At 63.3% G+C, this 111,836-nt stretch carries 104 protein-coding genes and 1 tRNA gene (2 of these 105 running past the window's edge); 64 read left to right on the forward strand and 41 right to left on the reverse strand.

The features are described from left to right. Positions 1-792, reverse strand: partial view of a methyltransferase domain-containing protein gene (locus ACQKI2_RS08170; protein WP_427379199.1) — the 5' portion only. 150 nt of this gene lie to the left of the window's left edge; the window shows 792 of its 942 coding nt (coding positions 1-792); its start codon is at positions 790-792; its stop codon lies beyond the left edge, outside the window. Here ACQKI2_RS08170 and ACQKI2_RS08175 point away from each other — a divergent pair. The 6 genes from ACQKI2_RS08175 to ACQKI2_RS08200 all read left to right on the forward strand — a co-directional run bounded on the left by ACQKI2_RS08175 (position 791) and on the right by ACQKI2_RS08200 (position 5,244). Beyond that, on the forward strand, positions 791-1,561 hold the full coding sequence (locus ACQKI2_RS08175; RefSeq protein WP_427379200.1) for a ComF family protein: 771 nt from the start codon (positions 791-793) through the stop codon (positions 1,559-1,561). The two genes, ACQKI2_RS08170 and ACQKI2_RS08175, sit on opposite strands and share 2 nt — an antisense overlap. Before the next feature lie 68 nt (positions 1,562-1,629). Continuing rightward, entirely contained in the window at positions 1,630-1,890 is a 261-nt protein-coding gene (grxC, locus tag ACQKI2_RS08180; RefSeq protein ID WP_427379201.1) for a glutaredoxin 3, read from the forward strand. A gap of 16 nt (positions 1,891-1,906) precedes the next feature. Continuing rightward, positions 1,907-2,359, forward strand: coding sequence for a DUF1178 family protein (locus ACQKI2_RS08185; protein WP_427379202.1), 453 nt, complete (start codon positions 1,907-1,909; stop codon positions 2,357-2,359). Between the two features lie 98 nt (positions 2,360-2,457). Next, positions 2,458-2,760 (forward strand): aa3-type cytochrome c oxidase subunit IV, encoded by a 303-nt coding sequence (locus ACQKI2_RS08190; RefSeq protein ID WP_035595253.1) that lies wholly within the window; start codon positions 2,458-2,460, stop codon positions 2,758-2,760. Between the two features lie 121 nt (positions 2,761-2,881). Then, positions 2,882-3,853, forward strand: a complete 972-nt coding sequence (locus tag ACQKI2_RS08195; protein ID WP_427379203.1) for an ABC transporter ATP-binding protein — start codon at positions 2,882-2,884, stop codon at positions 3,851-3,853. Beyond that, positions 3,853-5,244, forward strand: a complete 1,392-nt coding sequence (locus ACQKI2_RS08200) for an ABC transporter permease (protein ID WP_427379204.1) — start codon at positions 3,853-3,855, stop codon at positions 5,242-5,244. Before ACQKI2_RS08195 ends, ACQKI2_RS08200 begins: the two co-directional genes overlap by 1 nt. A 19-nt stretch (positions 5,245-5,263) precedes the next feature. On the opposite strand, the gene ACQKI2_RS08205 is transcribed toward ACQKI2_RS08200, so the two are convergent. Next, positions 5,264-5,902, reverse strand: coding sequence for a hypothetical protein (locus ACQKI2_RS08205; protein WP_427379205.1), 639 nt, complete (start codon positions 5,900-5,902; stop codon positions 5,264-5,266). 231 nt (positions 5,903-6,133) lie between these two features. Further along, positions 6,134-6,388: a 30S ribosomal protein S21 gene (rpsU, locus tag ACQKI2_RS08210; RefSeq protein WP_367179257.1), complete on the reverse strand. Its 255-nt coding sequence runs from the start codon at positions 6,386-6,388 to the stop codon at positions 6,134-6,136. Positions 6,389-6,478: 90 nt separating this feature from the next. Between rpsU and ACQKI2_RS08215 the strand changes: the two genes are divergently transcribed. From ACQKI2_RS08215 to ACQKI2_RS08225, 3 genes are all read left to right on the forward strand, one after another. Further along, a complete protein-coding gene (locus ACQKI2_RS08215) occupies positions 6,479-7,096 on the forward strand; it encodes a COQ9 family protein (RefSeq protein ID WP_427379206.1) in 618 nt (205 codons plus the stop codon). Positions 7,097-7,365: 269 nt separating this feature from the next. Next, positions 7,366-7,701, forward strand: coding sequence for a DUF2794 domain-containing protein (locus ACQKI2_RS08220; protein ID WP_035595244.1), 336 nt, complete (start codon positions 7,366-7,368; stop codon positions 7,699-7,701). A gap of 133 nt (positions 7,702-7,834) precedes the next feature. Next, a complete protein-coding gene (locus tag ACQKI2_RS08225; protein WP_427379207.1) occupies positions 7,835-8,173 on the forward strand; it encodes a hypothetical protein in 339 nt (112 codons plus the stop codon). A 40-nt stretch (positions 8,174-8,213) separates the two neighbouring features. Here the strand turns inward: ACQKI2_RS08225 and ACQKI2_RS08230 are convergent, their stop codons facing one another. Then, on the reverse strand, positions 8,214-10,058 hold the full coding sequence (locus ACQKI2_RS08230; protein ID WP_427379208.1) for a DUF885 domain-containing protein: 1,845 nt from the start codon (positions 10,056-10,058) through the stop codon (positions 8,214-8,216). A gap of 142 nt (positions 10,059-10,200) precedes the next feature. Here ACQKI2_RS08230 and ACQKI2_RS08235 point away from each other — a divergent pair, with 142 nt between their 5' ends. From ACQKI2_RS08235 to ACQKI2_RS08255, 5 genes are all read left to right on the forward strand, one after another. Then, entirely contained in the window at positions 10,201-10,998 is a 798-nt protein-coding gene (locus ACQKI2_RS08235; RefSeq protein WP_427379209.1) for a SapC family protein, read from the forward strand. A 166-nt stretch (positions 10,999-11,164) separates the two neighbouring features. Continuing rightward, positions 11,165-13,300: a protein-disulfide reductase DsbD family protein gene (locus ACQKI2_RS08240; RefSeq protein WP_427379210.1), complete on the forward strand. Its 2,136-nt coding sequence runs from the start codon at positions 11,165-11,167 to the stop codon at positions 13,298-13,300. Between the two features lie 48 nt (positions 13,301-13,348). Then, on the forward strand, positions 13,349-13,996 hold the full coding sequence (locus tag ACQKI2_RS08245) for a redoxin domain-containing protein (protein ID WP_427379211.1): 648 nt from the start codon (positions 13,349-13,351) through the stop codon (positions 13,994-13,996). Between the two features lie 133 nt (positions 13,997-14,129). Continuing rightward, positions 14,130-15,131: an alpha/beta fold hydrolase gene (locus ACQKI2_RS08250; RefSeq protein ID WP_427379212.1), complete on the forward strand. Its 1,002-nt coding sequence runs from the start codon at positions 14,130-14,132 to the stop codon at positions 15,129-15,131. Between the two features lie 92 nt (positions 15,132-15,223). After that, on the forward strand, positions 15,224-16,087 hold the full coding sequence (locus ACQKI2_RS08255) for an ion transporter (RefSeq protein WP_427379213.1): 864 nt from the start codon (positions 15,224-15,226) through the stop codon (positions 16,085-16,087). Here the strand turns inward: ACQKI2_RS08255 and ACQKI2_RS08260 are convergent, their stop codons facing one another. From ACQKI2_RS08260 to ggt, 4 genes are all read right to left on the reverse strand, one after another. Next, the gene (locus ACQKI2_RS08260; RefSeq protein ID WP_427379214.1) at positions 16,088-16,909 is read right to left on the reverse strand and encodes a ferredoxin--NADP reductase; all 822 of its coding nucleotides are present in this window, start codon (positions 16,907-16,909) and stop codon (positions 16,088-16,090) included. Between the two features lie 90 nt (positions 16,910-16,999). Beyond that, positions 17,000-17,536, reverse strand: coding sequence for a rhodanese-like domain-containing protein (locus ACQKI2_RS08265; protein WP_427379215.1), 537 nt, complete (start codon positions 17,534-17,536; stop codon positions 17,000-17,002). A gap of 118 nt (positions 17,537-17,654) precedes the next feature. Further along, a complete protein-coding gene (locus tag ACQKI2_RS08270) occupies positions 17,655-18,242 on the reverse strand; it encodes a thymidine kinase (RefSeq protein ID WP_427379216.1) in 588 nt (195 codons plus the stop codon). A 22-nt stretch (positions 18,243-18,264) separates the two neighbouring features. After that, a complete protein-coding gene (ggt, locus tag ACQKI2_RS08275) occupies positions 18,265-20,046 on the reverse strand; it encodes a gamma-glutamyltransferase (RefSeq protein ID WP_427379217.1) in 1,782 nt (593 codons plus the stop codon). 79 nt (positions 20,047-20,125) lie between these two features. Here ggt and ACQKI2_RS08280 point away from each other — a divergent pair, with 79 nt between their 5' ends. From ACQKI2_RS08280 to ACQKI2_RS08290, 3 genes are all read left to right on the forward strand, one after another. After that, a complete protein-coding gene (locus ACQKI2_RS08280) occupies positions 20,126-21,124 on the forward strand; it encodes a P1 family peptidase (protein WP_427379218.1) in 999 nt (332 codons plus the stop codon). After that, the gene (locus tag ACQKI2_RS08285; RefSeq protein WP_427379219.1) at positions 21,121-22,224 is read left to right on the forward strand and encodes a trypsin-like serine protease; all 1,104 of its coding nucleotides are present in this window, start codon (positions 21,121-21,123) and stop codon (positions 22,222-22,224) included. The genes ACQKI2_RS08280 and ACQKI2_RS08285 overlap by 4 nt, the downstream gene beginning before the upstream one ends. A gap of 54 nt (positions 22,225-22,278) precedes the next feature. Further along, positions 22,279-22,355, forward strand: a tRNA-Arg gene (locus tag ACQKI2_RS08290). 86 nt (positions 22,356-22,441) lie between these two features. Here ACQKI2_RS08290 and zigA read toward each other — a convergent pair. Continuing rightward, on the reverse strand, positions 22,442-23,650 hold the full coding sequence (gene zigA / locus ACQKI2_RS08295; RefSeq protein WP_427379220.1) for a zinc metallochaperone GTPase ZigA: 1,209 nt from the start codon (positions 23,648-23,650) through the stop codon (positions 22,442-22,444). A gap of 63 nt (positions 23,651-23,713) precedes the next feature. Here zigA and ACQKI2_RS08300 point away from each other — a divergent pair, with 63 nt between their 5' ends. From ACQKI2_RS08300 to ACQKI2_RS08330, 7 genes are all read left to right on the forward strand, one after another. Next, entirely contained in the window at positions 23,714-24,349 is a 636-nt protein-coding gene (locus ACQKI2_RS08300) for a DUF1826 domain-containing protein (RefSeq protein WP_427379221.1), read from the forward strand. A 235-nt stretch (positions 24,350-24,584) separates the two neighbouring features. Next, on the forward strand, positions 24,585-26,738 hold the full coding sequence (gene bcsA / locus ACQKI2_RS08305; protein WP_427379222.1) for a UDP-forming cellulose synthase catalytic subunit: 2,154 nt from the start codon (positions 24,585-24,587) through the stop codon (positions 26,736-26,738). 41 nt (positions 26,739-26,779) lie between these two features. Beyond that, a complete protein-coding gene (locus tag ACQKI2_RS08310; RefSeq protein ID WP_427379223.1) occupies positions 26,780-28,957 on the forward strand; it encodes a cellulose biosynthesis cyclic di-GMP-binding regulatory protein BcsB in 2,178 nt (725 codons plus the stop codon). Further along, a complete protein-coding gene (locus ACQKI2_RS08315) occupies positions 28,954-31,479 on the forward strand; it encodes a cellulose synthase subunit BcsC-related outer membrane protein (RefSeq protein WP_427379224.1) in 2,526 nt (841 codons plus the stop codon). The genes ACQKI2_RS08310 and ACQKI2_RS08315 overlap by 4 nt, the downstream gene beginning before the upstream one ends. After that, positions 31,476-32,888 carry a PAS domain-containing protein gene (locus ACQKI2_RS08320; protein ID WP_427379225.1) on the forward strand — a complete coding sequence of 471 codons (1,413 nt, stop codon included), beginning with the start codon at positions 31,476-31,478 and terminating at the stop codon, positions 32,886-32,888. Before ACQKI2_RS08315 ends, ACQKI2_RS08320 begins: the two co-directional genes overlap by 4 nt. Positions 32,889-33,062: 174 nt before the next feature. Next, the gene (locus tag ACQKI2_RS08325) at positions 33,063-33,578 is read left to right on the forward strand and encodes a hypothetical protein (protein WP_427379226.1); all 516 of its coding nucleotides are present in this window, start codon (positions 33,063-33,065) and stop codon (positions 33,576-33,578) included. 29 nt (positions 33,579-33,607) lie between these two features. After that, complete coding sequence (locus ACQKI2_RS08330; RefSeq protein WP_427379227.1) at positions 33,608-36,295, forward strand: PAS domain S-box protein; 2,688 nt, start codon at positions 33,608-33,610, stop codon at positions 36,293-36,295. Here the strand turns inward: ACQKI2_RS08330 and ACQKI2_RS08335 are convergent. The 3 genes from ACQKI2_RS08335 to efp form a co-directional block, all read right to left on the reverse strand. Continuing rightward, positions 36,292-36,993, reverse strand: coding sequence for a response regulator transcription factor (locus tag ACQKI2_RS08335; protein WP_427379228.1), 702 nt, complete (start codon positions 36,991-36,993; stop codon positions 36,292-36,294). The genes ACQKI2_RS08330 and ACQKI2_RS08335 overlap by 4 nt on opposite strands. 588 nt (positions 36,994-37,581) lie before the next feature. Then, positions 37,582-38,154: an RNA polymerase sigma factor gene (locus ACQKI2_RS08340; RefSeq protein ID WP_427379229.1), complete on the reverse strand. Its 573-nt coding sequence runs from the start codon at positions 38,152-38,154 to the stop codon at positions 37,582-37,584. 411 nt (positions 38,155-38,565) lie between these two features. Continuing rightward, on the reverse strand, positions 38,566-39,138 hold the full coding sequence (efp, locus tag ACQKI2_RS08345; RefSeq protein ID WP_427379230.1) for an elongation factor P: 573 nt from the start codon (positions 39,136-39,138) through the stop codon (positions 38,566-38,568). Positions 39,139-39,271: 133 nt separating this feature from the next. Between efp and epmA the strand changes: the two genes are divergently transcribed. Both epmA and ACQKI2_RS08355 read left to right on the forward strand, forming a co-directional pair. After that, entirely contained in the window at positions 39,272-40,315 is a 1,044-nt protein-coding gene (gene epmA / locus ACQKI2_RS08350) for an EF-P lysine aminoacylase EpmA (RefSeq protein ID WP_427379231.1), read from the forward strand. Further along, on the forward strand, positions 40,312-41,364 hold the full coding sequence (locus ACQKI2_RS08355) for a lysine-2,3-aminomutase-like protein (protein WP_427379232.1): 1,053 nt from the start codon (positions 40,312-40,314) through the stop codon (positions 41,362-41,364). The genes epmA and ACQKI2_RS08355 overlap by 4 nt, the downstream gene beginning before the upstream one ends. Here the strand turns inward: ACQKI2_RS08355 and ACQKI2_RS08360 are convergent. Next, positions 41,361-42,575 (reverse strand): hypothetical protein, encoded by a 1,215-nt coding sequence (locus tag ACQKI2_RS08360; RefSeq protein ID WP_427379233.1) that lies wholly within the window; start codon positions 42,573-42,575, stop codon positions 41,361-41,363. The two genes, ACQKI2_RS08355 and ACQKI2_RS08360, sit on opposite strands and share 4 nt — an antisense overlap. A gap of 233 nt (positions 42,576-42,808) precedes the next feature. Between ACQKI2_RS08360 and ACQKI2_RS08365 the strand changes: the two genes are divergently transcribed. From ACQKI2_RS08365 to ACQKI2_RS08380, 4 genes are all read left to right on the forward strand, one after another. Then, positions 42,809-43,699 carry an acyl-CoA desaturase gene (locus ACQKI2_RS08365; protein WP_427379234.1) on the forward strand — a complete coding sequence of 297 codons (891 nt, stop codon included), beginning with the start codon at positions 42,809-42,811 and terminating at the stop codon, positions 43,697-43,699. 160 nt (positions 43,700-43,859) lie between these two features. After that, positions 43,860-44,618 (forward strand): vWA domain-containing protein, encoded by a 759-nt coding sequence (locus tag ACQKI2_RS08370; protein WP_427379235.1) that lies wholly within the window; start codon positions 43,860-43,862, stop codon positions 44,616-44,618. Between the two features lie 184 nt (positions 44,619-44,802). Continuing rightward, positions 44,803-45,270, forward strand: coding sequence for a MaoC family dehydratase (locus tag ACQKI2_RS08375; RefSeq protein ID WP_427379236.1), 468 nt, complete (start codon positions 44,803-44,805; stop codon positions 45,268-45,270). Between the two features lie 226 nt (positions 45,271-45,496). Further along, entirely contained in the window at positions 45,497-46,537 is a 1,041-nt protein-coding gene (locus tag ACQKI2_RS08380) for an aspartate-semialdehyde dehydrogenase (protein ID WP_427379237.1), read from the forward strand. Between the two features lie 72 nt (positions 46,538-46,609). Here ACQKI2_RS08380 and ACQKI2_RS08385 read toward each other — a convergent pair whose 3' ends face one another. From ACQKI2_RS08385 to ACQKI2_RS08395, 3 genes are all read right to left on the reverse strand, one after another. Further along, positions 46,610-47,785, reverse strand: coding sequence for an acetyl-CoA C-acetyltransferase (locus ACQKI2_RS08385; RefSeq protein ID WP_427379238.1), 1,176 nt, complete (start codon positions 47,783-47,785; stop codon positions 46,610-46,612). 97 nt (positions 47,786-47,882) lie between these two features. Next, positions 47,883-48,560, reverse strand: coding sequence for a nitroreductase (locus ACQKI2_RS08390; RefSeq protein ID WP_427379239.1), 678 nt, complete (start codon positions 48,558-48,560; stop codon positions 47,883-47,885). Positions 48,561-48,800: 240 nt separating this feature from the next. Then, a complete protein-coding gene (locus ACQKI2_RS08395) occupies positions 48,801-49,583 on the reverse strand; it encodes an SDR family NAD(P)-dependent oxidoreductase (RefSeq protein ID WP_427379240.1) in 783 nt (260 codons plus the stop codon). Between the two features lie 65 nt (positions 49,584-49,648). Between ACQKI2_RS08395 and ACQKI2_RS08400 the strand changes: the two genes are divergently transcribed. The 6 genes from ACQKI2_RS08400 (at position 49,649) to ACQKI2_RS08425 (ending at position 55,826) form a co-directional block, all read left to right on the forward strand. Continuing rightward, positions 49,649-50,050: a YkvA family protein gene (locus tag ACQKI2_RS08400; protein WP_427379241.1), complete on the forward strand. Its 402-nt coding sequence runs from the start codon at positions 49,649-49,651 to the stop codon at positions 50,048-50,050. 5 nt (positions 50,051-50,055) lie between these two features. Next, the gene (locus ACQKI2_RS08405) at positions 50,056-50,709 is read left to right on the forward strand and encodes a lysoplasmalogenase family protein (protein ID WP_427379242.1); all 654 of its coding nucleotides are present in this window, start codon (positions 50,056-50,058) and stop codon (positions 50,707-50,709) included. A gap of 157 nt (positions 50,710-50,866) precedes the next feature. After that, positions 50,867-52,027: a phosphoserine transaminase gene (locus ACQKI2_RS08410; protein WP_427379362.1), complete on the forward strand. Its 1,161-nt coding sequence runs from the start codon at positions 50,867-50,869 to the stop codon at positions 52,025-52,027. A gap of 145 nt (positions 52,028-52,172) precedes the next feature. Continuing rightward, positions 52,173-53,768: a phosphoglycerate dehydrogenase gene (serA, locus tag ACQKI2_RS08415; protein WP_427379243.1), complete on the forward strand. Its 1,596-nt coding sequence runs from the start codon at positions 52,173-52,175 to the stop codon at positions 53,766-53,768. 84 nt (positions 53,769-53,852) lie between these two features. Beyond that, the gene (locus ACQKI2_RS08420; protein WP_427379244.1) at positions 53,853-54,446 is read left to right on the forward strand and encodes an acyloxyacyl hydrolase; all 594 of its coding nucleotides are present in this window, start codon (positions 53,853-53,855) and stop codon (positions 54,444-54,446) included. Positions 54,447-54,533: 87 nt separating this feature from the next. Then, the gene (locus ACQKI2_RS08425) at positions 54,534-55,826 is read left to right on the forward strand and encodes an adenylosuccinate synthase (RefSeq protein ID WP_427379245.1); all 1,293 of its coding nucleotides are present in this window, start codon (positions 54,534-54,536) and stop codon (positions 55,824-55,826) included. A gap of 137 nt (positions 55,827-55,963) precedes the next feature. Here the strand turns inward: ACQKI2_RS08425 and ACQKI2_RS08430 are convergent, their stop codons facing one another. From ACQKI2_RS08430 to ccrA, 5 genes are all read right to left on the reverse strand, one after another. Beyond that, the gene (locus ACQKI2_RS08430) at positions 55,964-56,365 is read right to left on the reverse strand and encodes a DUF1398 domain-containing protein (protein ID WP_427379246.1); all 402 of its coding nucleotides are present in this window, start codon (positions 56,363-56,365) and stop codon (positions 55,964-55,966) included. A 28-nt stretch (positions 56,366-56,393) separates the two neighbouring features. Next, on the reverse strand, positions 56,394-56,855 hold the full coding sequence (locus ACQKI2_RS08435) for a MarR family winged helix-turn-helix transcriptional regulator (protein ID WP_427379247.1): 462 nt from the start codon (positions 56,853-56,855) through the stop codon (positions 56,394-56,396). 328 nt (positions 56,856-57,183) lie between these two features. Beyond that, positions 57,184-57,705: a shikimate kinase gene (locus ACQKI2_RS08440; protein ID WP_427379248.1), complete on the reverse strand. Its 522-nt coding sequence runs from the start codon at positions 57,703-57,705 to the stop codon at positions 57,184-57,186. Between the two features lie 12 nt (positions 57,706-57,717). After that, positions 57,718-58,074, reverse strand: coding sequence for a nuclear transport factor 2 family protein (locus tag ACQKI2_RS08445; protein WP_035594985.1), 357 nt, complete (start codon positions 58,072-58,074; stop codon positions 57,718-57,720). 5 nt (positions 58,075-58,079) lie between these two features. Continuing rightward, positions 58,080-59,351 carry a crotonyl-CoA carboxylase/reductase gene (ccrA, locus tag ACQKI2_RS08450; protein WP_427379249.1) on the reverse strand — a complete coding sequence of 424 codons (1,272 nt, stop codon included), beginning with the start codon at positions 59,349-59,351 and terminating at the stop codon, positions 58,080-58,082. Positions 59,352-59,509: 158 nt separating this feature from the next. On the opposite strand from ccrA, the gene ACQKI2_RS08455 reads away from it, so the two are divergent. Further along, positions 59,510-60,400, forward strand: a complete 891-nt coding sequence (locus tag ACQKI2_RS08455; protein WP_427379250.1) for an aminotransferase class IV — start codon at positions 59,510-59,512, stop codon at positions 60,398-60,400. Between the two features lie 524 nt (positions 60,401-60,924). Here ACQKI2_RS08455 and ACQKI2_RS08460 read toward each other — a convergent pair. Further along, entirely contained in the window at positions 60,925-61,455 is a 531-nt protein-coding gene (locus tag ACQKI2_RS08460; RefSeq protein ID WP_427379251.1) for a hypothetical protein, read from the reverse strand. Positions 61,456-61,597: 142 nt separating this feature from the next. On the opposite strand from ACQKI2_RS08460, the gene ACQKI2_RS08465 reads away from it, so the two are divergent. Next, complete coding sequence (locus ACQKI2_RS08465; RefSeq protein WP_427379252.1) at positions 61,598-63,592, forward strand: methylmalonyl-CoA mutase family protein; 1,995 nt, start codon at positions 61,598-61,600, stop codon at positions 63,590-63,592. An 81-nt stretch (positions 63,593-63,673) separates the two neighbouring features. Further along, positions 63,674-65,062 carry a 30S ribosomal protein S6--L-glutamate ligase gene (rimK, locus tag ACQKI2_RS08470; RefSeq protein ID WP_035594969.1) on the forward strand — a complete coding sequence of 463 codons (1,389 nt, stop codon included), beginning with the start codon at positions 63,674-63,676 and terminating at the stop codon, positions 65,060-65,062. 10 nt (positions 65,063-65,072) lie between these two features. Here rimK and ACQKI2_RS08475 read toward each other — a convergent pair whose 3' ends face one another. After that, positions 65,073-66,329: a multidrug effflux MFS transporter gene (locus ACQKI2_RS08475; protein ID WP_427379253.1), complete on the reverse strand. Its 1,257-nt coding sequence runs from the start codon at positions 66,327-66,329 to the stop codon at positions 65,073-65,075. Positions 66,330-66,518: 189 nt separating this feature from the next. Here ACQKI2_RS08475 and ACQKI2_RS08480 point away from each other — a divergent pair, with 189 nt between their 5' ends. Continuing rightward, positions 66,519-68,120 carry a PQQ-dependent sugar dehydrogenase gene (locus tag ACQKI2_RS08480; RefSeq protein WP_427379254.1) on the forward strand — a complete coding sequence of 534 codons (1,602 nt, stop codon included), beginning with the start codon at positions 66,519-66,521 and terminating at the stop codon, positions 68,118-68,120. A gap of 45 nt (positions 68,121-68,165) precedes the next feature. On the opposite strand, the gene ACQKI2_RS08485 is transcribed toward ACQKI2_RS08480, so the two are convergent. The 5 genes from ACQKI2_RS08485 to ACQKI2_RS08505 all read right to left on the reverse strand — a co-directional run bounded on the left by ACQKI2_RS08485 (position 68,166) and on the right by ACQKI2_RS08505 (position 73,065). Then, entirely contained in the window at positions 68,166-68,738 is a 573-nt protein-coding gene (locus ACQKI2_RS08485) for a CC0125/CC1285 family lipoprotein (RefSeq protein ID WP_427379255.1), read from the reverse strand. Between the two features lie 183 nt (positions 68,739-68,921). Continuing rightward, entirely contained in the window at positions 68,922-70,352 is a 1,431-nt protein-coding gene (locus tag ACQKI2_RS08490) for an aldehyde dehydrogenase family protein (protein ID WP_427379256.1), read from the reverse strand. 98 nt (positions 70,353-70,450) lie between these two features. Beyond that, complete coding sequence (locus ACQKI2_RS08495) at positions 70,451-71,218, reverse strand: FRG domain-containing protein (protein ID WP_427379363.1); 768 nt, start codon at positions 71,216-71,218, stop codon at positions 70,451-70,453. A gap of 84 nt (positions 71,219-71,302) precedes the next feature. Further along, a complete protein-coding gene (locus tag ACQKI2_RS08500) occupies positions 71,303-71,503 on the reverse strand; it encodes a hypothetical protein (RefSeq protein ID WP_427379257.1) in 201 nt (66 codons plus the stop codon). After that, positions 71,500-73,065 (reverse strand): helicase HerA-like domain-containing protein, encoded by a 1,566-nt coding sequence (locus tag ACQKI2_RS08505; protein ID WP_427379258.1) that lies wholly within the window; start codon positions 73,063-73,065, stop codon positions 71,500-71,502. Before ACQKI2_RS08505 ends, ACQKI2_RS08500 begins: the two co-directional genes overlap by 4 nt. Before the next feature lie 151 nt (positions 73,066-73,216). Between ACQKI2_RS08505 and ACQKI2_RS08510 the strand changes: the two genes are divergently transcribed. The 15 genes from ACQKI2_RS08510 to ACQKI2_RS08580 all read left to right on the forward strand — a co-directional run bounded on the left by ACQKI2_RS08510 (position 73,217) and on the right by ACQKI2_RS08580 (position 91,209). Further along, positions 73,217-74,308: an AI-2E family transporter gene (locus ACQKI2_RS08510; protein ID WP_427379259.1), complete on the forward strand. Its 1,092-nt coding sequence runs from the start codon at positions 73,217-73,219 to the stop codon at positions 74,306-74,308. A gap of 375 nt (positions 74,309-74,683) precedes the next feature. Next, on the forward strand, positions 74,684-79,408 hold the full coding sequence (locus tag ACQKI2_RS08515; protein WP_427379260.1) for an NAD-glutamate dehydrogenase: 4,725 nt from the start codon (positions 74,684-74,686) through the stop codon (positions 79,406-79,408). Between the two features lie 65 nt (positions 79,409-79,473). Beyond that, positions 79,474-79,959, forward strand: coding sequence for a hypothetical protein (locus ACQKI2_RS08520; protein WP_427379261.1), 486 nt, complete (start codon positions 79,474-79,476; stop codon positions 79,957-79,959). A gap of 68 nt (positions 79,960-80,027) precedes the next feature. Then, a complete protein-coding gene (locus tag ACQKI2_RS08525; RefSeq protein WP_427379262.1) occupies positions 80,028-80,705 on the forward strand; it encodes a glutathione S-transferase family protein in 678 nt (225 codons plus the stop codon). 9 nt (positions 80,706-80,714) lie between these two features. After that, positions 80,715-81,707, forward strand: coding sequence for a hypothetical protein (locus ACQKI2_RS08530; protein WP_427379263.1), 993 nt, complete (start codon positions 80,715-80,717; stop codon positions 81,705-81,707). 11 nt (positions 81,708-81,718) lie between these two features. Then, positions 81,719-82,834, forward strand: a complete 1,116-nt coding sequence (gene queG, locus ACQKI2_RS08535) for a tRNA epoxyqueuosine(34) reductase QueG (protein ID WP_427379264.1) — start codon at positions 81,719-81,721, stop codon at positions 82,832-82,834. Beyond that, a complete protein-coding gene (gene mtgA, locus ACQKI2_RS08540) occupies positions 82,831-83,964 on the forward strand; it encodes a monofunctional biosynthetic peptidoglycan transglycosylase (RefSeq protein ID WP_427379265.1) in 1,134 nt (377 codons plus the stop codon). The genes queG and mtgA overlap by 4 nt, the downstream gene beginning before the upstream one ends. Before the next feature lie 263 nt (positions 83,965-84,227). Beyond that, positions 84,228-84,923: a hypothetical protein gene (locus ACQKI2_RS08545; protein ID WP_427379266.1), complete on the forward strand. Its 696-nt coding sequence runs from the start codon at positions 84,228-84,230 to the stop codon at positions 84,921-84,923. Next, positions 84,862-85,932: a terminase large subunit domain-containing protein gene (locus ACQKI2_RS08550; RefSeq protein WP_427379364.1), complete on the forward strand. Its 1,071-nt coding sequence runs from the start codon at positions 84,862-84,864 to the stop codon at positions 85,930-85,932. Before ACQKI2_RS08545 ends, ACQKI2_RS08550 begins: the two co-directional genes overlap by 62 nt. Before the next feature lie 46 nt (positions 85,933-85,978). Beyond that, positions 85,979-87,439, forward strand: a complete 1,461-nt coding sequence (locus tag ACQKI2_RS08555) for an AMP nucleosidase (protein ID WP_427379267.1) — start codon at positions 85,979-85,981, stop codon at positions 87,437-87,439. An 8-nt stretch (positions 87,440-87,447) separates the two neighbouring features. Continuing rightward, positions 87,448-88,233 carry a DUF5677 domain-containing protein gene (locus tag ACQKI2_RS08560; protein ID WP_427379268.1) on the forward strand — a complete coding sequence of 262 codons (786 nt, stop codon included), beginning with the start codon at positions 87,448-87,450 and terminating at the stop codon, positions 88,231-88,233. Further along, positions 88,220-88,639: a cytidine deaminase gene (gene cdd / locus ACQKI2_RS08565; RefSeq protein ID WP_427379269.1), complete on the forward strand. Its 420-nt coding sequence runs from the start codon at positions 88,220-88,222 to the stop codon at positions 88,637-88,639. The genes ACQKI2_RS08560 and cdd overlap by 14 nt, the downstream gene beginning before the upstream one ends. A 78-nt stretch (positions 88,640-88,717) precedes the next feature. Further along, complete coding sequence (locus ACQKI2_RS08570) at positions 88,718-89,836, forward strand: ParA family protein (protein WP_427379270.1); 1,119 nt, start codon at positions 88,718-88,720, stop codon at positions 89,834-89,836. Between the two features lie 31 nt (positions 89,837-89,867). After that, positions 89,868-90,326, forward strand: coding sequence for a hypothetical protein (locus ACQKI2_RS08575; RefSeq protein WP_427379271.1), 459 nt, complete (start codon positions 89,868-89,870; stop codon positions 90,324-90,326). A gap of 88 nt (positions 90,327-90,414) precedes the next feature. Beyond that, positions 90,415-91,209 carry a tyrosine-protein phosphatase gene (locus ACQKI2_RS08580; protein WP_427379272.1) on the forward strand — a complete coding sequence of 265 codons (795 nt, stop codon included), beginning with the start codon at positions 90,415-90,417 and terminating at the stop codon, positions 91,207-91,209. A gap of 147 nt (positions 91,210-91,356) precedes the next feature. On the opposite strand, the gene ACQKI2_RS08585 is transcribed toward ACQKI2_RS08580, so the two are convergent. Next, positions 91,357-92,274, reverse strand: coding sequence for an SDR family NAD(P)-dependent oxidoreductase (locus ACQKI2_RS08585; protein WP_427379273.1), 918 nt, complete (start codon positions 92,272-92,274; stop codon positions 91,357-91,359). A gap of 113 nt (positions 92,275-92,387) precedes the next feature. Between ACQKI2_RS08585 and ACQKI2_RS08590 the strand changes: the two genes are divergently transcribed. From ACQKI2_RS08590 to ACQKI2_RS08600, 3 genes are read left to right on the forward strand one after another with little or no spacing between them, the layout of a single operon-like run. Next, positions 92,388-93,038 carry an HAD-IA family hydrolase gene (locus tag ACQKI2_RS08590; RefSeq protein WP_427379274.1) on the forward strand — a complete coding sequence of 217 codons (651 nt, stop codon included), beginning with the start codon at positions 92,388-92,390 and terminating at the stop codon, positions 93,036-93,038. Further along, positions 93,025-93,621, forward strand: coding sequence for a hypothetical protein (locus tag ACQKI2_RS08595; protein ID WP_427379275.1), 597 nt, complete (start codon positions 93,025-93,027; stop codon positions 93,619-93,621). The genes ACQKI2_RS08590 and ACQKI2_RS08595 overlap by 14 nt, the downstream gene beginning before the upstream one ends. Before the next feature lie 3 nt (positions 93,622-93,624). Beyond that, positions 93,625-93,915 carry a 4a-hydroxytetrahydrobiopterin dehydratase gene (locus ACQKI2_RS08600; protein WP_427379276.1) on the forward strand — a complete coding sequence of 97 codons (291 nt, stop codon included), beginning with the start codon at positions 93,625-93,627 and terminating at the stop codon, positions 93,913-93,915. Positions 93,916-93,918: 3 nt separating this feature from the next. On the opposite strand, the gene ACQKI2_RS08605 is transcribed toward ACQKI2_RS08600, so the two are convergent. From ACQKI2_RS08605 to ACQKI2_RS08620, 4 genes are read right to left on the reverse strand one after another with little or no spacing between them, the layout of a single operon-like run. After that, positions 93,919-95,460 (reverse strand): nitrilase-related carbon-nitrogen hydrolase, encoded by a 1,542-nt coding sequence (locus ACQKI2_RS08605; protein ID WP_427379277.1) that lies wholly within the window; start codon positions 95,458-95,460, stop codon positions 93,919-93,921. A 32-nt stretch (positions 95,461-95,492) separates the two neighbouring features. Next, positions 95,493-96,788: an ATP-binding protein gene (locus ACQKI2_RS08610; RefSeq protein ID WP_427379278.1), complete on the reverse strand. Its 1,296-nt coding sequence runs from the start codon at positions 96,786-96,788 to the stop codon at positions 95,493-95,495. Positions 96,789-96,796: 8 nt separating this feature from the next. Beyond that, positions 96,797-97,486: a response regulator gene (locus ACQKI2_RS08615; protein WP_427379279.1), complete on the reverse strand. Its 690-nt coding sequence runs from the start codon at positions 97,484-97,486 to the stop codon at positions 96,797-96,799. Positions 97,487-97,496: 10 nt separating this feature from the next. Beyond that, complete coding sequence (locus ACQKI2_RS08620) at positions 97,497-97,961, reverse strand: MarR family winged helix-turn-helix transcriptional regulator (protein WP_427379280.1); 465 nt, start codon at positions 97,959-97,961, stop codon at positions 97,497-97,499. A 53-nt stretch (positions 97,962-98,014) separates the two neighbouring features. Here ACQKI2_RS08620 and ACQKI2_RS08625 point away from each other — a divergent pair, with 53 nt between their 5' ends. Further along, positions 98,015-98,899 (forward strand): branched-chain amino acid aminotransferase, encoded by an 885-nt coding sequence (locus ACQKI2_RS08625; protein ID WP_035594912.1) that lies wholly within the window; start codon positions 98,015-98,017, stop codon positions 98,897-98,899. Here ACQKI2_RS08625 and ACQKI2_RS08630 read toward each other — a convergent pair. The 3 genes from ACQKI2_RS08630 to ACQKI2_RS08640 all read right to left on the reverse strand — a co-directional run bounded on the left by ACQKI2_RS08630 (position 98,896) and on the right by ACQKI2_RS08640 (position 102,501). Further along, positions 98,896-100,488 carry a PKD domain-containing protein gene (locus tag ACQKI2_RS08630; protein WP_427379281.1) on the reverse strand — a complete coding sequence of 531 codons (1,593 nt, stop codon included), beginning with the start codon at positions 100,486-100,488 and terminating at the stop codon, positions 98,896-98,898. The two genes, ACQKI2_RS08625 and ACQKI2_RS08630, sit on opposite strands and share 4 nt — an antisense overlap. A 142-nt stretch (positions 100,489-100,630) precedes the next feature. After that, positions 100,631-101,542, reverse strand: a complete 912-nt coding sequence (locus ACQKI2_RS08635) for a DMT family transporter (protein WP_427379282.1) — start codon at positions 101,540-101,542, stop codon at positions 100,631-100,633. Next, a complete protein-coding gene (locus ACQKI2_RS08640) occupies positions 101,542-102,501 on the reverse strand; it encodes a calcium/sodium antiporter (RefSeq protein WP_427379283.1) in 960 nt (319 codons plus the stop codon). Before ACQKI2_RS08640 ends, ACQKI2_RS08635 begins: the two co-directional genes overlap by 1 nt. 237 nt (positions 102,502-102,738) lie before the next feature. On the opposite strand from ACQKI2_RS08640, the gene ACQKI2_RS08645 reads away from it, so the two are divergent. Further along, positions 102,739-103,266: a SixA phosphatase family protein gene (locus ACQKI2_RS08645; protein ID WP_427379284.1), complete on the forward strand. Its 528-nt coding sequence runs from the start codon at positions 102,739-102,741 to the stop codon at positions 103,264-103,266. Between the two features lie 106 nt (positions 103,267-103,372). Here ACQKI2_RS08645 and ACQKI2_RS08650 read toward each other — a convergent pair whose 3' ends face one another. The 3 genes from ACQKI2_RS08650 to ACQKI2_RS08660 all read right to left on the reverse strand — a co-directional run bounded on the left by ACQKI2_RS08650 (position 103,373) and on the right by ACQKI2_RS08660 (position 105,837). Beyond that, complete coding sequence (locus ACQKI2_RS08650; RefSeq protein ID WP_427379285.1) at positions 103,373-103,678, reverse strand: UrcA family protein; 306 nt, start codon at positions 103,676-103,678, stop codon at positions 103,373-103,375. Between the two features lie 91 nt (positions 103,679-103,769). Beyond that, positions 103,770-103,955, reverse strand: coding sequence for a hypothetical protein (locus tag ACQKI2_RS08655; RefSeq protein WP_427379286.1), 186 nt, complete (start codon positions 103,953-103,955; stop codon positions 103,770-103,772). 289 nt (positions 103,956-104,244) lie between these two features. Continuing rightward, entirely contained in the window at positions 104,245-105,837 is a 1,593-nt protein-coding gene (locus ACQKI2_RS08660; RefSeq protein WP_427379287.1) for an FAD-binding domain-containing protein, read from the reverse strand. 146 nt (positions 105,838-105,983) lie between these two features. Between ACQKI2_RS08660 and ACQKI2_RS08665 the strand changes: the two genes are divergently transcribed. From ACQKI2_RS08665 to ACQKI2_RS08680, 4 genes are all read left to right on the forward strand, one after another. Further along, a complete protein-coding gene (locus ACQKI2_RS08665; RefSeq protein WP_427379288.1) occupies positions 105,984-107,489 on the forward strand; it encodes a glycosyltransferase family 2 protein in 1,506 nt (501 codons plus the stop codon). Between the two features lie 151 nt (positions 107,490-107,640). After that, positions 107,641-108,846, forward strand: coding sequence for an acyl-CoA dehydrogenase family protein (locus ACQKI2_RS08670; RefSeq protein WP_427379289.1), 1,206 nt, complete (start codon positions 107,641-107,643; stop codon positions 108,844-108,846). Positions 108,847-108,908: 62 nt separating this feature from the next. Beyond that, positions 108,909-110,045, forward strand: a complete 1,137-nt coding sequence (locus ACQKI2_RS08675; RefSeq protein WP_427379290.1) for an acyl-CoA dehydrogenase family protein — start codon at positions 108,909-108,911, stop codon at positions 110,043-110,045. Between the two features lie 91 nt (positions 110,046-110,136). Continuing rightward, the gene (locus ACQKI2_RS08680) at positions 110,137-110,679 is read left to right on the forward strand and encodes a hypothetical protein (RefSeq protein WP_427379291.1); all 543 of its coding nucleotides are present in this window, start codon (positions 110,137-110,139) and stop codon (positions 110,677-110,679) included. Between the two features lie 73 nt (positions 110,680-110,752). On the opposite strand, the gene ACQKI2_RS08685 is transcribed toward ACQKI2_RS08680, so the two are convergent. Together ACQKI2_RS08685 and ACQKI2_RS08690 are read right to left on the reverse strand one after the other, a co-directional pair. Beyond that, on the reverse strand, positions 110,753-111,127 hold the full coding sequence (locus ACQKI2_RS08685; protein ID WP_427379292.1) for a DUF2853 family protein: 375 nt from the start codon (positions 111,125-111,127) through the stop codon (positions 110,753-110,755). Between the two features lie 171 nt (positions 111,128-111,298). Beyond that, a protein-coding gene (locus ACQKI2_RS08690; RefSeq protein WP_427379293.1) for an SIMPL domain-containing protein crosses the window boundary here: on the reverse strand, positions 111,299-111,836 show its 3' portion. Its footprint extends 362 nt past the window's final position; only the last 538 of its 900 coding nucleotides appear in the window; the start codon falls outside the window, past its right edge — the gene reads right to left on this strand; it ends in the stop codon at positions 111,299-111,301.

Raw genomic sequence — 111,836 nt, forward strand, 5'->3', positions numbered from 1 at the left:
GGCCCGCACGCGGCCATCGGGATCAGAGAACCGCTCTTTGTAAAGCGCTATCGCCCGCGCCAGCACCCGCCGGGGCAGCGGCCGGCTGACACCGCGCGCAAAGGCGGCGCGCTCGCCCATCCCTTTGAGATCGCGCAGCAGAGCTTCCGGCGTCTTGTAGCGCACGGTCACCGTATCGCGGTCGGCCACCGGCAGGGCAAAGCCCGCGCGCTGGAGCAGCCCCGCCATATCCCGCAGGCCGGGCAGGGGGGAGAGGCGGGGGCTGAGGCCGCCGGTAAGGTCGGTCTCTGCTTCGCTCATCACTTCGCGCAGCTCTGCCAGCGTGCCGGCGCCAAACAGGGCGCCAAGGAAAAGACCATCGGGTTTCAGGATGCGGCGGATCTGCACCAGGGCGCCCGGCAGGTCGTTCACCCAGTGAAGGGTGAGCGGAGACACAACCAGATCGAACCGTTCCGTTCCGAAGGGCAGGGCTTCCTCATCGGCAAAGACGGCTTCCAGGCCGCCCGTGGCGGCGGCGTTCAGGAAGAGGTCCGCCGTGTCGCCGACGGTGGCCGATTTTGTCCGGTTTTGTCCAAGAAGTGTCCGGGAAAGTCCGCCATCGGCCCCGCCCAGTTCCAGCATTGTCTCGAAAATACGCGGCGTATCCGCCACCCGCGTCTCAAGATCGCTCGACACGCGGGCGCGCAGGAAGTCATAGTCCTGATAGTGGCGCGCAAAGGCCTGACGGCGCCGGCGCAGCTTGTCGCGGTCAAAGATCTGCGGCGGAGACGGGGATTGAGGGGAGGGGGGCATGAGCGGGGATATGAAGGCTGGCACGCTCGCGGCCAAGAGCTTATTCCGCCAGACGCGGGATTTCCTCTGGCCGCCCCGATCCCTGATCAGCGGTGACCGGGGCGAAGGCGCCGGGCCGCTGAAGCCCGACGAGTTCACGAAAATCCGTTTCATTACAGAGCCGGTCTGCCATCGCTGCGGCGTGCCGCAGGACTATGATGTCGGCCCGGAAGCCGAATGCGCCGCCTGTATCGCGCGCCCGCCCAGATGGGGCCGGGCCCGCGCGGCCTTCGTGTATGATGACATTTCCCGCCGCCCGGTGCTGGACCTGAAGCGCGCCGGCCGCCGCGACGGGCTGGAAATCCTCGCAGGCTGGATGCTGCAGGCCGGGGGAGCGCTGGTGGAGGAGGCGGATCTGATCGTGCCCGTGCCGCTGCACTATACGCGGCTGGTCCTGCGCGGCTTCAACCAGTCGGCCTGGCTGGCCCAGGCCATCGGGCAGGCCTCCCGCCGCCGTGTCTGCGTCGACGGCTTGAGGCGTACGCGGCGTACACCCAGCCAGGCGGGGCTTTCCACCCGCGCGCGGCGGCGCAATGTGACCGGGGCGTTCGATGTGCGCCCCTCCCGGCGCAAGCTGGTGGCGGGCAAGCGCGTGCTGCTCGTGGATGACGTGCTGACGACCGGGGCGACGCTGAATGCCTGCGCGCGGGCGCTGAAACGGGCAGGCGCGCGGCAGATCGACGTTCTGGTGCTGGCGCGCGTTGTCCGCGCTACGGATGTCACCATATAACGGCTTGATGACATTTCGGCCTGAGAATGGCCGGAAATGTCCAGGTTTTGACGAAAGGATTTCGCGCCATGGCGAAGGTTACAATCTACACCCGCCAGTTCTGCCCTTACTGCACCCGCGCGGTCGCGCTGCTCAAGGAAAAGGGCGCCGACTTCAATGAAATCGATGCTGGCATGGACCCCAAGCTGCGTGAGGAAATGATCCAGCGCTCGAATGGCGGGCGCACCTTCCCGCAGATCTTCGTGGGCGAAGCCCATATCGGCGGCTGCGACGACATGATGGCGCTGGAGCGGGCGGGCAAGCTCGACCCGATGCTGGCGCAGGCCTGAAGGCGGAGCGTTCGCGGTGATTCTCTACGCGCTGATCTGTGGTGACTGCGATCACGAGTTCGAGGGCTGGTTTGCCAGCTCCGAAGCGTTTGACCGTCTGGCAAAGCGCAAGCAGATCGATTGCCCGGAATGCGGCGGCCACAAGGTGGGCAAGCAGATCATGGCCCCGGCCGTGCGCCCGTCCGACAAGGCCCTGCCCGGCAAGATCGACGAGGAGGCGCTGATGAAGGAATTCGTCCGCCGCGCCCGCGAACATGTCTCGCAGAACTTTGATTATGTGGGCGATGATTTCGCCGAAGAGGCCCGCGCCATCTATTATGGCGAGCAGGATCACCGCCCGATCTGGGGCGAGACGACACCGGAGGAACGCGAGGCGCTGGCCGATGAGGGCATTCCGGCGATGCCGCTGCCCGCGCCCTTTGCGCCCAAGCCGCCCAAATCCGCCAAACGTAAACAGCCGCTCAATTGATGGCGCGCGCTTTGCCGCGCTTGAACGTGGCAAAGGGCTTGGGTAGAAGGCGGCCTGTCAGTTATCTGAAGTCACAGTTTGAAGTCGGGGAGGCCCTCATGGCGAGCCAGGAATATCATCGCGGTGAAATGGACATCCACGGCCAGAAAGCGACCTGGGATGGCTTCATCACCGGCTCCACCTGGGGATCGCTGATCACCATCATGGTTGTGGGCTATGCGACCCTGGCCATCGCCATCGGCCTCAACTGGATGGTTGCCCTTGGCCTGATGGCGATCCTCGGCTTCGGTGCCGGCCTCTTCCTCAACCTCGGTGGCCGCTGGATGGCGACGGTTGTGGTGATGATCGGCCTTGCGCTGGTCGTGCAGGCCTTCATCTGGCTGTTCGGCGTTCTTCTCTAGAAAACGCCTGAGGATTTGAGGGCGCGGTTAACGCCGCTGCAAAGCCTTCTGCCGCATACCCTCTTGAACTTTATCGAAAATCGCTAAAGTTGAGAGTCTGTCCGGTTCTGGGAGGCCGCCCTTGAGCGACGCGCCACTTATCCTGTCACACGCAACCAAGCGATTCGGCGCGTTCACCGCCGTGAGCGACCTGTCGTTCGAGGTGCCTGCCGGTCAGATCATCGGCTTTCTCGGGCCCAACGGGGCGGGCAAGTCCACCAGCCTGAGGATGTCGCTGGGCGTGATGGCGCCGGACGAGGGCGAGGTGCGCCTGTTTGGTGCCCCGCCGGAGCTGAAGAACCTGAAGCGCGTGGGCTTCCTTCCCGAAGAGCGCGGCCTCTACAAGAAGATGAACGCCCGCGACACGATCATCTATTTCGGGCGCTTGAAGGGCCTCAGCGCCAGTGACGCGCGTGCCCGCGCGGATGAACTGCTGGAGGCCACCGGCCTCGGCAAGTTCCGCACGACGCGCATCTCCAAACTCTCCAAGGGCATGGCGCAGAAGGTGCAGATCCTCTCCACGCTGGCCCACCGGCCGGATTTTCTCATTCTCGACGAGCCCTTCTCCGGCCTCGACCCTGTGAACCAGCAGACGCTGGAAGACCTGATCAAGGCAGAGCATGCGCGCGGGGCGACGATCCTCTTCTCCACCCATGTGATGGAACATGCCGAGCGGCTGTGCGACCGGATCGTGATGCTGGCGCGGGGCCGCAAGGTGCTCGATGGCACGCTGGAAGAGGCTTATGCGACGCTGGGCAGTGGCGCGCGGATCACGCTGGAACCGGGCTTTGATCTTGCCGCCGCGCTGGCGCCGAAGGGCTTTGGCGTGCACCGCGCTGCCGACAAGGGGCCGGGCGAAGCCTGGCGGGTGGATCTGGCGCCGGGGCAGGGGCCGCAGGATGCGCTGCGCGCCGTGCTGGAGGCGGGCGCGCCGATCATCGGCTTCCAGCCCGAAGAGGCGCGGCTGCGCGATGTGTTTGTCTCGCTGGTAGGCGAAGCGGAAGCTGCAGCGCTGGATACCCCTGTGGTGCCGGCGGAAGGGGAGAGCGTGTAATGCGCAACATCTATCTGGTCTTCCGGCGGGATTATCTGGGCTATGTCAAAGCCTGGGGCTTCTGGCTGAGCTTGGCGGCGGTGCCTCTATTCCTGATCGTGGGCGCGAGCTTCGGGTATTTTGCGGCGACCGCTTCGCCGGTGCGCTATTTCGCGGTGGTGGAGCCAACGCGCATCTATGCCGATGCCATCGAGGGCGAGTTCCAGCGCCGCAGCAGCGAGGCCGCCGCCGAGGCAAGAGCGCTGGCCGAGCAGATGAATATTCCGCTCGCCGAGGCGCAGGATCAGGTGGCCGACGCGGCCGGGGGGCGGAAGTTCATCGAAGTGCCCGCGCCCGCGCGCACGCTGGAGGAATTGCGCCCCTGGCTGACGGGAGAGCGCACGATCGCAGGCCCGGCGGGCGAGCGCCCGCTATTTGCCGTGTTCATACTTTCCGAGGACGGATCACAGCTGGAATACTGGAGCGGGGACGTGAATGTCGATACGCTGCAGCGGACGGCGGAAATCGCCATGCGCGATCTCAGCCGGCGGGACGCGCTGGCCGCCTCCGGCCTCAATCCGGATTTCCTGAAGCAGGCGGACGGGGCGGCCATCAAGGTGCCGGCCTTCCGTCTCAATGCCACGCAGGCGGGGGAAAGCGGCGCGGAAGTGACGATGGCAGACCGCGCGCCGGCAATCGTGTCTGCCGCGCTGGCCTATTTCCTGTGGCTGATGATCTTCTCGATCATCCAGTACCTGTTGATGGGCACGATCGAAGAGCGCTCCAACAAGATTTTCGATACGCTGCTCACCTCGGTGCAGCTGCCCCAGCTTCTGGCGGGGAAGATGCTGGCGGTGTTTGCGGTAACCTCGACGATGATGCTGTCCTGGTCGCTGTTCGGGATTGTGGGGTCTGCCGTTTCGGCCAGCCAGGTGCCCGGCATGGCGGACATGATCCAGCCCTTCATTGCCGCGGTCACCGATCCCAAGCTGATCATTCCGGCGCTGGTCAGCTTCGTGCTTGGCTACATTCTCTATGGCACGCTGTTCATGGCGCTCGGCTCGCTCTGCGACACGATCCAGGAAGCGCAGACGCTGCTCAGCCCGATGATGATCCTGCTGATGCTGCCGATGTTTGCGATCTTCGTGGCGTTCCAGGATCCCGGCTCGCCCATCGTGGATGTGGCGTCCTGGATCCCGCTGTTCACGCCCTTCCTGCTGATCCTGCGGATGCCGCATGACCCGCCGATGTGGGAAGTTCTGGCGCAGATGGGGATGATGGTGGTGATCACCGCGCTGGTCGTCTGGGGCGCCACCAAGGTCTACCGCGCCGGCGCCGTCCACGGCGCAGGCATCGGAGAACTGGGCGGCATGATCAAGCGCGCGGTGGGGATGAAGCCGAAGGCGGGATGATCCCCGCTTACGGCACGCTTTAGGCTACCCTGGCCGCGCCGAGGACAGGCATCGGTCGGTAGGATTTGGCGGCCGGCTCGAGGATCTGCGCGCTCCATGGGCGGCCCTGCAGCCAGGAGCCGTAATCGGTGTTTTCCAGCCGCGGGGCGGGCAGGAAATCGAGCGCCTCAGTCACCGTGTCGGCCCGCTTGGAGATCAGCGAGAAGGTTTCGGCGCGGCGGCCATCGGCTTCGACCTGCGAGAACTCTGCCACACAGCCTTCACGCTGGAACTGCACGGTGCGCTTGTTGACGGTGAACATCTCCGTATCGCCGTCCAGCCAGGAGATGAGGTCGCCGGGCACCAGGATGCGGTGGGAGAGGTCTGCGCCGGGAAACGCCTCCTGCAGATGGCGCACAATGGCGCGCCGCAGCGGGAATTCGGACCGGGCAATCACTTTCCAGGCCGTGAGCAGCCCGTCCTCGCCGGTTTTTTCGAGGATCTCCACTTCTGCCACACCGTGCAGCACGATCAGCCAGTTGGGGCGGGCAGCGGAGAAGAGGTAGGTGTCTGTCCGGATCTCGGCAACGCCGAGGCCAAACAGATGGTGAAGCGCCTCGATGTGCGGCATCTCTTCAGAGGGCCAGGCGCGATATTCATACAAAGGGGTGCGAGGCATGGGAGGAACCTGACTTTTTTGTAAGCTCTGCCGGTTTGAACGAGCCAGGCGGCGATGGGTTCCATCGCCAGCAAAAATCCCAGCAAAAATCAGAGTCAAATCAGGCCTCAACAGCCCCCTGGCCGCGCGCAATGCCCGGAAAAGAGGCAGTTTCGGACAAACAAAAACCCCGCCAGAAGGCTCTGGCGGGGTTTTTCGTGTGGTTCAGCGATACGCCGCGAAGCGATCAGCCTACACGATGCCTTCGCGCTGAGCGCGCTTGCGAGCGAGTTTGCGGGCACGGCGCACGGCTTCAGCGCGCTGGCGGGCTTTCTTCTCGGAAGGCTTTTCGAAGTGCTGACGGGCCTTCATTTCCCGGAACAGGCCTTCGCGCTGCATCTTTTTCTTCAGCGCGCGCAGGGCTTGCTCAACGTTGTTATCGCGGACGACGATCTGTACTATGGGACTTCTCCATCGGGTTCTTTCGGGCGCCAGGCACCCTGGAATTCGTTAATTACGGGCCTGACAGCCTAAGAAGCGCGGCCTATATCACGGTGAAACAGCTTTCGCCAAGCCCCTTGCGCCGGGAATCGACACATGACAACGCCGCCTTCTGCACTGCTTAGCCGCCGCTGGCTGGACGCCCTGCTTCCAGAGGTCGTTTTTGAGGGCTGGAGCGAGACGGCCGCAGCGGCTGCCGCCGTAAAGGCGGGGCTGACGCCGGGCGAGCAGGCGCTGGCCGCCCCGCGCGGCGTGATTGACCTGATCGAAGGCTTTTTCGACGATGCCGAAGCCCGCGCGCGGGACACGCTGGCGGGGGAGGACATGACCGGCCTGCGGGTGCCTGACAAGGTCAAGCGGGGCGTGCTCGTCTGGCTGGCCGGACTTGAGCCTCACCGGGAAGCGGTGCGCCGCGCGGCGGCCCGCGGCTTCCTGCCCTGGGGCGCCGGGCCGGCGCTGCAGCGCAGCTGGAAAGTGGCCGACATGGTGTGGACTGCAGCGGGCGACACGTCTGAAGACTATAACCGCTATTCCAAGCGCGGCCTGCTGGCGAGCGTGATCCCGGCCATCGTGCTGCACTGGGCCGATAATCCGTCCCCGGAAGACCTTGACTCCTTCATTGAGCGGCGTCTGGCGCATGCGTCCGGGGTCGGACGAACAGCCGCGCGATTCGTGAAACCGATTCTCGGCCGGATGCCACAGAAACAGCATTGATCGCAGCGCGCGGGGCGCAGCTTAATTCTTCTTATTTTTCAGGGAGTTGGGTTGTCGGACGGGGGCGCTACAAACACCCCAGGGGGCTGGGGGGGCTGATGGGTCCGGGGCGCTTGCGAAAGTCCTCCGTCCGACACCCATAAGATGGCCGCGCGATGCGGCGGGGGCAAGGCCGAATTGCGGTGAAACAGAGTCTGCGGGATTAATTATGCGTTAGCTCTACAAGGGGCTGGACGCGAACGGAAAGCTGTGACGAAACTGTAACCGAGATGACGGATTCTTTCCACAGGAAACCTGCACCGGAACCGGTCGTTGCCTTTCAGAAGGCAGAGATGCAGCCCATTCTTGATGTCTATGGCCGGTTGGTGATTGCGGGCGAGGCGCGCGACTATGCCATCGGCATGGAAGAGGATGTGGCGACCTTCGCGATCTTCCGCCGCCATGCCGAAAGCCCCACCTGGCGAATCGAGAAGGAGCCCGCGCTGGCCAATCGTCAGGGCCAGTATGCGGTGTATGGATCTGCCGGCCAGGTGCTGCGCCGGGGGCGGGATCTGCGGCAGGTGCTGAAGGTATTCGAATCGCGCCGTTTCACCATCGTGCGCTGACGGCTTTTCCACAAATCCATCCACAGCAGAACGTTAACGGCGCATTTGCCGTTTAACCCTTTGTTTACCAAAAACTTCTTGCGAACCAAACTGGAACATCATAAGAACATTCCACAAGGAACGGAGCAAGAACATGTTTGGTCAAGTCAGCTTTCGCGGCAAGTCAGGCAAGGCGTGGAAATTCCAGCGGACGGCGGCAGATGCGCCGTGGGCGCGCAGTGCCGGTGTGGTCATCTTTGCAGCCCAGGATGCCTGTGGCTGGCGCGTCTACCGGGTGATGGAACTCTCCGGGCGCCCGCATGACATCCAGCCGATCTGGGCGCTGGCCGAGGCAGAGCGCTATGGCGCCAATGCCGTGTTCCTGGCGCTGGAGTTTGATGGCGGCCAGCGCAAGGCGATGGTGGCCGATCTTGAGGCCGGGTTCATGCCGGTCTGCCGGCCGGACCAGGCGCCGGTGCGGCTGGCCGCTTGAGCTACGGGTTCCGGGTGGTGGTGCCGCGTGGGGGCAGGGTTCAGTTCTGAACCTGCGCGGTGTACCAGCGGGTGACATCTTCTTCGACCATGCCGAGCGGGCGTGGCCCGCCCATCAGGATCACCCGGTGAAATTCCTTCGGGTCGAATTTCGGGCCCAGCACGCGGATGGCGCGTTCCCGCAGGTCCAGGATCCGTTCGCGGCCAATCCAGTAGGCGGCCGCATAGCCCGGCCGCACGGTGTAGCGGTCTACCTCGTCGGCGCTCCGCTCCAGGCTGAGGCCGGTGGTCTCTGCCAGATAGGCAATCGCCTGATCGCGGCTCCAGCGCTCATTGTGGATGCCGGTATCGGCCACCAGCGCAGCCGCGCGCAGCAGCAGGGATTGCAGATAGCCGATGCGGCTCAGCGGATCTTCCGAATAAAGACCAAGCTCGTCGGCCAGGGTTTCGGCATAGGAGGCCCAGCCTTCGCCATAGGCGACGTTCCACACCATTTGGCGCGCCAGCGGCAGGCCGGCCTCGCGCGCGGCGCTGCTTTCCAGATGGTGGCCGGGCACAAGCTGATGAAAGGCCAGCACGGCCAGCGAAAAATCTGGCCAGTCTGCCAGCCGCCGGGCATTGATCTCCACGCGCGCCGGGTGGTTCCCGCTGAGCGCGCGGGGAATATAGGCGGCCGGCGGCAGGAAGCCGGCAAATTCCGGCGGCACGGCGCGCAGACCCGCCTTTTCCGCCAGGGGAATATCGAACTGGCCGGACAGGGCCGCTTCGGCCCGGTCTGCATGGGCCAGGACGCGGCCGATCAGGGCGGCATGGCCTTCTTCCGTATCGGGATAAACCTGCTCGGGCTGGGCGGCGAGGAAAGCTAGGCGCTCGCCCACGCTGCCGCCTTCAAGGCCAAGGGCAACCAGCGCGCGATGCGTCTCTGCCAGCAGGGCGTCGACTTCCAGCTTGCCGCGCTCGTGCAGGCCGGCGGCGGAGGCGTCGTCGCCGGTATAGGCCTTGAGGGCGGCGGCGTAATAGGCCGGGCCATCGGGAAGCTGCCAGACGCCGGGTAATTCCGGGGCCGTGTTGGCCAGCGTGCTCACGCTCGCGGCAAAGGCGGCATAGGCAGGGCGCACATTCTCGGTGGCAATCCGGCGCACATCTGCCAGCAGCTGCTGGCGCTCTGCCGGTGTCAGATCAGCAATGCCGGGCAGCAGGTTTTCAAAACTCACCACGGCCGGGCTTGTCTCCGGCGGTGCGGCGGCCCCGGCTGCCGCAAGCGCATACATCCGGCGCAGGATGGGGGCGGGGGGCACTGTTCCGGCGCGGGCATCGGATTCCAGCCGCCGCCGGTCGTCCTCGATGGCATCGGCAAACTGCGCCATCCGGTCGGCATAGGCGCGCGCGTCTGCCGGTGTGCGCAGCGGATGAAAACGCGCCAGAAGGTCAGGCACATCCAGATAGGCGCCGCGCGTATGGTCAGCCACATAGGGGTAGGACGCGCCCAGCGCCGAGGCGCCGTGGCCGGCCATGAACAGGGTTTCAGCGGTTTCATGGGCGGCAATCAGCGTGTCGAGATGGCGGGCCAGGGCGCTGCCGCGCGCCGGGCGCGTGATGCGCACCAGAAGGTCGCGTGTTTCCAGGCGCGAGAGGCGCGCGCGCTCATACGCGGCCTGCGACCGGTCGGTCAGGAAACGGTTATAGGCAAAGCCCGCCTCCGCCTCCGGCAGGCCCAGCCGCGTGGCCAGTTCCGGGTCACGGGTGACTTCGTTCTGGGCAATCGTGGTGAGCGTCCGCTCAATTTCGCGGGCGACGCGCCGGGGGGTGCCTTCGGGGTCTGCGCGCGGGGTGCACGCAGCCGGCAGCACGGCAAGAAGAAGGGCTGTGCAAAGCCCAGCCGGCAAAAGGCGCGCTGTTCTGCGTCCGCTTAAGGCTTGCATGACACTTATATTACTCGGGTTTCACTGTAATTGAGCTTGTTTCGGGTGTTGTGGCCATAGTTTATTTCCGTTACTTCTCCGGCAAAGTTCCGAGGAGCCACGCAACGTGACAACGCCCATTCCGACTGGCGGTTCAGCCGCACTTTCCGGCCAAGTTCTGTTCTACAAGAATCCGCAGCCGCTTTCTGCTGAAGATCATGGCGGTCTTGGCGTGAAACAGATCCCGCAGCCTTTCGCGTTCCTCCGCGAAGCGCACGCCGTTCCGGTCACCGTGACCGAGTTTGGCGTGTCGGCGGCCTCCTACCCGATCATCTTCGTGGGCGAGGAGCGCACCCCGGTCGCCGTGATGGGCGTTCGCCAGGGCGAGAACCTCTATGTCGACAGCAACGGCCTGGTGCTGGAAGATCATTACATTCCGGCCTTCGTGCGCCGCTATCCGTTCGTCTTCGCCACCGATGAAGGCTCTGACCGTCTTCTCCTCTGCGTGGACCGGTCTGCGCCGATGGTGTCCAACCAGCCCGAAGTGCCCTTCTTCCAGAACGGCCAGCCGACCCAGTTCACCAATGACGCCATCGAGTTCTGCAAGGAATTCGAGCGTCAGCGCCGCGCCACGGTCGATTTCGTGAAAATCCTCCGCGACATGGATCTCTTCGAGCAGAAGACGGTGACCTTCCAGCCGCGCGACCAGCAGGGCAACAATACCGGCCCTGCCCAGAAGGTTGCCGACTATTGGGCTATCTCCGAGGAGCGCCTCAATGCGCTTTCACCGGAGAAATTCCTGGAGCTGCGCAACAATGGCGCGCTCGGCGCCTGCTATGCGCATCTCGTGTCGCTGCTGAACTGGTCGAAAGTGGTCAATCGCGCTGTCCGCGCCGTGCCCCAGCAGGCCGAAGCGGTCTCCTAGAGACCCATCTTCATCGTGATTTCCGGAAACGGCCCTCCCGCCTCGGGAAGGGCCGTTTCTTTTTTGACGCAGGCCCCGGCATCACGAACCGGCGAGCAGGGCTTTCCCCGGCCGGACGCCCGGCGCATATGTCATCCAATCGATATTATGGACGGAGCTGCTGTAGATGACAGGGTTTATCCGGCGTTTTGCCTTTGCCGCGCTTGGCCTTTCGCTCATGGCCGGGCTGGCCCATGCGCAGATGGACGAGCGCCGGGCCGAGGCGGAGCTGATCGCAGACCGTGTCAGCGTTGCGCCGGGCGACACCTTCTATGCGGCGCTGCGGATGCAGATGGATGATGGCTGGCATATCTACTGGCGCAATGCCGGGGATGCCGGCCTGCCGCCGCAGCTGATCCTGAAAGACGCCACCAGCCTGCCCGAAGAGGCTGTGGGCGGGTTCCTCTGGCCGCTGCCCCACCTGATCCCCGTCGTTGAAGGCGAGATCATGGATTATGGCTATGATGACGAGGTTGTCTTTGCCTTTCCCGTGACGGTGCCGCAGGATGCGAGCGGGGAGATGAAGATCGTTGCCGAGGCTGACTACCTCATCTGCGAGTCCATCTGCATTCCGGAGACGGCCGACGTGTCGCTGACCCTGCCGGTGGGCGCCCCCGTGGAGAATGCAGAGGCCGGCGCGAAGATCGGCGAATGGATTGCCCGCGTGCCGACGGCTTTTCCGGGCGAGGTGCGGATTGACGACACGGGCGCGCCCTGGACGCTGTCGCTGCGCCAGGAAGGCGGCTTCCCGGAAGACGCGCATATCCGTTTCTTCCCTTTCAATCACGAGATCAGCCATCCGGCGGCCCAGCCCCAGCGTGCGGGCTCCGAAGGCGCCAGCCTGTCGCTGACGCCTGATCGCGCAGGCAGCATATCAGACACGCTTGACGGCGTGATCCGCATAGATGCGCCCGGCGCAGAGCCTGTCGGCTATGAGATCTCTGCCGCCCGCGGGGAGGTATTTGCAGGCACCGCTGACCGCGAGGTGCAGGCCGTGATGCCGGGCAAGGGGCTTGGTTCCGCCGCCGGGGAGGCTGCGCCGCTTGGCCTTGAGCGGATTGCGACCCTGGCCTTCTTCGCCCTGATCGGCGGCATTATCCTCAATCTCATGCCCTGCGTGCTGCCGGTCCTCTCCATGAAGGCGCTCGGCATGGTGCAGGCAGCGGCCTCGGGCCATGCCGGGGAGCTTAAATCCCATGGCCTCTGGTATACCGGCGGCGTGCTGATCTCCTTCCTGGCGCTGGCGGGCGCGCTGCTGCTGGTGCGGCAGGCGACCGGCTCGGCGACGCTGGGCTTCCAGCTGCAACACGCGCCCACCGTGGCCATCCTTGCCCTGGTGATGTTTGCCGTTGGCCTCTGGCTGATGGGCTTTTTTGAACTCGGCAGCTCCGTGCAGAACCTTGGCGGCAGCCTTGCCAATCGCGGCGGGGCGGCAGGCGCCTTTTTTACTGGTGTTCTCGCCGCCGTGGTCGGCGCGCCCTGTGTCGGCCCGTTTCTGGGCGCCGCGCTTGGCGCCGTGATCGGCCAGCCGGCCCCGGCGGTGATCGCTGTCTTCCTGGCCATGGGCTTTGGCATGGCGTTGCCCTTCCTGATCCTCAGCTTTGTGCCGGGGCTGCACCGGCTGTTGCCCAAGCCCGGCAAGTGGATGGACACGCTGAAACAGGCCTTTGCCTTTCCGATGTTCCTCACCGCCGCCTGGCTGCTCTCGGTGGTCGCCGGGCTGGCCGGGGCAGGGGCAGCGGGCTGGACCCTGGCCGGGGCAACGGCGCTGGTTTTTGCCATCTGGCTGGGGCGTCAGGGCGGGGGCCTGCGCAAGGGCGTCGCCGCGCTCGCGCTGGCCGGGGCATTCGTCTATCCCGCCATGCAGGCCAATGTGCCGGCCGCTTCAGTAACCGGCAGCAGTGAGGCCGCCTTCAGCGGCAGCTATGGCGAAGCCGCCTGGAGTCCAGAAACCGTTGAGGCAATGCTGGCGGAAGGCCGCCCCGTCTTCGTGGATTTCACCGCCAGCTGGTGCGCCAGCTGCCAGGTCAACAAGCTGACCACGCTGAAAACACGCAAGGTGCAGGAGGCGTTCAAGGCGGCGAACGTGGCGTTCCTGGTGGGCGATTTCACCCAGAAAGACCCGATGATTGCCGAGGAATTGAGGCTGCGGGAGCGCGCGGGGGTGCCGATGTATCTCTGGTATCCCGCCGGGGCGAGCGAGCCGCAGATCCTGCCCGAGATTCTCAATCAAGAACTTGTCATTGGACTTGTCGAAGGATGACAAGGCTATAATTCGGCTACATGTGATTATTCGAGACAGGAGACGACGATGATACTTTCCCGCCGCCACTTGAGCCTCGCCGCTGGCATGGCCGCTGCGGTTGCCCTCACCGCCGGAGCGCTGATTGCCTCGACAGCCGAAGCCGCCCCCAGCGCGGATGTGGGCAGCTCCGCCCCGGCCTTCACCGGCACCACCTCCGGCGGCGAAACCGTCTCGCTGGCAGACTTTGCCGGCAAGACCGTCGTGCTCGAATGGACCAATGATGGCTGCCCCTTCGTGAAGAAGCATTACGCCACCCCGCCCGCAAACATGCAGTCGCTGCAGGCTTCGGCCGCCGCCGATGATATCGTCTGGCTGACGGTGATCTCTTCCCGGCCCGGCTCGCAGGGCCATGTCTCGCCGGAGCAGGCGAATGAGCTGACCAGTTCGCGCGGGGCCGCCCCGGAACATGTGATCCTGGACGAGAGCGGCGATATCGGCCGTCTCTATGGCGCCAAGACCACGCCGCACATGTATATCGTCACGCCTGAGGGCAAGCTCGTCTATGACGGCGCGATCGACTCGATCCCCTCGGCAAGGGTCGATGACATTGCCAAGGCTGACAATTACGTCACCGCAGCGCTGGCCGATCTTGGCGCGGGCAAGCCTGTCGCCACGCCGACCACCAAGCCCTATGGCTGCGCCGTCAAATACTGACCGGCAGCGCCATCGAAGCTGAGAAGGGCCGGCGGGGAAACCTGCCGGCCTTTTCCGTTTGGCCTCTGACGTGGCGAAAGGGTTGCCGCCTGCCGGATATGGCTCCAAAACCTGACGGCTGGAGGAGGCGCCGATGACCCGAGACAAGAACCCCATCGTCAGGGACCAGCCTGCGGAGATGCCGTCGGAAGGCGGGCCGCTGGCCGAATATGGCGGCGCGCTGCCACCGGCCCCGGCCTGGTTCCGCGAAGCCGTCGCGGTACCGTACGAGACGGGCAAGGTCAGGGTGAAGGGCGCCGAAGTCACCTTCCAGCGCTGGGGCAAGCGCGGGGCGCCGGGGCTATTGTTCGTGCACGGAAATGGCGCCCATGCTCATTGGTGGGATTTCGTCGCGCCGTATTTCGCCGGGCATTACAATGTCGCTGCACTGACATTCTCCGGCATGGGCGACAGCGCGTGGCGGGAAGCCTATGACATGGACACTTTCTCCGAAGAGGAAGTGGCCGTGGCCGAGGCGGCCGGCCTGTTCGATGCGCCCAGGAAGCCGGTCATCATCGCCCATTCCTTCGGCGGCTTCGTCACCCTGGTAACCGGCGCAAAGCATGGCAGCCGGTTTGAGGGGATGGTGATCGTCGACAGCCCGGTCAATCCGCCGGAACGCCCGCGGGGCGGGCCCTCCCGCGCCAGCCGTCCGCATAAGGTCTATCCCGATCTTGCTGCCGCGCTCGCCCGGTTCCGCCTTGCGCCGCCACAGCTCTGCGAGAACCATTATGCGATGGATTATATCGCCCGCTGGAGCCTGAAACGCGCCGAGGGCGGCTGGACCTGGAAATTCGATCCGATGATCTGGACCCGGTTTGAACCGGGGCTGGACCCGGCCGAGATGCTGAAGGCCGCCCAGTGCCGCATCGCCATCATCCGGGGCGAGGAAAGCGCGCTGATGCCGGATGATGTGGGCGATTATATGCGCGGCCTTCTGGGCCATCAGGTGCCGTTCGTGTCGGTGCCCCATGCGCGGCATCATGTGATGCTGGACCAGCCGATCGCGTTCATCTCCACCCTGCGGATGCTGCTGGCCGAATGGGATCATTCCGATCCGCACCGCAGCGTGGACGGGCAGGGGGCGGGCGTCTGAGGCTCTCCGGCCTGTCTGTCTTGATCGTTTAACTTGATCGCCCGGCATCAGAGGCTAAGGCTTGCCGCCGCAACGCTTGGGAGACGGGGACGATGCCAAAAGCGACACTGGACGAGACAACGCATTATTCGGGCGCAGAGGCTTTCATCGAGCGCTCTGCCGTGCGCAGCACGATCATGACGCTGATCGTCCTCAACGCGATTGTGCTGGGTGTGCTTACCTATTCAGAGGACTTGCCGGGCTGGCTCGTCGCGGGGCTCAATTTCTTCGATACGGTGGTCACGCTGATCTTCGTGGCGGAGATCCTGTTCAAGCTGTTCGTCTACCGGCTGCAATTCTTCAAGCTCGGCTGGAACTGGTTTGATTTCATCGTGGTGGGTGTATCGCTGATCCCTGGCGGATCGGCCTTCACGGTGCTGCGCGCCTTGCGGGTGCTGCGCCTGTTGCGGCTACTGCATTTCATCCCGACCATGAAACGCATCACCGAAGCGCTGCTGACGGCGCTTCCCGGCATGGGCGCCATCCTCGCGATCCTGGGCCTTGTGTTTTACGTCAGCGTGGTGATGGCGACCTATCTGTTCAGCGGATCGCAGAACACCGAGAATTTCAGCACATTGACGGCCTCGTCGCTGACCATGTTCGAAGTGCTCACCATGGAAGGCTGGAACGGCCATATGCGCGATCTGCTGGATGAATATCCGTGGGCCTGGGCGTTCTTCATTCCGTTCATCCTGTTCACCGTCTGGGCGATCCTCAACCTTTTCACCGCGGTGATCGTCGATTCGCTGCAGGAAGGCGCCATCGAGAAAGTTCTCGATGCGGAGGGGAAGATCAGCGACGAGCTTGAAGCGCAGGAAACCCTGGAGGCCAGGCGCCACCGGGAACTGCTGAAACTGATCGCAGACCTGCGGGCTGAGGTGCAGGAACTGAAGACTTCGAAAGGCGATGCGGGCTGATCAGCCCGCGAAGGCCTTCTCGATGACGAATTCGGCCGGGGCTGCGTTGGAGCCCTCGGTGAGCCCGGCCTTCAGCATCAGGGTCTTCACGTCCTGGATCATTTCCATCGAGCCGCAGATCATCGCCCGGTCGGTCGCCGGGTCCAGCGGCGGCACGCCGAGATCGGCAAACAGCTTGCCATTCTCGATCAGCGTGGTGATCCGGCCCATATGCTCATGATGCTGGCGCGTGGTGGAGGTGTAGAGCTTCAGCTTGCCGCCCACCATCTCGCCCACCAGAGGATCGGCGCTCAGGCTGTCGATCAGCGTGCGGGAATATATCAGCTCATTCACATCCCGGCAGGTATGGGTGACGATCACTTCCTCATACCGCTCATAAGTGTCGGGATCACGCACCAGGCTGGCGAAGGGGGCAAAGCCCGTGCCGGTGGAGAACATGTAGAGCCGCTTGCCCGGCGTGAGGGCATCGAGCACCAGCGTGCCGGTCGGCTTGCGGCCGAGCAGAACCTTGTCGCCCGGCTGGATTTTCTGCAGGCGCGAGGTCAGCGGGCCATCGGGCACCTTGATGGAGTAGAACTCCAATTCCTCATCCCAGGCGGGCGAGGCAATGGAATAGGCGCGCAGCAGCGGTTTGCCGTCTTCCTTGGGCAGGCCGATCATCACGAATTCGCCCGAGCGGAAACGGAAACTCTGCGGGCGGGTCAGCCGGAAGCGGAACAGCCGGTCAGTATAATGCTCCACCGAGAGAACCGTTTCCTCGGTCGGGCCGTTCGGATTGGCTTTGACAGGCGCTGCCTGGCCTGCGGATGCATCGGCGCTCATGCCCCAAGATCTCCATTGTCTCTTGTTCGGGCGTCAGTTGACGCGGGCGCGGGGCAAATGCAATGCGTCAGATGAACGGTTTAGTTTTGCTCAACCTTCGGCGCCGGCCCAATTCATGCGCGGATCGCTGAAACTGTAGCCCCCATCGAGTTCATAGACGTTCTGATAGCCATAGCCGTAAAGGTTCACATAGGTCGCAATATTGAGCGCCAATGGCGCCCGTTTGAGCATCACGGGGGCCACATTGTCGGTGAAGTTGTTGTTGCAGTAGATCAGGATGCGGCGGTCCTTGCTGCCGATGACTTTGGCCAGCTTCTCCTCGGTGAAGTCGGCAAAGTTGAGGTTTACGGCCCCTTCGATATGGCCGAGGGCAAAGGCTTCCGCGCTGCGGGCATCGATCACCAGCGTGCCGGGTTCGGCGCGCATGTCGTTGAATGTCTCAATCTGAACCAGCCGGGCCTGGCGATGGGGCGCCGCTTCGGCGGTCAGGGCCTGAAAGCCGGCATAGTCGATCTGGCCGGGGGCTTCCTGCGCGTCTGCCATCATGCCGAGAAAGATGAAGCCGCCGCTCAGCAGCAACGCGGCTGCCAGCGTGGGCACGTGAATGCGGGCAGGTTGTGTCGGCATGGCAACCCCTCCTTTTCGTCAGGCGCGATAGACAGCATGCGCGCTGCTCGCGGCTGAAATATGTGTGGGCCGGGGCAAATCTTGCGAATTTTGTGCCGGTTTGCAGGCGGGACGCTGCTCAGCTTTCGGGCGTGCGGCCCATCCGCTCTTCCCAATGGCGGCGGCAGACGGAGAGATAGGTGGCCTTGCCGATGGAAATCTGCTCGCCTTCGGTCAGGGCCTTGCCGTCCGGGCCGAGGCGCACCACCATCGTGGCCTTGCGGCCGCATTCACAGATGGTGCGCACTTCGCGCAGCTCGTCGGCAATGGCCAGCAGGGCGGCGGAGCCCTCGAACAGCTCGCCCCGGAAGTCTGTGCGCAGACCATAGGTCAGCACCGGTACGCCGAAATGATCGGCCACCCGCGCCAGCTGCCACACCTGGTCCCGCGTCAGGAACTGCGCCTCGTCCACGAACACCGCATCAATCGGGTGAACATTCTTCCGCTCCCGGATCAAGCTGAAAAGATGCGTATCCGCAGTGTAGAGAGTGGCTTCGGCCGAGATGCCGATCCGTGAGCTGATATGGCCGTCATCGGCGTCCCGGTAGAGCGCTGATGTCATCAGCAGAACCTCCATCCCCCGCTCGCGGTAGTTATACGCCGCTTGCAGGAGGATGGTGGATTTGCCGGCATTCATGGCGGCGTAGGAAAAGTAGAGTTTCGCCATGGCAGGTCTGCAGGTCCCTGGATCAGCGCAGCGACAGGGCGACGCCTTCGCGGCGGGGGTCTGCCCCGCCCTCAAGGCCCTTGTCGCGCACGACGATCAGGTGAAGGCCGGAGTTTTCGCCGGTGCGTTCTTCCACCGTATACCCCATGGTGCGCAGGGCTTCAGCCGCTTCCGGGCCGCCTTCAATGTCCACCTCGACGGCCACCGTATCCCCGCGCGCGATGATGTTGGGCAGGGCGGCGGCTTCCTGGGCGGTCTTGCCCCAGTCCAGCACGCCCACCAGGGTCTTGGACACATAGGCGATGATCGAATTGCCGCCCGGCGAACCGGTCACCATGAAGAGGTCGCCGCCCTCATCGAAGACGAGGGTAGGGGACATGGAAGACCGCGGACGTTTTCCGGCGGCGACGGCATTGGCAACCGGCTTGCCCCCTTTTTCCGGGATCAGCGAGAAATCGGTCAGCTCATTGTTCAGCAGGAAACCGCCCGCCATGCGGGAGGAGCCGAAAGCGGCTTCGACCGTGGCGGTCATCGAGACGGCATTGCCTTCAAGGTCGATGATCGAGATATGCGTCGTGCCGGCGCCGGGGGTGGTGGGGTCTTCCCCCCACATCGGGCGCAGCGGCTCTCCGCCCAGCACGACACCCGGATCGCCGGGGAAGGATTTTGCGTCCGGCGCAAAGGCTTCCTTGGCGCGCGCCTTGATATAGGCCGGGTTGATCAGGTCTTCGGTGGGCACGGGCACATGGTCGGCATCGGCCACATAATGGTCGCGGTCGGCATAGCCCAGGCGCTGGGCGTCCACGAAGGCCTTGAGGAACAGGCTCTCATCGGCATTCACGGTCGCAGCGGGCTTGAGATATTCGTAGAGGCCCAGGATCAGGTTCTGGGCAACGCCGCCCGAACTCGGCGGGGGCGCCGAGCAGATCTTGTAGCCCGACTGCAACGTTCCGCACACGGCCGAGCGAACCTTCACTTCGTAATTGGCAAGGTCTTCCAGCGTCATGTCGCCGCCATCGGGGCCTTCATTGACGGCAGCGACGATCTCGGAGGCGAGCGCGCCGCGATAGAAGGCGTCCGGGCCTTCATTGGCCACGGCGGCGAGGGTTGCCGCATAGGCCGCGTTGGTGCGGCGGAAGCCTGCGGGCAGCGGCTGGCCATCGGGATAGAAATAGGCCGCCGTGACCGGATTGTCGTCCAGCCGGATCACCGCGCGCAGGCGCTCGGATGCGATCACCTCAGCCAGGCGCGGGGAAACCTCGAAGCCTTCCTCGGCTAGCTCAATGGCGGGCTGGAACACGCTGGCCCAGCTTGCGCGCCCGGCCGCGTCATGCGCCGTCTTGTAGAGCGCGATCTGGCCCGGCACGCCCACCGAGCGGCCAGACTGCCAGGCGGTGAGGAAATCCATCGGCTTGCCATCCTTGACGAACCAGTCCGGACCGGCAGCGGCAGGCGCTGTCTCGCGGCCATCAAACACGGTGATCTCGTCGCGGGCGCGGTCGTAATAGACCATGAACGCCCCCCCGCCGATGCCGGAGCTTTGCGGCTCCACCAGCCCCAGAACGGCGTGGACAGCAATCGCTGCGTCTATCGCATTGCCGCCTTCGCTCAGCACCCGGATGCCCGCTTCAACCGCCCGCGGATCAGCCGCCGCCACCATCGCGCCCTTGGTCCAGGACACATCGCCCAGCGCCTCGGCATCGCTGCCGGAAGCGGGCGCGACGCTGGACACCGGCGGGGCCTTCGCCGCAGGGGCGCAGGCCCCCAGAAGCAGGGCGGCGGTGAGGGCGGTGAGATGGCGCATAGATCGTCCCTTTCTTGGCGCGGGGCTGCACTCCCTCTAAGAACTGAGGGCGAAGCAGAAACGTAGCAGGGCACATAGCATGGCAAGACCGGGTTTGCGCAACCTCATTACCGATGTTGAAGGCATATCTGTCGGGCAGGCCGAAGATGCGGGGAGTGTCACCGGTGTGTCCGTAATTGTCCCGGATTGTCCGGTTCTTGGCGCCGTCTGTGTCGCCGGGGGCGGGCCGGGGACACGCGAAAGTGACGTATTGGCCCCAGGCCGTCTCGTTTTTGACAGTATCGACGCCATCTGCCTTTCGGGCGGCTCCGCCTTCGGGCTGGCGGCGGCTGATGGCGTGATGGCGGGCCTGAAGGCGCAGGGCAGGGGCTTTGCGCTGGTGCCAAGGCCCGGTGTGCCCGCCACGCCCATCGTGCCCGCCGCCATCCTCTACGACCTCGCCAATGGCGGCAACAAGGACTGGGGCGACGCCGCCCCCTATGCGCGCCTCGGCCGGCAAGCCTTTGACGCGGCAGGGGAACGCTTTGCTCTCGGCCGGGCGGGCGCCGGCTATGGCGCCGCCGCAGGGATGGCGCCGGGCGGCACCGGATCGGCCAGTATCGTCACGCTTGATGGCCTGACGGTGGGCGCGCTGGCCGCGGTCAACAGTTTCGGGTCTGTCCGGATGCCCGGCTCAGATGCCTTCTGGGCCTGGCCCTTTGAAATCTCTGGAGAGTTCGGCGGCGTCCGCCCCGAACCCGGCTTCGCCTTCGACCCGGAAGACTGGGGCGCCGCCAAGGCCAATCCCAATCCCCGCGAGAATACCACCCTGGCCTGCATCGCAATCGACGCGGCCGTCACCCATGACGAACTCCAGCGCATCGCCCAGATGGCCCTTGCCGGCATGGCCCGTTCCATCCGCCCCGTTTTTGCCCCCACAGATGGCGATGTCATCTTCGTGATCTCCACCCGGAAGCGGGAAGCCGGAGGCAGCCGGCCGCTGGCCATCGCCCGTCTTGGCGAACTTGCCGCCAGCACGCTCGCCCGCGCCATCGCTCGTGGTGTATATGAGTCTGAACGGCAGGAGGGACGGCCATGAACAGATATCTCAAACTGGCGGTGGGGACCGCCTTATTCACCACGCTCGCAGGCTGCATGGTCGCCGGGCGCGACGCGGACATCGCTGACTGGCCGGGCATGGCCTCGGTGCAGACCGTGTCGGGCGCCACGATCTATCATGAGTGCGGCGCCACCATGATCTCGCCGGAATGGGCGCTGACGGCGGCCCACTGCGTCGAGAATGTCCGCATCGAAACCAATGGCCGCGCCGCCCAGTATCTGGAGGAAGACAATGGCCAGTTGAGCCGCTTCGGCACGCTGGCCGTGGCCGCAGGACTGGGCGATCTGACGGTCGTGCCGAAGGACACCGTTTTTGCCGTTCGCGAAGTGGTCATTCACCCGGAATACCAGCCTTCAGCGCCAGAGAAGGGCAACGACCTTGCGCTGCTTCGCCTTGCAGGCCGCTGGACGGGGCCCACCATGGCACTCGACGGGCTGACGGGGGCAGCCGGCGACCTGATGCAGCCCTATGCCGACATTGTCGCTGCAGGCTATGGCAAGGTGGGCGAAACGGCGCAGGGGCAGGAGGGCGTCGCCCGTGGCGGCCGGCATGTGCGCGCGCCCTCGCTGATCCTGCAGGAAGGATATGTGCCTGTGGTCGATACCGGGCTCTGCAACAGCCAGATCCGGGACCGTATCAATGAGGCAGGACTTGCGGCCGTCTATCCGGATGTCTCGATTGATCCGGTCACCCAGCTCTGCGCCGGGATTGGCGGCTCCGACGCCTGCCAGGGCGATAGCGGCGGGCCGCTGGTGCTGCGCGGCGCGTCGGGCACGCCGGTTCAGGCCGGGATTGTCAGCTGGGGCATGGGCTGCGCGCGCCCCGAAAGCCCGGGGGTCTATATGCGGGTGGCCGCTTTCGCGCCCTGGGTCAGCGCGGTGACCGGGCTGCCTTTGCCGGCAGAACCATCTGTTTCGCAAGAAGTTTCCGAAGAGGCCGCCGCGGTTCCGGGGCAGGAGGCGCCAGAAGAAACGCCGCCAGCGCCTGCAGAGACGGCGGCAGAAAGCGGGGAAGAAACCCCCACCGGACCGGCCGAGGAAACACCCCCTGAAGAGACTGCACAAGATACCGGCAATTGAGGCTTGCAAGGTCGCAAACCCGCCTGTATGTGTCCCGCTTCTTCAAGTGGCCAAGCACCCGTAGCTCAGCTGGATAGAGCACCAGACTACGAATCTGGGGGTCAGGAGTTCGAATCTCTTCGGGTGCGCCATTTTGTCGACCGCTATGATGGGCGGTCATTTTCCGGGAAATTTCAGGTGATGATGCGGCAGCTTGCGGGCGCGTCGGCGCTCGCGTTCAGCCCCAGGGTGGGAAGGGGTCTTCCAGGCCGGTTCGGGGCTGCAGATTGCCGGCCTTTGAGGTTGCGCCGGGATCTGTGAGGCAGGCGTCGAGCCTTGCGGTGAGGGCGGCCTGGTCCATTCCGATGCCGATCAGCACGATTTCCTGGCGGCGGTCGCCGAAGCGGGCGTCCCAGACGCTTTCAAGATAGCGCAGCGCTTCAGGGCTATCCGGGCGCTGATCTTCGGGTACGGCCGCCCACCAGCGGCCCATCCGCTCATGCCGCACCAGCGCGCCTGCCTGGCTTATCTCCGCCATCCAGTCAGGCCGTGTCGCAAGCCAGAAGAAACCTTTGGCCCGGACCACATTCGGCCAGGGAGAATTCACGAAAGCATGAAACTTTGCCGGGTCAAACGGGCGGCGCGCGCGATAGACAAAGCTTTCGATGCCGTATTCCTCGCTTTCGGGCACATGGTCTGCAAAGCCGTAGAGTTCCTTGGCCCAATGCGGATGCTGGTGTGCCTTTTCAAAATCAAAGCGGCCCGTGCCGAGCACCTCGCCAAGCTCCACATCCGAGAAATCCGTTTCGATGATCCTGGCATCAGTATTCAGGGAGCGGATCAACCGATGGATGATTTCGCGGTCACCGGGCGAAACCAGGCTGACCTTGTTCATGATGATGACATCGGCAAATTCGATCTGGTCCACCAGAAGCTGGACCAGGGGGCGCTCGTCCTCTTCTCCGAGGCTTTCGCCGCGGTCTGCCAGAAAATCCGTACTCGAATAATCACTGAGAATATTGACCGCATCGACGACCGTGACCATCGTATCGATCTGGGCGATATCTCCGAGCGAATAGCCCGCCTCATCCCGGAAATCGAAGGTGGCGGCGACCGGCAGGGGCTCTGAAATGCCGGTGGATTCGATCAGCAGGTAATCAAAGCGCCCTTCCTCCGCGAGGCGCGCGACCTCCTTCAGAAGATCTTCGCGCAGCGTGCAGCAGATGCAGCCATTGGACATCTCCACCAGCGCCTCTTCCGTGCGGGAGAGCCCGGCGCCGTTCTGCCGCACGAGTTCCGCGTCAATGTTCACCTCGCTCATGTCGTTGACGATGACCGCCACGCGGCGGCCTTCGCGGTTGTTGAGGATGTGATTGAGCAGCGTGGTCTTCCCGGCGCCCAGAAAGCCGGAAAGCACGGTGACGGGGAGTTTGGCGGTCTGTGTCATGGCGGTCTCGACAGGTTTCGGAATGTAATGTTATTACATAATTATAACTCGAGAGGACGCAAGATGAGTTTGCTGCAGGATCTGGCGGAAAAAGAGGGGAAGCAGGGGCGCGCCGCAGAGCCGGTCGTCCGCTGCCACAGTCTTGAAGCGCTGGTGGAGGCGGGCCTGGGGGATGTGGCCGAACTCGCCCTCTGGCCGCGTCAGCCTTCGCCCGGTCTTGTGGCGGCGTTTGAGGCGCTGGACTGTTCCAGTTTCGAAGACCTTCGCTTCACAGGCCATCCGGAAAATGTGCTGCAGCGCGCCGTGGCCTGGCTCACGCAATCCAACTGGCCGGCATGGGTGCGCCAAACGCTTCTCGGGGATGTTCAGGCGGCATTTGCCTGCATCGGGGATATCGAGGCCGGCTGCACCTTCAGGCTTGAATATGTGACCGATGATGCCTGCCGGAAGTTTCACAAGGACGATACCGATTTTCGTCTGATCACGACCTATTTCGGGCGCGGCACGCAATGGCGCGTGGAAAGGGCGGGGGAGGAGCCTGGCCCCATCCATGAAATGAAGCCGCATGAAACGGCCATGCTCCTCGGCCAGCGCTGCAGCCTGGAAAACTGCGTGCTGCACAGGTCTCCGCCGATTGAAGGCAGCGGGCAGGCGCGCTTGGTCCTGGTGCTGGATTTCGAGCGGCCAGGCTATTGCTGATCCGGCCGCAAACGGGCGCGCCGTCCTGTCCTAGATCAGTATAGGGATTATGCCTCCTGGCCTGCCCGCGAGGGCGCAAGGGGGTGTTGAATGTGCGGGTTGGGTATCGCGCCCGTATACAAAATACCCTTCGAAATTAACCTACTAGTGCATTAAGAAGTCGCCAGTTTATCTGAAACTTCACGCTTGAAATGTACCGCCTGATAACTGTTTTGAATATCAGACGGACCCAGCAATGGCGCATGGCGATACATCCTGGCCATCAGGCCTGCCGGCTTCCCGGTTCGCGCCCCTGCGCACCGTAAGCGGTCTGATCGCGCTTGGGCTGATCGCGGTTATCGCTGCGGCGCCTGTGCCCGATGCGGTTCAGGTCCAGCTGTGCGTGGCGACGATCGCCACCTATTTCCTGATGGGGTGGCTGCGCCCGACGGGCGGCCCTTTCCGCGTGTTCGTGGCGCTGCTCATCATCTTCACCAGCACGCGCTACATGATCTGGCGCGTGACCGAGACGATGCCCACCGACTCGGCGCTGTCGATCACCGGCGGAATATTTCTGCTGGGGGCGGAGAGTTATGGCTATGTGCTGCTTCTGCTCTCCACCTTCCTTTCCGTCGACGTCTACAAGCGCGCGCCACGCCCTGCGCCGGTGTCGGCAAAGCGCTCGCCCACCGTCGATATTCTGGTTCCAAGCTATAATGAGCCCGATGAGCTGCTCGAGGTCACGCTGACAGCGGCGCTCAATGTCAGCTATCCGGCGGGCCGGATGAGGGTTTACCTTCTGGATGATGGCGGCACGCTCGCCAAGCGGACACAGGCCGATCCGGTCAAGGCAGCAGAGGCCGAGGCGCGGCATGAGCGGCTGAAAGCCATGTGCGACCGTCTCGGGGCGCACTATCTGACCCGCGAGAAGAACGAACACGCCAAGGCGGGAAACATCAACGCGGCCCTGAAGGAGACCAGCGGCGATCTCGTTCTGATCCTGGATGCCGACCATGTGCCGGCCGCCGACATCCTTGTGCGGACGGTTGGGTATTTTGTGGATGATCCCAAAGTCTTCCTGGTCCAGACCCCGCACTTCTTTCTCAATCCCGATCCGCTGGAGAGAAATCTCGGCACATTCCGCGAGATGCCGAGCGAGAACGAGATGTTCTATTCGGTCATCCAGAGAGGCCTGGACGGGCTGAACGCCTCCTTCTTCTGTGGTTCCGCCGCCGTGCTGCGGCGCGAGCATATCATGGAGATCGGCGGGATTCAGGGTGATACGATCACGGAAGATGCCGAAACGGCGCTCGAGCTTCACGCGCGCGGATATCGCAGCGTGTATGTTGACCGGCCCATGGTTGCGGGGCTTTCGCCGGAAACCTTCTCCGGCTTCATAACCCAGCGGATGCGCTGGACCCAGGGGATGATCCAGATCTTCCTCCTGAAAAACCCGCTGCTGAAGCGCGGGCTCTCCCTGTCCCAGCGCATCGGCTATCTCAATTCCTGCTTCTACTGGTTCTTTCCGCTCGCCCGCCTGACATTCATCCTGGCCCCGCTGCTGTATCTTCTGCTCGGCATACAGGTCTATGTCGGGGATTTCAGCGACTTCCTGATGTACGGCCTTCCGCACATTGTCGGCGCGCTGATGCTTTCCTCGATCCTCTACGGCCATACACGGTGGGCTTTTGCGTCTGAACTCTATGAAGTGGTTCAGTCCATCCATTGCAGCGGCGCGATCCTCCAGGTTCTGCGCAATCCCCGCGCCCCCAGCTTTGCGGTGACGCCAAAGGGGGAGAATCTCAGCGAGAATTTCGTCTCGCCTCTGGCGCGCCCGTTCTATGTTCTGATTGCGCTGGTCGGGTTGGGGCAGGTGGTCGGCCTGGTGCGCCTCTTCAATGATTCCGTCGGCGCCGGCGTCATCACCGTGCTGCTGCTCTGGAACACGTTCCATCTGCTCCTGCTCATCTCCGCGCTGGGCGTTCTCTATGAACGGTCACAGCAGCGCGCCTTTCCGCGTTTTGAAGTCAGCCGCCCTGTTCTGCTGGGGCATGCAGGCACAGAGATTCAGGCCCAGATGTCAGATGTCTCGATCACGGGCATGGGCTGTCTTGTTCCGCCCGGTTCGCCGCACCGGTTTGCGGAAGGCGAAACACTGACCATCGATGCGCGCGAACTGGGAGCGACCCAGGCGTCCCTTTTGTCCCTCAAGGTGCTTTCGGTGTTCGACACGCCGGAGGGGCAGAAGCTCGGCTTCAGCTTCATCATCGAAACCCGGGAGCAATGGGCCGCAGTCGTGACGCTGATGTATGCGCGCAGCGAAAACTGGAAGCAGTTCCGCGATGCCCGCGCCAATGCCGAACATATGGGCGCCAAGATTGCCCGCCTCATCCGCTCCAGCCTTTCGTAAGCGCTGGGCCACATTCGCGCCGTTACACGGGAAGTACGTTCATGAAATCCCTGCTTCGTCCTGCGGTTCTCGCGGCCGCCCTGTCCGTCTGTCTCATGCCTGGCGTCCCTGCCATTGCGCAGGAAGCGGCCAGCCGTGAGGCAACACTCGATATCTACGCCCGCTACCGGGACAATCCCCAGATAACGACCGAGCGCCTTGAAAATGGCCTCTGGCGCACGCGCATTCCGCTTGCTTCGCTGCGCAGCGCGCAGGGCGCGATCCATCTTGATGGGGCAAGCGCCCGGGAAATGATCTCCTTTGCCATCGCTCCGCAGGCAGACGTAAAGGATGCCCGTGTGCTGCTGCGTCATGTCAGCGGCCGCGCGCAGGAGGGGCTGAAGCCGCAATTGCGTCTCGGCATGAATGGCCAGTTCATCGGCCAGCTCGACGGGGTGACCGAAAGAGCTGCGGCGATCAACGAGATCGTGCTGGATCCGGCAATGGTCCAGCATGGATACAATACGCTGAGCATCGATGCGGTCCAGCGGTATACACTTGACTGTCAGGATGCGGATGCTGCAGAGCTGTGGACCGAAGTGGATACGTCCCGCTCCTATATCGAGATCACCTATGCGCGCCGCGCGCTCAACGCAACGCTGGCAGATCTCGGCGCGCTTCTCTCTGCGGGGATTGGCGGTGTCGAGGAACTCGGCATCCTGGCCGGCGCGCCAGACGCCCAGACCCTGCGTTGGGGCGCCCTTGCCTCTCAGGCGGTCGGCAACCGGCTCGGCTACCGGCTGCCGAAGATAACGATGCTCTCTGCCCTGGATGCGGGGCCGGAGGGGGAAGGGCGCGATATCATTGCGATCGGAACCCCGGCGCAGCTTGCCGGCCTTGCGCCTGCGGGCCTGGCAAACCTCAAGGAAAACGAATCCTGGCTTTCCATCGGCCCGTCCCCGAACGACCCGTCGCATTTCCTGATCATCGCGGCAGGTCACACGCCCGAAGCGATTGAAGGCGCGCTGCGCACGCTGGCATCTGAAGGCTTCCCGCTTTCGGCGGCGCCCTCCGCTGTCATCGGCGCTGGCGAGGTTCCAGCCGCCATTATCGGCAGCAAACGCCAGCCGCTCCGGGCCGATGCGAAATATGTGTTCCGGGATCTTGGCCTGGAGGGAGCCTCGGTGCTCGGGCAGGAACGCGGCCGCGCCCAGCTCTCCTTCGCCTTGCCGGCAGATATCCGCTTCCACGACAAGGATGAGGCGGTGCTGGCGCTGGATTTTGCCTATGGCGCCGGTCTCGATGGCCGGTCGGTTGTCAATATTCTCGTCAATGGCGCCTTTGAGCGGGCAGTGCGGCTGACAAATCCCGCCGGTGAAGTCGTTCCGGCCTATGAGGTTGCCGTTCCCGCCCGCTCCCTTCGGCCGGGTTGGAATAGCATCGGCTTCCAGATTGAACTCTCTTCGCCAGCCGAAGGGGCCTGCGCCGCCCGCAATGCGCGCAATCTTGCCTTCACCCTGAAAGGCACATCGACCGTCACTCTTCCGCCGGCGGGATATTTCGCGGAACTGCCCAATCTCGCGCTGCTTCAGGAGACAGGCTATCCGTTTACGGGGCTGGAGGCGGCGCCGATGGAAATCCGCGCGGCTGATGCGTCTGCGGAAACCGTCGCCAGCGTCTGGACGCTTGCTGCCCGGCTCGGCCAGATAAACGGGACCGTCTTTACAGACGCAAATTTCGGAATTGGTCTCGATCTTCCCGACGCCAACACGCTTCTCGTCGGCACGCGCCCGGCGCTCGGGGGTTTCCTGCCCTTGCAGAAGCTGATGCTGCCGCAGGCGAGCGGTTTCAGCCGGGAACTCAGCCTGGTTGATCTTGGCGATAACGGCCTCCTCGTCGAGGGCGAATCGCCCAGCCACAAGGGCCGCCTGGTCATGCTGGTGACAGCCGAGACAGATGCGCAGCTCCTCTCATCGGTTCGCGCGCTGGTGCAGCCCGGCCATTGGAGCCAGATCAAGGGCGGCGCCGCCGTATGGCGCGAAAACGCTGCCACCATCGTTTCCGCAGATGCCGATACGACATTTGTAATTGGCGACAAGGCAGCGCGCGAAGCTGCCCGCGCTTCCAGCGCCGGGTCATCCTGGCGATGGATCGCTTCCATTGCGGCAATCCTGTTTGCCATGGCGGCCGGCCTCGCCCTGATCGCGCGCTACATGCGCAGACGGATCAACGGAAAATGAGGCTGCTTGCCCCCCTTCTGCATGCGGCCGCTGCCGGCGCGAGCCTCTTGCTCGTGTCCGGGCAGGGCGCGCAGGCCGCGCCCGATACCGGGCGGGAAGGGGTCTTCCCCATCGGTATCCCGGTTGCGGATATTTCTGAGCCTGCTCCGGCGGAAGCGGCGCCGCCGCCAGGCCCGGCGCAGGGGGATGTTCAGTCCGTCTGGGCGCTCGGCGCGCAAGGGCGCTGGCAGGAAGCCGCCGCGCGCCTGCGCGCGCTGGAACGGCGTCATGCCGGGTGGCAGGCGCCAGCGGATATTCTGGCCTATGTCGCCAATGGCCAGCGCGAATATGCAGTGCGGGAAGCTCTGGCGTCGGAAGACTGGGCGCGGGTTTTGAGCCTTCTGCCAGCCCCGGCGGCAGATAGGTGTGAGCGCTCCTTCGATCTATGGGCCCGCGCGGATGCGGTGGAAGGTCTCGGGCATCAAGATGGTCTGCGGGATTTCTATGTCCGGGCTCTGACGACCTGCGATACTCCCGGACTCGTCGCAGCGCTCGTCTCCCGCGCTTCCGGTACGCTGGATAGCGAAGGCATATCCTCCCTCGTCCGTATGCCCGCACTGGCCAGCAGCGAACATCCGGAAATCGCGCGCGCCTATGCAGAGCTTGTCCGGGCAGATACCTGGCTGAGATTTCAGGCCGCCCAATCCGCCGGAGATATTGAGGCGGCAGGCGCCCTCGCGGGCGCGTCCGGGTATGCGCCGCTTCTGGCGCAGGCCGGGTGGATGTTTCTTGAACCAGAGCCTGCCCGCGCCGCAGGTTTCTTCAGGGATGCCCTGGCGCGGGGCGCTGAAGCCGATGCGCGCCGGGGCCTGGTATTGGCCGCGCTGGCGGCGGGAGACCATGCAGGCGCGCGCAGCGCCATCGCTGAAACACCCAGCGCGGAGGGGTTCGACGGCCTCCTGGCGCGGGTTGACCTTGATGAGGCGCGCAGGCTGCGCCAGCAGGGAAACTGGTTGCGCGCCGCAGAGTTGGCTGGCCAGTCTGCGCGGCTTGATCCTGCGCTGGCGGGCGAGGCTCAGCTGATCGCTGGCGGCGCTCTGCTGGATGCCTCCGCCAAGGCTTATGATCTGGGCGACCTCAAAACGGCAGGCGCGCTTGCCCGGAAAGCCGCTGCCTATCCGCCCGTTCAACGGGCCGCGCAGATGCGCAGCGCCTGGGTGGACCTCCAGTCAGGGGACGCAGAGCTGGCGGCCGCGACGTTCAGCCGGCTCTATCTCGCCGCGCCCGATGATGAGTCTGCGGAAGGGTTTGCCCTTGCGGCCCAGAAGGCGGGCAAGCTGGTGTCCGCCGCCGCCATCGCGAGGGCCGCCGGCGGCCCGCTGGGCGCAAAGGTCCAGGCGCAATATGCCTCCGCGGCCTTCTATCAGGGCGACTATCTGACAGCCCGCGCCCTGGCGCCCGATACATATGACGCGCTCGAGGGTGTTGATCACACGCTCTACCGGCAGACGCTCTCCCTGCGCCAGCAGGATGGCGCGCGCGGCGAAAACAGAATGACGGGCTATGCCTCCACCACCTCCATGGAGGTCGTGCGCGGCGTGAGCCGCTATGAGGCCGGCGTCACGCTCTACAAGATTGACACCGGCGCCAATGCAGGCACCGGCCGCGAGACATTCGCAGCCCCCTATCTTGGCTGGAGCCGGGAAGGGGAAACGAGCCTCGCCGCGCGGATTGGCCTCTTGCCCGTGGGGGGCGGCGCAGATCCCGCCCTTACCGGCGAAACCGCCGCAACACGGCGCTTCGGGGCACATATGGGGGAGGCCCGCGTATTCGTCCGCCCAAGGACAGACAGCCTGCTCGCCTTTGCGGGGGAGGATGCCGCTTCTGGCGGGCAATCTGGCCGCGTTGTCGAGGCGGGCGCGCTTGTGCGTGGCAGGTTTGATGCCGGCGGCGGGCGCGCGGTGCAGGCAGATATCTCTGCTGCCCATCTGGACGGGCGCGCCACCGTCAGCAACTCCATGATATCGGCAGGGCTTTCCGCGTCTCAGTCCATTGCCAAAGACGGGTTTGACTATCTGGTGACAGGCCCATTCTACCAGTACCAATCCTATGACCGGAACACGAACTTCTTCAGCCCCGGCCATGGCGGCTATTTCAGCCCGCAGCAGTTCCACCGGGCTGGCTGGTCGGTCAACGCGCGCACACAGCCCCTGAATGACTGGATGGTCAAACTGGACGGCGCTGTCGCGTTCGAATCCGTGCGTGAGGATGCCGCGCCGCAATATCCCCTGCTTGCAGACCAGGGCATCCAGATCGGCGGCGGGAAAAGCTCGGGCGTTGCTGGCTCTCTCGATGTTGCCCTGGCGCGCAGGCTGGGCCGGGAAGTCATCGTGTCGGCAAATCTTTCCGCCACCGCCTCAAAAGCGTTTGAAGACCTGCGCGCAGGCATCGGCCTTGTCTGGGTGCCGGGCGGCCGCGCGGCGCTTGTCCCTTCAGACCTTGCAACAGATCCTTTCTCCCCCGGCTCCTGGATTCGCCCATGACCCATGACATGACCTCACCCCCGGCAGGCCGAAAGCATAACGACCCTGTATTGGCGCGCGCGCTTCAGGCCATCGCCTTTTGCGGCGTCATTCTGGGCCTGGTCCTTTATGCCTGGGTTGCCGTCCACAATGAGACCGGCGCCAGCCAGCGCAGGCTGGCAGACGCCGCCGCCGCCGGGCAGGTGGCCGCCGATGCCGAAATGGCGCGGATCGAAGCGGCTGCCGAGAGGACCGCGCCCCTCATTGCAGCGGCCATGCGCGCGGATGTCTCCGCAGAGGATCTCCGCAAGGTGCAGGCCCAGGTCGCAGACATGCTTTCTTCCACGCCGGTGCTGGCCGTTGCAGTGCTGGACGGAAAAGGCGGCGTGTTATCCGTATTCGGACCTATGCCGGCAGACGCGGTAGGGGGCCTAGCGCCCCTGTCTTCCAGCCAGCGCGCCGGGCAGGAACTGCTGGGCCTGGACCTTGTCCCGGTGTCCCGGCTCCGCACGGGCTTTTATCGTGAAGCGGGGCTTGCCGGCGGCGGGCGGTTGCCGATGATTTTTGTGCTGCGATCGGGCGCTTTCGGCGCGGCGCTGGATGCGGGCGCTGCGGCGGGCAGCGGCTGGCGCGCGGCGCTTTTCAATCTGGATGGAAAGGTCGTGCGCTCCAGTTCCGCGCCCGGCCGCGCCTTTACGCCGTCGGACGCTGCCCTCGCCGGCCAGGCGCTGGGTTGGCAGCCCCTGCACAAGGATCAGGTTTCTGCGCCCGGCCGCCTGTCGGGCCGCACGGATGGCGCTTTCCTGGAAGTCCGCAGCGTGGCGGGCGGCGGGCTGCACATTGCATATCTTGGCGATGAACCTTCCGTGCTGGCAATTATTGCCGCCCGCAGAACAGAATTTCTGGCGCTGTTCGGCGTCTCCATGCTCGCCCTCGTATTGGCCCTTTCTCTCATCCAGAATGAATGGCGGCGCGATGATGCGGAGAATGAAGACGCCTTCCTGGTTTTGGCCCAGGCAAGGGCAAGCTGCGATCTGCTGGATGCGGGGGTCATCGACTGGTCGCTCCGCGATGGCCGCATCGTCTATTCCGAAGGCTGGGCCGACATGTTTGCGCGCGGTGTGAAACCCGCCTCCGAAGAAGCGCATGACTGGATATCGCGCATTCACCCGCAGGATCAGGATGCGGCGCGGGAAACCTATCAGTCCATGCTTGATGGCAGGGTAAATGACATTGAACATCGCATCCGCATCCGGCTGCCTTCCGGCTTGTGGGTTCAGGTTCTCGAACGGGGGCGGGCGGTCAGCGGCCTGGATGGGATGCCCGCGCGGATCGTGCTGGTTCAGACGCCGCAAGCGGCTGATGGCGCGGCCCTGAAAGAGACATTGAGCGGGCTTGGCCAGTCAAAGGACTATGCCCTGGCAGGATAAGCCGGCCGGGACAAGGCAAGCGCCGGGAAGATTATTCAGCTGTCATAGAGAAATACAAGGTTATCTGATCGCCGGGCCGGGTTGAACCTTTTAGACTATTCGGAAACCCGGTTGTAGCATTTGGTATGTTTTGGTGGCGTCATGGAAAAGCGTGCAAAATTCCAAAGGCCCGAGATGCCGGACGAATATGTCGATCTTGAGTACGATCTGCACCGCGTCGAGGCAAGCCGTGGCGTCCTTGAGATGGCCGTGCGCCAGCTGCGCGCGTTCGCCCTGTGCATCACCGCCAACAGGACAGAGGCGGACGAACTCGTCGAGGACACCCTGATGCTCTTCCTCGCGGAAGACCGGATCCTGCGAGAGTGTGACCGCTGTTTCGCCGAGCTTCTGGAAGTTTTCCGGCGCGTGCATTCCCGCGCCGCGCTGATCCAGGCTTCCCGCCCCGCGCCCGAACGCCAGTATGCCGGCTACATGCAGCTTGCCTTGCCCGAGCGTGAGCTGGCCGCCCTCGTGACCGGCGGCGGCATAGGCATCTCCACGGCGGCGGGCCTGCTGGGCATCTCCCCGGCGCAGGCAGAGTGTATCCTTGACAGCATTCGGTGTAAGCTCGGCGGCGCGAGTCTGCCGGAATGGCCCTTCATCGCCGGGGCGAGCGAGTATTCCGGGAGCGGGACAGACAGTACCGGCTGACGCGCCTGCGGGCGCATAGGGGGAGCGACGTGGCAGGGGAGGATGCCTTCTTTCGGGACCATCCCGATGCAATGCTGATCGCTGACCTGACGGACCATCGCATTCTGGCGGCAAATCCTGCAGCAGAAGCCGTTTACGGATGGAATGAGCGCGCGCTGCGCGAGATGCGGCTCGAAGACCTTGAGGCGCCAGAAGCAGGATCAGAGCCCGGATCAGGCTGTCACGAAGTGTCAGCGGTCCGCACACACCGGCGCAAGGACCAAACCCTGTTCAAGGCCCGCATACGGCAGCGCGCCTTCCGGCATGCCGGCCATCCTGCCATGCTCATTGTGCTGGAAGACCTGCAGGCGCTCTTTGCGTCGCTGGAGGGGGCTGAGGGATCGCCCCTGGCCGCGCTCAATCGCGCGCAGGAACAGGAAGCCAATCTCAAGGTTGCCCAGCAGCTGCTGAAGATCGGCTTCTGGAAATACGACATATCGAACCGGAAACTCGTCTGGTCTCCCAGTGTTTATGAGATGGCCGGCATCACCCCTGAAGACTTTGACGGTTCGCTCGAAAGATATGTCGAGATACTTTTCGCTGATGACCGTGAGCAGGCGGCATTATCCGTTCAGTTGCTCAACAATCCCGACGTTAAGTTCCACGAATTCGAGCGCCGCATCACCCGCAAGGACGGCAGCACGATCCATGTGAAGGGGATCGGCATACGCACACAGACGGTTTCGGGAGATGTGGTTACCGGCGTTGTTCAGGATGTAACTGCCGAGCGAAACCGGCAGTCTGATCTGCGGCTGCTGGGCGCCTCGGTGGAGCGGCTCAATGATATCGTGGTCATCCTGAGCGTCGATCCGTCCGTTCCGGGAACAGATGCGCCGATCGTCTACATAAACGCCGCCTTTGAGCGGATCACGGGCTATGCCCGGAGCCAGGTCGTCGGGCGGCCATTGTCCTTCATTCTGGCCGGCGCTGAGCCGAAGATTGATCCCCGCGCGCTGGAGACCGCCATGAATGCGGGCCGATCGCTGCGGGTTGAAGTGTCCGGCCCCATCCATCCCGGCCGGCAGATTACCTGGGATGTCGAGTTTCTACCCGTTGCCGACGCCTACGGAAAATACTCGCATTGGGCAGCCGTGGCGCGGGACATCACCGACCGCCGGGCCGCCGAGCGGCGCGCCGCCATCAATGAAGACCGTTTCCAGTTTGTCAGCCGCTCAACGGCCGATGTGGTGTGGGAATGGGATATTACCTCTGGTGCCTTCATATGGAGTGAGGCCTTCGATCAGATTGCGGGCGCGCCCGGCGCGCATCAGGAAACCGGCTTTGGCTCGTGGAGCCGGCGCGTCCATCCCGAAGATTGCGGCCGTGTAGTCACCAGCCTGATGGACGCTGCCGCCTCGCCGGACGCTGAAAGCTGGTCGGAAGAATACCGGTTTATCGGGGACGATGGCCGCGAGCGCATCATCCTGGACCGGGGCTTCATTGTGCGTGACGAGGCCGGCAGTGCGGCCCGCATGGTCGGTACAATGATCGATCTGACGGAGCGCCGCGCTAGCGAGCAGAGATCGCGCGATTCCGAACGTCTGGAAGCGATTGGCCAGTTGACCGGCGGGGTGGCGCACGACTTCAATAATCTGCTTACGGTGATCCTCGGGAACAGCGATGTTCTCAGGGACAGGCTGGAGGATCCCGCCCAACGCCGGATGGCGGACCTGATCCACCTGGCCGCGACCCGGGGGGCGGACCTCACCAAACGGCTTCTGGCATTTGCCCGCCGCCAGCCTCTGAAGCCGCAGACAACCTGCCTCAATGAAAGGACCGGATCGGTCCACGCTCTGCTTCGCGGCGCTCTCGACGCGCGCATCCGGATACGCCATGCCCCCGCGCCTGGCCTCTGGAAAGTGCAGGTTGATCCCGGGCAGTTCGATGTTGCCCTTCTCAATCTCGCCTTCAATGCGCGGGATGCGATGCCATCAGGAGGTACCCTGACGATTGAGACGGAAAATATCAGGGTGCGCGGCCTCACCGGATCGGCGCGGGAGGGCGTGCCAGCCGGAGACTATGTCTGCGTTACGGTTTCCGACACCGGCACAGGGATGGAGGAAGAAGCCCAGCGGCGGGCCTTCGAGCCATTCTTCACCACCAAACCTGCGGGAAAGGGCAGCGGCCTCGGCCTCAGCATGGTCTACGGTTTCGCCCGCCAGTCCGACGGCCATATCCTGATCAGGTCTGCCCTGGGCGAGGGCACGTCGGTTAAACTGTTTTTCCCAAAGGCGGCGAACGATGGCGGGGCGGCCGCCCTCTCGCCGCAGGATGCCGCCGAGCCGGATTTGTCCAGAACGGGAAGTGTGCTGATCGTCGAGGATGACCCGCTGGTGCGGGAGCATTCCGCCCACAATTTTCATACGCTTGGCTATACGGTATCCTTGGCCGCTTCCGCTGAAGAGGCGCTGGTCGTGCTTGAAGCAGACCCCGGCATATTCATGCTGTTCACGGATGTTGTTCTGGGCGCCGGGATGAATGGCCTGGAACTGGCCGTGGAAGCCCGCCGCCGCCGTCCGGGCCTCAAAGTACTCTACACATCCGGATATGTTCCAGGAGAAATCGGCTTCAACGGCGCGTTGGTGCCGGACGCGGAGATGCTGCGCAAGCCCTATGCGCGCCATGAACTCATCCGGAAGCTTGCCGATGTGCAGAGAGGGGCCGCGCCGGAAAGCTAGAGGGCGCCCGCCGCCAGCCGGTATCCTATCCCGCGGGCGGTCTGCAGGGAACTGCCAGAGCCCTTGTCCAGCTCATCAATCTTCTGCCGGAGGCGGCTGATATAGGTCTCCAGAACTTTCTCCCCTTCCTTGTAAGGCCGGCCAAAGGCCTGATGGTAAAGGTCATTCCGGGGAACGGGCCGGCCACCGGCGGATATCAGGGCCTCCACCAGTCTGGCTTCGGCATGTGTAAGCTCCGTGAACTGCAGGCCGTGCCGGAAACCCCGCTCCTTGGGCAAATAAGTCACCTCCCCAATCGCGATGGCGTCTGGCAGTTCAGCCGCAGGCAGGTCTTTTGAGCGTTTCGTCAGACGGCTCAGGCGGGCATGCAGTTCCTTCGCGCTTGCCGGTTTGAGAACATAGTCATCAATGCCGCGATTGATCAGATCGGCCCGAAACTCCGTATCCCCCCATCCCGACAGCATGAGGATGGGCACATCGCTGAGCTTGCGGATTTCAGTCAGAATTTGCGACCCCGAAGCATCCGGCAACTGAAGATCAAGGATCACACAGTCCACATCGGCAAAGCCTGGAGAGTATAGAAGGGCCTTGAGCGCTTCGAAGGATTCAAAGGTGTCAAACCGGTCGGCCGGGTCGGGCCAACTCAGGGTGATGGTTTCCAGCACCATCGGATCATCATCTATCAGCACGACACGCATTGCCCGCTCCGGCCGCGGCAGGGACAGCGCTCTCCTGCTGTCCAGGGTTGGGGAGACGAGTTATTCATCTCCGGATTTACACATCCATAACACGCCTCCAGGTGACAAAATGGATCTGGCAGCAGCCGGGGCCAGCGTCATCTCCTCGCTCCCCGGAATGCGGCGCAAGGCGGTTATCCATATTTCCTGCGGGCCTGCCCGGCCTCCCGTGCTTTGCAGGGCGCTTTCCCGCCGGCCCGTTAACGCTGAGCGCTACCCTGTTGAGATTTTTTTGTCGCCATGAATGGAACCCGATTGCGGGAAGCGCGTAATGAAAGGGATACCGGAAGGACGCGCTGCGTCGCTAGTCCCCCCAAGCCGCATACTGCGCAGTCTTTCCGGTACCCCACGCCGCCCAAACTGGATCCCATCCCAGTTCGAGGCTGGCGAGATCCGGTGCGTGGCTGTCACGGTCATGCGTGTGCCGGATCATCGTCCGTGCAGAAGCATGGGCGCTGTCTGCGGAACCTGACCATCCCGTCGCCGCGAAACTCCGGGCTGCTCCAGAAAGGAATGGCCCGGAGTTTTCTGGCGCATGGGTATCGCTATTCAGGCGGCTCGTCCGGGCTCGAAAGGGGAGGGATCCTCAAACCCGCTTTTGGGATGGGCCGGGTCCATCAGGCTGGCGAGGGCTTCCCGTCCGCGGCTGACGCGGCTTTTGACGGTTCCTTCGCTGCAGCCGAGAATTTGCCCGGCCTCCTCATAGCTGAAGCCCACGGCCAGCACGGCCACCAGAGCCTCTCGCTGCTTCTCGGGCAGGTGCAGCAAAGCCTGCTGCATCACCTGGAAATCGCTGGCCCATTCCTGATTGTCGGGGGCGACGAGGAATTTTTCGGCATCTGACGGTTCCAGCGATGAGGACCGCCAGGCCCGGCGCCAGTGCTGCATGTAAGTGTTACGGATAATCCGGAACAGCCAGGGTTTCATGGGGGCGCCGGCAATGAACCGGTCGCGGGCCGCCCAGGCTTTCAGGCACGCCTCCTGAACCATGTCATCGGCCAGATCATCATTACGGCAGAGTTTCCGCGCAAAGGCCCGCATATGCGGAACCATCGCCTCAAGCTGGTGGACAAAGCTGTCACCAATACCCGGAGGGTCTGCGGCGTGTTCAGGGCGAAGCATGTCTGTTGCTCCGCTTCGGGATGGGCCCTTTGCTTTTGAGGGCAGGCTCAAGACCAGATCCTTTCGCAATAGCGCTGGCGGGAACTGCACACAGGGACGAAATGCGAGAAACGCCGCCGGTTTTCAGTGCGAGATCTATCTTGCCTTGCGGTCAGAGCCGCATTTTGCGCTCTTTGGAGCGGCTGGGGAGAGTATCGGCCCCGGCAGTTAACGATTGGTTTCCAGGCGCCTGAGCGCCCCCGAGCGGAAAACCTATTCAAAAACAGCGCTCTGGACGTTGAGCGCAAAAAAAGGCCGGTGCGGGATACCGCACCGGCTTAGGGTACAAGATAGACGGCATAGCAAAAGCTGCTACACCCATACTACGCGCGTCCCCGGAATCGGGTTCCCGATTATTTCATTGATAAAAGTTTAGTCCTTGGCGCGCTCGAGATAGCTGCCATCTTCGGTGTTGACGACCACGCGGGTTCCCACGCCGACATGCGGGGGCACCATGATCCGGATGCCGTTGTCGAGAATGGCCGGCTTGTATGAGCCCGAGGCCGTCTGGCCTTTGACCACCGGTTCGGTTTCCACGATTTCCGCGGTAATGCGCTGGGGCAGGGTGATCGACACCGCTTCCCCGTTGAACATCTGCAGGCTGACAGCCATGTTTTCCTGCAGATAGGCCGCGCTATCGCCCACCATCGCGCCGGGCACGATGACCTGTTCGTAATTGCTCGAGTTCATGAAGACGTAATTGTCGCCTTCCGGATAGAGATAGGTGTGCTCCACCTCTTCGACGAAAGCCTTCTCCAGCTTGTCGGAGGTCTTGAAAGTATTGACAACTTTGATGCCGTCAGAGATGCGGCGCATCTCGATCGTGGTCGTCGGCGTGCCTTTGCCGGGGCGGAAGGACTCCGCTTTGAGGACAACATAAAGTTGGCCGTCGGTATACTCGATGATGTTGCCTCTGCGGATATCCGCTGCGATTTCAACGGCCATGGGGTGTTCCTGAGTTGCGAGAGCGAAAGGGCCGCTATATACCGCCTCCGCGCCATTTGGCCAGCCGAATGCTGTGGCTTTTAAGTTCGGCCCGGCAGTTTACGGCAGACGTTTGACCCCAGGAACAGGCCTTATGGAAGCTTCTGCGTGGTGGAGTCCTGAGCAGCATTCCCGCCGCCGCCGCCATCTTCTGGCCCGCGGGCGGATCAAGTCTGCCTTGCGAAGCTGGTTTGAGGCGCAGGACTTTCTGGAGACAGAATGCGGCGCCTTGGTCGCTTCCCCCGGAAATGAGGCCCATCTGCACGCCTTCCAGACGCAATACGTGACCGAAAGCGGACAAATCCGGACACTTTACCTCCACACCTCGCCAGAGTTTGCCATGAAGAAGCTGCTGGCGGCGGGCGAGACGCGCCTCTTCGATTTCGCCCGCGCCTACCGGAACCGGGAAGAGGGCGCCCGGCATGCGCCCGAATTCACGATGCTGGAATGGTACCGGGCAGGGGCGGTCCTGGCCGATGTCATGAACGACTGCGCCGTCATCGCCAGACTGGCCGCCGAGGCGGCGGGCACGCCTCAGCTCGTCTGGAAGGGAAAGGCCTGCGACCCCTTCGCAGAGCCCGAATGGCTGACCCTTGCCGACGCCTTTGACCGATATGCCGGGATCGATCTCACCCTTCATCTGGAAAATGCGGCCGCGTTCAGAGGCGCCGCGCTCTCTGCGGGCATCGGTGTGCCGGAGGGCGCGACCTGGACGGATGTGTTCTCGGCCATCCTCGTTACGAAGATCGAGCCGCATCTGGGCATGGGACGGCTGACCTTCCTTCACCGCTACCCGCTCAGCGAGGCGGCCCTGTCGCGGCCAGCGCCGGATGATCCGCGCTTTGCCGAACGGTTTGAGCTCTATGCCTGCGGCGTCGAACTCGCCAATGGCTATCGCGAGCTTACCGATGCCGGCCAGTTGGCGGCCCGCCAGCAGGCCGAAATGGACCTCAAGGAAGCGGTGTATGGCGAGCGCTATCCTCTGGACCCGGATTTTATTGCAGCCGTTTCCGCTATGCCGGAGGCAAGCGGCGTTGCCCTCGGGTTTGACCGGCTGGTGATGCTGGCGAGCGGGGCAGGTGCCATCCAGGATGTGCTCTGGACACCGCCCGCCCTGGCAGAGGCGCCCCGCCCATGAAACCGGTCACCCTGCGCAGCCCGGATGACCTTCTGTCGGCAGGCCTCATTGCGGCCGATGAGGTGGAGGTCCTCTCCCGTGTGGCCGCGCAATATGTGATCGCCCTGCCGGCGCCGCTGGCCGCGCTGATCGGCCGGAATGATCCGGACGACCCGGTCCGCCGGCAATATGTTCCGTCCAGGGAAGAACTGAACGCCCTGCCGGGGGAAACCGAAGACCCCATCGGCGACGCGGCCCACAGTCCGGTGCCGGGGATCGTGCATCGCTATCCTGACCGGGTGCTGCTGAAGATCACCTCGACCTGTCCGGTCTACTGCCGCTTCTGTTTCCGGCGTGAGCGCGTCGGGCCGGAAAAGGGCGCCCCGCTGGGCAAGGCCGGGCTTGAAGCGGCCCTGGCCTATATTGCCGGGCGGCCGGAAATATTTGAGGTGATCCTCACCGGCGGCGACCCCATGGTCCTGTCGGCGGCGCGCGCGGGCGAGATCACGCGCCGGCTTGAAGCAATTGAGCATGTCAGGCTTATCCGCTGGCACAGCCGCGTGCCCGTGGCCGCGCCGGAGCGGGTCACGCCGGAATTCGTTGAAGCGATCCGGGGGCGGAGCAAAGCCGTTTTCGTCGCCGTGCACGCCAATCATGCGCGGGAGTTTACCCCCGAGGCGATCGCCGCCATCCGCCGCCTTGCGCAGGCGGGCATCTCGCTTGTGTCCCAATCGGTGTTGCTGCGCGGGGTGAATGACAGCTTCGACGCGCTGGCAGACCTGATGCGCGCTTTCCTCAGTGTAGGGATCAAGCCCTACTACCTGCATCAGCTGGATGCGGCGCCCGGCACATCGCATTTCCGGGTGCCGGTGGAAGAAGGGCAGGCGCTGGTGCGCCGCCTGCGCGATGACCTCACAGGGCTCGCCACCCCTCACTATGTGGCCGATATTCCCGGCGGCGTCTCCAAGGCCGTCATGAACCTGCCGGACATCGAGCGCCGCGGCGATGAGTTTCGCCTTCGCGGCAGGGATGAGGCTTTCCACCCCCTGCCGGGCGCGCAGACCCGCTAGCCTTCTGCCTTCTGCCGGCCCCCTGCCAGCAGAAGAAGGGCCACAAAGCCAATCGATGTTGCCTGGCTGGAGAAGAGTTCCAGCAGCGCGGCGAACAGCCAGCTTGGCAGGGAAGCGCGCTGCTCTGCCTGCAGCAGGATATTGCCGGAGCCCTGGCCGAGGAGTTCGGCATTGGCCGTCTCGATCCGCGCGGTGAGTTCGTCCCGGCGCCGGGCGAGGCCCAGTTCATTCTGCGCGTCGCGATAGGGCTTCTGATCGGTGCGCCCCACGCGCTCGACTTCCGAAATATAGGCTTCCAGCCCTTCAACCGACCGGGTTTCGGGCGGAATGCCTTCCAGCTGGCGGCGCCAGTCGGCAATCTGGGATTCCAGAACCGCGCGGTTGGAACTGGCCGTCTCCACCGCTGCTGCCGAGGCTTCGGCATTGCCGCGGATGTAAATCTCGGTGCCCAGAATGGAGGCGCCCGCGCCGACGGCGGCAAAGATCATCGCGCGGGCAGCTTCCTTGAAGCGGCGATTGGCCCCGTGCCAGTAGACGAAGGTAAAGCCGCCAAAGGAGATGATCGCGGCGATCACCCCCGCCCAGCCCCAGATGCGCCCCTGCATGGGATCAGCCACGGTCGAGGAGAAGGCCTGATAATTGGCAAAGCCCGACAGGCCGGCCGCGGCGAGCCCGGCCAGCAGGAAGATCAGGGCCAGGGCGCCGATGATGACCCGTTCACTGCGCCCCCGGCGCTTCTCGGCCTGCTGCGCCTTCAGCGCAGCAAGGCGTTCAGCCCGCTCCGCCTGGATCTCTTCGGGCGTCGGCAGCTTCTGCTCGGGTTTGAGCTGCAGCACCTTGGCTTCAGTCTTCAGAACCGGATTGGCCGCGCGGGTGACTTCGGTAAACTCCGCATCAATCGGGCCTGCAGGAGAGGCGGGCGCAGAGCGTTCCGGAAGCGTTTCCCCCCGGAGCGCGGGCAGAAGATGGCTCGCCCGGATGGCTTCAAGCTGTTTTACGAGGTCGCGCAGAGGGCCGCTCTCTCCGGTGCCGGCGCAGCGATAGGTGTGGCGCTGCCAGTTCAGGATGAGGTTATTGTCGCCCGAGGCCACACATTCCTCATGCAGCGGGCAAGGCAGGCGCGCTTCGGACGTGTCCTGGCTGACCTCGTCTTCCAGGCCCAGCAATTCGGCCACCCGCTGCAATTCCTTCAGATGGCGCTCGTCAGCCATGTCAGCCCCTTATCCCGTCCCGTCCACGCATAGCGGATCGGCCCCCGCGCCGTCACCTGTCTTGCGGCGCCGCGATCACACTCGCGTAAGGAACGCAGTTGAGACGCAATTACAACTTTAACCGCAGCCCGAGACGTCTTAATCCTGTCTTAAGGCAGCCAAAGCGAGATTGCCGTACCTATATGGGGGACTGCCGCGCCAGATCTGGCCGGCCTGAAGAGGACTGAACTGAAATGACCCCGCGTTCCGCCGCGATCCCGAAAAACTGGAAAACCTTCGATATCCCGAGCTTCTTCTCGGCCTTTGGCTACCCCGTCCTGGGGGTGGCCCTGTTCACCACCATGGTTCTGCTGGGCATCTTTGTCAGCGCGCTGACCTTCCATTGGTGGTATCTGCCGGTGGCCGGCGCCGTGATCGCCTTCTCGGTATTCTGGTGCAATCTCGGCATCGGGCCGATGCACCGCATCCTGCAGCACCGCGCCGGGGAAATGAAATGGCCCGCCCAGGTGCTGACCATGCTCAACATCATCATCGCCATGCAGGGCAATCTGCGCGACTGGGTGAACTACCACTCCCAGCACCACCGCTTTGCCGATGGCCCGGGCGACCCGCACAACCCCTTCGAGTCCAAACGCTGGGCCTGGGTTGGCTGGATCCTCTTCCGCGACCGGAAAGACACTGCCCGCCCCATGGCGGCCTGGCTGAAACAGCATCCGGTGATCGTGTGGATGGACCGTTTCTATAACGAGATCAGCATTGTCATCCACTTCGTCATTCCCGCCGTGATTTATCTGATCGTCTGGGCCGCAGGAGGCTCCCTGGTGCTCACCGCGCTGCTGCATGCCAGCGTCGTGATCGGCCGCGCGATCCAGTTCCACGCCACCGTCTATGGCATCAACGTGCTCGGCCATCTCAAGACGCCGGTATGGGCAGACCATATGATGGCACTGCTGACCGGCGGGGAAGCCTTCCATGATCACCACCATGACGAGCCGCAAAGCGCGCTGCACCGTCCGCGCAAAGGCATCTGGAACCGCATCGTTGACTATAACGGCACGGTCCTCCTCTTCCTTGAGAAAATCGGCTGGGTGAAGGATCTGAAGATCGCGCCGCGATTTGCGTGATCCGTTCCCGGAACGCCTCAGTCTGAACGCCTGTTCAGTTTCACAAGGGCCGCCCCTCAAAAGGTGGCCCTTTTCCTTTTCTATTCCTGAATCGTGACACAGACGTGCCGCATTCGGGGTGCAGCTTTCTCCCCACACGCAACTGGGAAGGGACGCCCGCATGAAACTCATTCATTCCATCCTCGCCATCGCCGCCGGCGCAGCTCTGGCCGCCACCGCTTCTGCCAAGGTCGTGCCTCTCCAGCCGCCCAAGCCGGATACGGTGCAATCCTATGTCCTGCTGGACCGTACCGGGTCGATGTCCAACATCTGGGACGAAGCGCTCTCTTCGGTAAATGCCTATGCCGAGAGCTTCGCGGCAGATGCTCCGGGGGCAGAGATTGCCGGGGCTGACATCAAGACTGCGGTGACCGTCGCCGTTTTCGACTATCAGGACGGCATGCAGTTCGATGTGCTGCGCGACAAGGTAGACCCCTCTGCCTGGAAGAGTGTCACCAATGACGAGGCCAGCCCGCGCGGCATGACCCCGCTGTTTGATGCCATCGGCAAGATCATCACCCGCGCCGAAGCGGATAATCCGGAAAAGGCGGTCATCGTCATCATGACTGACGGCCTGGAAAACTCCTCGCGGGAATTCACCCGCGAAGGCGCCAAGGCCGCGCTGGACCGGGCGCAGGCACGCGGCTGGGAGGTCGTGTTCCTCGGCGCCGAATTTGCCAGCTTCGGCGATGCGCAGTCAGTCGGCATGTCCTCGTCCAAGACGATGGCGGTTGGCCAGGGCCGCATGAACGAGTCGATGGACGCCCTCGCCCAGAAGGCGCGCGCCTATGGCAAGGGCGCTGCCCCGGCGGTGGAGTTCAGCGCCGAAGACCGCGCCGCTGCCGATGAAGAAGGCGTGAAACAGCGCACCGGAAACTAGGGACCAGCCTCTGCGGGTTTCGTCCGGCTTCCCCCGGCATTGCAGACTGGCAGAGAGGCGGCCCGCTCCATCCCCTTGGAGCGGGCTTGGCCGTGCGCGCTCCGCCCGGTTCCCCGGCGTCATACTTGCCAGGGGCCGATCCGCCCGCTTCAGGAAAGAGGTAGTTCACTTGCAGGGCAGGGCGATGAAGTATTACGAAGATCTGGTTGTCGGCACGGTCACGCGCGGCGTGCGCACCTACAAGGTCACCCGTGAAGAGGTGATCGAGTTTGCCGGCAAATATGATCCCCAGCCTTTCCATCTCGATGACGAGGCCGCCGCCAAGACCCATTTCGGGCGTCTGTCGGCGTCGGGCTGGCATACCGGCGCCATGGTCATGCGGATCATGGTCGAAACCGGCCGCACCGGTGAACCGGCCGCCTCCCTCGGCTCGCCCGGCATTGACGAGCTGCGCTGGGTAAAGCCCGTCTATCCCGGCGACGAACTCAGCGTGGAGATGGAACTCATCTCCAAGCGCCGCATGAAAAGCCGGCCGGACATGGGCCTCTCCAAGGCGCGCCAGACTGTCTACAATCAGAAGGGCGAAGTGGTGATGACCATGGTGTCCAATGGTCTCATCAAGGTGCGCCATCCCGAAATCGAGACGGAGTAGCGGGCCGCCCGCTTTACAAGCTCCGCGGCACGCTATATCCGTCCGCCCGCAATGCTGAACAAGACCGCCATTATTATTACCCCAAAGACGATCCGCCTCGGCGGGACGTTGCGGGTGTGTGCGATCTGACAGCAGCCACCTTGAACAACGTCCCCGCAAAGGCGCGGGACGGCCCTCTCAAGGAAACCGGCTCTCCCGCTCCAAAGCCCCTTACTGGAGAAGAGCCATGCAGAAATTCTCACGATCCAATCCTCCCCGTGTCGGCGTCGTCGGCGCCACCGGCCTTGTCGGCAGCCTGATGCGCCAGCTTCTGGCCGAGCGGGATTTCCCGCTGGCCTCGCTGCGCCTGTTTGCGTCCGCCCGCTCGGCTGGCAAACCGGTCGCCTTCCGGGGCGGCGAGGTGATCGTGGAAGATGTGGCAACGGCTGATCTTTCCGGGCTCGATATCGTCTTCTTCTCCGCAGGCGGAGAAACCTCCCGCCAGTATGCCCCGCGCTTTGCCGCCGCCGGCGCCGTGGTGATTGACAATTCCTCCGCCTGGCGGAAAGACCCCGAAGTGCCCCTCGTGGTGGCCGAGGTGAACGCAGCCGCCCTTGCCAGCCTTCCCAAGGGCATCATCGCCAACCCTAACTGCACCACCATGGCGGCCATGCCGGTGCTCAAACCCCTGCATGATGCCTGGGGCCTGAAACGCCTCTTCGCCAGCACCTATCAGGCCGCCTCCGGGGCAGGGGTGGCCGGCATCGAAGAGCTTGCCGGGCAGGTCTCTGCCGCTGCGGCGGGCGATTTCGAGGCCCTCGCCCATGATGGCACGGCGGTGGCGTTTCCCGCGCCGAAGAAATGGCTGGTGCCGCTCGCCTTCAATGTGGTGCCGCTGAACTATGTGCTCGGCGAAGACGGGTATACGGATGAAGAGGCCAAGCTGCGGGATGAAAGCCGCAAGATCCTCGGCATTCCGGATCTGCTGGTGTCAGGCACCTGCGTGCGCGTGCCGGTGCTGACCGGCCACTGCCTCGCTATCCATGCCGAGTTCGAACGCCCCGTCTCCGCCGCCGAGGCCAACGCCCTCCTGGCAAAGGCGCCGGGCGTGGAGCTTGACGAAGTGCCCAACCCGCTCGCCGTTGCGGGCCGCGACGCTGTCAGCGTCGGCCGCGTGCGCAAGGACAGCGCGCTGGAAAACGGCCTCGCCCTCTTTGTCGTCGGCGACAATCTCCGCAAGGGCGCAGCCCTCAACGCCATCCAGATTGCCGAGGCCATGCTGGGTTAGATCATCCCCCAAAGAAAAACGCCGGACCAATTAGGTCCGGCGTTTCTCCAGCCAGTGTAATCCGTATCCGGATCAGAGTGCTTCGATGATCGTGACGTTGGCCACGCCGCCGCCTTCACACATCGTCTGCAGGCCCCATTTCTTGCCGCGCGCGCGCAGGCCGTGCACCAGCGTTGCCATCAGCTTGGTGCCCGAAGCGCCCAGCGGGTGGCCAAGGGCAATGGCGCCGCCATTGACGTTCAGCTTCGACGGATCGCCGCCGGTATGCTGCAGCCAGGCAATCGGCACTGGCGCGAAGGCTTCGTTGACTTCGTAAAGGTCGATATCGCCGATCTTCATGCCAGCCCGCTGCAGGGCGCGGTCGGTGGCGAAGAGGGGTTCTTCCAGCATGATCACGGGGTCGCCGGCGGTGACGGTAACATTGTGAATGCGGGCCAGCGGGGTCAGGTTATGCGTCTTCAGCGCCGCTTCCGACGCGATCATGACGGCCGACGAACCATCGCAGATCTGGCTGGCATTGGCCGCAGACATGACGCCGTCTTCCATCAGGATCTTGAGGCTCGCCATCGCTTCCATGCTGGCGTCGTAGCGGATGCCCTCATCCTTGTCGTGCATCACTTCGGCGCCCTCGCCATTGCGGCCCTTGATGACCACGAGTTCCTTGGCGAACGCCCCGGCCTTGGTGGCGGCCGCTGCGCGGCGATGGCTTTCCACCGAGAAGGCGTCGAGCTGTTCCTTGGTGAAGCCGTATTTCTTGGCGATCATTTCAGCGCCGGTGAACTGGTTGAAGTGCTTGATACCGAACTTCTCCTTCACCGATTGCGGCGTCGGGTCGGTTGGAATGTCGAACACCTTGCCGGCGCGGGCGTTGATGCCCATCGGGCAGCGCGACATGCTTTCCACGCCGGCTGCGATCACCAGATCCTGCGTGCCAGACATGACGGCCTGCGCCGCAAACTGGATCGACTGCTGCGAGGAGCCGCACTGGCGGTCGATGGTGACGGCCGGAACGGAGTTGGGGAGGTTGGAGGCGAGCACCGCCGTGCGGCCGATTTGGCCAGCCTGCTCACCGGCCTGTGAGACGCAGCCCATGATCACGTCTTCAATCGCTTTCGGGTCCACGCCGGTCTCGGCCACAATGGCGTTGAGAACCTGCGCGCCGAGGTCGCCGGGGTGCCATTCGGCAAGGGCGCCGTTCTTGCGGCCACCGGCTGTGCGTTTTGCTGCTACGATATAGGCTGTTGCCATGGTGTTTTCCTCCTGACTGGATAGGGCGAGTTTAATGGCCATTCAGGCCCGCGCCAGCGCTCACGCCGGGGCAGGGGGCAGCCGGAAAACGCAGTTTTCAGTCGTCAAAGCCGAGAAAAGTGGCCGCTTCATCCACCGATTTGCGCAGGGAGACGACCGCGTTCGCCGGAAAGCGCTCATCCGGCCAGCCCATCGCCACGCAGGTCTGGATCACCTGATCGTCCGGAATGCCCGCTTCAGCCCGCACCACCGGGCTCTGCATGATGCCTTGAGAATTGATCACGCAGCCAAGCCCCCGGTTCCAGGCCGCATTGACGAGACAGTTGACCACGCCGCCACAGTCGAAAGGCGGAATATCCCCGCCATGCAGCGCCTTGTCATAGGTCACCACAATCGAAACGGGCGCATCAAACTGGCGGAAACCGCGCAGCACCCAGTCCATACGGGCGTCCTTGTCTTCCCGCGCAATGCCCATGGCAGTGAATAGCTGCTTGGCGATCTCCACCTGCCGGTCGCGGTGAACGCCCTGATAGGCCGGGCCCATCCGGAACTCGCGGCTATCCGGCACGCCGGCCACATTGCGCTCCACATTGCCCTTCCGGATACGGTCGAGCACGTCGCCGGTCACGACATAGAAGTTCCAGGGCTGGGAGTTCAGCGAGGTCGGCGCCCGCATCGCCAGTTCCAGGATCTCGCGGATCAGTGCCTTGGGCACCGGCTTCTTCTGGAAACCCCGGATGCTCCTCCGGCTGCGGACAACCTCGTCAAACTCCACGGCCTACTCCCTCCTAGTATCGGTTTGACCCTGTTCTAGCGCGGATCAGGAGGCTGGCATCCCCTGCCGCAAGGGCAAAGAAAAAGCCCGCGCCAGACGCGCGGGCTTTCATTTTATAACTGCGCGGCCTCCGGCCTTGCTGCTCGCGGCTGTTCCCTCGCCTGAGGCTCGGGGCCGCTGCGCCTGCGCCTTGCTTGTGGGGCAATCCCCCACCGGGCAAGCGCAGCGCGCCTGACAGCCTTAGCGCGGAGCCATCCGGATGGCGCCGTCAAGGCGGACATCTTCACCGTTGAAGTAGTTGTTGCGGACCATTTCGGTGGCCAGCGATGCATACTCTTCCGGGTTGCCGAGGCGCGGCGGGAACGGCACCTGCGCGCCGAGGGCCTGTTTCACCGGCTCCGGCGCAGCGGCCAGCAGCGGGGTGTTGAAGATGCCCGGCAGGATCGTGTTGACGCGGATGTTTTCGCGCGACAGGTCGCGGGCGATCGGCAGGGTCATGCCGACAACACCGCCTTTGGAAGCGGAATAGGCAGCCTGGCCGATCTGGCCGTCTTCAGCCGCCACCGAAGCGGTGTTGACGATGGCGCCGCGGTCGCCGCAGGGCAGCGGGTCAAGGCTCATCATGCCGGCAGCCGATTTGGCGATGCAGCGGAAGGTGCCGACAAGGTTGATCTGGATGATCAGGTTGAACTTATCGAGCGGGAAGTGCTCGATATTGCCGGTATTCTTGTCGCGGCTGGCGGTCTTGATGGCGTTGCCGGTGCCGGCGCAGTTGATCAGGATACGCTCCTGGCCGATAGCGGCGCGGGCTTTGGCAAAGCCGGCATCGACGGAGGCTTCGTCGGTGACGTTGACATTGCAGAAGACGCCGCCAAGCTCTTTGGCCAGTGCTTCGCCCTTTTCAGCGTTGAGGTCGAACAGAGCGACCTTCACGCCGTAGCTGGCGAGTTTGCGGGCGGTTGCGGCGCCGAGGCCGGAAGCGCCCCCGGTGATGACGGCGGAGATGTTAGAATTGAGTTCCATGGGCCACTGCCCTCCCTGTTTTCGAAAACTGCGGACTTCAATTATAATGCCCCTAGGAGAGCGCAATGTCTGACGCAGCGGAAATCATAAACACGGTCAAAGGGGAGGGAGACATCTACCTTCCCAAGACAATTCAGCGCAATGAGCGCCTGGCGCGCGGCCTGGTGCCCAAGCTGGCCCGGCTGGCGGGAAAGCTGCCTTTTGCCGATGATCTGGCGGCGGCCTACTATGCGGCGCGTGATCCGCTGACCCCGGTGAAGGCCAAGGCCGTTCTGTTCGGCGCAGCGGCCTATTTCGTCATGCCGGCCGATCTGGTGCCGGATGTGGTCGTCGGCCTTGGCTTTACTGATGACGCCACGGTTCTGGCCACCGCGCTCAGCGTTGTGGGCATGCACGTCAAGGAACGCCACCGGGCCCTGGCCCGCAAGCTGCTCAGCCTGCCCGAGCCGGTCAAGGACCCCGGCTGACAGCCATGACGGCGGGGGCGGGGATATTCATTACATCGCTGGTTCTGGGCGCCGCCTATTGGGCGGTCTGGTGCTATCGGGAGAAGGGCCTGGCCGGCCTGCTGGTGAAAACCGGCTCGGTGGCCTTGCTGGCGGTCTGGGCTTTCCTGATGGGCGGCCCGGTGCTGCTGGTCGCGGCCCTGGCGCTCAGCGCGGTGGGAGACGCCTTCCTCGCCGGCAAGGCGGAACGCTGGCTGCTGCCGGGCATGGCGGCCTTTTTCCTCGCCCATGCCGCCTATGTGCCCCTCTTCTGGCAGTTGGGGGAGGGCGGCTGGACCTGGCCGGTAAAGGCCGGGCAGGCGGCGCTGGTGGCCGGCGGGGTCCTCTTCGCGCGCTGGCTGTTGCCTTCGGTAGAGCCGAAGATGCGCGTGCCGGTACTCCTCTATACGGCCGTGATCCTGATGATGGGGGCTGCTGCCCTCGCGCTGCCGGGCGCCTACTGGCTCGCCACGCTGGGCGCGCTGATGTTCATCGCTTCGGATGTCATCCTGTCTTTCCTCCTCTTCCGCCACCCGCAGGACCAGCCGGCCAACATCCCGGCCTCGCTTGCCGTCTGGGGGCTTTATTTCGGCGGCCAGATGCTGATTGCGCTGGGGGTGACGGGCAATCTCGCGGCCTGATGAAGCGGGCCCGCGCCAGAGGGTTAAGCAGTCCCTCTCCCATCCTTCACAAAAATGCCACTGGCAGCGCCCCCGGAAATATGCGACAGACGCGGCGGGCCAGGCGCCCCCAACGGCGCCCAGCCTATCTGTGAGGATAGGAGTAAAACAGATGACAGTGACCACCGCCAAGCCGGTTGTACGCCCCGCTTGCCCGCATTTTTCCTCGGGCCCCACCGCAAAATATCCCGGTTTCTCGCTGCAGAACCTTGTCACCGCCGCCCTCGGCCGGTCGCACCGTTCTGGCGACGCCAAGAAAAAGCTGAAAGCTGCGATCGATCGCACCAAGCTGATCCTCGGCCTTCCGGAAGACTACCGCGTTGCCATCGTTCCGGCCTCCGATACGGGCGCCGTCGAGATGTGCATGTGGTCCATGCTCGGCGCCAAGCCGGTGGACGTGTTCGCCTGGGAAGCCTTCGGGCAGGACTGGGTGACCGACGCCGTCAAGCAGCTCAAGCTTGCCAATTGCAACACCCATGTCGCCGAATTCGGTCAGTTGCCGGACTTTGCCAAGGCCCGCGACGACGCTGACATCATCTTCACCTGGAACGGCACCACATCTGGTGTGCGCGTGAAGGATGCCGGCTGGATCAAGCCGAACCCGGACCGTATCGTGATCTGCGACGCCACCTCGGCCGCCTTCAGCCAGGACATCGCCTGGGAAAAGCTCGATGTGGTCACCTATAGCTGGCAGAAATGCCTTGGCGGGGAAGCGGCCCATGGCATGCTGATCCTCTCGCCCAACGCTGTGCGCCGCCTCGAAAGCTACACGCCGGACCGCGCCCTGCCGAAACTCTTCCGCATGACCAAAGGCGGCAAGATCGACGAGGAACTCTTCCAGGGCGCCACGATCAACACCCCCTCCATGCTCTGCGTCGAAGACTATCTTCAGGCGCTGGACTGGGTGGAGCGTCTTGGCGGCTGGAAGAAACTGAAAGCCCGCTCGGACGAAAGCCTCGCCATCCTCACCGAATGGGAAAAGAAATCCGATTGGGTCGAGTTCCTCTGCAAGGATGCTTCGGTGCGCTCCAATACCGGCGTCACCTTCCGCATCAAGGACGCGCGCGTTGCGGGTCTGGACGAGGCCGGCCAGCGCGATTTCGTCAAGAAGATGATGAAACGTCTTGAGACGGAGAATGCCTGCTTTGATGCTGCCGGCTATGCCAAGGCCCCTCCGGGCCTGCGCATCTGGGTCGGCGGCTCGGTGGAGCCGTCGGACGTGAAGAAGCTTCTCCCCTGGCTCGACTGGGCCTTCCATGAGGAAGCCTCGAAGCTCTGAGATTTTCCAGATGTTTGCCTGATCCCGGCGCCTGCCATCCCTGATGGGGGCAGGGGCTGCCGGGGCGGGCCCTTAGCACCCCGCTCTCTTGTTTCTGTCTTGCTGGTTTCGGGCCGGTGCCTGCCGCAAGCGAAAGGAAATCAAAATGCCTAAAGTCCTTATCGGAGATACGCTCTCCCCCGCCGCCGTCGAAATTTTCAAGGCGCGCGGCATCGAGACCGACATCAAGGTTGGTCTGTCCAAGGAAGATCTGATCAAGATCATTCCGGAATATGATGGCCTTGCCGTGCGTTCGGCCTGCAAGCCGGACGCCGATGTGATTGCAGCGGCCACGCGGCTCAAAGTCATCGGCCGCGCCGGTATCGGTGTTGACAATATCGACATCAAGGCCGCCACCGCCAAGGGCGTCGTGGTGATGAACACGCCCTTCGGCAACGCCATCACCACCGCCGAACACGCCATCGCCATGATGTTCGCCGCCGCCCGCCAGATCCCGGCCGCCAACGCGGATACCCAGGCCGGCAAATGGCCGAAATCGGGCTATATGGGCGTCGAAGTCTCCTTCAAGACGCTCGGCCTGATTGGCGCGGGGAATATCGGCAGCCGCGTGGCAGAGCGCGCCATCGGCCTGAAGATGAAGGTCGTCGCCTACGACCCCTTCCTCACCGCAGAGCGCGCCATCGAACTCGGCGTGGAGAAGGTGGAACTCGACGAGCTGCTGAAGCGCGCCGATGTGATCACGCTGCACGTTCCGCTTACGGATCAGACCCGCAACATCCTGTCGCGCGAAAACCTGCTGAAAACCAAGAAAGGCCTCATCCTCGTCAACTGTGCCCGGGGCGGCCTGGTGGACGAAGAAGCCGTGGCCGAACTGCTGGAATCCGGCCATCTGGCCGGCGCTGCCTTTGACGTGTTCTCCGTTGAGCCAGCCAAGGAAAACATCCTCTTCGGCAAGAAGAATTTCGTCGCCACCCCCCATCTTGGGGCCTCCACCAACGAGGCGCAGGAAAACGTCGCCCTCCAGGTGGCCGAGCAGATGGCGGACTATATCCTCACCGGCGCCGTCACCAACGCCCTCAACATGCCCTCGGTGACCGCCGAGGAAGCCCCGCGCCTCAAACCCTTCGCGGCGCTGGCCGAAAAGCTCGGCAGCTTTGCCGGCCAGATCTCTGACTATGGCTATGAAGAAGTCGTCATCGAATATGAAGGCGAAGTCTCCGAGCTGAACCGCAAGCCGATCACGGCGGCGCTGCTGGCGGGCCTCCTGCGCGCCTCGCGCGGGGATGTGAACATGGTCTCCGCCCCGGCAATCCTGGCCGAGAGCGGCGTCAAGCTCACCGAAACCAAGACCGAGACCAGCCCGGTTTATGACAGCCTGATCCGCATCAAGGTGAAGACCAAGGCCACCAAGAACTCGCCCGAAGGCGGCTGGCGCACGCTCGCCGGCGCGCTGATCGCCGGCAAGCCGCGCATTGTCGAGGTCAAGGGCATGGCGCTGGAAGGCGATTTCTCGCCGGTCACGCTCTATGTCAACAATATCGACAAGCCGGGCTTCATCGGCGCCCTCGGCCTGATGCTGGGCGAGGCGAAGGTCAACATCGCCACCTTCCACCTTGGCCGCCAGGAAGCGGGCGGGGAGGCGATTGCCCTCATCGGCATCGATTCCACCCCCCCGGCGGAGATCATGGAAAAGCTGAACAGCCTGCCGCAGGTGCGGTATGCGAAAGTCCTTTCCTTCTGAGGGCAGGGCAGTGGCCGGGCGTGATTGTCCGGCCACACTTGACGGCGGCAGGGAATGGGCGCGATGCCTTATGGCGAAACTGTCATGAAAGGCATCCTCATGCGCCGCATTTCCCTGCTCACCGCCGCCCTGGCGGCCGTGCCGGTGGTCGCCACCGCCCAGATCGTTGATGAGGTCCGCGCCGGCGTCTCGGCGCACAATGTCTGCATCGCCAATTGCGACAATGCCAACAAGGAAGACGGCCCCAACATCAATGGCGAGATCGTCTTCAACTCGCCCGGTTTCCTGCGGCTGATCTGGAGCCCGCGCCCCTATGTCATGGGCAGCGTGAACACAGCCGGGGATACAAGCTTTGGCGGCGCCGGCCTGCACTGGAACTGGGATTTTGCACAAGGCTGGTCGCTGGAGCCGGGCGTGGGCTATGTCGTCCATGATGGCGAGCTGACCTTCCCCTACCCGCAGGGCGATCCGCGCAACGATCCGATCTCGGAATCGACCGTCTTTTTCGGCTCGCGCGATCTTTTCCGCACGAGCCTTTCCCTCAACAAGGATCTGGCCGGCCCCTGGGGCGTGCAGCTGATGTATGAACATCTCAGCCACGGCCAGATTCTGGGCAATGGCCGCAATCAGGGCCTTGATAATATTGGTGTCCGCGTCCGCTACGCTTTCGGCGAATAGGCCTGCTGCAAGGGGTGGCAAAAGGCCCCTTGCAATTGCCTGCCGAATGCTGCCCTTGTCGCCGCGGCTGAACAACGGAGCAGGTTCATGGCAGGAGTAGTGGTCGTCGGGGCTCAATGGGGCGACGAAGGCAAAGGCAAGATCGTCGACTGGCTGTCGAGCCGGGCCGATGTCGTGGTCCGCTTTCAGGGCGGGCACAATGCCGGCCACACGCTCGTCATCGACGGCAAGACCTTCAAGCTGGCGCTGCTGCCCTCCGGTCTCGTGCGCGGCGGCAAGCTGTCGGTCATCGGCAATGGCGTGGTGGTAGACCCCTGGCACATGCTGACCGAAATCGACGGCATCCGCGCGCAGGGCATTGAAGTGTCGCCGGAAAGCCTGGTGCTGGCCGATAACGCCTCCCTCATCCTGCCCTGGCACAAGGATATCGACGCGGCCCGCGAAGGCGCCCTCGGCGCCGCCCAGATCGGCACCACCAAGCGCGGCATCGGCCCGGCCTATGAAGACCGGGTTGGCCGCCGCGCCATCCGCGTGGCAGACTTGGCAGACCCCGCCGCGCTGGACATGAAGATCGAGCGCCTGCTCGCCCACCACCGCCCGCTGCGCGCAGGGCTCGACCTGCCTGAGCCTGATGGCGCTGCCCTCAAAGCCGCGCTTCTGGAGATTGCCCCGCAGGTGCTGGCCTATGCCCAGCCGGTCTGGAAACTGCTGGACGAGAAAGTCCGCCGCGGCAGCCGCATCCTGTTTGAAGGCGCCCAGGGCGTGATGCTCGACGTGGACCATGGCACCTACCCCTTCGTGACCTCTTCCAATGTCGTGGCAGGCAATGCCTCGGCAGGGTCAGGCGTTGGGCCGGGGGCGGTTTCCTATGTGCTGGGCCTCGCCAAGGCCTACACCACGCGCGTCGGCGCCGGCCCGTTCCCAACTGAGCAGGACAATGACATCGGCAAGCGCCTCGGCACGATTGGCCATGAATTCGGCACCAATACCGGCCGCGCGCGCCGCTGCGGCTGGTTTGACTCGGTCATGGTGCGCCAGGCCTGCGCCACCTCGGGCGTCAATGGTCTTGCGCTGACCAAGCTCGATGTCCTTGACGGATTTGAGGAAATCAAGGTTTGCGTGGCCTATAAGCTGAACGGCAAGACGATCGACTACTACCCCGCCGGCCTCACCGATCAGGCCGCTGTGGAGCCGGTTTACGAGACCCTCAAAGGCTGGAGCGGCTCGACCCGCGGCGCGCGCAGCTGGACCGATCTGCCCCCCGAGGCGGTGGTCTATGTGCGCCGCCTGGAAGAACTCGTCGGCAAGCCCTGCGCGCTCGTCTCCACCTCTCCGGAACGCGAAGACGTGATCCTGATGCGCGATCCGTTCGAGGCGTAAAATCGAGGGATAGGGCGCCGCCTGTCCCGTGGACAAGCGGGCTAAAAAACTCCAACGCCGCTCCAACGGTGAGGCCGGAAACTCCAGGAAAACTCCAACGCCGTTGGAGTTTTCTTGTTTCCGGAAGGGGCGCCCGCCTATTGCGGGAAGTGCTCGGCGTGCACCTCGCCCGTGCGCCCGAAATAAATCACGCGGCGCCCGATGAACGATACGAGGTAGCCCGCGCAGCCGGCGGCGGTGACCTGCCGGTTGAAGGCGGCATAGGTGTAATCGGCCGCGCCAGACTGCGCCCAGGTGATGGCGGCAGAGACGCCGGCAGCCGCGAAGGCTTCCGCCACCGGACCCTCCTCGCCGGAGCAGGGCAGCGTGAGCGTCTCGCCGCCCGGCAGATAGTGCGTTCGCGTCCCGGCGCGGTAATCGACGAGATAGGCTTCAAAGCCTGCTTCCATCAGCATACCGGCGGCTTGCGGAAAGCTCAGCGTATCGTCATGCGCTCCGGCCAGACATGTTTCGGCAATAGCAATCTTCTGCGCGTCCATGGCGCGTGTCCTTTCTCTGTTGCGGGGGTCAGTTGGCGGGAATTTCCGTGATGCCCCGGCTGGCGACGATCCGCTTCAGCAGGCGCTCAAGCTGCGCGCGCTCTGCAGGTTTGAGGCTGGCGAAGAAGGCCCCGTCATTGGCGTCAGCCAGCGCGGCCAGACGGGGCACCAGCTTGCGCGCCCGCGGGGTGAGCGAGAGAAGCTGGGCGCGGCCATCTTCAGGGTCTGCCCTTCGCGCGGTGAGGCCCTTGTCGATCAGCCGGTCGGCCAGCTTCGTGATGGCGCCCCTTGTCAGGCCGAGGGTCTCCGCCACGCGGCTCGGCGCAGCGGGCTCCGCCCCATAAAGCGTGCGCAGGAAAACCCATTCGGCCACCGTCACGCCTTCCCCCTCCAGCGCGCGGGCAAAGCTCTGCGACACAGCGTTTGACACCATGCGCAGCCAGAAACCGAGATGAGCATCCAGCGCGGGAACAGGGGCGATCTCTGACATGGCATCCTCTTTATTGACTAGGAAACTAAATCAATAAAGTTTCCTAGTCAACTAAATCAAACGCCGGGAAAGCAAATGCTGCTGAGGGGGGGAGAGCAGAGCAGAGGGGGTGGAGAGCAGAGGGGGCGGAGAGTAGAGCGGAGGGGAGGAGGGAATGGGCGGGTGGAAACGAGGTGGTGGCCGTGGCAGGGCGCGGCGGTGTGCGCGGCCATGACGATCCACGGCAAGGGCGCGTTGGGGCGAGAGAGCAGCTTGGGGACGGGCTGACCGATGGGCAGGGAAGTCTGCGGCACAAGCAGGGCTTGGCCGGGACCGCGCCTGCTTCAGATCAGAGGCGGGCGAGGATTTCGGCGGCGGCTTCGGCCGGTGAGGTCTGGTCGGTGTCGATGATAATATCGGCGGCCGGCATCGCGGCCATCGACGCCACGAAGGTCTCTTTCATCTCGCTGAGAATTTCAGGCGAGCGCAGCTTGCCAAACTCCGCGCGGCTGGAATTGGCAATCCGCTGCATCTGCTCCTCCGGGCTGACCGTCAGGGCAATGAAGATCATCTCGCCGCCGGAATTTTCCACCAGGGTCTTCACCGCTTGCGGAAAGCCCGGATCGACCGTGGGTTCGGGCGCGAAGGTGAAGATCAGGGAGCGGTCCTCGGCCACCGCCGCGCTGAACACATCCATCCAGAATTTCTCCCGTAGACGGATGAAGCTTTCAGAGCCGAAGGGGAAAACCGAGGCCACCGCATCGACCACGAGATGATTGTGGAAGAGGGGCAGGCCCGTCTGCCGTGCCAGATGCCTTGCTACGGTCAGCTTGCCGGCAGCAGCCTCGCCATAGATGAAGATCAGGCGCATGGCGGTATCCTTTCAGCGATAGGCCGCAATCGAGCGGACAACCTTGCCTTCCGGGCCGAAGACAAAGGTTTCGGCCACCAGCTCCTCGCGATGGTTCGTGTAAAGAATGGTCAGCGCGTCCGAGCCGATGAGAATATCATCCAGCTCGAAGAAGAGTTGCGGGGCAAGGCCCAGCGCCTTCGTCCAATAGTCCCGCAGGGCGCTCTTGCCGAACACGCTGCTGGCCGAAGTGCCCAGCACCTTTGCGATGCGGGGCGAATGGAACACGATATCCTCGCCATAATGGCTGAGAATGCGCTCGATATCGCGGTCATTCCAGGCCGCCAGCCAGTCGCTGGCAAAGCCTTCGGCAAAGGGCCGGGAGAGCATGGCCCTCAGGCCTGTCCGCTGAGGGCGAGTACATCTTCCACCGTGCGCAGGCCGGGCTTGGGCGCGGTGACGAGCACGGCCATGTTGCCGGGCATATGCTTGTTGTCGAGCATCTTTTCATGCGCCAGCGGAATATCCGCCCAGGTGAACACTTCCGACATGCCGGGGTCGATACGCCGGTTGATCACAAGCTGGTTGGCCTCGGAGGCCTGTTTCAGGTTGGCAAAATGGCTGCCCTGCACGCGCTTCTGCCGCATCCAGAGGAAGCGGGCATCCATGGTGAGGTTAAAGCCGGACGTACCCGCACAAATGACAACCATGCCGCCGCGTTTCACCACGAAGACGGAGACCGGGAAGGTCGCCTCGCCGGGATGTTCGAACACGATGTCGACATCCTTCTTGCCGGTGATGTCCCAGATGGCTTTGCCGAACTTGCGGCTCTCTTTCATATAGTCGTTGAACTCCGGCCCGTTGACCTTCGGCAACTGGCCCCAGCAGTTGAAGTCGTTCCGGTTGATCACGCCCTTGGCGCCAAGGCTCAGCACATAGTCGCGCTTGTCGTCGGAGGAGACCACGCCAATGGCATTGGCCCCGGTCACCGCGCAAAGCTGCACGGCGAAGCTGCCCAGCCCGCCCGAGGCGCCCCAGACCAGCACGTTATCGGCCGGCTTCACGATGTGCGGGCGGTGGCCAAACAGCATCCGGTAGGCGGTGGCCAGCGTCAGCGTGTAGCAGGCGCTCTCTTCCCAGGTCAGGTGTTTGGGGCGCGGCATGCACTGGCGCGCCTGCACGCGGCAGAACTGGGCAAAGGCGCCGTCCGGCGTCTCATAGCCCCAGATGCGCTGGCTGGGCGAGAACATCGGATCGCCGCCATTGCATTCCTCATCGTCGCCATCATCCTGGTTGCAGTGGATGACAACCTCATCGCCCGGCTTCACGCGGGTGACCTTGCGGCCAACCGCCCAGACGATGCCGGCAGCGTCAGAGCCAGCCACATGGAAAGGTTGTTTGTGAACGTCGAAGGGCGAAATCGGCTCGCCGAGCGCGGCCCAGATGCCGTTATAGTTGACGCCGGCAGCCATCACGAGGACGAGCACTTCATCAGAATCGATGTCCGGCACCGGCACCTGCTCGACCTGCATTGCGGTCATCGGGCGGCCATGGCGCTCCCGCCGGATCGCCCAGGCGTGCATCAGCTTGGGCACATGAAACTCGGGCGGGATCTCGCCGATTTCATAAATGTCTTTTTTAACCCGGCCTGCCGTTTCTATGGTCATGGACCTTCCTCCGTCTCTGGTGCATTGGGGGCGGGCTCGCTCTATGCGGCGTCTTCACAGCCCCGTCTGGCGCGGGCACACTGGCAAGTGTTGTGAGGCTTCGCAAGGTCAATGTTGCGCTGCACAATCACTGTTGTCATCTCCTGAGGCTTTTTTGCATGACCGTTTGTCCGCTGGTTCACCTGAATGGCACGCTGCTGCCGCTGCCGGAGGCTCATATTTCGCCGCTGGACCGGGGGTTTCTGTTTGCCCATGCCGCCTATGAGGTCACCGCCGTCTATGGCGGGCGGTTCGTTGATCTGGAGGGGCATGTCGCCCGGCTGCAGCGGACGCTGGAGGGCATTTCCATTCCCGATCCGCATACGCCCGAGGGTTGGGCCAACCTCCACCGGGAGCTGATCGCCCATAATGATCTCGTCGAGGGGCTGGTCTATCTGCAAGTCACCGGCGGGGCCTATGACACGCGCGATTTTGCCGGGCCGGAGCGGTTCACGCCGACCGTCTTTGCCTATGCTGACACCAAACCGCTGATCGGGGCGCAGGCGCGCGACGGCATCGGCGCAGTGTTCATCGAGGATGGCCGCTGGAAACGGCGCGACATGAAAACCACCCAGCTTCTCTCCCAGGCGCTCGCTTACCGGTCCGCCCGGGCGAGGGGGGCGGAAACCGCGCTGATGGTGGAAGACGGGTTTGTCACCGAAGCGGCCTCGGCAAATGCCTGGATCGTCACGAAAGACGGCGAGATCATCACCCGCGACCTATCCCCCGCCATCCTCTCCGGCATCACGCGCGCGGGCGTGATGCGGCTGCGCGAAGCGGGCGGGTTTACCATCACCGAGCGCGCCTTCACACCGGAGGAGGTGGTTAACGCCGCCGAGATTTTCACAAGTTCGGCCGGGGCCATGGTGGCGCCGGTGGTGACCCTGGAAGGCGCCCCCGTCGGCGATGGCCGCCCCGGCCCGGTCACCCGCCGTGTGCAACGGCTTTACTATGAAGCAATGGGCGCAGACGTCGCCGAAGCGGCGCCGTTTGTGCTCGACCGGGGCTGAGGGGAAATACACCGTTATCAATAATAGTGATTTTAACAGAAAGGGGCGACCAAAGTCGCCCCTTTCCCTTGAAAAAACTGAACTTGGTCAGAAACCGTTACGGATTTGCCTGAGCTTCCTCTCCAGTTCCCGAAGTGCTTGGTGCTGTTGAGACTTCGCCCTACGTTGAGCGTTTTCAAGTTGCCTCAGTTTTGCACGCAGCTGAGGACTGCCTTTGATGGGTGCCATATTAGTAGGCCTCCAAAGGCTGTTGGTGGCTTGACACTCGCTTGTTGGTCAGTATCCTGTTCAGACAAGCTTGTTGTCCGCCCTCCAACGGCGGGTTGAATCGCCCCGCAGGTCCGCACGACCTGTGGGGTATTTTCATTAGTCATTTAGAATCGCCGGAATGTCAATACCGACACAAAATGTGGTATTTATATTAGAACATATGGAGTCTATGAGCACATTTAGTGCCGTCACAAACTTCCATAGTTGCTTTTTGAATTTGTCATCCAACCCCGGACATAGATTGCGAAGCGCGACTAAGCGCGGGGCGGGTCATCCGCATCGATAATCTCGCCTTCGATGATGTCGCCGCCCGCCTCCGGGGCGGCGGGGCCGCGGGCGTCTGCGAAGGCGGCGGTGAGCTGGGTGCGCACATCGCCAAGTTCACGCTGCGCGATCCGGGCGCTGATCTCGTTGGCGGCGAGCGCGGCGGCGGCGGGCAGGGCGATCAGGACCGCATCGATCAGCGCAAGCTGCCGGGCAAGCGAGGTGTCCCGGAAAAGCGCGAGCAGGCCCACCGTGATCACGAAGATCGCGATCAGCAGGCCCAGCCGGAAGCCAAACCCCGTCAGCAGCGTGGCGCCGGAAATGGCCGTCTGCGCGCCGGCGGCGGCAGCCAGGCGGCGGCGTTCATAAAGGCCCACAGCCAGCATGGCGGCGGTGAGCAGGGCCAGCGCCAGCGGGCTGCGCTGGAAGATCGCCATCAGCGCGGCGCCGGCCGGAAAGGCCAGCAGTGAGGCCAGGCGCAGGCCAAGGGCGGTCTGGAGGGGGCTGCGGGGCTGGGTCACGGGGTATCTGGCGGGCTCTTGCGGACTGGTGCAGGGTAGGTGGTCGTGCAGGCCGGGGCCTGCAAGTGCGGCAGAGGGGCCGCTTGCCAGCGGCAGGTGGCTCGGCCATGTTGCGCCGCAACATAAGGGAGGCAGGAAGACCATGACAAAAGCCGCCGGAAATTACCAGCACGCACCCGACGAACCCTGGATCTTCCGCACCTATGCGGGGCATTCGACCGCCAGGAAATCCAACGAGCTTTACCGCCTGAACCTCTCCAAGGGGCAGACCGGCCTCTCCATCGCCTTCGACCTGCCGACCCAGACGGCCTATGACGCCGACCATATCCTCAGCAAGGGCGAGGTTGGCAAGGTGGGCGTGCCGGTCAAGCATCTGGGCGACATGCGCGAGCTCTTTGCCGAGCTGCCGCTGGAGACGATGAACACGTCGATGACGATCAATGCCCCGGCCGCCTGGATGCTGGCCCTCTATGTGGCGCTGGCCGATGAGCGGGGCGACAGCCGCAAGAAACTGCGCGGCACCACCCAGAACGACATCGTCAAGGAATACCTCTCGCGCGGCACCTATGTGTTCCCGCCCGAGCCGTCGCTGCGCCTGATCTCGGACATGGTGAGCTGGTGCTATACAGAAGTTCCAAAATGGAATCCCATGAATGTCTGCTCCTACCACCTGCAGGAAGCGGGCGCCACGCCGGAACAGGAGCTGGCCTACGCCCTGGCCACCGCCATCGCCGTGCTCGATACCGTGAAAGCGGGCGGGCAAGTTCCAGAATCAGACTTTGAGACGGTCTTTGGCCGCATCTCATTCTTCGTCAATGCCGGGGTGCGTTTCGTAACGGAACTCTGCAAGATGCGCGCCTTCGTCGATCTCTGGGAAGAGATCGGGCGCGAGCGCTATGGCGTCACCGATCCCAAGGCGCTCCTCTTCCGCTATGGCGTGCAGGTGAACTCGCTGGGGCTGACCGAGCCGCAGCCGGAGAACAATGTCTACCGCATCCTGATGGAAGCCCTGGCCGTGACGCTGTCCAAGCGCGCCCGCTGCCGCGCGCTGCAGTTGCCGGCCTGGAACGAGGCGATGGGCCTGCCGCGCCCCTGGGACCAGCAATGGTCCCTCCGCCTGCAGCAGATCCTCGCCTATGAGACCGACCTTCTGGAGTTTGAAGACATCTTCGATGGCAGCCATGTGATCACCGCCAAGACGCAGGAGCTGAAGGAAAAGGCGCGCGCCACGCTGGCCAAGATCGACGAGATCGGCGGGGCAACCGCGGCCATCGGCTTCATGAAGGAAAGCCTGGTCGGCGCCCATATAGACCGTATACGGGCAATCGAATCGGGCGCCCTCACCGTGGTCGGCGTCAACCGGTTCACCGAGACCGAGCCAAGCCCTCTGGGCGGCGGCGACGGCGCCATCCAGACGGTCGATCCCGCCGAAGAAGCGATGCAGGTGCGTGACCTCAAAGCCTGGCGCGCCGCGCGCGACTCTGCCGCCGCCGAAACGGCCCTGGCGGCGCTGCGCGCTGCCGCCGCCGAAAACCGCAACATCATGGAACCCTCCATCGCCTGCGCCAAGGCCGGCGTGACGACGGGGGAGTGGGGCACGGTGCTGCGCGATGTGTTCGGCGAGTTCCGCGCGCCCACCGGCGTCGCCCTCGTGGTGGCCAGCAGCGGCGAGGAAGATGTTGAAAAGGTGAAAGCAGACGTGGCCCGCGTGTCCCAAGCCTTGGGCCGTACACTGACCTATGTGCTCGGCAAGCCCGGCCTTGATGGCCATTCCAACGGCGCCGAGCAGATTGCCGCGCGCGGGCGCGAAGTGGGCATGGAGGTGATCTATGAAGGCATCCGCTTCACGCCCGCCGAAATCGCCGCTCAGGCGAAAGAGGCCAAGGCCCATGTCGTCGGCCTCTCGATCCTCTCGGGCAGCCATCTCGATCTCGTGCGCGAAACGGTGGCCGAGCTGCGCAAGCTGGATCTCGGCCATGTGCCTGTCGTCGTCGGCGGCATCATCCCGCCCGAAGATGGCCGCGCCCTGCGCCAGATGGGCGTGGCAGCCGTCTATACGCCCAAGGATTTCCGCATCACGGAAATCATGGGTGATGTCACCCGCCTTGTTGAAAAAGCCTGGCTTGTGAAAGGATAGATCCAGGAGTCTGTAGGTGGGCTTGCCGCCGCGCGGAAAACCAGCCTAACGGGAGCGAAGTCAGATGACGGAGCTTCGTCCATGCCTTCTGCTGCCCCGTTCCAGCTTGGCTGGGAAGAATGGATCGCGTTGCGGGAACTGGGCCTTCCCGCGATCAAGGCGAAGATAGATACCGGCGCCAAGACATCTGCCCTGCATGCCAGCGTGATCGAGCCGTTCGGCCCCGCCCATGCCCCGCAGGTGCGCTTCCTGATCCAGCCCGATCCGGGTGATCCCGCGCTGGAGATCACCTGCTCGGCCCCCGTGGTCGACCGGCGCGAGGTGACCAGTTCCAATGGCGAGCGCGAGCTGCGTTATGTCATCGAAACCCATGCCGAGCTTGGCGGGCTCACCTGGCCGATCCAGCTGACGCTGTCGAACCGCGAAACGATGGCCTACCGCATGCTGCTGGGGCGCGGGGCGATCCAGCCAAGCTGGATCATTGATCCGAATGCGTCCTTTCTTCAGCCCCCGCTCGGCTATCAGATCTATCAGGGCCTGCCGCGCCGCAAGCCGGTCAAACGCCCCTTGCGGATTGCGCTGCTGACGCGCGAGCCGAAGAATTATTCTTCCCGCCGCCTGATCGAGGCGGCCGAAAAGCGCGGCCATGTGATCGAGGTGATCGATACGGCGCGCTGCTATATGCGCATCGGCGCGATTGATGCCGAGGTGCATTATGATGGCGAGGCGCTGCCCCGCTATGACGCCGTGATCCCGCGCATCGGCGCCACGATCACCGATTACGGCATGGCGGTGCTGCGCCAGTTTTCCAATACCGGCGCCTTCTGCCTTAACACGGCCGGCGCCATCGGCCGCTCGCGTGACAAGCTGCTGGCCCATCAGATGCTGGCGCGGGCGAAGATCGCGATGCCGATCACGGCGTTCGCGCACAGCCCGAAGGATACCGCCGGCCTTGTGGCGCTCGCGGGCGGGGCGCCGATCGTGCTGAAGCTGCTCTCCTCCACCCAAGGGAAGGGCGTGCTGCTGGCCGAGACGCGCAAATCTGCCGAGCGGCTGGTGGATGCCTTCCGGGGGCTCGACGCGAATTTCCTGGTGCAGGAATTCGTCGAGGAAGCCGGCGGGGCCGATGTGCGCGCCTTCGTGGTCGGCGGCAAGGTGGTGGGCGCCATGCGCCGGCAGGCGGAGAAGGGCGAGTTCCGCTCAAACCTCCACCGCGGCGGCACCGCCAGCGAAGCCCGTCTCAGCCCTCAGGAGCGGGATGTGGCGCGCGAGGCGGCCAAGGTGCTGCGGCTGGAAGTGGCGGGGGTGGATCTGCTGCAGACCAAGGACGGGCCCAAGGTGCTGGAGGTGAACTCGTCCCCCGGCCTCAAGGGCATCGAGAAGGCGACCGGCAAGGACATTGCCGCCCGTATCATCGAGCATCTGGAAACAGTCGTCCGCCCGCTCTCCCGCCACCGGGAGCCGCTCTAGGCGCCCGCGCTCAGTAGCGGCTGAACAGCCGGCCTTTTTCCGTCACCAGGATCACGAGCAGAGACGCCACGCCGAGGATCACGAAGCCGAAGGACAGCGGTACGGTTGTGCCGTCAAACTGCGCGCCGATGATCATGCCGATGATGCTGGAGATCATCGTGGTGGCAAAGCCATAGGCGGCAGACGCCGTGCCTGCGATCTTGCCGAGCGGCTCCATCGCCAGGGCCGAGAAGTTTGACCCCATCATGCCGAAACAGGCAAAGCCGATGGCAAACAGCGGGAAGAACACGGTCAGGTTTTCGCCCCAGATGAGGGTCGCAAGGGTCAGCAGCAGGGTCGAGATGATGAAGGTGAGCAGGGCAATATGGCTGATCCGGCGCATGCCCATCCGCTCCACCAGGCGTGAGTTGGCAAAGTTCGACAGGGCCAGCGCCGCCGCGATCCCGGCAAACCAGTAGGCGAAGGTGTCGCCCTGATCGAATACGTCGCGGAACACCTGTTCGGAGGAGGCGATGAAGGCAAACAGAGAACCGAAGACGAGCCCCGAAGCCAGCATGTAGCCAAAGCTCGCCCGCGTGCGGATGACCTGCATATAGGCAGACATCACGCTGCCGATCTCAAGGGATTGGCGCGCCGCCTTCGGCAGGCTTTCCGGCAGGCGAAACCATGTCCAGGCGAACATCAGCCCGCCCCATACGGCCAGCACGATGAAGATGCCTTCCCAGGGCGCCACATAGAGGATCATCTGCCCAATCGCCGGCGCGATGATCGGCACGATCATGAACACGGTCATCACCAGCGACATGAAACTCGCCATGGCCCGCCCGGCGAACAGGTCGCGCACCACCGCCGAGGCCACCGTGCGCGCGCCGGATGAAAACACCCCTTGCAGGAACCGCGCGGCCAGAAGCGCCCAGAAACTGTGGGCCACGACACAGAGGAAAGCCATCAGCATATAGCCGGCAAGCGCCACGAACAGCGGCGCGCGCCGCCCGAACCGGTCGGTGATCGGGCCCCAGATCAGCTGCGGTGCGCCGAAACCCAGCACATAGGCGAAGATGATCAGCTGCTGCCGGTTCTGGTCGCCGCCTTCCGCCGTCAGGCCGGTGGCGCGCGCAATCTCCCCCAGGGCGGGCAGCATGATGTCGATGGCGATGGCGTTGAGGGCCATCAGGCCCGCAACGATCGCCACGAACTCAACTTTGCGCATGCCTGCCGGTGGGGGCATATGAAGGCCTTCGGCCTTGCCCGCTTCACTTCCGTCCATTCGTCCGGTCTTTCCAAAATCCGGCGTGTCTCAGGCTTTGAAGCCTGGGCCACCCGTCAACAAACCCGGCCTTTTGGACCCATCTTTCCCGCTTGGCCAGAGTTTGGCCGCATAAATTCGTGCGGGCGGATAATTTCCTTGCGAAATGTACACTTCGGGCGGTTCTGGGGGAGTGATAAGGGTTCCCTCATGAAAACACCGATACTCCGTACAGAGCGCTGGGTGGCCCTGGCCACTGCCGGCATGTTTGCGCTTCAGGCCTGTGGCGGGGGCGGTGGGGGCGGGTCCAGTGCCTCGCCGCCACCCCCGCCGCCACCGCCCCCGCCGCCACCGGTGAACCAGCCCCCATCGATCACCTCGCCGGCCACGGTCTCGATCAATGAGGGAACCACCGGCACGGTCTACACGCTGACGGCCACCGATCCGGACGGAGACACACTCACCCGCTCGCTGGTTGCCGGCGGAGATGCCGCGCTGTTCAGCTTCGATGCGGCCACCGGCGTCCTCTCCCTGACCTCGGCCCTCGATTATGAGGCGCCCCAGGATGCCAATGGCGACAATATCTATGTGGTGAACTTCCGCGTCGAAGACGGGCGCGGCGGCGAAGCGGCGCTGGCGGTTCAGATCAGTGTTCTGGATGTGGACGAGACCATCACCGGCATGGCCCTGCGCCGCGTGGCAACCGGCCTCAGCCAGCCGCTCTATCTGGAAGGCATTCCGGGTACGGACCGTGTGGTCGTGCTGCAGAAAGGTGGCCTTGCCCGCGTGCTCAATCCATCGAACGGGCAGGTCGAGAGCGTGGCCTTCCTGGATGTCTCCTCGCAGGTCGGCACTGATGGCGAACAGGGGCTCGTGGGCATGGCCTTCTCGCCCGGCTTCACGGCAGACCGGACAGTCTATGTGAACCTCACCAATACCGCCGGTGATACCGAAATCCGCCGTTACCGGACCTATGCCAACAATCCCCTGCAGCTTGATCCGGCGACGCTCAATATCATCCTGAAGATCAGCCAGGTGGATGTCTATCACAATGGCGGCTGGCTCGGCTTTGGCAATGATGGCCTGCTGTATATCGCAACGGGCGATGGCGGCGGCGTCACCGCCGGCGCAGACCAGAACGCGCAGAATACCAATTCTCTGCTCGGCAAGATCCTGCGCATCGATGTGGCGAACGACGTGGACGATTTCCCTGCCGATGCCGACCGCGACTATCGCATCCCGGCGGGCAATGCCTTTGCTTCCAATGGCAGCGCCGGGCGTCCTGAAATCTTCGCGCTGGGCCTGCGCAATCCCTGGCGGTCAAGCTTTGACCGCCAGACGGGCGATCTCTTCATCGCCGATGTCGGCCAGTCCAATCGCGAGGAAATCAACCGGATGCGCCCGTCCGATGCCGGCGCCAATTATGGCTGGGCCGTGCGCGAGGGCACGGCTTTCTATTCGGGAGACGACTCGCCAAGCTTCACGCCCCCGGTCGCCGACTACGGGCATGGCTCCGGCCCGGCACAGGGCAGCTCCATCACCGGGGGCTATGTCTATCGCGGCAATATCGGCCCCATCCGCAACCATTATCTGTTTGCGGACTTTGTCAGCAACAATGTCTGGTCGGTTCCGGTCTCGTCGCTGACAGTAGGGCAGACACTGGCCGCCAGCCAATTCAACCGCCTGAATGACCAGCTCGTGCCCGATGCCGGAACGCTGAGCAGCATCTCCAGCTTCGGCATGGACAATGACGGCAATGTCTACATCGTCTCCATCGGCGGCAGCATCTTCAGAATTGAGGGCGCCCCGTAAGGCGCCCTCTCATCCTTCCGGCAAGGGGGCTTCAGGCCCGCGGCCTTACGGGGCGGCGCGCTGGATCTGTCCGGCCAGGTTGAAGATCACCTGATCGGCATCAAAGAAGGCCACATCATCGGGCTTGGCGCCCTTGCCCATCACGATCTCGGCGCTGGCGATATAGCTCGTCTGCTCCCGATAGCTGATCGGGCCGTCCCAGAAGGGATCATAGAAGCTGTACCGGCTGTAGCGCACGCTGCGATAGGGATCGTAGAAATACGCCGCGCGCGGGCCGAAATAGCGGTAGTTCAGGTAGAAGTGATCATAATAGGGCGAGTAGGCCGCGCCCGAGGGGATCACGCGCGTATTGGCATCGGTATCCCGGCGCACCACGCGGAAATGGTCATATCCGTTCTGTTTGGTCAGCTCGGCGGCCCGGAACAGCAGATAGGTTTCCACCGTCTTCCGGTCGGTCAGCGAGTTGCCCGAGAACTCCACCTGATAGCGGTTGTCCTCGATCTTCATTTCCGAGAAACCACGATCCGAGACGGTCGCAGGCTGATAGGGCGTCGCCGTGGCGCACGCCGCCGTAAAGGCGAGCGCGGCGACAGCAGCGGCAAGGCTAAGGCGTTTCATGGCACGGCCTCCAAGAGTTTCTTCTGCACTATATAGTGTGACTCTACGAAGATGAACGCCAGCCAACACGCAAGTTCACAACAACGTGACGCAGGCGCCCGGCGATCACGATGCCGTGGCCCGCCAAAAAGAAACGGCAGCCGGGGGCTGCCGTTCCATGAAAATCACCGGAAACCGGAAAAATCAGGCGGTTTTATAGCCGATCACGGCTTTCACTTCGAGGAACTCCTCAAAGCCATGCTCGCCCCATTCGCGGCCGTTGCCCGACTGGCCATAGCCGCCAAACGGCGCCGAGAAGTCAGGGCGCGCGCCATTGACGAGGATCTGGCCGGCGCGGATGCGGTTGGCCACCTCATGGGCTTCCTTGTCCGGGCCCTGAACATAGCCGGCGAGACCGTAAACGGTGTCGTTGGCCATTTCGACAGCATCATCGACGGTGTCATAAGGGATCATGACGAGCACGGGCCCGAAGATTTCCTCGCGCGCGATGGTCATGTCATTGGTGACATTCGCAAACACGGTCGGCCGGGCGAAATAGCCCTTGTTGAAGCCTTCCGGGCGCCCAGGGCCACCGGCAACGAGGGTTGCGCCCTCTTCGATGCCTTTCTGGATCAGGTCCTGAACCTTCTGATACTGGTTGCCGTTGGAGATCGGGCCGATGGCGCCGGGAGGGGCGTCTGCCGGATTGGCAACCTTCACGGCCTCAGCGGTGGCCTTGGCAATCGCGATGGCCTGATCCTGCTGGTCCTTCTGCACGAACATCCGCGAAGGCGCGTTACAGCTCTGGCCCGAATTGGTCATCATGTTCATGATGCCGCTGGAAACAGCCTTCTGCAGATCGGCCGTAGGCAGAACAATATTCGGGCTCTTGCCGCCAAGTTCCTGGGCCACGCGCTTCACCGTCGGCGCAGCGGCCTGGGCCACCAGCACGCCGGCGCGCGTCGAACCGGTGAAGCTCACCATGTCCACATCGGGGTGGGACGACATCGCCGAGCCAACGCCCGGGCCATCGCCGTTCACAAGGTTGAACACGCCCTTGGGCACGCCGGCCTCATGCAGCACTTCGGCAAAGATCATCGCGTCGAGCGGGGCAATTTCCGAAGGCTTCAGCACCATGGTGCAGCCCGCCGCGATGGCCGGGGCAACTTTACAGGCGATCTGGTTCAGCGGCCAGTTCCAGGGCGTGATGAACGCGCACACGCCAATCGGCTCCTTGCGCAGCAGGGTGGTGCCTTTCAGCTCCTCCCATTTGTATTCACGCAGGACGCCGGCGGTGGTGGCGAAATGGCCAAGGCCCGAGGGCACCTGGGCGGCATTGGCCAGCCACATCGGCGCGCCCATCTCCTCGGAGATCGCCTTGGCAAGGTCGGGCATCCGCTTCTGCAGGCCGGCGGTGATCTTGTCGAGCAGATCGGCGCGGTATTCCACGCTCGTCTGCGAGAAGGTCTTGAAGGCGCGCTTGGCGGCAGCAACCGCCTTGTCCACATCTGCGGCAGAGCCGATGGAGATGACAGCGAAGTTCTCTTCCGTGGCAGGGTTTTCGACTTCCAGGGTGCGCGGCGTTACCGGATCAACCCATTCGCCATCGATATAGAATTTGAGATATTGTTGCATCAGTAGGGCCTCCCTTTGGGCGCATCTTATTGAGCCATCCCCTTGACTATAGGAGAGGTGTCCCCGTTTCGCCACTCCTGACGCGGGGGGAGGGCGCATCAATAGGCATGGCTTCTGAAATATTGATCGATTATTCTTTCGAGCTTCGTCCGGTGTGGAGGGAAGAGCTTTGATCGCAATTGTTGTGAAGCGGCAGCGACAGGAGGATAATAAATCCTGTGAAAGTCTAAGGCAATATCAATATCATAATCATTGAAATAGCACAGGACAAAAACGCTCTTTTGCGCTCGCATTCTTCGTATATTTGGAACGGGGATCGATTTTGCAAAGCTTTGAATTCCATATAATGGATGGTCACAATCTATAATGGAGGAGTACGTTTTCAGTAAATTGTTTATAGATTTTGATTTTGCGCAGATTATTACACTCGGACGAACTTCATTATCAGCGATTTTGGCTAATTCTGCACTTGAGTACTGACTAAAAAACCCAGCGATTTTCGGGTCTCTGGTGAAGTCCAAAAGTGGCGTGTGTATGCCATAATGCTGGGCTATTGCAAAAATCCGGTATGGCTCTTCATGGATATCTTTCAGTTCTGGTTGCCTGCGAACCCACTCGGTAAAATGCAGCAAGCGGTCTTTGTCCGCCTTCTTTCTTCTGCCGGTGGGAGCAAGATTGGTGTTCATCTTCTGCCCACGGAACAAATCCCATCCTTGCCTTTTTAGCTGGTGGCAGCGCTTTAGGGCGTCCGAATATGACAATGCATTCTCGCCCAACCATTTGTCACTGAAGGGCGTATTTGTATCGTACAGATGTTGCCATTCAGGGTTGTTGGAAAAATATGGCGTCTCATCGCTTGCAGGCATTTCCACTTTATCGCCCTTTAACACCAATTGCTGATTTATTCGTGGGGTTTGTATGTCGGGGATGCATGCTGCATAAGTTGCGCTTTACTTCTTCGTCTTCACCCAGCCGCGTCCGGCCATGCAATTGATGTAGTTCACCTCGATGCCATAGCTGATCTGCTGGCAGGCGGCGCGGGCGGATTCGTAGGGCATGGCCCCCTCCCGGGCGGTCCAGCCATCATTTGGGGTGCTGGCGCAGGCGGAAAGCAGGGCGGCGGCAGCAAGGGCGGGCGCGATCTGTCTCATTTCTTTTTCATGTTCCCGAAAATGCCGCGCAGGATGTAGCGGGTAACTTCGCGGCTGATTGTGGTGGCGGCGGTGTTGGTGGCGCGCTCGGTGGGCGTCATCCGGCGCGAGCGGCTGGCTGTGGTGGTGCGCCCCTTGGCCGGGGCCTTGGCAGCGGTCTTGGCCTTGGCGGCCGCTTCCTTTTCCTTCTCTGCCGCCAGTCTGGCCTTCTCGGCAACCTTGGCGGCTTCGGCTTCCTTCTTGGTCAGGATTTCATAGGCAGACTCCCGGTCCACCATCTTGTCATACCGGCCAAAGAGCGGGCTTGCCTTGTTGATCTCGGCGCGCTCGGCATCGGTCACCGGGCCAAGGCGCGAGGCGGGCGGGCGGATCAGCGTGCGCTGCACGACAGACGGCGTGCCCTTGGCGTCGAGTGTCGAGACCAGCGCTTCGCCCACGCCCAGCTCGGTGATCACGGTCTCGGTCTTGAAGGCGGGGTTGGGCCGGAAGGACGCAGCGGCAGATTTCACCGCCTTCTGCTCCATCGGCGTATAGGCGCGCAGCGCGTGCTGGATGCGGTTGCCAAGCTGGGCCAGCACGCTCTCGGGCACATCGCGCGGGTTCTGCGTCACGAAATACACCCCCACCCCCTTCGAGCGGATAAGGCGCACCACCTGCTCGATCTTCTGCAGCAGGGCCGGGGCTGTGTCCGTGAACAGAAGATGGGCCTCGTCGAAGAAGAAGACGAGGCGCGGCTTTTCCGGGTCGCCAATCTCAGGCAGCTCCTCGAAGAGTTCCGACAGCAGCCACAGCAGGAAGGTGGAATAAAGCTTCGGGCTGTTGATCAGCTTGGTCGCGTCCAGAATGTTCACATAGCCGCGCCCGTCACGGGTCGTGCGCATGAAATCTGCCAGCTCCAGCGCCGGCTCGCCGAAAAAGCTCTCCGCCCCGGCGCGCTCCAGCACCAGCAATTCGCGCTGCACGGCGGCCAGCGAGGCAGGCGCCACATTGCCATATTTGCGGCTCACCTCTTCGCGAATGCCGGGCTCGCCCAGATGCGCCAGCAGCTTGCGCAGGTCTTTCAGGTCCAGGATGCGGAAATCGGGATCGTCCACGCAGCGGTCGTCCGCATACTGAAAGGCAATGTTGAGAATGCCTTCCTGCACGGCGGTCAGCCCCATCAGGCGCGAGAGCAGCACCGGCCCCATCTCGGCAATCGTGGCGCGGATAGGGTGGCCCTTCTCGCCGAACACGTCCCAGAAGATCACCGGCGCGGGATGATAGGTCAGCGGGCCCATCGCAATGGCTTCCGCCCGGCTGGTGAAGGAGGCATGCGCCTTGTGGGTTTCCGTGCCGGCAAAGGCGATGCCCGAAAGGTCGCCTTTCACATCGGCGGCGAATACCGGAACGCCCGCATCGGCAAAGGCCTGCGCCATCACCTGCAGGGTCACGGTCTTGCCGGTGCCGGTGGCGCCGGCAACCAGCCCATGCCGGTTGGCCACTTTCAGGATCAGCGACTGGGCGTCATCCGGCGTGCCGGCGCCATCGGCGTCGGCGCCCCCCAGGAAGATTGTCTCGCTCATGCCGCCGCCCCTTGCTGATATGGTCTGAAATCAAGGCCCAGAGGCTAGCTGTTCCGGAGATTTCAGCAAGCGCCACCGCGCAGGTATCTCCCGCTTGACGGGGAAGGGGCGCCGCCCCACCCTGACGGCTCACATCCAATCGGAGCAGTAAATGGGCAGCGCCACCAAGACCGGCATCTGGATCATCGCCACGGGCGTGATCATCGCGCTGCTGTATCTGGGCCGGGATATCCTGGCCACCTTCGCCATGGCCGTCTTCGTCTTCCTGATCATCGAGGGCTTCGGCACGGTCATCAACAATGCCTCGCGCACCATCCATATTGGCCTGGCGCGTATCCTCGCGGTGTTGCTGGTGGTGGGCGGCTTTGTCGGCTTCATCGCGCTGATGGCCAATGGCGTGGCCGAGTTTGGCCGCGACGGCGCAGACTATGAAGAGAAGATCAACGGCCTGATCGCCGATGTCTATGCCGTGGCCCATCTGCAGGAGGCCCCGACGCTCACCCATCTGGTGTTTGACCAGGGCGGCCAGCGCTTCTTCGCCACCATCGCCAATTCCGTCAGCGGTCTTTCCGGCGATATCGTACTGATCCTGATCTATGTCGCCTTCCTGTTCACCGCCCAGTCGATGTGGACGCAGAAGCTCGACAACATCTTCCCTGATTCGCAGCGCCGCGAAGCGGTCCGCCGGATCGGCAATGACGCCCGCCTCGCCATCGAGAAATACCTCTGGACGCAGACGGTCATCTCCGCGCTGATCACCTTCTTGACCTATATCTCGCTATTGGCACTGGGCGTGCAAAATGCCCTGTTCCTCTCGGCCCTGATCTTCGTGCTGAACTATATCCCCACCGTGGGCTCTATTGTCGCAGCGATGGTGCCGCCGCTGTTTGCCCTGGTCCAGCCTGGGGTACCCGGATGGGTACCCGATGTGGCGCTGCAGGAATCCTACATCTATGCCGCCATCGTTTTTGCGGTGGTCAGCTTCTGGCAGTTCTCGATCGGCAATTTTGTGCAGCCGCGGATGATGGGCGATTCGCTCAATCTCTCGGCCCTCGTGGTCCTGCTGGCGCTGGCCATCTGGGGCGTCATCTGGGGCATTCCCGGCATGTTCCTGTCGGCTCCGCTGACCGTGCTGATGATGATCCTCTTTGCCCAGTCCCCGCATACAAGATGGATCGCCATCCTGCTGTCGGCAGACGGCAAACCCAAGGGCGGCGCCCTGCAAGAGGGGGAAGCCGTCTGACTGCCGGGTGGGCTAGCCAACCCGTTATTGAAATGTTACATGCGGGTCGGGTTTAGGCTGTATGGCAATTGATTCCGGGTTGCTGCACTACTGAAAATTAACGTTTGTGACGTCGGATTGTGGTTGATTTGCCGCCGTCAGAAACAACATAAAACAAGATCAGGCTTCCGCGTGCGTCCCCCCACCCAGCCTGCGGAATTTGCCTGTAGGGCCCGCTGGACATGTCCCCGTCTGGCGGGCCCGCTTGTTTTCCGGGCCGTCTCCCCATCTTCCTTGAATCCGCGCAACCGTTTCATTCGGAACATGTTTCTTGATGCCTTCCCTTAGGGCGGGTAGACCCGGTGTTTGACCGGTTTTCGAGCAAGAGTCGTTTCCATGCCCCGTTCCACCACCGCCCATGGGCCTGCCAGCCAGGTTCTCGATCAGATTCTAGAGGAAGCTGCCCGGGAGGATGTCTCCGGCCTGAGTGAGGCAGACATCCGGGCGCTGGCGCAGCGCCTGTGGGATTGGGCCGAGGGGGTTCCGGCAGGCGCGCGCGCCGTTCACGTTTCCGTGAAAGCCGAAGGCGCCAGCGGCCCGCTGCAACGCAGCCTGCTTCAGGTCGCCGGGCCGGACATGCCTTTCCTCGTCGATTCGCTGCTGGGGGAATGCGCCGCCCAGGGCCATGAGGTGAAAACCCTGTTCCACCCCGTCGTCACCATGGCCGATGGCCGGATGGTCTCGGTCATCCAGGTGCACACTGCGCTGCTCACCCCGCATGAGGCCACGCTGCTGGAAGAGGGGGTGCGCGCCACCCTGGCCGATGTCGAACGCGCCGTGTCCGATCACGCCGCCATGCGCGCCCGGATGCGGGCCGAGATGAAGCGCATCTCCAGCCTGCCGCATATTCAGTCTGCGGAGCGGGATGAAGCGGTTGCCTTCCTTGAATGGCTCTCGCGCGAACATTTCGTCTTCCTCGGCGCGCGCGAGTATGACTTTGAAACCGACGCGGAGGGCCGGGTTGTGCCGGCCGAGCCGCTGATGGTCGAAGGCTCCAATCTCGGCGTCCTGCGCGATGAAAGCCTCAACGTCCTCAGCCGCGACAGCGAGCCCCTCGTCCTGACGCGCGAGATCGGCGAGTTCCTGCAATCGCCCGTGCCGCTGATCATCGCCAAGTCGACCCTGCCGAGCCGGGTCCACCGCCGCGTGCCGTGCGATTATATCGGCGTGAAGAAGTATGATGAGGAAGGCCGCGTCAATGGCGAGGTCCGCTTCCTCGGCCTCTTCACGGCAGAGGCGTATGACGAGACGGCCCGCTCCATTCCCTTCGTGCGCCGCCGCGTGCAGAAGATCATGACCGCGTCGGGCGCCGCCCCCGGCGGGCACACCGAAAAGGCCCTCGCCAACCTGATCGAGACCTGGCCGCGCGACGAGCTGTTCCAGACCCGCTCGACCATCCTGGGCCCGATGATCATGGGCGCGCTGCATCTCATCGGCCGCCCGCGCACCCGCGCCTTCCTGCGCCGGGACGAGTTTGACCGGTTCGTCACCGCGCTCGTCTTCGTGCCGCGCGAATCCTATGACACGGCCCTGCGCCAGCGCATCGGCGCGCTGCTGACTGAGGCCTATAAGGGCGACCTGAAAAGCTTCCAGCCCTATTTCGATTCCGGCCCGCTCGCCCGCGTGCATTTCGAGATTGCGCTGCACCCGGATCATCCCGAGCCCGATCCGGCGGTTCTGGAACAGCGCATCATCGATCTGGCGCGCACCTGGGATCAGGGCTTCCGCGACCTGCTGATGAGTTCAAGCCTGACCGGCGCAGACCGGGAAGGGGCGCGCAGTTTCATCGGCGCCTTCAACGCCGCCTACCGCGAAGCCTTCCCCCCGGAAGAAGCCCTGTTGGATGTCACCTGCATGGCCGCCCTCAGCGCCGGCCGGCCCATCGTGGCGCGGGCCTACCGGCTGGAAACGGATGATCCGTCCAAGGTGCGTGTGAAAATCTACACGCGCACCGGCTCTATCCCGCTGTCCCGCTGCGTGCCGGTGTTCGAGAATCTCGGCCTCTTCGTGGATTTCGAAACCGGCTATCCCGTCCGCCCTCAGACGAAACCCGTCGAGGATGCGCCCGATGTCTACTGGGTCCACTCCCTGGCGATGCAGACGGCGGATGGCTCGGCCCTCGCGCTGGAAAGCATCGCCCATGCCTTTGAGCAGGCCTTCCTGGCCGTCTGGGGCGGCAGCGCCGAAAATGATGGCTTCAACAAGCTGGTGCTGGTGGCCGGGGCAAGCTGGCGTCAGGCCGCGCTGATCCGCGCGCTCGCCTCCTATCGCCGCCAGAGCGGCCTTGACCAGCCTCAGGAAGTCCAGGAAGCCGCGCTCGCCCGCTACCCCGCCGTCACCCGCCTGCTGCTCGATCTTTTCGCCGTCCGCTTTGATCCGGAGGCGCACAAGTCCCTGGACGCGCGCAAGAAGGCGCAGGCCGCACTGGTGGCCAGGTTTGAAGATGCGATGAAGGATGTCGTCAGCCTGGCAGACGATATCGTCCTGCGCCGGATGTTCCACCTCGTCGAAGCCATTCAGCGCACGAACTTCTACCAGGAAGACGAGACTGGCGGCGTCCGCCCCTTCATCAGCTTCAAGGTGGCCAGCCGCGAACTGGCAGACCTGCCCGAGCCCAAACCCTTCCGCGAAATCTTCATGCACAGCCCGAAAGTGGAGGGCGTCCACCTGCGCTTCGGCCCGGTGGCGCGCGGCGGCCTGCGCTGGTCAGACCGCCCGTCGGATTACCGCACCGAAGTCCTCGGCCTCGTCAAGGCCCAGCAGGTGAAGAACGCCGTCATCGTGCCGGTGGGCTCCAAGGGCGGCTTCTATCCCAAACAGCTCGCCGACCGGTCAGACCGCGACGCCTGGTTCGAAAGCGGGCGCGACGCCTACAAGCAGTTCATCACCGCGCTGCTCGGCGTGACGGACAATATCGTCCATGGCAAGGTCGTGCATCCTCCGCGTACGGTCATCTGGGATGGGGAAGATCCCTATCTCGTGGTTGCCGCCGACAAGGGCACCGCCACCTTCTCCGACACCGCCAACGCCATCAGCCTTGAAAAGGGCCACTGGCTGGGCGACGCCTTCGCCTCCGGCGGCTCGGCCGGGTATGACCACAAGAAAATGGGCATCACCGCGCGCGGCGCCTGGGAAGCGGTCAAACGCCACTTCCGCGAAATGGGCCGCGACATCCAGACCGAGCCTTTCTCCGTCATCGGCGTCGGCGACATGTCGGGCGATGTGTTCGGCAATGGCATGCTGCTGTCGCCGGAAATCCGCCTCGTGGCCGCCTTCAACCATATGCACATCTTCCTCGACCCCAATCCGGGCGACGCGAAGAAAAACCTTGCCGAGCGCGAGCGCATGTTCGCCCTGCCGCGCTCAAGCTGGGCAGACTACAACACCAAGCTCATCTCCAAGGGCGGCGGCATCTTCGAGCGCTCGGCCAAGTCGATCACGCTGACGCCGGAGATCAAGTCGCTCGCCGGTATCAGCAAGGATGTTGTCACGCCTGACGAGTTGATCAACGCGCTGCTCAAGGCAGAAGCTGATCTCCTCTGGTTCGGCGGCATCGGCACCTATGTGAAGGCTGCCCATGAAAGCCATAGCGATGTCGGCGACCGCGCCAATGACGGCGTGCGCGTCAATGGCCGGGATCTGAAGGCCAAGGTGATCGGGGAAGGGGCCAATCTCGGCATGACCCAGGCCGCCCGGATCGAGTTCGCCCTCGCGGGCGGGCGCCTCAACACCGATGCCATCGACAATTCCGCCGGTGTGGATTCGTCCGACCACGAAGTGAACATCAAGATCCTCGCCGCAGAGGCCATCCGCCTCGGCGCGCTGAAGGAGGCTGAGCGCAACCCGATGCTGGCGCAGATGACCGATGATGTCGCCCGCCTCGTGCTCACGCATAACTATGACCAGACCAACACGCTGACCCTGGCCGAGGCCACCGCCAGCGAGGACCATGAAGCGCTTGAGCGGGTGATGGTCTATCTGGAAGAGCGCGGCGTGCTTAACCGTCCGCTCGAAGGGCTCCCCTCCACCCAGGAGATGCAGGCCCGCGCCGCCGAAGGCCGCCCGCTCACCCGGCCGGAACTGGCCGTGCTGCTCGCCTGGTCGAAGATTGTCCTCTTCGATGATATCGTCGCGTCCGATCTGCCGGATGATCCGTGGTTTGCCGAAGTGCTCAAGGGCTACTTCCCCAGCCCGATCGATGGCTTCGGCGAGGCCCTCGCCAATCACCGCCTGCGCCGCGAGATCATCGCCACGGTCATCGCCAACCGCAGCCTGGATCTGGGCGGCCCCGTCGCCATCCAGCGCCTGCGGGAACTCACCGGGGCGGCGCCCGCCGCCGTCATTCGCGGCGTTGAGGCGGCCCGCGCCGTGCTGGATATCGCCGGCTTCCGCAAGGAAGTCTTCGCGCTGGATAACAAGGTCTCTGCTGATCTGCAGACGGAGCTTCAGATCGAGGCCGTACAGGCCGTCAGCGAAGCTGCCGCCTGGTTCATCCGTGTTCTGCCGGATAAGTCCACCGGGGATGCCGTCAGCCTCACCTATGCCCCGCTGAATGAGCTCAAAGCCGCCCTCAGCAGCATCCAGACGGCCTATCCCGCCGCGCGGATCGAGCGGTCGGCCCGTGCCTTCATGAAGCGCGGCGCCCCCGAAGCGCTCGCCCGCTGGGCCTCGGCGATGAACTATTTTGCTCAAGGCCTCGTCGTCACCGACATCGCCGCCCATTCGGGCCGCAAGGTCGCCGAGGCCGGCGCCACCTTCTATCAGGTGGGCGATGCCCTGCGGCTCGACCGCCTGCGCACCTCGGCGCGCGAGGGCCTCGCCCATGCGCCCTATTGGGACCGTGTCGCGGGCCGCCGCCTCATCTCCGAACTCGTGCGCCTGCAGGCCAGCGTGTCGGAAGAGGCGCTCTCGGCGGGCGGTGTGGAGGCCTGGCTCGAAACGCGCAGCGAAGGGCGCAAACAGCTCCTCGCCACGCTTGGCGCGCTCGGCAAGGATCGCGACTGGTCCTTCGCCAAGTTCGCCCTGTCCGCCGACGCGGTGCGCCAGTTCATGGGCCGCTGAGGCAGCGTTCAGCAACTGTTCAGCCATCGTGCCCCTGTCTGCTATTCATCAGACAGGGGACGGTCATGCGCATATCATTGTTTATTTCAGGGCTATTGGCGTTTGGGCTGGCGGGTTGCGCTTCGTCTGGCGTGACACCCCCTCAGTCAGACTTTGCAGAGGCGGGCACAATCGCTGCCGCTCCCGAAGCTTCGCCAGAAACAACTCAGGCCGGGCGGCCGCGTTTTTACGGAAAAACGGGCGAGGACGCCTATATCTACCATCAGGTCTGGGGCGATTGCGCCATGCTCGATCATGGCGTCGGGCGCAATTACGCCTGGGGGCGATACCGCATGCCACTGAACGGCGTCAGCCATGAAATCGTCGAGGAAGGCATTCGCTTCACCTGTACCGATGGCAGCGACTGTATCGAAGGGGGCATCCTCGAAGACACGCCCGGCCGGACGAGCGAGCATACCGTTCCATTCCAGTCAGCCGAGTTTACCGGAACCTATCTCGCCCAGGTCGCAGACCTGCGCGCAGCCTGCCAGGCGGCTGCCCCCGCGCCATAGGTCAAAAAAATCCCGCAATCGCGCGCGGCTCCACACAACGTTTACGCATGTTATCCACAGTGTGGCGCATGCTTCGATTGTATCACTGGCCCCTTGATCCCGCTGGACGCATGGTGCGGCTCGTGCTCGCTGAAAAAGGCGAGCCCTTCGAAGCTGTGCCGTCCCGCCCCTGGGCGCCGGAACTCGAGATCGCCTCCATCGCGCCCGGCGCGGTGGCCCCGGCTGTGGTGTCCACCCATGGCAGCGCCGCCCGGTTCGCAGCCTGTGGCACGCGCGCCATCTGCGAGCATTTCGAGGAAGTCCGCCCGGTGCCCGCGCTGCTGCCCGATGATCTCTCCGAACGCGCCGAGGCGCGCCGCCTCTGGGCCTGGGTGGAGGCTGGCATGGAGGAGGTGACCGACAATCTCCTCTCCGAGCGCGTCACCCAATGGACCCATCGCGGCCGCCAGCCTGATTCCGACAGGCTGCGCCGCGGCGCCCATGCCCTGCGCGGCCGGCTGACCTATCTCAACGCCCTCACCGAAACGCGCGGCAATCTCGCCGGCCGCCACCTGTCCCTGGCGGATCTCGCCGCCGCCGCCCATCTTTCCGCCTACGACTATTTCGGCGATGTGCAGTGGGAGGCCGTGCCAGACCTCAAAGCCTGGTATATGCGCATCAAGTCCCGGCCGAGCTTCCGGCCCCTGCTTGCTGACAGGCTGGACGCGGCGCGCCCGGCGCCGCACTATGCCGAACTGGACTTCTGAGGAGGCGGCATGTTCCGGTATATTCTGAGCGCGCTTGCGGGCGCGATGTTTGTCGTCTGCAATGCCTTTGCCGAACCAAGCATGGCGGAGATGCAGAGTGCCGCACGTTGGTCAGCCCAATTGCAGACCGCCGTGCAGGACTTGATCCGGAACTTTGACCATCTCGACGAGTATTCCGTCATCATGGAGCAGGTGATGGCGGAAATGCTGACCGAGGAAGAAGCCCTGCTGCAGATTGGCGCGGTCACCGCAAGCTTCAATAAGAATGTTGATGACTATGTTGCCGCGCTGGAAGCTATGCCACCTCATCCGATGGCCTCCTATCCCCTCGGCAAGGCGATGATTGAAACGCGCGAAAACCTGGTCAGCCAGGCTGGCACATTTGAGATCTTCTTCGGACGTCTCGACACGCTCAGCCGCAAGGCGATCGAGGGGGATGGGGGCGCTGTTGTGCAGCTCTCCGGTGAAGTTTTCCGCAGTGCGGCCTTCCTTCTCAGCACGGAGATCGCGATGATGCGCCCGCAGATCGCCGCCCTTGAAACCATGAATCCGTTGCGGAATCTCAATCTGGCGGTTGTGGGGCAGAACGAATTCATGCGTGAAGTCCTGCTTGCCGAAGCCAGCTTTCGCTTCGGCCCTTCGCCGGGTTTTTCGAATGGCGACCTTTCCCTCGCCGCTGCTTCGCTTGCCGCTGCGCGCCGCGAGGTTGCCAATGGCCGGCGGAATACCGCTAAGCTGCGGTCGCTGCTGCTTGAAGAGAAGGCGATGCAGGGCGCCGATCAGGCCTTTTACGACAAGTTGATCGGCATGGTGGAAACCTTCTCTGACGACTGGACCGAAATGAACCAATCCCTGACAGAAGCAGAAGCCCTGCTCAAAATGATGAACGAGGGCGACGAAGATGTAGAGGCTGCCTTCGATGCCTATCTCGAAAGTTCCGGGATCGTTGCCCAGAACATCTTGGACCGGCAACTCGCGCGGTCCTCGCTGGTGGCCAACTGATCCGGGGTAATGTGAGCGGTATTGGGGAAACGCTGAAGGAACGGGCCCTCGCCCTCGGCTTCGATGCGGCGGGCATCGCGCGCGCCGATGAGGCCTGGCCGGCGGGCGAGCGCCTGAAAACCTTTGTGGAGCTTGGCCGCCATGGCGACATGGCCTGGATGGAAACCACGCTGGAGCGCCGCAGCGCCCCCACCGCCATGTGGCCAGAGGCCCGCTCCGCCCTCGTCGTCGCCCTGAATTACGGCCCCGATCACAACCCCCTCGATACCCTCTCCGAGACCGCCACCGGAAACATCTCCGTCTACGCACGGGGGAGGGACTATCACGATGTCATCAAGTCCCGCCTCAAACAGCTCGCCGGAGAGGTTGCTGAGGTCACCGGCGCAGACGTGAAGGTCTTCGTCGACACCGCCCCGCTGATGGAAAAGCCGCTGGCTCAGCGCGCCGGCCTCGGCTGGCAGGGGCGCCACACCAATCTCGTCAGCCGCCAGCTCGGCTCCTGGTTCTTCCTCGGCACCGTGCTGACCAGCGCAGACCTCACCCCCGACGCCCCGGAGCCTGACCATTGCGGCTCCTGCCGTGCCTGCCTCGATATCTGCCCCACCGCCGCGTTCCCCGCGCCCTATCAGCTCGATGCCCGCCGCTGCATCTCCTATCTCACCATCGAATATGGCGGCCCCATCCCGGCGGCGTTTCGCCCCGCCATGGGCAACCGCATCTATGGCTGCGATGATTGCCTGGCCGCCTGTCCCTGGAACAAATTTGCCAGCAGCGCGTCTGAAGCAGCACTCTATGCGCGCGCAGAACTGAAAGGACCGGGCCTGGACGAGCTTGCCGCCCTTGACGACGCAGCCTTCCGCGAAGTCTTCTCCGGCTCCCCGGTGAAGCGCTCGGGGCGCGACCGGTTCGTGCGCAATGTCGCCGTCGCCATCGGCAATTCCGGAGAGCCGCGCCTGACGGCCAGCCTGCTGGCGCTGCTGCAGGACGACGCCCCCATCGTGCGCGGGGCGGCGATCTGGGCGCTCGCCCGCCTTGATCCTGCCCGCTTTGCCGAAGAAAAGGCGCGCCGCCGCCCTTCGGAGCATGATAGGACGGTGATCGCAGAATGGGATGAGACACCGGCATGAGCGACAGCCTGACCCCGCCGCCTTCGTTTGCGCTGGCGCCCGCCCCGGAGGCCCCCGCGCCAAAGCGCAAGGCGCCCCTCTGGCGGCGCCTCCTGGTGGGGCTCGTCCTGGCCGGCATCGCCGTCTTCCTGCTGTTCCATCTCTATGCGCTTATCCTGCGTTTCGCGCCCACGCCCGGCACCCTCCTGATGTCCCAGCGCAGCCTGGAAGGGCAGGATGTGCGCTATGACTGGGTGCCCCTCGACAGGATTTCCCCGCGCCTTGTCCACGCCGTCATCGCGGCCGAAGACGCCAAATTCTGCACCCATGGCGGCATTGACTGGGAAGCTGTCGAGGCGGCCCGCGAATGGAACGCCAAAAACCCGGACCGCAACCGCCGTGGCGGCTCCACCATCAGTCAGCAAACTGCCAAGAACGTCTTCTTCTGGAATGGCGGCGGCATGCCCCGCAAGGCGGGCGAAGCCTGGATGACCTATGTGATCGAAACGGTCTGGGGCAAGCGGCGCATCATGGAAGTCTATCTCAATGTCGCCGAATGGGGCGATGGCCTCTTCGGCGCCGAGGCTGCGGCTCAGGCCCGCTTCGGCAAATCCGCCGCTGACCTCTCAGAGCGCGAAGCCGCGCTGCTCGCCGCTGTTCTTCCGTCTCCGAACAAATGGAAAGCCGTCAATCCGGGGCCTTATGTCCAGCGCCGCGCCGGCTCCATCCAGGGCCGCATGCGCGTCGTCGCCAATGAGGGCTATGCGGCCTGCGTCTTCGGCGGCGAGGCGCCCCGGCCGCCAGCGGGCGAGCGTCCCAAAGGCGAAACCCCCAAACCCCCGCCGGTGCTGGAAGAGTTGCCCGAAGCCCCCGAAACCGGGGAGGAGGCCCTCGGCGCGCCCCCCGAAGAGATCGGCACGGATGTGCCCCGCAACGCCAATGACGAGCTGAACGACCTTCTCAACGCCGCCGACGAATCCCTGCGCGCGCCCCCGCCGCCGGCAGAAGAAGGCGAGCCGGCCCCCTCCGGCGAGATCACGGATGAGCCGGTCCCAGAACCTGCGCCCGAACCCGCGCCCGGGCCTCTGCCCGAAGCGGCCCCCGCCGAAGAGGCCCCCTCCGGCCCCGCCGAACTGCGCCCCCCGGAATAACCTCCGTATAGGGCGCAACCCGCGCGGCGCCGCGCCCTGGCCAGTACTTGGCCTGTCTCTATCCTGTCCGGATTTGTCCAGATCTGTCCCCGGATTGTCCGCAGAAGTCCCGCCAATCTGGGCAAAATCACCCCGCCTGCAGGGCCAAAAACGCCGCAAAACAGGCCAGGTCATCCCTGCTTGTCCCGCGTCCTTTTCCCGTGAGGACTGCAGAGGCGCGCCCGCCAATCCGGCTGGGGGCGCCGGCGTGGGAGGATGCGTTCATGATGGACGATCTGACAAATTTGAAGCCCCCGCGCCGCTTGCGGGCGGGAAGTGGGCGCCAGCGGCGGCTATTGCGGCTGGTCTGGCTGGCCGGCTGGCGCGTGGCCGATATGGCGGCCCTGACCGGTGAGTGCGAGCGCACCGTGCGGCGGCGGCTGGCCGATCTTGATCTGATGCAGGACGAGGCCCCCGGCGAGATGGCGCGGCTGCTGGTCGCCGTGCAGCAGGATTGTGTGGCCGACGCGCTGGCCAGCAGCGGCGAGATGAAGGAGGCCGTGGCCACGCACCAGAAAATGGCCGCAACCGCGCGCGTCATGCAGGCAGTGGAGAAGGAACATCAAGGCAAGGATAGTGAGCAGACGGATGAAGACTGGAGAGAGCGAGCCCTCGAAGAACTTGAACGCATGGTCGGCGTGGACCCCGGACTCGAGACGAAAGCTGCTGCGGGCGGTGCAGGAGAAGCGTACAAAACCCCTCAGCGAGCCGATGAAAACCATGCTGGCCGCTCACGGGTTTCTGACGTTACGCCGGGATACACAGGCGCCGCCGCCGGGCCTGAAGCGCACATGGTTGCTTTCGGGGGGCCGTGGCGCGGGCAAGACGCGGGCAGGGGCCGAATGGGTCCGCTGGGCGGTGCTGCAGGCGGGCTACCGCCGGGTGGCGCTGGTGGGGCAGAATTATCCGGCCGTCCGTGAGGTGATGATCGAGGGGCCGAGCGGCCTCCTGGCCACCTCGTCGGAGATTGACCGCCCGCTCTGGCAGCCCTCCCGCCAGCGCCTGCAATGGCCAAACGGCGCGGTGGCCTATGCCTTTTCCGCCGAAGATCCCGAAAGCCTGCGCGGGCCGCAATTCGACCTTGCCTGGTGTGACGAGGCCGGCGCCTGGGGCAAGGGCGAAGCGGTGTGGGACAATCTCCAGCTTGGCCTGCGGCTGGGGCCCTGCCCGCTGGCAATGGTCACCACCACGCCGCGCGTCACCCCGCTCATCCGCAGGCTGAAGGCAGACCCCGCCACCGTGGAAACGCGCACGGCCACAGCAGAGAATGCGGGCAACCTCTCCCCCGGTTTCCTCGGCTGGATGATGGCCGCTTATGCCGGCACGGCGATGGGCCGGCAGGAGCTGGAAGGCCATTTCATGGATGATCCCGAAGGCGCAATGTTCCTCCGCTCACAGATTGACGCGCTGCGGGTGGCGGCCCCGCCGGTACAGCTTGATGACTGTATCGTGGCGGTAGACCCGTGCATCTCGGCCCGGCCGGGGGCGGATGCCTGCGGCATCATCCTGGCAGGGGTGAAAGCCGGGCATGGCTATGTGATGGGGGACGCTTCCGCGCCGGGCCTCGCCCCGCTTGTCTGGGCAGAGCGGGCCGCCGCCCTGGCCGAGGCGGCCGGGGCAAGCTGCCTCCTCGCCGAGGCCAATCAGGGCGGAGACATGGTGGCCGAAATGCTGCGGATGACAGGCACGCGCGTGCCCGTCCGGCTGGTGACGGCGCGCCTGGGCAAGCGCGGCCGGGCAGGGCCGGTCGCCGCGATGTATGCGCAGGGCCGCGTCAGCCATGCCGGGCATTTCGATACGCTGGAAGATCAGATGTGCCGGTTCGGCACCGCCGAAGAGGCCGGCTCGCCAGACCGGGTAGACGCCCTGGTCTGGGCCCTCTGGGCCCTGATGGGCGAAGGCCAGGGCCCGCGTGTGCGGGTATTGTGAGGGGGCGGAAGGGGGTGGTTGTTGACTTTTCCCGCGCTGCGCGCCAATGGATGCCATGTCAAAACACACGAAACCAGAAACAGTTATCGAAGCGCTCGAGGCGCTTTATTCGCAGGCGGTTGACGCCCTTTCCACCGCCCTCAACACCTTCCTGCATGACGGCACCCCGCCCAATCCGCGCCTGCGTGATGAAGGCGCCTTCTGCTACCCGCAGCTGCGCATCGTCTATGATCCCGAAGGGCCACCGCCGCCGATTTCCCGCGCCTTCGGAAAATTCTCCGAAGCGGGCATCTATATCACCACCATCACGCGGCCCGAATTCTTCCGCGACTATCTGATGGAAGTGCTCACCCCGCTGATGCGGGATTATGACGTGGACGTGTATGTCGAGCGGTCTGCCTCCGAAATTCCGTATGCCTATGTTTGGGATCCGTCCCAGGCGGCTGGCCTGGAAGAGATCGCCCCGGCAGAGCTGGTGCGCTGGTTCCCCTCGCCGAAGCTGACGCTGATTGGCGACGAGGTGGCCGATGGCGAGCCCTTCGAGGCAGGCGAGGAGCGCCCGCTGGCTCTCTTCGATGCCCAGCGGGTGGATTTCTCGCTGAAGCGCCTGCAGCATTATACCGGCACGCCGGTAGAGCATTTCCAGCATTATGTGCTGTTCACGAACTATCACCGCTATGTGGACGCCTTCTGCGACTGGGCGTTGACACAGCTTAACGGCGAAACGCGCTATACCTCCCTGTCCGTGCCCGGAGGGCTGGAGATTTCCCATCCGGATGAGCATAGCCGGGCGGCGATTGATGGCTCGCCCTGGCGGCGCTTCCAGATGCCGGCCTATCATCTGCGCGCGGCGAATGGCGCCGGTATCACGCTGGTGAATATTGGCGTCGGCCCCTCCAACGCCAAGACGATCACCGATCACCTCGCCGTCCTGCGCCCGCAGGTCTGGCTGATGGTGGGCCATTGCGGCGGCCTGCGCCATTCCCAGTCCATCGGGGATTATGTGCTCGCCCATGCCTATCTGCGCGAGGATCATGTGCTTGATACGGTGCTGCCGCCGGAAATTCCCGTTCCTCCGATTGCGGAGGTTCAGGTGGCGCTGCAAGAGGCTGCCGCAAGGGTCACCGGAGAGAAGGGCGAGGCCCTGAAGAAACGCCTGCGCACCGGCACTGTGGTCACCACGGACGACCGCAACTGGGAACTGCGCTTTACCGCCTCGGCCCGCCGCTTCAACAAGAGCCGGGCGGTGGCCATCGATATGGAAAGCGCCACGATTGCCGCCAATGGCTTCCGCCTGCGTGTGCCTTACGGAACGCTGCTATGCGTGTCCGACAAGCCGCTGCATGGCGAGATCAAGCTGCCCGGCGCGGCCAACCGCTTCTATGAACGCGCCATCGGCGAACACATCCGTATCGGGATCGAAACGCTCGAACGCCTCAGCGAAGACGGCGGCGCCGCCCTCCACAGCCGCAAACTGCGCGCCTTCGACGAGCCGCCGTTCCGGTAGGGTGCTTAGTGTCTGATTTCGACCAAACAGTATTTGAAGAATATCGTCAGTTGCTTCACGATTGCATGAAGGCCGCAGTTGGTACGATCCAGCAGATTACAAAGGTGGAGAACGGAACATCAGACCTACTGGTCTTGGCTCTCTACGCTTCGTTGGTCGAATATGTGAACTGTGCATTGACGCTCGCCGGCAAGAAAATTTCGGCGGGGGATGATGTGATCTTCAGAAGCTTCTTGGAAGGATTTGTCGACCTCAAAAACCTTCTGAGCGTTGGGAACTATAATCTGCATCTCCAATTGGAGCATGACATGAATTGGGACCGAGTTCTAAAGGCAGCAGCTGATGGAAATCCGTTCTTTGAAACGATTGCTCTGTCAGCCGACAGAGCTGATCGTCATGCGGAGCACAACGAAAACATCCATAATCTCAGAGCGGCGGGGATCAAGAAGCTTACCGTGAAAGAGAAATTTAAATTGGCGGGCTTGGAGCAGGAATACGATTCGATCTATGCGTTTTCTTCAAGAGAAGCGCACAATGGTCTCGGCGCATTGATGCGTAGGCACTTTGTCGAAAATGGTGAAAACTACGTCATCAAGCTGAATCATTGGGATGCTGATCGCTGTTCTCTCAGGTTTGATGGCTACCTATCATTTTTGACTGACGCCACATACTTGGTTGCGAATAGATTTAACTGCGACGCAGATGCTCTATTTGGTCCCATCAGTGAGAGAGTTATCAAGCTGCGGAAGTTTGTGTCTGAAGGACCTGATGGGGAACGCAATGGCAGCAGGTGAATCAAGTTCTGAAGTCGTCAACTGGCCCGCCCTGAAGGCGGCGGCGCTGGCGGCGCAGGATCGGGCGTATGTGCCGTATTCGGAGTATCGCGTGGGCGCGGCGCTGCTGACGTCCACGGGCGAGATCGTGACCGGGTGCAATGTCGAGAACGCCACCTATGGCGCCACCTGCTGCGCCGAGCGCACGGCGGTGTTCAGCGCGGTGGCGGCCGGCCACCGGGCCTTCCGGGCGATTGCCGTAGCCACCCATGGGGCCGGCGCGGGCACGCCCTGCGGCATCTGCCGCCAGGTGCTGGCAGAATTCTCCACCGATGGCGCGCTGGAGATCCTCTGCTTCACCCCAGAAGGCGCACAGGCCCGCTACACCCTGGCGGAGCTGCTCCCCCATGCCTTTGCGCTGAAATAGCTGAACACCAATGACGACGCTTGCATTCTGAACAACTTTAAGTTCTTTTCACCGAGTGCCGGGTGGAGGGGAAATAGAGTGTGGGGATTGTTGATTGAGTGGCTAAATGCGAACCTTCTAGGCGTTGCAACAACTGCGTTTGGCACTGCGTTACTTGCCCTGTTTAAGCCCGTTCGGGTTTGGGCAGAAAAAATGCTGTGGGGTAGCTGCAAGTGGCTTTGGGCGGCAATCAGCGCCTTGCCGAGCCACTTGAGATTGTACAGGTTCGTTCTTTCGCGAAAGCCGTTCTGGTCATTTGGGAGCGGCAAAAAGCAGAAAAGCCTGAACGGACCTATCGTCATTACCGTGATGAATTTCAAGGGCGGTGTCGGAAAGACAACTATAGCCGCAAATCTCGCGGCTTCGTTGGCTGGAAAGTTTGAGAAACGGGTCTTGGTGGTTGACCTGGATTATCAAGGATCATTGACCGATCTTTTGCGTCGATCAACAAACGATGCAACAGATGTGAATCTCGCTGCAAAATGGCTGCACTCAAAGTTTCCTCTTCGGACTCTTGAGGAACTGGTCATAACCAATACCAATGTTCCAAATGTTGCTTTGATATCAGCCGAATACGGATTAACTGAGATTGAAGACAACGAACTCCTCAGGTGGTTGATGGGGCTTTCCGGAGATGATGTTAGGAGTCGTCTGTTGCGGCGGCTGAAGCGCGTCAGCTTGGGCATCGAAACGCGATACGACTATATCATTATGGATGCCCCACCCAGAATGAGTCTGGCTGCCGCAAATGCACTTAAGGCAAGCGACTACGTGCTGATACCCGCAAAGCTTCAGTTTCTCGCGGTTAGTCCTGTGCAAAAAATGTTGGAGTACTTGACGACTTTTAAGAAAATAATCCGTGCAAGGTTCACGATACTGGGAGTTGTCTGCAATATGACCGAAGGCGCTCAGCCCGTTGGTAACGAAGGCAGTTATCTGGAGCAGGTGCAAAGTGCCATTGCAACGCACGCTGACGGACCGATTGTGTTTGAAACGTTGGTTCCTGACAGGAAGGATATTGGGCGCCCTGAGGGTGCGACGCTCGGCTATATGCTGAGGGGGCGGGATGGCGAGTGGGTGAGAACAACCTTCGATTCATTGAGTCGGCAAATCTTTGATAGAATTGATGCGCTAAAGTCTTCGCCGAATCGACCTTGATATGTTAATATGAGACGATATGGAGGCGTTTATGGATAAGCTTCAAGTTGCAGACATAATATTAGCCCTCAGGCGGATTGAAGCTGTAACTGCGGGCGCTGCTAGCCGCGCGCCACGTTCAGCTTTGTCGGGTGCTGCTACGTTTCTTGAACAATATTCGGCCCTTACGGTGGACGAGGTTGAAAATCAGCTTCAGCTATCCAAGCCAAAGCCCCCCCCAAAAAAACCTGCCGCACCTTTGAGGGAACAACTGGTTCGCAAGTATGCTGACCAACTGAGTTCTGCCGGAACTGATCTTCCGGTGTTTGAAGATGTGATCGCGCGCTTGGGTGCTGACAAAACCGCGAGAGTTCAGGAAGTAAAGGCTATAGCAAAAGAGTACGGTGCTTCTTTCACCTCCAAAGTTAGAATTGATGGCTTAAACGCTATCCGCCAGAAGTTCGATGAGCGCTGGAAGCTTGCGAACAGGTCGGTTTTGAAAGCATCCTGACTTAAGCTTGCCCTTGCCCCGGCGTGAGCGGCTGTGGACACAGGATTGTCACTGGACGGGCGGGCGGGTGCGGGCTACCCCCAAGGGCATGACTGATACGACGACAAAACCCCGCCTCCTGAAGTTTGAAACCATCCGCAATTTCCGCGATTTCGGCGGCTATGACAGCCGCCATGGCGGGCGGGTGAAGATGGGGCGGCTCTACCGCTCCGGCCACCATGCCGAAGCCTCGCAGGACGAGCTGCAGAAGATGACGGCGCTGGGCATCCATGTGCAGGCCGATCTGCGGCGCCCGGATGAACGGGAGAAATTCAAGACGCGCTTTACCGCGCCGGTGACCATCACCCATGATGGCGGGCGCGAGACAGATGCGCCGCATATCCGCTTTCTCTCCCGCATGGAGGTGAGCGCGGACGATGCCGATCAGTGGATGGTGGAATATTACGAAGCTGCGCCGTTCAAGGAACATCATACCTCGATGTTCACCGACTGGTTCGGCCATCTGGCGGCGCTTGACGGGGATGCGGCGGGGCTGGTGAACTGCGCGGCCGGCAAGGACCGCACGGGCATTCTCTGCGCGCTGACGCATCATATCCTGGGCGTGAGCGAGGCCGACATCCGCGAGGATTATGACCTGACGAACACGGCCGTGGACGTGGCGGCACGCCTGCCGGAAGCAGCCGCCTATTTCAACGATATGCTGGGCAAGGACTATCCGGCCGAAGTGTTCCGCCCGTTCATGGGCGTGCATCTGCGCTATCTGGAAAAGGCCTTCGCGACGATCAATGAGCGGGCCGGATCCATCGATGGCTATCTCGTCGATACGCTGAAGGTGGACGAGAAGATGCAGGACGCCATCCGGGAACGGCTGATCGAGAAATAGGGGCAAACGCCGCCTGTTCCGGCGCCGGTGCGGTCTGGAACTTGTCCGCTCAGATGAACCCCGCTGGCGCGGCGTTCATCGAGCGGGACGACAGGAGAGGGGGCAGGGCCCCTCTCAAATCAGATCGGCCAGATCAGATTGGCCGGGTCAGATCGGCTCGTAAGGGAACACGCTGGCGGTGGCGCCGAGATCGGTGAAATCCGGGCTCATTGCCGGGAAGGCCTGGCTGATCAGGCTTTCCGGGTTCCAGCCTTCCATCCGGGCGAGCGATTTAACCGGGCGGGGCTGGTCGAACAGGATCACTTCATTGCCGCGCACGCCGAATATCTGGCCGGAGACGTTTGCCGACTGATCCGAGCAGAGCGCCACGGCCAGTTGGGCCACCTGATCGGCGCGCATGCCGTTCTTCATCCGCTCCACGCGCTGGGCGCTGGCTTCATCCTTCACCGGGATCGAGGCGATCATCCGTGTCCAGGCAAAGGGCGCGATGACGTTGGAGCGGATTTTCTTGGCTGCCCCTTCCATGGCCAGGATGCGCGAGAGGCCGACAATGCCGAGCTTGGCCGCGGCATAGTTGGCCTGGCCGATATTGCCGATCAGGCCGGACGTGGAGGTGAAGAAGACGTAGGAGCCGCGCTCATTCTCGCGGAAATACTCCACCGCTGCGCGGCCCACATTGTAGGAGCCGTGCAGGTGCACATCGATCACGGCTTTCCAGTCGGCTTCGCTCATCTTGTGGAACATGCCATCGCGCAGGATGCCCGCCGGATTGACGATGGAATCGAGACGGCCAAAGGTGTCCAGCGCCTGCGTCACCATGCCGGCCACGGCGTTGTAATCGGTCACGCTTTCGGAGTTGGAGACCGCTTCGCCGCCCGCCGCGCGGATTTCCGCTGCGACAGCCTCGGCCGGGCCGGCATCGCCTTCATCCCCGCCTTTCAGGCCACCGCCGAGATCGTTGACGATGACCTTGGCGCCTTCGCGCGCGGCCAGAAGCGCCGTTTCCTTGCCGATGCCGTTGCCGCCGCCGGTTACCAGAACCACCTTGCCGTCGAGAACACCCATGTCTTCCTCCTGTCTGTTTCGCGCCGGACACTACCGGCCATCAGCGCCGGGGCAAGAGGCGGCGGAAAAATCAAGGTTTGAAATACTGCGCTCAAGCGGCTAGCAAGCCGGGCATGACACGTACCTTTCAGGCAGTAATCTGGGATTTCGGCGGGGTGTTCACCTCCTCGCCCTTCGAGGCATTCAACCGGTATGAGGCCGAAAAGGGCCTGCCGGCGGACTTCATCCGCTCGATCAATGCGGTCAATCCGCTGGAAAACGCCTGGGCCAAGCTCGAGCGCAGCCTGGTGGGCGCCGAGGAGTTCGACGGCCTCTTCCGGGCCGAGGCCCTGGCCATGGGCCATGATGTGCCCGGCCGGGACATCCTCGGGCTGCTCTCGGGCCATCTGCGCCCGCGCGTGGTTACTGCGCTGAAAGTCTGCAAGGGCCATGGCAAGGTTGGCTGCATCACCAACAACGCCCCCATCGGCAAGGGCGCCTCGATGACCCATGATGACGAGAAGGCCGCCCAATTGGCGGAAGTCTTCGCGCAGTTCGACCATCTGATCGAAAGCTCGAAACTCGGCATCCGCAAGCCTGATCCGCGCATCTATGCCCTGATGTGCGAAGCCCTGGATGTGGACCCGAAACACTGCGTCTATCTCGATGATCTCGGGATCAATCTGAAGCCGGCCCGCGAAATGGGCATGGCAACCATCAAGGTGACCAGCGAAGAACAGTTGCTGGCCGATCTGGAAGCCATCACCGGCTATGCGGTGCGCTAGCTTTACGCTTGCCGCCTGTCTGGCGCTGTTGCTGGCAGCCTGCGCGCCTGCCGAACAGGCGGCGGCGCCCGTGGCTGGCCCGCCTGTGCCTTCGGACTCCCTGACCCGGCCACCGCTGGCGCCTGAGCCCGTCTCGCTGACGCCGGAAGCCGAAGCGATGAAAGCCGCCATCCTGCGTGAAGCCGAACGGGGCGCCCTGCGCAGCCTGGCGCGGCTGGCCGGCGAGCAGGAGGGCTTCATGTCGAATGTGGGCGGGCGCGACCATTTCGAATTCTGGGACCTGCTGCGCCGCACCGGCGTGGACCCCAACCGCAAGCTGCGCGACCTGCTGGAGGGGCCGCCGGGCAAGCGCGAGATTGATGGCGAGATCTGGTTCGTCTGGCCTGATCTGGCCGCCAAGGATGTGCGGGATCTGATCCCGGAAAAACTGACTTTTGTAGAACGCCGCCGCCTGCGCGAACTGATCGGCGAAGATGGCATCGGCCGCATCCGTGCGGGCGAAGGCTATCCCGGTATGCGCACAGCGATTTCGGCGGAAGGCCGCTGGGTATATTTCGTACTCGGCCAGGACGGAGAGGAATAGGACATGTCGAAGATCGGTGCAGACGCCGCCATCAAGGCCCTCAAGGGCTGGAAGATCGCCGAGGGCGAGCGCGACGCCATCACGAAGGCGTATCGCTTTGCCGACTTCAAGGCAGCCTTCGCCTTCATGTCTGCCGCGGCGCTGAAGGCCGAGCAGATGGACCACCATCCCGAATGGTTCAACGTCTATAACAAGGTGGACGTGATCCTCACCACACATGACGCTGACGGCGTGACGCAGAAGGATCTCGAACTCGCCGGCTTCATGGACCAGCTGGCTGCAAGGCTGGGCTGAGCCTTACTTCCACACCACCCGGTAGAGATCGAACCGCCGGTCTTTCAGATTCTGTACCGCGCCGGACTGGCGGGCGGTGAGCAGGTCTGACAGGGAGAGGTCGGCGATGGCCACCGTCTCGGTATTGGGCGCCACGTCTGCGGCAATCCCGTCGCGGGAGAAGGGGAAGTCCGACGGCGTGAGAATGCAGCTCTCCGCATAGTGAATGTCCATATTCTCGACATTCGGCAGATTGCCGACCACGCCGGACATGACGACATAGCACTGGTTTTCCACCGCGCGGGCCTGGCTGCAATACCGCACACGGAGGTATCCGCGGCGCTCATCGGTGCAGAAGGGAACAAACAGGATCAGCGCGCCCTGATCGACCAGATGGCGGGCGATTTCGGGGAATTCGGAATCATAGCAGATCATTACCCCGATCGGTCCGCAATCGGTGTGGATGACCGAATTGCCTTCGCCGCCCTTGATATTCCACCAGGTGCGCTCAGACGGGGTGGGGTGAAGCTTCTGCTGCGTGTGGACCGAGCCATCGCGCAGGAAGATGTAGGCGACATTGTGAATATCGCCATCGGGCATCCGGGAGGGATGGGAGCCGCCGATGATGTTGATGTTGTAGGAGACCGCCAGGCGCTCCATGAAGGCGATGAAGCGCGGGGTGTATTCGGAGATGCGGGCAATGGCATCTGCCGGCCCCAGCGGCTTGCTCTCCAGGGAGAGGAGCTGCAGCGTGAAAAGCTCCGGGAACGTCACAAAGTCAGCCCGGTAATCCGAAGCGATATCGACGAAATACTCAACCTGCTGCTCGAACTCGTCGATGGAGTTGATGCGGCGCATCTGGAACTGGACGGTTGCCAGGCGCACGCGCTCGGGCAGGGAGGTGTCGCCCAGGCTCGGCTTGGCCTTGATGGCTTCCTGTTCCAGCGGATTGCGCCAGAACATCTGGGTGGCATGGCCGCAGGAGTCTGTGTCCTCGGGCATGTAATTCTTCAGCACGCCGACGACCTCAAAGCCCTGGCGCAGCTGGAAGCTGAGCACCGGATCGCGCAGCTTGGAAGCTTTGACCGCTTCGATATAGCCGGCCGGGTTCGGGAATTCCTTCTGGTGGCGATGATAGCCGGGCATGCGGCCGCCGAAGACGATGCCTTTGAGTTCCAGCCATTGGCAGAGATCCTGGCGGACCTTGTAGAAACGCTGGCCGATTCGCAGGCGGCGGAATTCGGAATCGACGATGACGTCCATGCCGTAAAGCATGTCGCCTTCCGGATCATGCCGGGCGGCAAAGCCCCCGCCCGTGATCTCGTTCCAGGTATGCTGGGAAAGGGCGGTGGCAGAATCGATCACGAAGGTGACGCAGTGGCCGACGATCTGGCCTTCAAACTCGGCCACAAACTGCCCGTCCGGGAATTTGTTGATCTGCCCGGCGATCTGATCAACCGTATAGCCATCATCCACCCCATAGACCTTGTCATAAAGGGGGCGGATGCCTGCAATGTCTTTCGGCTTGGCATTGCGGATGACGAGTTTGGTGCGTGTGGCTGTCATGGTTTCTCCAATGAACGTCCTTGCGCCTTTATCTAGTGCGGCAATCTTAAGATTGCGCGTAGCCCGCCAAGGGGGCTGGGCGCAAGACGCACATCCCCGCCATGCATGCGGGCGGTGTCGCGCGCCAGCGTCAGGCCGAGGCCGGAGCCGGATACATTCTGGCTGCGGGCCCCATCCAGCCGCGAGAAGGGGCGGAAGGCGTCCTCATAGCGGTCAGGCGGAATGCCGGGGCCATCATCATCCACGATCACCTCGGCCCAGTGCGGCCCGTTGACGAGGGTGACACGGGCATGGCTGGCATATTTGAGGGCGTTGGAGACAAGGTTGTTGATCGCCCGCTTCAGGGCCAGCGGCCGGCCCCGCACGCTCAGCGATTGCGGGCCGCTGACGGGGATATGCGGCCCGAAACCCGACACGATATCGTGAACCATCGCGCCCAGATCAAAGCTGCCCGGCTCGTCGCCCTCCTCGCCGCGCGCAAAGGCGAGATATTCGTCGAGCATCATGGCCATGTCATCAAGGTCTGACTGGGCGGCCTTCATATCCTCCGTCTCCGGCATCAGCGCGAGGGTGAGCTTCAGGCGGGTGAGGGGGGTGCGCAGATCATGGCTGACACCGGCCAGCATCGCGGTGCGCTGCTCGGCAAAGGCGGTAAGGCGGTTTTTCATGTCGATGATGGCACGGGCCGCATCGCGCACTTCGGTGGCGCCGGAGGGGCGGAAGCCCTCCAGATCCCGCCCCCGTCCGAAAGCGCGGGCCGCCTCCGAAAGGCGCAGGATGGAGCGGACCTGCTGGTTGAGAAAGCCGATCGCCAGGGCAACCATCAGCAGGGAGAAGAAAATCACCCAGACAATGAAGAAGTGCGAATTGATGACCAGCGCCCGTTTCCGGTCCATCACGATTTCTGCCGTTTTGCCGGCGGCGGGGAAACGAATATGCAGCTTGGCATCGTTCGGGATCAGGCCGACCACGATGTCATCGCCGAGCCGCCCGGCAAGTTCGCTCTTGAGGGTGCCGTTATAGGAAAAGCTCTGTCTCAACGCGCTGTCTGGAACGGCGCCTGGCGGAAGGCTGCAGGTAAACTCCGTCTCCAGAAGATACTGGATGCGGGCCAGATCCCCCGGTCCGTAGGCGGGATTGCGGCAGGCATCCCGGATCAGGGCGGCGTCGCGCGCGATGCCCTGTCCCAGCTTGCGGTTCACTTCGGCAATATGGTTGGCATAATAATACCAGGTCATCAGGCAAAGGATGATCAGGACCGGCGCCAGAATGATCAGCAGGCTGCGGGCATAGAGGCCGCGAGGGGTGATGTCTCTCAGGCGCAGCATGGACCGGCTCAATCCGGCATCAGGCGGTAGCCGATGCCCCGCACGGTCTGGATATGGATCGGCTCTTTCGGATTGGGTTCGATCTTGCGGCGCAGGCGGGTTACCTGCACATCCACCGACCGCTCCATGCCCGCCGAGGTCATCTCGGCGAGGTCTTCGCGGCTGATGGCTTCGCCCGGCGTGCGCGCGAGGATGGTCAGGAGCTGCACTTCGGCGTCTGTCAGGCGGATGCGCTGGTCGCCCGCCTTGAGTTCGCCCCGCTCGATATTGAAGACGAGGCCCGACATTTCGACCTCCTCCGGGGGAGGGGCGGGCTTCTGGGAACGGCGCAGGATCGCCTCGCAGCGCAGGGCGAGTTCTTCGGGCTCAAACGGCTTGGCGAGATAATCATCGGCGCCGAGGCGAAGGCCCTCGATCCGGTCGCGGGCCTCTCCGCGCGCTGTCAGCAGCATGACCGGCGTGGCCCGGGCCGGGCCTGACCGGATGCGCTCAAGCAGTTCCAGCCCCGTTTCGCCCGGCATCATGATGTCCAGCACGGCCAGATCGAAGGTCATGTTGTCCATCAGGCGGCGCGCCCCGGCAGCATCCGGCGCGCCCGTCACCCGGTAGCCCTTGAGCGTCAGGAACCGCTTGGTGAGGTCGCGGATGCGGTCGTCATCATCGACGATCAGGATATGGGCGGGATCTCTCAGGCTCATGGCGGTCTCTTTATTTCACCAGCGCTTCCAGAAGGAAGCGCGCGCCGGCGACCGCCTCTGGCCCGCAGGCGCGGAAGGCGACCCGCAGACGCTCGCGCAGTTCGATCGTCATCGGGGTGGTCAGGGTGGTGCCCGCCTCGGACAGGGTGAGCTTGCGGCGCCGGCCATCGGAGCCTTCACGGGCCCGCTCGATCAGCCCGCGGGTGTCGAGCTGGCCGATGATCCGGGCGAAAGTTGGCACCGTCATGCCCAGTTGGCCCCGCAATTGGCTGACCGTGAGGCCCGGCCGGTAGCGGATTGCCATGAGAATCTGCATCTCAGACTTGCTCAGACCGGCCTTTTTGCGGGCCGATTCTGCCGCGCGCATAAGCTCATCTGCCCCTGAAATCAGGAGTCCTGCGCCTCTGTCGAGTTCCTGGTCGGTCAGGAAAAGGCGGGGGTCAAATGGGCGGGTCAGGTTGACGGATTGAGCCATAAGTCGGAAATGAACGCGAACCGCAACAAAAGTGCAAGCGAGGAGCGTACTCAATGGCTGCCATCCCCTATGATGACCGTGACGGATACATCTGGATGGATGGGTCTTTCGTACCCTGGCGCGACACCAAGGTTCACGTGCTGACCCATGCGCTGCACTATGCGTCCTCCGTGTTTGAGGGGGAGCGGGCCTATGGCGGCAAGATCTTCCGCTCGCTGGACCATTCCAAGCGCCTGCACAATTCCGCGAAGATCATGGGCTTTGACATCCCGTTCAGCGTCGAGGAGCTGGAGAAGGCGAAGAAGGAAGCGCTGGAGAAATCCGGCCTCGACAGCGCCTATGTGCGCGCAGTGGCCTGGCGCGGGTCTGAGATGATGGGCGTTTCGGCCCAGAATAACACGATCCACCTGGCCGTGGCTGTCTGGCATTGGGGCGATTACTTCGCCGACAAGATGAAGGGCATCCGCCTGACCCATGCCGAATGGCGCCGCCCGGCGCCCGATACCGCCCCCTGCCACGCCAAGGCGGCCGGCCTCTACATGATCTGCACCCTCTCCAAACATGCCGCGGAGAAGGCCGGCTATCAGGACGCGCTGATGCTGGACTATCGCGGCCAGATTGCCGAGGCGACGGGCGCCAACATCTTCTTCGTGCGCGACGGCGTGCTGCACACGCCGACGCCGGACTGTTTCCTCAACGGCCTGACCCGGCAGACGACGATTGCGCTGGCCAAGGCCCGGCAGATCGAAGTGGTCGAGCGGGCGATCTTCCCGGACGAGCTGGCGACCTTCAGCGAGTGTTTCATCACCGGCTCTGCCGCCGAGATCACGCCCGTGGCCGAAATCGGCGCCCACCGCTTCACGCCGGGCCATATCAGCCTGACGCTGGCCGAGGACTATTCCAACCTCTGCAACGGCAAGCTGGAACTGGCGCTTTAGGGCGCTGGGGCAGCAGCAGGAAGGAAGACCCTTACCTTCCTGCTGTCAGGATGCAGGGTAACAAATCCGCCCGGATCGTACAGAATGTACGGTATCATTCCGCCGGCCGCAGCCCCAAGTCCTACTTCCATAAAGCGTGGCCCTTCGATGCTGTTGAAGGGGTTTTGGGAATCCATAACGCTGAAAACAATCGCTTGAGGCGAGGACTGGGACAGGATGATCAGCTCATACCCTTGAGTGTCGTTTGAGACCTGCCAAATATCCAGGAAGCTATCTGGAGCGCCTATAGGCCAGGAGAATACGGATTGAACAATATTCCGGTCTGCGTTCAGACCGGCAATTACAAGCCTATGCTCTCCCGCGTGCTCACCATCAGAAAAAACCAGAGCGAGTATATTTTCTATCCGCTTGGCGGCTACGAATTGCATATCGCCGCTTCCCAAAGGTACAGAAGAACTTTCCACAAGTACAAAATCATTGAGGTGGGGCGTGCTCCCGGTCGGAGGCTGTGCGTACCGTTCAATAGACCGGGTATCCAGATTATATCCCAAAACGTCGGGTCTGCCATTTGGCGCGGAAACAGGTGGGAGAGATTCTCCGTTTACAGACGAGGTGGGGCTGAAAAGCGCGCAGACTGACTGGTTGCTGGCATACTTTTGTCTCAGGCTTGGCCCGATATTCGAGTTGATGGGCGAGTTTGCGTGTATCTCAAACCCTCCGTTCCTGAGACCAGCAATAAATTCTTGCGGGAAACTTTTCGATACCATGCTGCAGATGTTCTGAATTGGAAGTTCAGTCAAAAGACTAAGTTCTGCTTCGTTAGGTTCGGGCGTCCCATAGAGTCGAAAACTCTCGGAATCAGCGATGGCTATTTGAGACGTTCTATTTGCAAAAAGGAAGCCGAACTTGTCTTCAACTACTAGGGGTTGGGCGAAGGTACGGCTCAGTGCTTGTATAATATTCAATGTTGCAATGCTCTGAGAAAAATCTGCCTCCACCTTATGAAATGTAACTTCTCCCCCTGGAGTCTCCTCTGTACCAAGAATAGGAGCATATAGTCCCAGGGTAGCCCAAATTATTGGCCGGTAGGGGAGTGTAACTTCTCCGGCGAAAGTAAACGGGCTCTCCAAAAGAGGGGTCTGCGCGATGTTTGAAAATGTTACGGATACATCTTCCGTAGAAGTGTTTGTCCCATCTGAAACAGCTACACGAAAAACGGCCTCGGTATCTTCGGTGACTTCGGCGGTGGCGAGTTCGAGGCGGGCCTGGTTGGGCGCGGCGAGTGTTACGGGTGGGCCGGAGAGCTGGGACCAGGTGTAGGTCAGCGCGGCGCCTTCCGGGTCTGTTGAGGCAGAGGCGTCCAGCACGAAGGGCTGGCCTTCCTGGGGCGCGGCGGGCGTGGCGGTGGCCTGCGCCGTAGGGGCGGCGTTAACCGGCGGCGGAGGGGGTGGAGGCGGAGGTGACGGAGAAACCGGGGGCGCGGCGCCGCCACTGCTGCTGCCCCCGCCGCCGCCACAGGCAGCCAGGGTGAGGCCGGCAAAAACGGCGGCGGCAGCGCCTTTGAGGCGCTGGGTGGATCTTGTTTTCATGGGGCCCCCGGACAATCTGAAGTTACACGATCCTTACCGCCAGATTGAGACGCGGCAAGCAGAAAAAGTATGAAATTTTAAGGTATAAGGTTAACAACCGGGGCGCTCGCCCCACAGGCGCAACGTGCGCGGCCGGGTCCCGTCAGGTTAGAATATCGCTGGCGGGCAGCTTTGCCTCGCGGCGGGCGGCGAAGTGGGTTTCGAAGGCGACGACGAGGCAGGCGGCGATGATGATGCCGGCACCCGCCCAGACGCGCCAGCCGGGGATTTCCTGGAAGAAGAAATAGCCCAAGAGTGCCGACCAGATGAGGCCGGTATATTCGAACGGGGCGAGGGTCTGCGCCTTGGCGCGCGCATAGGCCATGGTCATCAGCCACCAGATGCCGATGCCGAAAACGGCCGCGCCTGTGAGCCGCGTCCAGGCGCCATCTGCCGGCAGCGGATCGGTGAACACCAGCATGAAGGGCAGCAAAAACAGCGCCGGGAAGATGTTCATGAAGGTGACCAGGGTGAGGCTGTCTTCCTCTCTCGTCCGCAGACGGAGGAGAACGATATTGAGGGCATAGAGAACCGCAGAGGCCAGGACCGAGGCGGTGCCATAGAGCCGGTTGCCATCGGCGGGCGCGCCGGACGTTTCCGCCGTGGCGGCCAGCGCGGCGCCGCAGAAGCCGACGAGAGAGGCGCCGATGGTCACCGGGCTCATCTTCTCCCCAAGGATGATGCGGGCGATGGGGGCAATCATCAGGGCCGCCGTGAAACCCAGCACCACGGCCTCGGCCAGGGCAATCTGCGTCAGCGAATAGAAGAAGCAGAAAGCGGAGATGACCTGTGCCAGCGATCTGAGGGCATGAAAGCGGATGGCCGGCAGCGAGGGAAAAGGCCGGCGTGCCTGCAGGAACAGCGCGAGCATGATTGCCGAGCCGAGGGCGTAACGCCAGGTGGTGGCCGTCAGCACGCTGGTGGCGCCCTGCATCACATATTTCATCAAGGCATCAATGCCGCAGCCGAAGACCACACCAAGGCAGACCAGAAGAATGGGGTGGGGCGCGCGCATCAGGCCGCCGCGTGTATTCCCAGCCAGACAACATAGGCCGCATAGCCGATCAGCATGATGGCGCCTTCTGTCCGGCCGATGCGCCAGCGCGACATGGCGGCCAGGAAGAGAAGCACGGTTGCCGCCAGCATCACCCAGATATCCAGGCGGATGATTTCGGCCGGCACGGGGATCGGCTTCACGATGGCTGTGACACCCAGAATGCCGAACATATTGTAGATGTTCGAACCGACAATATTGCCGAAAGCAATATCGCCCTGCTTGCGCAGCGACGCCATCACGGAGGTGATCAGTTCGGGAAGCGAGGTTCCCACGGCCACAATCGTCAGGCCAATGATCGTTTCGGAGATCGAGAACATCCGGGCAAGGTCAATCGCGCCGCTGACGAGGAAGCGGGCGCCGAGCATCGTCATCACCAGACCTCCAACCACGAAGACGAGATCGATGGCGATCGCGCCGGCGGTGGGCTTTGGCGTGTCCACCGGCCCGCCTGCCGCGGTGGTGGCCGCCTGCGTGGCCTTCCGGTCCTGCTGGAAGGCAAACCAGATATAGGCGGCCAGGCCGATCACGAAGACGATGCCCATCCAGCGGGACAACTGGCCCGAGACGACCGCCCCGACGCAGAGCAGGGTGGCGATGGCCAGCACCACCCCATCCCGCTTGAAGGCATTCCGGGCAACCGCGATCGGGAAGATCAGCGCCGCCGCGCCGAGAATGAAAAGGATGTTGGCGATGTTGGAGCCGACGACATTGCCGATGGCGATGCCGGGCGAGCCGGCGAAGGCGGCCTGCAGGCTGGTGACGAGTTCCGGCGTTGATGTGCCAAAGCCCACCAGGGTGAGCCCGATCAGCAGGGGGGAAATGCGGAACTTTCCGGCAAGATTGACGGCGCCCTTGACGAGAAATTCACCGCCCGCGACGAGCAGGATCAGGCCGAGCACGAGATACACAAAAATCATCGATTATCCTCAGGAGCGCGTTGCTGGGAGCGGGTGTGGCCCATCCCGGTGCCGGGCGGAAGATGGGCGGGGAAAAATATTATGAGGGCGGCCCGGCGCAGGGCGGTTCTGGCATCTTTTGGCCTCCAGACTATTGATTTCCCCTGTATTAGTGGTGCCTAAGACCTGCCTGATCAATTTAGACCGCTTGATTCCGCCCATGACACCTTGTCCCAAACCCCGGGTATCTGCGTCCGCATGAAACGCCTGATCCTGATGCGCCACGCCAAGACCGAACCCTGGAATGAGGGGATCGACGATTTCAGCCGCGCGCTGACGCAGCAGGGCCATGAGGACGCCACCCGGATTGCCCAGGAGATCGTGGCGATGGGCTGGAGCCCCGAGCGGATCCTGGTTTCCAGCGCAAGGCGGGCCAGGGAGACCTGTTCTGAAGTTGCCAAGGTGGTGACGGGGGAAAAGGTGCGCCCGATGGAGGCGCTTTACCTGACCGGCGTGAGGGGGCTGACCGAAGCGGTTTCGCAGAATGACGGCGCGCGGGTTCTGATGCTGATCGGGCACAATCCGGGCCTGCATGACTTTGCGCTGAGCATCCTGCGGGAAGGCGGATCGCTGGACCATGCCGCCTCTCTGCGGCTGCACGAGAAGTTTCCGACGAGCTGCGCGGCGCTGTTTGAAACCGAAGAGGAGGGCGCTTTCGTGCCCGCCAATTTCCGCCTGGTGCAGGTTCTTCGCGCCAAGGATTTCCGGGCGGCCAGCGCCGGATAAAAAACCGCCCCTTACCCTTTGGGGGCAAGAGGCGGGAGGAGCCACGGTTCCGTGGAGGGTTTGGGCTTGAGAGGCTTCAGGATCAGGAACCGTGATCTGGGGCCGCTCAGCGGCGTTCGGCGTGAACCTGGGTCAGCAGCTCGCTGTTGATCGAGCGGACGGCGTTATCCATCGTCTTGCGGACACAGAAGGTTTCCACGATGGAGCGGGGCACACGGATATCAGCATTTTCAGACACGCAGCGGTCTTCGATCTGCTTGCGGATGTGCTCGTACTCGGCTTCCGCGCCGGCGACGGTGGACAGCTTTTTCGAGGAATAATTCACATCCATTTCGAACTTTTCGCTGGCAGCGAAGGCGGGGGCGGTGACGGTCGCGGCGGCGAGGGCGGCGGCAATGATGAAGCGTTTCATGGGCGTTTCCTTGATGCGGGTTTTCGAGGGAGGGGAGAGAGGGGGGCGCGCGCAGCCAGCCAGGGGAAACTGGCTGCGCGGGGGGAGCCGCTTAGTTGCGGGCTTCGCGGCGGTTCTGGCGGCGGCGGCGAGCGACCAGGAGGTTCAAGCGGCCCTCCGAGCCATCGTCATTCGCCGGCAGGGACCGGAGGGAGGCATCGTTGGCGATGAGGCCGTAGGCCAGGACACCTTCGAAAGCCAGGCTGCCGTTGTCGCTGAGACGGGCGCGGGGGGACATGATTTGATACTCCTTCTTGATGATCGGTTTGTCCGTTTTGTCTTTGGTGGGCTCTTCCCGCCGCCGACACAGACTAGATAGACCATGAATTATTGTTTTTCAATATGAAATTATCGAAAAAAAATAAGTGCCAATAAAATCAAGGAGATAATATCATCGAATAACGATAATTCCCTGCTCCGGCGGGCGAGCGGGGGAATTATTGTAATTCGATAATGATGGATTTGCGGGGTCAGCGCTGGCGGCGGCAGCGGTCCGAACAGTATTTCACCTCGTCCCAGACCCGGCTCTATGAGGCATGGGCGCGGCGTTCCGGCATCATCCCCAGATCAAAGCTGAGCTGGGTCGCGTCTGCCGGCGCCGGCGCCCGTTTTTTCGGGGCAACCTGCCGGCCCCGGAAGGGGATGGCCAGCCGCCGGCTTCCATGACGGGCCTGACTCTGCCCGGCCTCTGCGGCATGTCCGGCGTTCCGGCGCAGGGCGACGATCCGGCTGCGGGCCTCTTCGGCAGCGGCCATGTGATCGACGATGCGCATCGGGTAGGTCTGGCCCAGAACAATGCCCGCGCGCGCCCGCACCGAAGCGGGCGCCTCCCAGGGCGCGTGCAGCCACTCGTCCGGCAGGGCGGAAAGCTCCGGCACCCAGCGGCGGATGAAGGCGCCCTCGGGGTCCTGGTCGCGGGATTGCTTGACCGGGTTATAGATGCGCGGCGTGTTAATGCCGGTGGTGGCCGATTGCATCTGCGCCTGGGGATAATGGATGCCCGGCTCGAAATCCGTGAAGAGGCCGGCGAGGCGTTCTGCGGGCAGTTTCCAGTCCAGCCACAGATGATGGGCTGCAAAGGCCATGGTCATGGCGCGCATGCGGAAGTTCAGCCAGCCGGTGGCCTTGAGGGAGCGCATGCAGGCATCCAGAAACGGGAAGCCCGTGCGCCCTTCGATCCAGGCGGTGAGGCGGGGATCGTCTGCCTCCGGCGCGGGACGCAGCCCGTCATAGGCGGGATGAAGATTGCGGGAGTCTATCGAGGTCTGGTCTTCCAGCTTCTGAATGAAGTGGCAGTGCCAGTGCAGGCGGGAAAGGAAGCTGCCGATCGAGGCGGCAAATTCCGCGTTCCCCTCCCGGGCCTGCATTTCCTTCGCCCTCTGCGCGGCCTGCCAGGCTTCCCGGATGGAAACTGTTCCGAAGGCAAGATGGGGCGAGAGGCGCGAGCAGGCATCGGCCGCCGTCAGCGGGCTCGACATCTGCCGCTGATAAGCCTGGCCGCGAACCTCCAGGAAACTGCGCAGGCATTCCACGCCGGCCGCGCGCCCGCCTTTCTGGCGCTGCGGGCAGTCATCTGGCCCCAGCCCGAAATCCTGAGGCAGGGGAAAGTCTTCCCCCTGCGCCTGAGCGGAGAGCAGGGTTTCCGGGGCGACCATCCGTGGGCGGCGCATAAAGGCCTCCCAGTCTCTGGCCCATCCGTCGCGGGATTTCAGGGCCCGCTGGACCCCATTCTGGGGCTGTTCCCGCAGGGAAATGCCGGCATTGCGGGCCCAGCGGCGCACGGCGCGGTCACGCTCAAAGGTCCATTGCAGGCCTGTTTCCTCATGCGCATGGATGGCGGCAATGCCCTGCTTGCGGTGGATCGCCGACAAGACATCGATGGCGTTTCCCGTGCGGATGACAAGGCCCGAGCCACGCGCCTTGAGGGCCGCGTCAAGCTCTTCAAGCGCCTCCTTCACAAAATCGAACTGGCGGCGGGAGTGTTCCGGCAGCGCCCAATAGCCCGGCTCGAAGATGTATAGCGGCAGGATGGGCGCGCCGCTGGCCGCGGCCGCCATGAGCGCTGCGTGATCATGGACACGCAGATCGCGCTTGAACCAGATGACATGCACACCAGACATGGAACAAACATAGAACAAACTGCCTTGGGCTGCAAGGGGCGAAGTGATAAGCGCCCCAAAGGGGGCGGGCAGCGTTTCGTTGCGATAGTGAAACGAGTGTGATTAAAGGTTTAAAGGTTTGGGCGCGGTTCCTTGGGGGGAGGGACATGGGGGCAGATGGCGAGACAGCCCGGCAACTGGTGTTGCCGCTTTATGGCGGCGGCCTGCGGGAGCCATCTCCCGACATGGCCAGCGCCCGGGCGGCGGCCCATGCGCTGGCCGTCAACCGGCCTGAAGACTCCGCCATCCGGACACTGACGGCCGCCCAGATGCGGGGGGCGGGCTTTACCCTGCTGCTGCTGGCCGGTGTGGGTTTAAGCGCCCCTGAGGCTGCCTTTGCGGCGCTGAGCCTGGGCGCGTTCTTTTTGTTTGTGGCGGCGCTGGCCTTTCGCGGCGCGATATATCTTCATGCCGCCCTGACGACAGCGCCCACGCCGCAGGCCGGCCGGGAGACGGGCGGCGAAGACGGGGTTCTCTGGCCGGTCTATACGCTGCTCATCGCGCTCAAGGATGAGGCGGAGAGCGCGGCCCAGCTTTCGCAGGCGATCTGTGATCTCGATTATCCGAAAAACAGGCTGGACATAAAACTGCTTGTCGAAATGGGGGATGAGGCCACCTGGGACGCCCTGCGCGCGCAGACCTGGCCGCCGGGCACTGAGCTTCTGATCGTGCCGCCCGGAGAGCCCAGAACCAAGCCGCGCGCGCTCAATTACGGGCTGCGCCGCGCAAAGGGCGAGTTTGTCGTTGTGTATGATGCCGAGGATCGTCCGCATAGAGATCAACTGAAGGCGGCCGTGCGGGCGTTCCGGATGGGGCCCCGCGATCTGGCCTGCGTGCAGGCGCCGCTTGTGGGAGACGGCGACAGGGGGTGGATCGCCGGGCAGTGGGCGTTGGAATATGCCGTTCAGTTTGGGCGCATCCTGCCCGGGCTCGCCTCGCTCGGGCTTCCGATTGCGCTGGGCGGAACAAGCAATCATTTCCGCAGGGCGCTGCTGGAAAGCGTGGAGGGGTGGGACGCCTGGAATGTGACGGAGGACGCCGATCTGGGGTTGCGGCTTGCCCGCAGCGGGCTGCAGGTGGGCGTCATTGAGCCGCCAACCCTGGAAGCGCCGCCTGAAGCGCTCGGGGTCTGGCTGGCGCAGCGGTCGCGCTGGCTGAAGGGGTTTCTGCAGACATGGCTGGTGGTGATGCGGCGCCCCCGCAAGGCGATGAGGGAAATGGGCGCGGGAAATTTCCTGGCGCTTCAGCTGACACTGGGAGTGGCCATCCTTTCGGCGATGGTTCACGGGCCCTGGGCGGTGTGGCTGGCCGCGACGCTGGTTTTGCCCGGCATCGGGCCGGCGCCGGTGTTCCTGTGGTTTATCGGGGTCTCGTATGCCGCAAGCATCGCCATGGCGCTGGCGGCGCCGGGAGGGCGAGACCTGCGCCGGTATGGGCTGGCGTTGACGCTGCCCCTATACTGGCCGCTGCAATCCATCGCGATGATGCGGGCACTCTACAGCCTGGCACGCAGACCTCATTTCTGGGCGAAGACACCCCATGGCGGCCCGGCGCCCGCCCCGGCGCGAAAAATGGCTGCCCCTGTCAGGCGAATTTACTCGTCCGAGGCTTGAGTTGTTTCGAGGCCGCAACGTTCTCCGTGCGTTCGCGGGTGAAACGGAGAACGGGCAAGTCTTCACACTTTGACGCCGCGTGACCGCTTGGCGCCGGGAGGGCGGCAGAATAGGGTGACGTAGAGACAGACACCGCCCAGGGAGCACCGCAATGGCTTATGACAATGCCGAGCAACTCGAAGAGTTCCGGCTGGAAACGCGCAAATGGCTGGAAGCCAACTGCCCCCCTTCGATGCGCACGCCGATGGTGGATGACGAGGTTGTGTGGGGTGGCCGCAATGCTACCTTCAAGAACCCCGATTCCAAGCTGTGGCTCGACCGGATGGCCCAGAAGGGCTGGACGGCGCCGGAATGGCCCAAGGAATATGGCGGCGGCGGCTTGTCGCGCGCGGAAGCCCGCGTGCTGGAGCAGGAGATGCGCCGCATCAAGGCGCGCGCGCCGCTGTTCTCGTTCGGCCTCTGGATGTTTGGCCCAGCGCTGCTGGAATTCGGCAATCACGAACAGAAGCTGCGCTTCATTCCCGATATCGTGAAGGGCAAGATCCGCTGGTGCCAGGGGTATTCGGAGCCGGGCGCGGGCTCTGACCTCGCGGGCCTGCAGACGCGCTGCGAAGACAAGGGCGATCATTACCTGATCAACGGCCAGAAGGTGTGGACCTCCTATGCCGACAAGGCCGACTGGATCTTCTGCCTGGTGCGCACCGACACCAGCACGAAGCATGAGGGCATCAGCTTCATCCTGTTCGACATGAAATCACCGGGTGTGGAAGCACGCCCGATCCAGCTGATCTCCGGCGAGAGCCCGTTCTGCGAAACCTTCTTCACCGATGTGAAAGTGCCCAAGGACCAGCTCGTCGGCCGCCTCAATGGCGGCTGGGAAATTGCTAAACGCCTGCTGCAGTTCGAGCGCTCGTCGATTTCTTCCAGCGGGTTTGGCGGCACCGGGTCGCTCTCGCCTGAAGAATACGCCAAGCAGCTGATCGGCACCGACGAGTCCGGCCGTCTGCTGGACGGCGATCTGCGGGCGCGCCTGGCCGATCACCGGATGTATGCCAAGGCGTTTGCGCTGACCGTGCAGCGCCAGACGGAACAGGCAAAGGCTGGCCAGGCCGTGGGGCATACCGCCTCGATCCTGAAATATGGCGCCGCCAAGATGAACCAGGACCGGCACGAGCTGCTGATCGAAGCGCTGGGCACCGAGGGCCTGGGCTGGGCAGGGGAGGGCTTTGACAAGGGCGCCCTGCGCGTCACGCGCCAATGGCTGCGCTCGAAAGGCAACTCCATCGAAGGCGGCACGTCCGAGATCAACCTCAATGTCATCGCCAAGCGCGTGCTGGGTCTGAAGGATCATCAGTAGGCGGAACTTGATCTCTGCTTTTCGGAACAACCCTACGACATAGAATTTAAGGTGTCAGAGTAATGAGCTTTGTACTGACTGAAGACCAGGAAATGCTGCGCGAAACTGCGATGGCGTTCGCGCGCGACGAACTTTCCGTCAACCATCTGCGGGCGCTGCGCGATGCCGGCGCCAATGGCAAGGACGCAAAAACCCGGCAGAAACTGGCCGAGCTTGGCTTTTTCGGCGTGATCATCCCCGACGAGCCGGGCGCGGAAACCTTTGGCCTGACGGGCCTTGGCCAGATCCTCGAAGCGCAGGGCCGCACCCTTGCGGCCACGCCCCTGCTGCAGACGGCGCTGATTGCTGCCTCGGTCTTCCAGCTTGGCGGCAGCCCCGCCCAGCAGGCCGAATGGCTGCCGAAGATCGCCGCCGGCGAGGTGACGTTTGCGCTCGCCCTCGACGAGTCCGCGCATTTCTCGCCCTACAGCGTTTCGACCGAGGCTGAGCGCAACGGGCAGGGCTATACGATCAACGGTATGAAGAAATATGTGCCCGACGCGCATCATGCCGACATGCTGATCGTTGTGGCGCGCACCTTTGGAAGCAGCGGGGATCGCCATGGTCTCAGCCTGTTCCTTGTGCCGGCCGATGCCAAGGGCGTGACCATCAGTGAGCTGAAGACTGTTGACAGCCACGGCGCCGCGCATGTGACGTTCGATGATGTCATGGTGGTGGAGAGCGCGCTCATCGGGCCGGCTGACCAGGGCGCTGATATTCTTGATCCCGTGCTCGACCGCGCAGCCATCGGGCTGGCCGCCGAAATGCTCGGCTCGGCCCAGGCCGCGTTCGACATGACGCTGGAATATCTCAACAACCGCAAGCAGTTTGGTCAACTCATCGGCTCGTTCCAGTCTCTGCAGCACCGCGCCGCGAAGATGTTTGTCGAGCTGGAAATGACGCGGTCCTGCGTTGCTGCGGCGCTGTCGGCGGCGGATGAAGGCAAGCGGGATTTGGCAGAACTCGCGAGCCTCGCAAAGGCAAAGGCCGGCGAGCTTGTGCATCTGGTCTCCAATGAATGCGTTCAGATGCATGGCGGCATCGGCATGACCGATGCTGCAGAGCCGGGCTTCTATATGAAGCGCGCGCGGGTGCAGGAAGCCCTCTACGGATCTGCCAGCTGGCACCGGGATCGCTACGCCCGTCTCGCCGGCTTCTGAGAAAAGTTCCGGTTTTTCCCGGTTTGGTTTTCCTTTTCAGACGTTATGTGGAACTATAAGTTCTACATAACGTCTGAGAAGGAGATTACCCATGACCATTTCACGCCGCGATGCCAAACCTCTCTGCACGGCCGCCGAATTTGCGCTTGCCAATGAGAGCTATCCGCCCGCTGTTGGAAATCTCAATGAGAAAGAGCTCCGCCAACGGATAAATCGCGCGCGAAAACTGCGGGACAAATACGCTGATCTGGCAAGCAAGCAGGCCCGGGAAATCCGCGGCAAGGCGGCGCCGACCCGGCAGAAGGCGCCCACCGGCAATGCGGCGACTGTCACCAAACGCGACTTCTTTGCCGAAACGCTGGACCGTTTCGAAACCAAGCTCGGCATCGTTGAGCGCAGAGCGGCGCGGGAAAGCGTGGCGGCAGAAAAAGAGAAGGCGCAGACGGCCCTGCAATCTGCGCTGGACCGGAAGCAGTCTGCTTCCCAGCGCAAGCCCGCATCCCGGAAGGCGGGCAAGGGCATGAGTTCCGCGCCGTCGAGCAAGCGGGAAGCCTTTCCAAACCTGAAGACGATGAAAGGCGCAGCGCGCGCCAACAATGCGCGCAGCCAGGCCAAACGCGACGCCAAGCGCTGAGCGTATCGCGAAAAAAGAAAAGCCGCCGCTCCGGTGATCGGGGCGGCGGCTTTGCCTTGTGGATGTGGCCGCCTCAGGCTTTCTTGAGCGCAGCGGCTTTTTTCAGTTCCTTGGCGATCAGATAGTAAAGCACCGGGCGATGTTTGGCGCGCACGCTGCGGCCATACTTCTCTACCGCTGCCTTGATGGCGGCATCTGCCTTTGCCTCATCGGTGACGCCGAGCCGTTTGCCGATGAAATTCGTCTTTACGCGGGCGAGTTCATCCTTGTCGGAGGCGGCAACCGTGGCTGAGTCAGCCTTATAGATTGCCGGGCCGCAGGCTTTGACAACTGCATCGAGAAGGGCAAGGTCCGGGCGCGCTTCGCCGACTTTTTCCTTCAGGTCTGCGATATATTTCTCAACGAGAACTTCTTTGGCGCTAGGCGCCTTGGTGGTGGCTTTTGCCATTTTGATTTCCTTCCTTGGTCCACTCCAGCGCAGAAAGGCGAAGCGGATAATGCCACAGGGTTTGCGAAGGAGGCCTGATGCCTCAAGGGCATGTAGACCTCGCTTCGGCGGAAGGATCAAGCAGAAATGCACAGGCTGTGCATTTCTGCCTAAATTATCAGTATACAGATTTTACTTGTTAAGTGCGTAAATCATGCAGACGCTGGAGGATATCTGCTGGGGTTTATCATCCGATGGCAGATTGAGTGTGTCGATATCAGCCTGGGTGATGGTTATCTGGCGCCCGCCGACCATGCCGCTGGCAACGGGAGGCGGCGGAGGCGGCGGGGGTGGTGGCGGCGCCATCGCAGCCGGCGCTGAACGATAGTAGTCGTAATCACTGCCCGCCATGGAGGACCACTGGCCAAGGCAGGGGCCGCCGCCTTCCTGCACAACCATCAGCTTGCCGAGCGTTGCGCCGCTGGCGGCAGCCGTGGCCCTGGCGCGGGCAGAGCCATTCTTCACAGCGGCTTCATAGGCGGCCAGGTTCATCTCGGTGGTTCTTTCCAGATAGGTCGAGAGGCCGGAAGAGTTTTCCGGGGCCAGGGTCAGCGCGCCTGCGCGCGCCGCGCCCGCCTTGGAGACATCATCCACGATCACGCTCAGCGAAACGCGCGCCTCATAGGCGCGGATCTTGTCGGAGCGCTCATTGTCGATGCGATTGCCATCC

Origin of the sequence: Hyphomonas sp. NPDC076881 (assembly GCF_050269995.1) — a bacterium.
Taxonomy (GTDB): Bacteria; Pseudomonadota; Alphaproteobacteria; order Caulobacterales; family Hyphomonadaceae; genus Hyphomonas.

What these genes read in the sequence shown, in the direction of transcription:
- ACQKI2_RS08425 (WP_427379245.1), top strand. Translation starts at nt 54,534, where the DNA reads ATGGCAGGAGTAGTGGTCGTCGGGGCTCAATGGGGCGACGAAGGCAAA.
- ACQKI2_RS08265 (WP_427379215.1), bottom strand. Translation starts at nt 17,536, where the DNA reads ATGCCGACACAACCTGCCCGCATTCACGTGCCCACGCTGGCAGCCGCG.
- ACQKI2_RS08405 (WP_427379242.1), top strand. Translation starts at nt 50,056, where the DNA reads ATGACGGCGGGGGCGGGGATATTCATTACATCGCTGGTTCTGGGCGCC.
- ACQKI2_RS08215 (WP_427379206.1), top strand. Translation starts at nt 6,479, where the DNA reads ATGACAACGCCGCCTTCTGCACTGCTTAGCCGCCGCTGGCTGGACGCC.
- ACQKI2_RS08505 (WP_427379258.1), bottom strand. Translation starts at nt 73,065, where the DNA reads ATGAGCGAGACAATCTTCCTGGGGGGCGCCGACGCCGATGGCGCCGGC.
- ACQKI2_RS08365 (WP_427379234.1), top strand. Translation starts at nt 42,809, where the DNA reads ATGACCCCGCGTTCCGCCGCGATCCCGAAAAACTGGAAAACCTTCGAT.
- zigA (WP_427379220.1), bottom strand. Translation starts at nt 23,650, where the DNA reads ATGACACAGACCGCCAAACTCCCCGTCACCGTGCTTTCCGGCTTTCTG.
- ACQKI2_RS08655 (WP_427379286.1), bottom strand. Translation starts at nt 103,955, where the DNA reads ATGTCCCCCCGCGCCCGTCTCAGCGACAACGGCAGCCTGGCTTTCGAA.
- ACQKI2_RS08485 (WP_427379255.1), bottom strand. Translation starts at nt 68,738, where the DNA reads ATGAAACGCCTTAGCCTTGCCGCTGCTGTCGCCGCGCTCGCCTTTACG.
- cdd (WP_427379269.1), top strand. Translation starts at nt 88,220, where the DNA reads ATGGCAGCAGGTGAATCAAGTTCTGAAGTCGTCAACTGGCCCGCCCTG.
- ACQKI2_RS08645 (WP_427379284.1), top strand. Translation starts at nt 102,739, where the DNA reads ATGAAACGCCTGATCCTGATGCGCCACGCCAAGACCGAACCCTGGAAT.
- ACQKI2_RS08580 (WP_427379272.1), top strand. Translation starts at nt 90,415, where the DNA reads ATGACTGATACGACGACAAAACCCCGCCTCCTGAAGTTTGAAACCATC.
- ACQKI2_RS08520 (WP_427379261.1), top strand. Translation starts at nt 79,474, where the DNA reads ATGCGCATATCATTGTTTATTTCAGGGCTATTGGCGTTTGGGCTGGCG.
- ACQKI2_RS08440 (WP_427379248.1), bottom strand. Translation starts at nt 57,705, where the DNA reads ATGCGCCTGATCTTCATCTATGGCGAGGCTGCTGCCGGCAAGCTGACC.
- ACQKI2_RS08605 (WP_427379277.1), bottom strand. Translation starts at nt 95,460, where the DNA reads ATGACAGCCACACGCACCAAACTCGTCATCCGCAATGCCAAGCCGAAA.
- ACQKI2_RS08620 (WP_427379280.1), bottom strand. Translation starts at nt 97,961, where the DNA reads ATGGCTCAATCCGTCAACCTGACCCGCCCATTTGACCCCCGCCTTTTC.
- ACQKI2_RS08420 (WP_427379244.1), top strand. Translation starts at nt 53,853, where the DNA reads ATGAAAGGCATCCTCATGCGCCGCATTTCCCTGCTCACCGCCGCCCTG.
- ACQKI2_RS08600 (WP_427379276.1), top strand. Translation starts at nt 93,625, where the DNA reads ATGTCGAAGATCGGTGCAGACGCCGCCATCAAGGCCCTCAAGGGCTGG.
- ACQKI2_RS08435 (WP_427379247.1), bottom strand. Translation starts at nt 56,855, where the DNA reads ATGTCAGAGATCGCCCCTGTTCCCGCGCTGGATGCTCATCTCGGTTTC.
- ACQKI2_RS08240 (WP_427379210.1), top strand. Translation starts at nt 11,165, where the DNA reads ATGACAGGGTTTATCCGGCGTTTTGCCTTTGCCGCGCTTGGCCTTTCG.
- ACQKI2_RS08325 (WP_427379226.1), top strand. Translation starts at nt 33,063, where the DNA reads ATGCCGGACGAATATGTCGATCTTGAGTACGATCTGCACCGCGTCGAG.
- ACQKI2_RS08685 (WP_427379292.1), bottom strand. Translation starts at nt 111,127, where the DNA reads ATGGCAAAAGCCACCACCAAGGCGCCTAGCGCCAAAGAAGTTCTCGTT.
- ACQKI2_RS08640 (WP_427379283.1), bottom strand. Translation starts at nt 102,501, where the DNA reads ATGATTTTTGTGTATCTCGTGCTCGGCCTGATCCTGCTCGTCGCGGGC.
- ACQKI2_RS08375 (WP_427379236.1), top strand. Translation starts at nt 44,803, where the DNA reads ATGAAGTATTACGAAGATCTGGTTGTCGGCACGGTCACGCGCGGCGTG.
- ACQKI2_RS08555 (WP_427379267.1), top strand. Translation starts at nt 85,979, where the DNA reads ATGGATGCCATGTCAAAACACACGAAACCAGAAACAGTTATCGAAGCG.
- ACQKI2_RS08445 (WP_035594985.1), bottom strand. Translation starts at nt 58,074, where the DNA reads ATGCTCTCCCGGCCCTTTGCCGAAGGCTTTGCCAGCGACTGGCTGGCG.
- ACQKI2_RS08670 (WP_427379289.1), top strand. Translation starts at nt 107,641, where the DNA reads ATGGCTTATGACAATGCCGAGCAACTCGAAGAGTTCCGGCTGGAAACG.
- ACQKI2_RS08475 (WP_427379253.1), bottom strand. Translation starts at nt 66,329, where the DNA reads ATGGACGGAAGTGAAGCGGGCAAGGCCGAAGGCCTTCATATGCCCCCA.
- ACQKI2_RS08320 (WP_427379225.1), top strand. Translation starts at nt 31,476, where the DNA reads ATGACCCATGACATGACCTCACCCCCGGCAGGCCGAAAGCATAACGAC.
- ACQKI2_RS08665 (WP_427379288.1), top strand. Translation starts at nt 105,984, where the DNA reads ATGGGGGCAGATGGCGAGACAGCCCGGCAACTGGTGTTGCCGCTTTAT.
- ACQKI2_RS08495 (WP_427379363.1), bottom strand. Translation starts at nt 71,218, where the DNA reads ATGCCTGCAAGCGATGAGACGCCATATTTTTCCAACAACCCTGAATGG.
- ACQKI2_RS08675 (WP_427379290.1), top strand. Translation starts at nt 108,909, where the DNA reads ATGAGCTTTGTACTGACTGAAGACCAGGAAATGCTGCGCGAAACTGCG.
- ACQKI2_RS08635 (WP_427379282.1), bottom strand. Translation starts at nt 101,542, where the DNA reads ATGCGCGCGCCCCACCCCATTCTTCTGGTCTGCCTTGGTGTGGTCTTC.
- ACQKI2_RS08285 (WP_427379219.1), top strand. Translation starts at nt 21,121, where the DNA reads ATGAACAGATATCTCAAACTGGCGGTGGGGACCGCCTTATTCACCACG.
- ACQKI2_RS08260 (WP_427379214.1), bottom strand. Translation starts at nt 16,909, where the DNA reads ATGAGCGCCGATGCATCCGCAGGCCAGGCAGCGCCTGTCAAAGCCAAT.
- ACQKI2_RS08225 (WP_427379207.1), top strand. Translation starts at nt 7,835, where the DNA reads ATGTTTGGTCAAGTCAGCTTTCGCGGCAAGTCAGGCAAGGCGTGGAAA.
- ACQKI2_RS08245 (WP_427379211.1), top strand. Translation starts at nt 13,349, where the DNA reads ATGATACTTTCCCGCCGCCACTTGAGCCTCGCCGCTGGCATGGCCGCT.
- ccrA (WP_427379249.1), bottom strand. Translation starts at nt 59,351, where the DNA reads ATGACCATAGAAACGGCAGGCCGGGTTAAAAAAGACATTTATGAAATC.
- ACQKI2_RS08430 (WP_427379246.1), bottom strand. Translation starts at nt 56,365, where the DNA reads ATGGACGCGCAGAAGATTGCTATTGCCGAAACATGTCTGGCCGGAGCG.
- ACQKI2_RS08335 (WP_427379228.1), bottom strand. Translation starts at nt 36,993, where the DNA reads ATGCGTGTCGTGCTGATAGATGATGATCCGATGGTGCTGGAAACCATC.
- ACQKI2_RS08515 (WP_427379260.1), top strand. Translation starts at nt 74,684, where the DNA reads ATGCCCCGTTCCACCACCGCCCATGGGCCTGCCAGCCAGGTTCTCGAT.
- ACQKI2_RS08200 (WP_427379204.1), top strand. Translation starts at nt 3,853, where the DNA reads ATGCGCAACATCTATCTGGTCTTCCGGCGGGATTATCTGGGCTATGTC.
- ACQKI2_RS08465 (WP_427379252.1), top strand. Translation starts at nt 61,598, where the DNA reads ATGACAAAAGCCGCCGGAAATTACCAGCACGCACCCGACGAACCCTGG.
- ACQKI2_RS08625 (WP_035594912.1), top strand. Translation starts at nt 98,015, where the DNA reads ATGGCTGCCATCCCCTATGATGACCGTGACGGATACATCTGGATGGAT.
- ACQKI2_RS08300 (WP_427379221.1), top strand. Translation starts at nt 23,714, where the DNA reads ATGAGTTTGCTGCAGGATCTGGCGGAAAAAGAGGGGAAGCAGGGGCGC.
- ACQKI2_RS08315 (WP_427379224.1), top strand. Translation starts at nt 28,954, where the DNA reads ATGAGGCTGCTTGCCCCCCTTCTGCATGCGGCCGCTGCCGGCGCGAGC.
- ACQKI2_RS08575 (WP_427379271.1), top strand. Translation starts at nt 89,868, where the DNA reads ATGGATAAGCTTCAAGTTGCAGACATAATATTAGCCCTCAGGCGGATT.
- ACQKI2_RS08545 (WP_427379266.1), top strand. Translation starts at nt 84,228, where the DNA reads ATGATGGACGATCTGACAAATTTGAAGCCCCCGCGCCGCTTGCGGGCG.
- ACQKI2_RS08385 (WP_427379238.1), bottom strand. Translation starts at nt 47,785, where the DNA reads ATGGCAACAGCCTATATCGTAGCAGCAAAACGCACAGCCGGTGGCCGC.
- ACQKI2_RS08255 (WP_427379213.1), top strand. Translation starts at nt 15,224, where the DNA reads ATGCCAAAAGCGACACTGGACGAGACAACGCATTATTCGGGCGCAGAG.
- efp (WP_427379230.1), bottom strand. Translation starts at nt 39,138, where the DNA reads ATGGCCGTTGAAATCGCAGCGGATATCCGCAGAGGCAACATCATCGAG.
- epmA (WP_427379231.1), top strand. Translation starts at nt 39,272, where the DNA reads ATGGAAGCTTCTGCGTGGTGGAGTCCTGAGCAGCATTCCCGCCGCCGC.
- serA (WP_427379243.1), top strand. Translation starts at nt 52,173, where the DNA reads ATGCCTAAAGTCCTTATCGGAGATACGCTCTCCCCCGCCGCCGTCGAA.
- ACQKI2_RS08270 (WP_427379216.1), bottom strand. Translation starts at nt 18,242, where the DNA reads ATGGCGAAACTCTACTTTTCCTACGCCGCCATGAATGCCGGCAAATCC.
- ACQKI2_RS08490 (WP_427379256.1), bottom strand. Translation starts at nt 70,352, where the DNA reads ATGCAACAATATCTCAAATTCTATATCGATGGCGAATGGGTTGATCCG.
- ACQKI2_RS08500 (WP_427379257.1), bottom strand. Translation starts at nt 71,503, where the DNA reads ATGAGACAGATCGCGCCCGCCCTTGCTGCCGCCGCCCTGCTTTCCGCC.
- ACQKI2_RS08400 (WP_427379241.1), top strand. Translation starts at nt 49,649, where the DNA reads ATGTCTGACGCAGCGGAAATCATAAACACGGTCAAAGGGGAGGGAGAC.
- ACQKI2_RS08250 (WP_427379212.1), top strand. Translation starts at nt 14,130, where the DNA reads ATGACCCGAGACAAGAACCCCATCGTCAGGGACCAGCCTGCGGAGATG.
- ACQKI2_RS08380 (WP_427379237.1), top strand. Translation starts at nt 45,497, where the DNA reads ATGCAGAAATTCTCACGATCCAATCCTCCCCGTGTCGGCGTCGTCGGC.
- grxC (WP_427379201.1), top strand. Translation starts at nt 1,630, where the DNA reads ATGGCGAAGGTTACAATCTACACCCGCCAGTTCTGCCCTTACTGCACC.
- ACQKI2_RS08630 (WP_427379281.1), bottom strand. Translation starts at nt 100,488, where the DNA reads ATGAAAACAAGATCCACCCAGCGCCTCAAAGGCGCTGCCGCCGCCGTT.
- ACQKI2_RS08370 (WP_427379235.1), top strand. Translation starts at nt 43,860, where the DNA reads ATGAAACTCATTCATTCCATCCTCGCCATCGCCGCCGGCGCAGCTCTG.
- ACQKI2_RS08220 (WP_035595244.1), top strand. Translation starts at nt 7,366, where the DNA reads ATGACGGATTCTTTCCACAGGAAACCTGCACCGGAACCGGTCGTTGCC.
- ACQKI2_RS08680 (WP_427379291.1), top strand. Translation starts at nt 110,137, where the DNA reads ATGACCATTTCACGCCGCGATGCCAAACCTCTCTGCACGGCCGCCGAA.
- ACQKI2_RS08530 (WP_427379263.1), top strand. Translation starts at nt 80,715, where the DNA reads ATGTTCCGGTATATTCTGAGCGCGCTTGCGGGCGCGATGTTTGTCGTC.
- ACQKI2_RS08650 (WP_427379285.1), bottom strand. Translation starts at nt 103,678, where the DNA reads ATGAAACGCTTCATCATTGCCGCCGCCCTCGCCGCCGCGACCGTCACC.
- mtgA (WP_427379265.1), top strand. Translation starts at nt 82,831, where the DNA reads ATGAGCGACAGCCTGACCCCGCCGCCTTCGTTTGCGCTGGCGCCCGCC.
- ACQKI2_RS08355 (WP_427379232.1), top strand. Translation starts at nt 40,312, where the DNA reads ATGAAACCGGTCACCCTGCGCAGCCCGGATGACCTTCTGTCGGCAGGC.
- ACQKI2_RS08360 (WP_427379233.1), bottom strand. Translation starts at nt 42,575, where the DNA reads ATGGCTGACGAGCGCCATCTGAAGGAATTGCAGCGGGTGGCCGAATTG.
- ACQKI2_RS08595 (WP_427379275.1), top strand. Translation starts at nt 93,025, where the DNA reads ATGCGGTGCGCTAGCTTTACGCTTGCCGCCTGTCTGGCGCTGTTGCTG.
- ACQKI2_RS08615 (WP_427379279.1), bottom strand. Translation starts at nt 97,486, where the DNA reads ATGAGCCTGAGAGATCCCGCCCATATCCTGATCGTCGATGATGACGAC.
- ACQKI2_RS08455 (WP_427379250.1), top strand. Translation starts at nt 59,510, where the DNA reads ATGACCGTTTGTCCGCTGGTTCACCTGAATGGCACGCTGCTGCCGCTG.
- ACQKI2_RS08525 (WP_427379262.1), top strand. Translation starts at nt 80,028, where the DNA reads ATGCTTCGATTGTATCACTGGCCCCTTGATCCCGCTGGACGCATGGTG.
- bcsA (WP_427379222.1), top strand. Translation starts at nt 24,585, where the DNA reads ATGGCGCATGGCGATACATCCTGGCCATCAGGCCTGCCGGCTTCCCGG.
- ACQKI2_RS08510 (WP_427379259.1), top strand. Translation starts at nt 73,217, where the DNA reads ATGGGCAGCGCCACCAAGACCGGCATCTGGATCATCGCCACGGGCGTG.
- ACQKI2_RS08205 (WP_427379205.1), bottom strand. Translation starts at nt 5,902, where the DNA reads ATGCCTCGCACCCCTTTGTATGAATATCGCGCCTGGCCCTCTGAAGAG.
- ACQKI2_RS08585 (WP_427379273.1), bottom strand. Translation starts at nt 92,274, where the DNA reads ATGGGTGTTCTCGACGGCAAGGTGGTTCTGGTAACCGGCGGCGGCAAC.
- ACQKI2_RS08190 (WP_035595253.1), top strand. Translation starts at nt 2,458, where the DNA reads ATGGCGAGCCAGGAATATCATCGCGGTGAAATGGACATCCACGGCCAG.
- ggt (WP_427379217.1), bottom strand. Translation starts at nt 20,046, where the DNA reads ATGCGCCATCTCACCGCCCTCACCGCCGCCCTGCTTCTGGGGGCCTGC.
- ACQKI2_RS08660 (WP_427379287.1), bottom strand. Translation starts at nt 105,837, where the DNA reads ATGTCTGGTGTGCATGTCATCTGGTTCAAGCGCGATCTGCGTGTCCAT.
- ACQKI2_RS08480 (WP_427379254.1), top strand. Translation starts at nt 66,519, where the DNA reads ATGAAAACACCGATACTCCGTACAGAGCGCTGGGTGGCCCTGGCCACT.
- rimK (WP_035594969.1), top strand. Translation starts at nt 63,674, where the DNA reads ATGCCTTCTGCTGCCCCGTTCCAGCTTGGCTGGGAAGAATGGATCGCG.
- ACQKI2_RS08280 (WP_427379218.1), top strand. Translation starts at nt 20,126, where the DNA reads ATGGCAAGACCGGGTTTGCGCAACCTCATTACCGATGTTGAAGGCATA.
- ACQKI2_RS08610 (WP_427379278.1), bottom strand. Translation starts at nt 96,788, where the DNA reads ATGCTGCGCCTGAGAGACATCACCCCTCGCGGCCTCTATGCCCGCAGC.
- ACQKI2_RS08395 (WP_427379240.1), bottom strand. Translation starts at nt 49,583, where the DNA reads ATGGAACTCAATTCTAACATCTCCGCCGTCATCACCGGGGGCGCTTCC.
- ACQKI2_RS08175 (WP_427379200.1), top strand. Translation starts at nt 791, where the DNA reads ATGAGCGGGGATATGAAGGCTGGCACGCTCGCGGCCAAGAGCTTATTC.
- ACQKI2_RS08340 (WP_427379229.1), bottom strand. Translation starts at nt 38,154, where the DNA reads ATGCTTCGCCCTGAACACGCCGCAGACCCTCCGGGTATTGGTGACAGC.
- ACQKI2_RS08310 (WP_427379223.1), top strand. Translation starts at nt 26,780, where the DNA reads ATGAAATCCCTGCTTCGTCCTGCGGTTCTCGCGGCCGCCCTGTCCGTC.
- ACQKI2_RS08590 (WP_427379274.1), top strand. Translation starts at nt 92,388, where the DNA reads ATGACACGTACCTTTCAGGCAGTAATCTGGGATTTCGGCGGGGTGTTC.